114 protein-coding genes, 1 tRNA gene and 1 riboswitch (2 of these 116 running past the window's edge) are annotated in these 112,815 nt (G+C 72.6%); of the genes, 69 read left to right on the top strand and 46 right to left on the bottom strand.

The window, feature by feature from the left end; genetic code table 11:
• The 6 genes from ETU37_RS03590 to ETU37_RS03565 form a co-directional block, all read right to left on the bottom strand.
• Positions 1-139: the 5' portion of a flavin reductase gene (locus ETU37_RS03590; protein ID WP_129985490.1), read on the bottom strand. Its footprint begins 1,589 nt before the window's first position; 139 of the gene's 1,728 nt are visible here — the first part of the coding sequence; it begins with the start codon at positions 137-139; its stop codon lies beyond the left edge, outside the window.
• Positions 140-250: 111 nt separating this feature from the next.
• Positions 251-2,692, bottom strand: coding sequence for an ABC transporter permease (locus ETU37_RS03585; RefSeq protein ID WP_129985489.1), 2,442 nt, complete (start codon positions 2,690-2,692; stop codon positions 251-253).
• Positions 2,692-3,423 (bottom strand): ABC transporter ATP-binding protein, encoded by a 732-nt coding sequence (locus tag ETU37_RS03580; protein ID WP_129985488.1) that lies wholly within the window; start codon positions 3,421-3,423, stop codon positions 2,692-2,694. Before ETU37_RS03580 ends, ETU37_RS03585 begins: the two co-directional genes overlap by 1 nt.
• A gap of 139 nt (positions 3,424-3,562) precedes the next feature.
• Positions 3,563-4,222, bottom strand: a complete 660-nt coding sequence (locus tag ETU37_RS03575; protein ID WP_129985487.1) for a response regulator — start codon at positions 4,220-4,222, stop codon at positions 3,563-3,565.
• Positions 4,219-5,403, bottom strand: coding sequence for a sensor histidine kinase (locus ETU37_RS03570; protein WP_129985486.1), 1,185 nt, complete (start codon positions 5,401-5,403; stop codon positions 4,219-4,221). The genes ETU37_RS03575 and ETU37_RS03570 overlap by 4 nt, the downstream gene beginning before the upstream one ends.
• On the bottom strand, positions 5,400-6,167 hold the full coding sequence (locus tag ETU37_RS03565) for an alpha/beta hydrolase family protein (protein WP_206053685.1): 768 nt from the start codon (positions 6,165-6,167) through the stop codon (positions 5,400-5,402). Before ETU37_RS03565 ends, ETU37_RS03570 begins: the two co-directional genes overlap by 4 nt.
• Before the next feature lie 37 nt (positions 6,168-6,204).
• On the opposite strand from ETU37_RS03565, the gene ETU37_RS03560 reads away from it, so the two are divergent.
• Genes ETU37_RS03560 through ETU37_RS03545 form a run of 4 tightly spaced genes read left to right on the top strand, consistent with a single transcriptional unit; the run spans position 6,205 to position 8,479 of the window.
• Positions 6,205-6,369 (top strand): Sp36 family protein, encoded by a 165-nt coding sequence (locus ETU37_RS03560; protein WP_129985484.1) that lies wholly within the window; start codon positions 6,205-6,207, stop codon positions 6,367-6,369.
• Entirely contained in the window at positions 6,369-6,839 is a 471-nt protein-coding gene (locus tag ETU37_RS03555) for a RidA family protein (RefSeq protein ID WP_129985532.1), read from the top strand. Before ETU37_RS03560 ends, ETU37_RS03555 begins: the two co-directional genes overlap by 1 nt.
• A 3-nt stretch (positions 6,840-6,842) precedes the next feature.
• Positions 6,843-7,697, top strand: coding sequence for an NUDIX hydrolase (locus tag ETU37_RS03550; protein ID WP_129985483.1), 855 nt, complete (start codon positions 6,843-6,845; stop codon positions 7,695-7,697).
• A complete protein-coding gene (locus ETU37_RS03545; protein ID WP_129985482.1) occupies positions 7,694-8,479 on the top strand; it encodes an MBL fold metallo-hydrolase in 786 nt (261 codons plus the stop codon). The genes ETU37_RS03550 and ETU37_RS03545 overlap by 4 nt, the downstream gene beginning before the upstream one ends.
• A 91-nt stretch (positions 8,480-8,570) precedes the next feature.
• Here the strand turns inward: ETU37_RS03545 and ETU37_RS03540 are convergent, their stop codons facing one another.
• Positions 8,571-9,248, bottom strand: coding sequence for a Crp/Fnr family transcriptional regulator (locus ETU37_RS03540; protein ID WP_129985481.1), 678 nt, complete (start codon positions 9,246-9,248; stop codon positions 8,571-8,573).
• 142 nt (positions 9,249-9,390) lie between these two features.
• On the opposite strand from ETU37_RS03540, the gene nth reads away from it, so the two are divergent.
• The 7 genes from nth to ETU37_RS03505 all read left to right on the top strand — a co-directional run bounded on the left by nth (position 9,391) and on the right by ETU37_RS03505 (position 15,127).
• A complete protein-coding gene (gene nth, locus ETU37_RS03535) occupies positions 9,391-10,119 on the top strand; it encodes an endonuclease III (RefSeq protein ID WP_206053684.1) in 729 nt (242 codons plus the stop codon).
• The gene (locus ETU37_RS03530; RefSeq protein ID WP_129985480.1) at positions 10,116-10,748 is read left to right on the top strand and encodes a redoxin domain-containing protein; all 633 of its coding nucleotides are present in this window, start codon (positions 10,116-10,118) and stop codon (positions 10,746-10,748) included. The genes nth and ETU37_RS03530 overlap by 4 nt, the downstream gene beginning before the upstream one ends.
• A 21-nt stretch (positions 10,749-10,769) precedes the next feature.
• Positions 10,770-11,480, top strand: coding sequence for an NUDIX hydrolase (locus ETU37_RS03525; protein ID WP_129985479.1), 711 nt, complete (start codon positions 10,770-10,772; stop codon positions 11,478-11,480).
• Positions 11,477-12,649 (top strand): MarP family serine protease, encoded by a 1,173-nt coding sequence (locus ETU37_RS03520; protein WP_129985478.1) that lies wholly within the window; start codon positions 11,477-11,479, stop codon positions 12,647-12,649. The genes ETU37_RS03525 and ETU37_RS03520 overlap by 4 nt, the downstream gene beginning before the upstream one ends.
• A gap of 25 nt (positions 12,650-12,674) precedes the next feature.
• Positions 12,675-13,577, top strand: a complete 903-nt coding sequence (locus ETU37_RS03515) for a bifunctional helix-turn-helix transcriptional regulator/GNAT family N-acetyltransferase (protein WP_129985477.1) — start codon at positions 12,675-12,677, stop codon at positions 13,575-13,577.
• A 96-nt stretch (positions 13,578-13,673) separates the two neighbouring features.
• A complete protein-coding gene (locus tag ETU37_RS03510; RefSeq protein WP_129985476.1) occupies positions 13,674-14,573 on the top strand; it encodes a universal stress protein in 900 nt (299 codons plus the stop codon).
• Positions 14,570-15,127 (top strand): flavodoxin family protein, encoded by a 558-nt coding sequence (locus ETU37_RS03505; RefSeq protein WP_206053682.1) that lies wholly within the window; start codon positions 14,570-14,572, stop codon positions 15,125-15,127. Before ETU37_RS03510 ends, ETU37_RS03505 begins: the two co-directional genes overlap by 4 nt.
• On the opposite strand, the gene ETU37_RS03500 is transcribed toward ETU37_RS03505, so the two are convergent.
• The 10 genes from ETU37_RS03500 to ETU37_RS03460 all read right to left on the bottom strand — a co-directional run bounded on the left by ETU37_RS03500 (position 15,090) and on the right by ETU37_RS03460 (position 25,427).
• Positions 15,090-15,983, bottom strand: a complete 894-nt coding sequence (locus tag ETU37_RS03500) for an alpha/beta fold hydrolase (protein WP_129985475.1) — start codon at positions 15,981-15,983, stop codon at positions 15,090-15,092. The genes ETU37_RS03505 and ETU37_RS03500 overlap by 38 nt on opposite strands.
• Positions 15,984-15,992: 9 nt before the next feature.
• Complete coding sequence (locus ETU37_RS03495) at positions 15,993-16,430, bottom strand: phage holin family protein (RefSeq protein ID WP_129985474.1); 438 nt, start codon at positions 16,428-16,430, stop codon at positions 15,993-15,995.
• 133 nt (positions 16,431-16,563) lie between these two features.
• Positions 16,564-18,525: an acetate--CoA ligase gene (gene acs, locus ETU37_RS03490; protein WP_420819097.1), complete on the bottom strand. Its 1,962-nt coding sequence runs from the start codon at positions 18,523-18,525 to the stop codon at positions 16,564-16,566.
• Between the two features lie 166 nt (positions 18,526-18,691).
• Positions 18,692-20,296 carry a solute symporter family protein gene (locus ETU37_RS03485; protein ID WP_129985472.1) on the bottom strand — a complete coding sequence of 535 codons (1,605 nt, stop codon included), beginning with the start codon at positions 20,294-20,296 and terminating at the stop codon, positions 18,692-18,694.
• Positions 20,293-20,640 carry a DUF485 domain-containing protein gene (locus ETU37_RS03480; RefSeq protein ID WP_129985471.1) on the bottom strand — a complete coding sequence of 116 codons (348 nt, stop codon included), beginning with the start codon at positions 20,638-20,640 and terminating at the stop codon, positions 20,293-20,295. The genes ETU37_RS03485 and ETU37_RS03480 overlap by 4 nt, the downstream gene beginning before the upstream one ends.
• Positions 20,641-20,801: 161 nt before the next feature.
• Entirely contained in the window at positions 20,802-22,331 is a 1,530-nt protein-coding gene (locus tag ETU37_RS03475; protein ID WP_165372385.1) for a sodium/solute symporter, read from the bottom strand.
• 16 nt (positions 22,332-22,347) lie between these two features.
• Complete coding sequence (locus tag ETU37_RS23045; protein WP_165372384.1) at positions 22,348-22,719, bottom strand: DUF485 domain-containing protein; 372 nt, start codon at positions 22,717-22,719, stop codon at positions 22,348-22,350.
• Positions 22,716-23,453, bottom strand: coding sequence for a LytR/AlgR family response regulator transcription factor (locus ETU37_RS03470; protein WP_129985469.1), 738 nt, complete (start codon positions 23,451-23,453; stop codon positions 22,716-22,718). The genes ETU37_RS23045 and ETU37_RS03470 overlap by 4 nt, the downstream gene beginning before the upstream one ends.
• Positions 23,450-24,571 (bottom strand): sensor histidine kinase, encoded by a 1,122-nt coding sequence (locus tag ETU37_RS03465; RefSeq protein ID WP_129985468.1) that lies wholly within the window; start codon positions 24,569-24,571, stop codon positions 23,450-23,452. Before ETU37_RS03465 ends, ETU37_RS03470 begins: the two co-directional genes overlap by 4 nt.
• Before the next feature lie 7 nt (positions 24,572-24,578).
• On the bottom strand, positions 24,579-25,427 hold the full coding sequence (locus tag ETU37_RS03460; RefSeq protein WP_165372383.1) for a class I SAM-dependent methyltransferase: 849 nt from the start codon (positions 25,425-25,427) through the stop codon (positions 24,579-24,581).
• 64 nt (positions 25,428-25,491) lie between these two features.
• On the opposite strand from ETU37_RS03460, the gene ETU37_RS03455 reads away from it, so the two are divergent.
• Together ETU37_RS03455 and ETU37_RS03450 are read left to right on the top strand one after the other, a co-directional pair.
• Complete coding sequence (locus ETU37_RS03455; RefSeq protein WP_129985466.1) at positions 25,492-26,013, top strand: hypothetical protein; 522 nt, start codon at positions 25,492-25,494, stop codon at positions 26,011-26,013.
• Between the two features lie 18 nt (positions 26,014-26,031).
• Positions 26,032-26,745: a Fic family protein gene (locus ETU37_RS03450; RefSeq protein ID WP_129985465.1), complete on the top strand. Its 714-nt coding sequence runs from the start codon at positions 26,032-26,034 to the stop codon at positions 26,743-26,745.
• A 310-nt stretch (positions 26,746-27,055) separates the two neighbouring features.
• Here the strand turns inward: ETU37_RS03450 and ETU37_RS03445 are convergent, their stop codons facing one another.
• Positions 27,056-27,880: an HAD family hydrolase gene (locus ETU37_RS03445; protein ID WP_129985464.1), complete on the bottom strand. Its 825-nt coding sequence runs from the start codon at positions 27,878-27,880 to the stop codon at positions 27,056-27,058.
• A 442-nt stretch (positions 27,881-28,322) separates the two neighbouring features.
• Between ETU37_RS03445 and ssd the strand changes: the two genes are divergently transcribed.
• The 7 genes from ssd (at position 28,323) to ETU37_RS03410 (ending at position 33,230) form a co-directional block, all read left to right on the top strand.
• Positions 28,323-29,393: a septum site-determining protein Ssd gene (gene ssd, locus ETU37_RS03440; protein ID WP_129985463.1), complete on the top strand. Its 1,071-nt coding sequence runs from the start codon at positions 28,323-28,325 to the stop codon at positions 29,391-29,393.
• Positions 29,390-30,553 carry a TadA family conjugal transfer-associated ATPase gene (locus ETU37_RS03435; RefSeq protein WP_129985462.1) on the top strand — a complete coding sequence of 388 codons (1,164 nt, stop codon included), beginning with the start codon at positions 29,390-29,392 and terminating at the stop codon, positions 30,551-30,553. Before ssd ends, ETU37_RS03435 begins: the two co-directional genes overlap by 4 nt.
• Positions 30,550-31,362: a type II secretion system F family protein gene (locus tag ETU37_RS03430; RefSeq protein ID WP_129985461.1), complete on the top strand. Its 813-nt coding sequence runs from the start codon at positions 30,550-30,552 to the stop codon at positions 31,360-31,362. The genes ETU37_RS03435 and ETU37_RS03430 overlap by 4 nt, the downstream gene beginning before the upstream one ends.
• The gene (locus ETU37_RS03425) at positions 31,359-32,105 is read left to right on the top strand and encodes a type II secretion system F family protein (RefSeq protein WP_129985460.1); all 747 of its coding nucleotides are present in this window, start codon (positions 31,359-31,361) and stop codon (positions 32,103-32,105) included. Before ETU37_RS03430 ends, ETU37_RS03425 begins: the two co-directional genes overlap by 4 nt.
• 143 nt (positions 32,106-32,248) lie before the next feature.
• The gene (locus ETU37_RS03420; protein ID WP_240755526.1) at positions 32,249-32,464 is read left to right on the top strand and encodes a DUF4244 domain-containing protein; all 216 of its coding nucleotides are present in this window, start codon (positions 32,249-32,251) and stop codon (positions 32,462-32,464) included.
• Complete coding sequence (locus ETU37_RS03415; RefSeq protein WP_129985459.1) at positions 32,464-32,874, top strand: TadE family type IV pilus minor pilin; 411 nt, start codon at positions 32,464-32,466, stop codon at positions 32,872-32,874. Before ETU37_RS03420 ends, ETU37_RS03415 begins: the two co-directional genes overlap by 1 nt.
• A complete protein-coding gene (locus ETU37_RS03410; RefSeq protein ID WP_129985458.1) occupies positions 32,871-33,230 on the top strand; it encodes an Rv3654c family TadE-like protein in 360 nt (119 codons plus the stop codon). The genes ETU37_RS03415 and ETU37_RS03410 overlap by 4 nt, the downstream gene beginning before the upstream one ends.
• Here ETU37_RS03410 and ETU37_RS03405 read toward each other — a convergent pair.
• On the bottom strand, positions 33,218-33,700 hold the full coding sequence (locus ETU37_RS03405; protein WP_129985457.1) for a hypothetical protein: 483 nt from the start codon (positions 33,698-33,700) through the stop codon (positions 33,218-33,220). The two genes, ETU37_RS03410 and ETU37_RS03405, sit on opposite strands and share 13 nt — an antisense overlap.
• Before the next feature lie 102 nt (positions 33,701-33,802).
• Positions 33,803-36,166: a DEAD/DEAH box helicase gene (locus ETU37_RS03400; RefSeq protein ID WP_276319664.1), complete on the bottom strand. Its 2,364-nt coding sequence runs from the start codon at positions 36,164-36,166 to the stop codon at positions 33,803-33,805.
• A gap of 179 nt (positions 36,167-36,345) precedes the next feature.
• Here ETU37_RS03400 and ETU37_RS03395 point away from each other — a divergent pair, with 179 nt between their 5' ends.
• From ETU37_RS03395 to ETU37_RS03355, 9 genes are all read left to right on the top strand, one after another.
• Positions 36,346-36,684, top strand: coding sequence for an anti-sigma factor antagonist (locus ETU37_RS03395; RefSeq protein ID WP_129985456.1), 339 nt, complete (start codon positions 36,346-36,348; stop codon positions 36,682-36,684).
• Between the two features lie 6 nt (positions 36,685-36,690).
• Positions 36,691-37,104, top strand: a complete 414-nt coding sequence (locus ETU37_RS03390; RefSeq protein ID WP_129985455.1) for an ATP-binding protein — start codon at positions 36,691-36,693, stop codon at positions 37,102-37,104.
• Between the two features lie 254 nt (positions 37,105-37,358).
• The gene (locus ETU37_RS03385) at positions 37,359-39,680 is read left to right on the top strand and encodes a sodium-translocating pyrophosphatase (RefSeq protein WP_129985454.1); all 2,322 of its coding nucleotides are present in this window, start codon (positions 37,359-37,361) and stop codon (positions 39,678-39,680) included.
• A gap of 102 nt (positions 39,681-39,782) precedes the next feature.
• Positions 39,783-41,255: a DUF7059 domain-containing protein gene (locus ETU37_RS03380; protein ID WP_129985453.1), complete on the top strand. Its 1,473-nt coding sequence runs from the start codon at positions 39,783-39,785 to the stop codon at positions 41,253-41,255.
• 54 nt (positions 41,256-41,309) lie between these two features.
• Positions 41,310-42,017 carry a hypothetical protein gene (locus tag ETU37_RS03375; RefSeq protein WP_129985452.1) on the top strand — a complete coding sequence of 236 codons (708 nt, stop codon included), beginning with the start codon at positions 41,310-41,312 and terminating at the stop codon, positions 42,015-42,017.
• A gap of 163 nt (positions 42,018-42,180) precedes the next feature.
• Positions 42,181-44,877, top strand: coding sequence for a type I DNA topoisomerase (topA, locus tag ETU37_RS03370; protein WP_240755525.1), 2,697 nt, complete (start codon positions 42,181-42,183; stop codon positions 44,875-44,877).
• Between the two features lie 22 nt (positions 44,878-44,899).
• Positions 44,900-46,948, top strand: a complete 2,049-nt coding sequence (gene tmk, locus ETU37_RS03365) for a dTMP kinase (protein WP_240755524.1) — start codon at positions 44,900-44,902, stop codon at positions 46,946-46,948.
• Positions 46,945-48,102, top strand: coding sequence for a DNA polymerase III subunit delta' (locus tag ETU37_RS03360; RefSeq protein WP_129985451.1), 1,158 nt, complete (start codon positions 46,945-46,947; stop codon positions 48,100-48,102). The genes tmk and ETU37_RS03360 overlap by 4 nt, the downstream gene beginning before the upstream one ends.
• Positions 48,103-48,141: 39 nt before the next feature.
• Complete coding sequence (locus ETU37_RS03355) at positions 48,142-49,692, top strand: alpha/beta hydrolase (RefSeq protein ID WP_129985450.1); 1,551 nt, start codon at positions 48,142-48,144, stop codon at positions 49,690-49,692.
• A gap of 9 nt (positions 49,693-49,701) precedes the next feature.
• On the opposite strand, the gene ETU37_RS03350 is transcribed toward ETU37_RS03355, so the two are convergent.
• Positions 49,702-50,628, bottom strand: a complete 927-nt coding sequence (locus tag ETU37_RS03350; protein WP_129985449.1) for a LysR family transcriptional regulator — start codon at positions 50,626-50,628, stop codon at positions 49,702-49,704.
• A gap of 103 nt (positions 50,629-50,731) precedes the next feature.
• Here ETU37_RS03350 and ETU37_RS03345 point away from each other — a divergent pair, with 103 nt between their 5' ends.
• From ETU37_RS03345 to ETU37_RS03335, 3 genes are all read left to right on the top strand, one after another.
• Entirely contained in the window at positions 50,732-50,914 is a 183-nt protein-coding gene (locus tag ETU37_RS03345) for a hypothetical protein (protein WP_129985448.1), read from the top strand.
• A 120-nt stretch (positions 50,915-51,034) separates the two neighbouring features.
• Positions 51,035-51,107: transfer RNA gene (locus ETU37_RS03340), tRNA-Thr, on the top strand.
• A gap of 234 nt (positions 51,108-51,341) precedes the next feature.
• On the top strand, positions 51,342-51,653 hold the full coding sequence (locus ETU37_RS03335; protein WP_129985447.1) for a DUF6221 family protein: 312 nt from the start codon (positions 51,342-51,344) through the stop codon (positions 51,651-51,653).
• An 86-nt stretch (positions 51,654-51,739) separates the two neighbouring features.
• Here ETU37_RS03335 and ETU37_RS03330 read toward each other — a convergent pair whose 3' ends face one another.
• The 4 genes from ETU37_RS03330 to ETU37_RS03315 all read right to left on the bottom strand — a co-directional run bounded on the left by ETU37_RS03330 (position 51,740) and on the right by ETU37_RS03315 (position 55,126).
• Complete coding sequence (locus ETU37_RS03330) at positions 51,740-52,030, bottom strand: hypothetical protein (RefSeq protein ID WP_129985446.1); 291 nt, start codon at positions 52,028-52,030, stop codon at positions 51,740-51,742.
• Between the two features lie 63 nt (positions 52,031-52,093).
• Positions 52,094-52,525, bottom strand: coding sequence for an ATP-binding protein (locus tag ETU37_RS03325; RefSeq protein WP_129985445.1), 432 nt, complete (start codon positions 52,523-52,525; stop codon positions 52,094-52,096).
• Between the two features lie 213 nt (positions 52,526-52,738).
• Complete coding sequence (locus ETU37_RS03320; protein WP_129985444.1) at positions 52,739-53,488, bottom strand: GAF and ANTAR domain-containing protein; 750 nt, start codon at positions 53,486-53,488, stop codon at positions 52,739-52,741.
• A gap of 270 nt (positions 53,489-53,758) precedes the next feature.
• On the bottom strand, positions 53,759-55,126 hold the full coding sequence (locus ETU37_RS03315) for a PP2C family protein-serine/threonine phosphatase (RefSeq protein ID WP_129985443.1): 1,368 nt from the start codon (positions 55,124-55,126) through the stop codon (positions 53,759-53,761).
• 68 nt (positions 55,127-55,194) lie between these two features.
• On the opposite strand from ETU37_RS03315, the gene ETU37_RS23800 reads away from it, so the two are divergent.
• Positions 55,195-55,317 (top strand): hypothetical protein, encoded by a 123-nt coding sequence (locus ETU37_RS23800; RefSeq protein WP_276319663.1) that lies wholly within the window; start codon positions 55,195-55,197, stop codon positions 55,315-55,317.
• A 15-nt stretch (positions 55,318-55,332) separates the two neighbouring features.
• On the opposite strand, the gene ETU37_RS03310 is transcribed toward ETU37_RS23800, so the two are convergent.
• From ETU37_RS03310 to ETU37_RS03285, 6 genes are all read right to left on the bottom strand, one after another.
• Entirely contained in the window at positions 55,333-55,869 is a 537-nt protein-coding gene (locus tag ETU37_RS03310) for a GNAT family N-acetyltransferase (protein ID WP_129985442.1), read from the bottom strand.
• Positions 55,870-55,913: 44 nt separating this feature from the next.
• Positions 55,914-57,734 (bottom strand): hypothetical protein, encoded by a 1,821-nt coding sequence (locus ETU37_RS03305; protein WP_129985441.1) that lies wholly within the window; start codon positions 57,732-57,734, stop codon positions 55,914-55,916.
• Between the two features lie 37 nt (positions 57,735-57,771).
• Positions 57,772-58,560 carry a DUF4386 family protein gene (locus ETU37_RS03300; protein ID WP_129985440.1) on the bottom strand — a complete coding sequence of 263 codons (789 nt, stop codon included), beginning with the start codon at positions 58,558-58,560 and terminating at the stop codon, positions 57,772-57,774.
• A gap of 162 nt (positions 58,561-58,722) precedes the next feature.
• Positions 58,723-59,448: a VOC family protein gene (locus tag ETU37_RS03295; protein ID WP_129985439.1), complete on the bottom strand. Its 726-nt coding sequence runs from the start codon at positions 59,446-59,448 to the stop codon at positions 58,723-58,725.
• A gap of 10 nt (positions 59,449-59,458) precedes the next feature.
• Positions 59,459-60,283, bottom strand: coding sequence for a pepsin/retropepsin-like aspartic protease family protein (locus tag ETU37_RS03290; RefSeq protein WP_129985438.1), 825 nt, complete (start codon positions 60,281-60,283; stop codon positions 59,459-59,461).
• A gap of 9 nt (positions 60,284-60,292) precedes the next feature.
• Positions 60,293-60,865: a class I SAM-dependent methyltransferase gene (locus tag ETU37_RS03285; protein WP_206053681.1), complete on the bottom strand. Its 573-nt coding sequence runs from the start codon at positions 60,863-60,865 to the stop codon at positions 60,293-60,295.
• A 135-nt stretch (positions 60,866-61,000) separates the two neighbouring features.
• Between ETU37_RS03285 and ETU37_RS03280 the strand changes: the two genes are divergently transcribed.
• Entirely contained in the window at positions 61,001-63,028 is a 2,028-nt protein-coding gene (locus ETU37_RS03280) for an acyltransferase family protein (RefSeq protein ID WP_129985437.1), read from the top strand.
• Positions 63,029-63,031: 3 nt separating this feature from the next.
• Here the strand turns inward: ETU37_RS03280 and paaZ are convergent, their stop codons facing one another.
• Positions 63,032-65,092, bottom strand: a complete 2,061-nt coding sequence (gene paaZ / locus ETU37_RS03275) for a phenylacetic acid degradation bifunctional protein PaaZ (RefSeq protein ID WP_129985436.1) — start codon at positions 65,090-65,092, stop codon at positions 63,032-63,034.
• 93 nt (positions 65,093-65,185) lie between these two features.
• Here paaZ and paaA point away from each other — a divergent pair, with 93 nt between their 5' ends.
• From paaA to paaE, 5 genes are read left to right on the top strand one after another with little or no spacing between them, the layout of a single operon-like run.
• Positions 65,186-66,145: a 1,2-phenylacetyl-CoA epoxidase subunit PaaA gene (gene paaA / locus ETU37_RS03270; RefSeq protein WP_129985435.1), complete on the top strand. Its 960-nt coding sequence runs from the start codon at positions 65,186-65,188 to the stop codon at positions 66,143-66,145.
• Positions 66,142-66,429, top strand: coding sequence for a 1,2-phenylacetyl-CoA epoxidase subunit PaaB (gene paaB, locus ETU37_RS03265; protein WP_129985434.1), 288 nt, complete (start codon positions 66,142-66,144; stop codon positions 66,427-66,429). The genes paaA and paaB overlap by 4 nt, the downstream gene beginning before the upstream one ends.
• Positions 66,430-66,450: 21 nt before the next feature.
• On the top strand, positions 66,451-67,392 hold the full coding sequence (paaC, locus tag ETU37_RS03260; protein ID WP_129985433.1) for a 1,2-phenylacetyl-CoA epoxidase subunit PaaC: 942 nt from the start codon (positions 66,451-66,453) through the stop codon (positions 67,390-67,392).
• Between the two features lie 5 nt (positions 67,393-67,397).
• Positions 67,398-67,889 (top strand): 1,2-phenylacetyl-CoA epoxidase subunit PaaD, encoded by a 492-nt coding sequence (paaD, locus tag ETU37_RS03255; RefSeq protein ID WP_129985432.1) that lies wholly within the window; start codon positions 67,398-67,400, stop codon positions 67,887-67,889.
• Complete coding sequence (gene paaE / locus ETU37_RS03250) at positions 67,889-68,998, top strand: 1,2-phenylacetyl-CoA epoxidase subunit PaaE (protein ID WP_129985431.1); 1,110 nt, start codon at positions 67,889-67,891, stop codon at positions 68,996-68,998. Before paaD ends, paaE begins: the two co-directional genes overlap by 1 nt.
• 21 nt (positions 68,999-69,019) lie before the next feature.
• On the opposite strand, the gene ETU37_RS03245 is transcribed toward paaE, so the two are convergent.
• The 5 genes from ETU37_RS03245 to ETU37_RS03230 form a co-directional block, all read right to left on the bottom strand.
• The gene (locus ETU37_RS03245) at positions 69,020-69,619 is read right to left on the bottom strand and encodes a TetR/AcrR family transcriptional regulator (protein ID WP_129985430.1); all 600 of its coding nucleotides are present in this window, start codon (positions 69,617-69,619) and stop codon (positions 69,020-69,022) included.
• A gap of 32 nt (positions 69,620-69,651) precedes the next feature.
• Positions 69,652-69,810: a hypothetical protein gene (locus tag ETU37_RS23040; RefSeq protein WP_165372382.1), complete on the bottom strand. Its 159-nt coding sequence runs from the start codon at positions 69,808-69,810 to the stop codon at positions 69,652-69,654.
• A 145-nt stretch (positions 69,811-69,955) separates the two neighbouring features.
• On the bottom strand, positions 69,956-70,495 hold the full coding sequence (locus ETU37_RS03240) for a CAP domain-containing protein (RefSeq protein WP_129985429.1): 540 nt from the start codon (positions 70,493-70,495) through the stop codon (positions 69,956-69,958).
• 145 nt (positions 70,496-70,640) lie between these two features.
• A complete protein-coding gene (locus tag ETU37_RS03235) occupies positions 70,641-70,835 on the bottom strand; it encodes a hypothetical protein (protein WP_129985428.1) in 195 nt (64 codons plus the stop codon).
• 129 nt (positions 70,836-70,964) lie between these two features.
• Positions 70,965-71,426: a GNAT family N-acetyltransferase gene (locus tag ETU37_RS03230; RefSeq protein WP_129985427.1), complete on the bottom strand. Its 462-nt coding sequence runs from the start codon at positions 71,424-71,426 to the stop codon at positions 70,965-70,967.
• A 149-nt stretch (positions 71,427-71,575) separates the two neighbouring features.
• Between ETU37_RS03230 and ETU37_RS03225 the strand changes: the two genes are divergently transcribed.
• From ETU37_RS03225 to ETU37_RS03210, 4 genes are all read left to right on the top strand, one after another.
• Positions 71,576-72,124 (top strand): carboxymuconolactone decarboxylase family protein, encoded by a 549-nt coding sequence (locus ETU37_RS03225; RefSeq protein ID WP_240755522.1) that lies wholly within the window; start codon positions 71,576-71,578, stop codon positions 72,122-72,124.
• A complete protein-coding gene (locus ETU37_RS03220) occupies positions 72,121-73,035 on the top strand; it encodes an RNA polymerase sigma-70 factor (RefSeq protein WP_129985425.1) in 915 nt (304 codons plus the stop codon). Before ETU37_RS03225 ends, ETU37_RS03220 begins: the two co-directional genes overlap by 4 nt.
• 6 nt (positions 73,036-73,041) lie before the next feature.
• Positions 73,042-73,665 (top strand): DUF5701 family protein, encoded by a 624-nt coding sequence (locus ETU37_RS03215; RefSeq protein ID WP_129985424.1) that lies wholly within the window; start codon positions 73,042-73,044, stop codon positions 73,663-73,665.
• Positions 73,666-73,760: 95 nt separating this feature from the next.
• Complete coding sequence (locus tag ETU37_RS03210; RefSeq protein ID WP_129985423.1) at positions 73,761-74,126, top strand: MmcQ/YjbR family DNA-binding protein; 366 nt, start codon at positions 73,761-73,763, stop codon at positions 74,124-74,126.
• 3 nt (positions 74,127-74,129) lie between these two features.
• Here the strand turns inward: ETU37_RS03210 and ETU37_RS03205 are convergent, their stop codons facing one another.
• From ETU37_RS03205 to ETU37_RS03195, 3 genes are all read right to left on the bottom strand, one after another.
• Positions 74,130-75,134 (bottom strand): ABC transporter substrate-binding protein, encoded by a 1,005-nt coding sequence (locus ETU37_RS03205; protein WP_129985422.1) that lies wholly within the window; start codon positions 75,132-75,134, stop codon positions 74,130-74,132.
• A gap of 66 nt (positions 75,135-75,200) precedes the next feature.
• Entirely contained in the window at positions 75,201-76,067 is an 867-nt protein-coding gene (locus ETU37_RS03200) for an ABC transporter permease (RefSeq protein ID WP_129985421.1), read from the bottom strand.
• An 8-nt stretch (positions 76,068-76,075) separates the two neighbouring features.
• Positions 76,076-76,891 (bottom strand): ABC transporter ATP-binding protein, encoded by an 816-nt coding sequence (locus ETU37_RS03195; RefSeq protein WP_206053677.1) that lies wholly within the window; start codon positions 76,889-76,891, stop codon positions 76,076-76,078.
• A gap of 109 nt (positions 76,892-77,000) precedes the next feature.
• Here ETU37_RS03195 and ETU37_RS03190 point away from each other — a divergent pair, with 109 nt between their 5' ends.
• Positions 77,001-77,717: a FadR/GntR family transcriptional regulator gene (locus ETU37_RS03190; protein ID WP_129985420.1), complete on the top strand. Its 717-nt coding sequence runs from the start codon at positions 77,001-77,003 to the stop codon at positions 77,715-77,717.
• Here the strand turns inward: ETU37_RS03190 and ETU37_RS03185 are convergent.
• The gene (locus tag ETU37_RS03185) at positions 77,707-78,621 is read right to left on the bottom strand and encodes an alpha/beta hydrolase fold domain-containing protein (protein WP_165372381.1); all 915 of its coding nucleotides are present in this window, start codon (positions 78,619-78,621) and stop codon (positions 77,707-77,709) included. The two genes, ETU37_RS03190 and ETU37_RS03185, sit on opposite strands and share 11 nt — an antisense overlap.
• A 20-nt stretch (positions 78,622-78,641) precedes the next feature.
• Positions 78,642-78,747: riboswitch (TPP riboswitch) on the top strand.
• 43 nt (positions 78,748-78,790) lie between these two features.
• Here ETU37_RS03185 and ETU37_RS03180 point away from each other — a divergent pair.
• The 6 genes from ETU37_RS03180 to ETU37_RS03150 all read left to right on the top strand — a co-directional run bounded on the left by ETU37_RS03180 (position 78,791) and on the right by ETU37_RS03150 (position 87,870).
• The gene (locus tag ETU37_RS03180) at positions 78,791-79,879 is read left to right on the top strand and encodes a thiamine ABC transporter substrate-binding protein (protein ID WP_129985418.1); all 1,089 of its coding nucleotides are present in this window, start codon (positions 78,791-78,793) and stop codon (positions 79,877-79,879) included.
• 46 nt (positions 79,880-79,925) lie between these two features.
• Positions 79,926-81,560 (top strand): ABC transporter permease, encoded by a 1,635-nt coding sequence (locus ETU37_RS03175; RefSeq protein WP_240755521.1) that lies wholly within the window; start codon positions 79,926-79,928, stop codon positions 81,558-81,560.
• Positions 81,560-82,573: an ABC transporter ATP-binding protein gene (locus tag ETU37_RS03170; protein WP_129985417.1), complete on the top strand. Its 1,014-nt coding sequence runs from the start codon at positions 81,560-81,562 to the stop codon at positions 82,571-82,573. Before ETU37_RS03175 ends, ETU37_RS03170 begins: the two co-directional genes overlap by 1 nt.
• 31 nt (positions 82,574-82,604) lie before the next feature.
• A complete protein-coding gene (locus tag ETU37_RS03165; RefSeq protein WP_240755519.1) occupies positions 82,605-83,735 on the top strand; it encodes a phosphatase PAP2 family protein in 1,131 nt (376 codons plus the stop codon).
• 683 nt (positions 83,736-84,418) lie between these two features.
• A complete protein-coding gene (locus tag ETU37_RS23035; RefSeq protein ID WP_165372380.1) occupies positions 84,419-85,834 on the top strand; it encodes a C40 family peptidase in 1,416 nt (471 codons plus the stop codon).
• Between the two features lie 56 nt (positions 85,835-85,890).
• Positions 85,891-87,870, top strand: a complete 1,980-nt coding sequence (locus tag ETU37_RS03150) for an acyl-CoA dehydrogenase family protein (RefSeq protein WP_129985415.1) — start codon at positions 85,891-85,893, stop codon at positions 87,868-87,870.
• Here ETU37_RS03150 and ETU37_RS03145 read toward each other — a convergent pair.
• The 3 genes from ETU37_RS03145 to ETU37_RS03135 all read right to left on the bottom strand — a co-directional run bounded on the left by ETU37_RS03145 (position 87,867) and on the right by ETU37_RS03135 (position 90,371).
• Positions 87,867-89,114, bottom strand: coding sequence for an MFS transporter (locus ETU37_RS03145; RefSeq protein ID WP_206053675.1), 1,248 nt, complete (start codon positions 89,112-89,114; stop codon positions 87,867-87,869). The two genes, ETU37_RS03150 and ETU37_RS03145, sit on opposite strands and share 4 nt — an antisense overlap.
• Positions 89,111-89,701 (bottom strand): helix-turn-helix domain-containing protein, encoded by a 591-nt coding sequence (locus ETU37_RS03140; protein ID WP_240755518.1) that lies wholly within the window; start codon positions 89,699-89,701, stop codon positions 89,111-89,113. Before ETU37_RS03140 ends, ETU37_RS03145 begins: the two co-directional genes overlap by 4 nt.
• Positions 89,702-89,876: 175 nt before the next feature.
• Complete coding sequence (locus tag ETU37_RS03135) at positions 89,877-90,371, bottom strand: inorganic diphosphatase (protein ID WP_129985414.1); 495 nt, start codon at positions 90,369-90,371, stop codon at positions 89,877-89,879.
• 86 nt (positions 90,372-90,457) lie between these two features.
• Between ETU37_RS03135 and dacB the strand changes: the two genes are divergently transcribed.
• The 15 genes from dacB to ETU37_RS03060 all read left to right on the top strand — a co-directional run bounded on the left by dacB (position 90,458) and on the right by ETU37_RS03060 (position 105,022).
• Complete coding sequence (dacB, locus tag ETU37_RS03130) at positions 90,458-91,927, top strand: D-alanyl-D-alanine carboxypeptidase/D-alanyl-D-alanine endopeptidase (protein ID WP_129985413.1); 1,470 nt, start codon at positions 90,458-90,460, stop codon at positions 91,925-91,927.
• Positions 91,928-91,949: 22 nt separating this feature from the next.
• Positions 91,950-93,026, top strand: coding sequence for a zinc-dependent metalloprotease (locus ETU37_RS03125; RefSeq protein WP_240755517.1), 1,077 nt, complete (start codon positions 91,950-91,952; stop codon positions 93,024-93,026).
• Positions 93,023-94,000 (top strand): tRNA lysidine(34) synthetase TilS, encoded by a 978-nt coding sequence (gene tilS / locus ETU37_RS03120; protein ID WP_129985412.1) that lies wholly within the window; start codon positions 93,023-93,025, stop codon positions 93,998-94,000. Before ETU37_RS03125 ends, tilS begins: the two co-directional genes overlap by 4 nt.
• A 4-nt stretch (positions 94,001-94,004) precedes the next feature.
• The gene (hpt, locus tag ETU37_RS03115; protein WP_129985411.1) at positions 94,005-94,556 is read left to right on the top strand and encodes a hypoxanthine phosphoribosyltransferase; all 552 of its coding nucleotides are present in this window, start codon (positions 94,005-94,007) and stop codon (positions 94,554-94,556) included.
• 122 nt (positions 94,557-94,678) lie between these two features.
• A complete protein-coding gene (gene ftsH, locus ETU37_RS03110) occupies positions 94,679-96,703 on the top strand; it encodes an ATP-dependent zinc metalloprotease FtsH (RefSeq protein WP_129985410.1) in 2,025 nt (674 codons plus the stop codon).
• Positions 96,693-97,331, top strand: a complete 639-nt coding sequence (gene folE, locus ETU37_RS03105; protein ID WP_129985409.1) for a GTP cyclohydrolase I FolE — start codon at positions 96,693-96,695, stop codon at positions 97,329-97,331. Before ftsH ends, folE begins: the two co-directional genes overlap by 11 nt.
• 89 nt (positions 97,332-97,420) lie before the next feature.
• Positions 97,421-98,977 carry a glycoside hydrolase family 16 protein gene (locus ETU37_RS03100; protein ID WP_165372379.1) on the top strand — a complete coding sequence of 519 codons (1,557 nt, stop codon included), beginning with the start codon at positions 97,421-97,423 and terminating at the stop codon, positions 98,975-98,977.
• Between the two features lie 179 nt (positions 98,978-99,156).
• Positions 99,157-100,323 carry a family 16 glycosylhydrolase gene (locus tag ETU37_RS03095; protein WP_129985407.1) on the top strand — a complete coding sequence of 389 codons (1,167 nt, stop codon included), beginning with the start codon at positions 99,157-99,159 and terminating at the stop codon, positions 100,321-100,323.
• Between the two features lie 83 nt (positions 100,324-100,406).
• Positions 100,407-101,285, top strand: coding sequence for a dihydropteroate synthase (folP, locus tag ETU37_RS03090; RefSeq protein ID WP_420819096.1), 879 nt, complete (start codon positions 100,407-100,409; stop codon positions 101,283-101,285).
• On the top strand, positions 101,278-101,700 hold the full coding sequence (locus ETU37_RS03085) for a nuclear transport factor 2 family protein (RefSeq protein ID WP_129985406.1): 423 nt from the start codon (positions 101,278-101,280) through the stop codon (positions 101,698-101,700). Before folP ends, ETU37_RS03085 begins: the two co-directional genes overlap by 8 nt.
• Positions 101,693-102,127, top strand: coding sequence for a dihydroneopterin aldolase (folB, locus tag ETU37_RS03080; RefSeq protein ID WP_240755515.1), 435 nt, complete (start codon positions 101,693-101,695; stop codon positions 102,125-102,127). The genes ETU37_RS03085 and folB overlap by 8 nt, the downstream gene beginning before the upstream one ends.
• Positions 102,124-102,690: a 2-amino-4-hydroxy-6-hydroxymethyldihydropteridine diphosphokinase gene (folK, locus tag ETU37_RS03075; RefSeq protein WP_129985405.1), complete on the top strand. Its 567-nt coding sequence runs from the start codon at positions 102,124-102,126 to the stop codon at positions 102,688-102,690. The genes folB and folK overlap by 4 nt, the downstream gene beginning before the upstream one ends.
• A 10-nt stretch (positions 102,691-102,700) precedes the next feature.
• Positions 102,701-103,183 carry a DUF3180 domain-containing protein gene (locus tag ETU37_RS03070; RefSeq protein WP_240755514.1) on the top strand — a complete coding sequence of 161 codons (483 nt, stop codon included), beginning with the start codon at positions 102,701-102,703 and terminating at the stop codon, positions 103,181-103,183.
• Between the two features lie 16 nt (positions 103,184-103,199).
• The gene (locus tag ETU37_RS03065) at positions 103,200-103,832 is read left to right on the top strand and encodes a hypothetical protein (protein ID WP_129985404.1); all 633 of its coding nucleotides are present in this window, start codon (positions 103,200-103,202) and stop codon (positions 103,830-103,832) included.
• Between the two features lie 119 nt (positions 103,833-103,951).
• The gene (locus tag ETU37_RS03060; RefSeq protein ID WP_129985403.1) at positions 103,952-105,022 is read left to right on the top strand and encodes a GNAT family N-acetyltransferase; all 1,071 of its coding nucleotides are present in this window, start codon (positions 103,952-103,954) and stop codon (positions 105,020-105,022) included.
• Positions 105,023-105,025: 3 nt separating this feature from the next.
• Here ETU37_RS03060 and ETU37_RS03055 read toward each other — a convergent pair whose 3' ends face one another.
• Positions 105,026-106,387: an MFS transporter gene (locus tag ETU37_RS03055; RefSeq protein WP_129985515.1), complete on the bottom strand. Its 1,362-nt coding sequence runs from the start codon at positions 106,385-106,387 to the stop codon at positions 105,026-105,028.
• 43 nt (positions 106,388-106,430) lie between these two features.
• The gene (locus ETU37_RS03050; RefSeq protein WP_420819095.1) at positions 106,431-107,483 is read right to left on the bottom strand and encodes an ABC transporter ATP-binding protein; all 1,053 of its coding nucleotides are present in this window, start codon (positions 107,481-107,483) and stop codon (positions 106,431-106,433) included.
• On the opposite strand from ETU37_RS03050, the gene ETU37_RS03045 reads away from it, so the two are divergent.
• The 4 genes from ETU37_RS03045 to ETU37_RS03030 form a co-directional block, all read left to right on the top strand.
• The gene (locus ETU37_RS03045) at positions 107,484-108,176 is read left to right on the top strand and encodes an ABC transporter permease (protein WP_206053672.1); all 693 of its coding nucleotides are present in this window, start codon (positions 107,484-107,486) and stop codon (positions 108,174-108,176) included.
• Positions 108,149-108,904, top strand: coding sequence for an ABC transporter permease (locus tag ETU37_RS03040; RefSeq protein WP_240755513.1), 756 nt, complete (start codon positions 108,149-108,151; stop codon positions 108,902-108,904). The genes ETU37_RS03045 and ETU37_RS03040 overlap by 28 nt, the downstream gene beginning before the upstream one ends.
• Positions 108,905-109,014: 110 nt before the next feature.
• Positions 109,015-110,001 (top strand): ABC transporter substrate-binding protein, encoded by a 987-nt coding sequence (locus ETU37_RS03035; protein ID WP_206053670.1) that lies wholly within the window; start codon positions 109,015-109,017, stop codon positions 109,999-110,001.
• An 84-nt stretch (positions 110,002-110,085) separates the two neighbouring features.
• Positions 110,086-112,815, top strand: the 5' portion of a protein-coding gene (locus ETU37_RS03030) for a CDP-glycerol glycerophosphotransferase family protein (protein WP_165372378.1). The gene runs 288 nt beyond the window's last position; 2,730 of the gene's 3,018 nt are visible here — the first part of the coding sequence; it begins with the start codon at positions 110,086-110,088; its stop codon lies off the right edge, out of view.

Genomic DNA, 112,815 nt, shown 5'->3' with positions numbered 1-112,815 from the left:
AGCCGGCGCGGATCTCCTCGGCGGTCCGGTCGGTGACCAGCGTGACCTGGCAGCCGTGCTGCAGCAGGCCCAGCGCGAGCGTCGTACCGGCCGGGCCGGCGCCGACGACGGCGACGCTGGGCGTGTGCGGACTGGTCACGCCTCCAGCGTCTCACCCGGCCCGTCGGCGACCGGCCCCCTGACCACGGTGAGAGGCCACTTCCCGCACGACACGCCGACAGAGACGGTGGGGAAGTGGCCTCTCGCGGGCTCAGTCGGCCGCGAGGCCGGCCGCGGGCGAGACCGTGGCCGCGCGGCGGGACGGCAGCACGCCCGCGAGGAGTCCCGCGACGGCAGCGGCGACCGCGACCAGCACGACCTGCGCCCACGGCACGACCAGCGACACCTGGCCGATCGCCTCGCCGACGACCGCCTCGACGCCGATCCACGCGTAGACCGTGCCGAGCGCCGCGCCCAGCACGCCGGCCACGCCGGCCAGCAGGACCGCCTCGGCCGAGAGGGTGAACCGGAGCCGGCGGCGGGTGAGGCCGAGCGCGCGGAGCAGGGCGTGCTCGCGGGTGCGTTCGAGGACCGACAGCCCGAGCGTCGAGCCGACGCCGACCACGGCGATCACCACGCCGACGGCGAGCATCGCGACGACCGCGCCGAGCATGACGTCGAGCTGCAGGTCGACCCAGGCCCGGTCCGGGAAGCCGCCCGAGGCCTCGGTGTCGGTCGCGCGGGCCAGGGCGGCCAGCGCGCCGGTGACGTCCTCGGCGTCCGCCCCGTCGTCGACGCGGATCCAGAGGGCGCGTTCCGCCGTCGACGTGACCAGCCCGTCGAGCGTCTCGGGCGCGACGACCGCCACGTCGCCGATGCCGTCCGCCACGCGAGCCTTCAGCACCGTCTTCTCGCCGTCGACGACGGCCGCGACGGTCATGCCCTCGCTGTACCCGCTGGCGTTGTAGGCCTCCCACGGCAGGTAGACCTCGTCGGGCCCCGGGTGGACGAACGCGTGGTCGCCGCGGACGATCCCGCGTACGTCGGAGGGCGGCGCGAGGACCGTCGTGGCGCCGAGGTCGAGGCCCTTGCCGCGGAGCTCGACGGTCCCGCCGCCGACGGGCTGCACCGCCTCGACGCCGGCGATGGCGCGGACGTCGTCGGCGAGGCCGCCGTCCAGCACCTGGCTGCCGGTGAGCGTCAGGTCGAGCGGGTACTGCTGGTCCATCTCCTGGTCGACGTTCGTCCGGATCGTCGCCATCCCGACGACCATCCCGGTGATCAGCGTGACGCCGACGAGGAGGGACGCCGTCGTGGCGGCGGTACGGCGGGGGTTGCGGACCGCGTTCGCCACCGCGAGACGTCCCGCGGTCCCGGCGACCCGGCCGAGGACGACGCCGACGAGCCGGATGGCCAGCGGCACGACGATCGGGCCGAGCAGCAGGATGCCGACGAACGACACGAAGCCGCCGGCGAGCATCGGGGCGAGCTGGTGCGAGGTGATCGAGAGCCAGAGCAGCGCGGAGCCGACCCAGAGGGCGAGCGCGGCCAGCGCGATCCGCCCGCGGCCGGCGCGCGAGCGCACCACGACGGCGTGGTCGGGACGCAGCGCGGCGAGGGGCGCGACCCGGCTGCCGCGCCGGGCCGGCAGCAGCGACGCGCTCAGCGTGACGAGCACCCCCAGCAGCCAGCCGCCTCCGAGCCAGACCGGGGACAGCTCGACGGCGCCGACCGGCACCGCCGGGAACAGCGCGGACGCAGCCGCCACGAGCCCGTGGCCGAAGAGCGTGCCCACGAGGAGGCCGAGCGTCGCGGAGCCGGCGCCGACCAGCAGCGCCTCGAGCCGCACCGCGCGCAGCACCTGCCGGCGGGTCGCGCCGACGCAGCGCAGCAGCGCGAAGTCACGCTGCCGCTGCGCGAGCAGCACCGTGAACGTGTTGGCGATGACGAGCACCGAGACGAACAGCGCGATCGACGCGAACACCAGCAGCATCACCGCGATCACGTCGACGCCACGCGTCATCTCCTTCTGGGCGGTCGCGAGGAAGTCGTCGACGGGTTGCACGCCGTACCGCTGTGGGAGCGCGGCGTCGAGGTCGTCGACGGAGACGCCGCGCGCCACGACGTCGTGGACGATGCCGGTGCTCCCGACGACCGCGAAGTCGGGCCAGGTCACGTAGGCCGAGGCACCGTGCGGGCCCGTGGACGAGTCGACGGTGCCGCTGACGGCGAGCTCGAGCGCGTCCTTGCCGCTGCCGAGGGTGACGGTGTCCCCGACCGCGATGCCGCGGGCCGTCGCCTCCTGCTCGTCGACGGCGACCTCGCCGGGGCCCGGGTACGCGCCGTCGACGAGGGTCTGCCAGCGCAGGCCCGTCGCCGCTCCGGACGCGATGGTGCCGATCTCGGCGTCGTCGGCGATCACGTGCCCGTCGACGGAGGCGCTGGTCCACGTGAGCGCGTTGACGGCGGCCCGGCCACCGGCCGCGTCGGCGGTGTCGACCAGCCTGGCGGCGTTCCCGACGCTGCCGGCACCGGTGACGACGACCTCCGCACCCGCGAACGACGCCCCGAGGTCCGCGACCAGGCCGGCCTTGGTGGCCGACGTCAGCGCGTTGGTCGTCACGATGAACGCCACGGCCAGCGTCACGGCGACGACCGCCGCGACGTACCTCCGCGCGTAGACGCGCACGGAGGCGAGGGTGACCTCGCGCATCAGGCCACCGGCCCCTGGCTCGCGACACGGCCGTCCTCGATGCGGACCAGGTGGTCGGCGTACGCCGCCGCGTCCGGGTCGTGCGTGACCATGACGACGGTCTGGCCGAGCTCGCGCACGGAACGGCGCAGGAAGCCGAGCACCTCGGCAGAGGCGTGGCTGTCGAGGTTTCCGGTCGGCTCGTCCGCGAACAGCAGCGTCGGCCGGGCGACGAGGCCGCGGGCGAGCGCGACGCGCTGCTGCTGGCCGCCGGACATCTCGTCGGGCCGGTGACGGAGCCGGTCGCCGATGCCGAGCACGTCGACGACGAGCGCGAGCCAGTCGGCGTCGGGCGACCTCCCCGCGAGCTCGAGCGGCAGCAGGATGTTCTGCTTCGCGGTGAGCATCGGCAGCAGGTTGAACGCCTGGAACACGAAGCCGATGTGGTCGCGGCGGAACACCGTCAGCTGGTTGTCCTTCATCCCGGAGATCTCGACCCCGGCGACGGTGACCGTGCCGGAGGTCGGGGTGTCGAGGCCGGCGAGGCAGTGCATCAGGGTCGACTTGCCGGAGCCCGACGGCCCCATCACCGCGGTGAAGGTGCCGGCCGGAACATCGAGGTCGACGTCGACGAGGGCGTGGACACGCGTCTCGCCGGTGCCGTAGGTGCGGGTCAGGCCGCGGGTCGACGCGGCGGACTGGGGCCGGTCGATCGCGGCCTCGAAGGTGAGCGGAGTGGTCGTGGGTGCCATGGTCGCAACGCTAGGAATCCAAGGGGTTCCGCGTCGTCACGCTGGGGAGTGGACCTCGGGTACGCCGCAGGTCGCACCGGCCGCGGCGGCGTACGACCTGGGTATGACCTGGCGATGACGTCGCCCGGCCGCGTGGGCGTCACCAGCCGGGCGAGACCAGCCCCGACTCGTAGGCGAGCACGACGAGCTGCACCCGGTCGCGGGTGCCGGTCTTGGCGAGAATCCGACCCACGTGCGTCTTCACCGTCGCCTCGGCGACGACGAGCTCGGCGGCGATCTCGGTGTTGGACCGGCCGCGGGCGACGAGCCGCAGCACCTCGCCCTCGCGCTCGGTGAGGCCGTCCAGCGCGGGCGGCGTGGGCGACGGCTGCGCGGCGGCGAAGTGCTCGAGCAACCGCCGCGTGGTGCTCGGTGCGACCACCGCGTCGCCGGAGTGCACCGAGCGGATGGCGCTGAGCAGGTCGGCGGGCGGCGCGTCCTTGAGCAGGAACGCGGAGGCGCCGGCCTTGATCGCGGCGAAGGCGTACTCGTCGAGGTCGAACGTCGTCAGCACGATCACCCGCGGCGTCTCGCCGCGGCGGGTGATCGCGCCGGTGGCCTCGACGCCGTCGACGCGCGGCATCCGCACGTCCATGAGAACCACGTCGGCGTCGGTCGACGCGACCAGGGAGGTGGCCTCGCCGCCGTCGCCGGCCTCGCCGACGACCTCCATGTCGGGCTGGCTGTCCACGAGCATCTTGAACCCGGCGCGCACCAGCGCCTGGTCGTCGACGAGGAGGACCCGGATCGGTGTCGTCACCGGCCACCGCCGACCGGCACGAGCGCCTCGACCCGGAACCCGCCACCGGGTCGCGGCCCCGCCTCGAGCGAGCCGCCGACCGCCCCGACACGTTCCTTCATGCCGACCACCCCGTGACCCTGCCCGTCGTCGCGGGCCGACGCGCCGCGCCCGTCGTCCTCGACGGTGACCCGGATGCCGTCGCCCAGCCGGCGGACGGCCACCCGCACCTGGGGGTCGGGACCGGCGTGCTTGCGCACGTTGGTCAGCGACTCCTGCACGATGCGGTAGACGGTGAGGCCGACACCCGGCGAGACGTCGGGCAGCGGCTGCTCGACCTCGGTGGTCAGGTGCATGCCGGCGCCGGAGGCCTCGGCGAGGAGGTACTCCAGGTCGACGAGCCCGGGCTGCGGGCGCAGCGCCGTCTGGCTGTCGTCGGAGCGCAGGAGCCCGAGCAGGCGGCGCATCTCGGTCAACGACTCGCGGCCCGTGTCGCCGATCGTCTCGAGCGCCTGGGTCGCCGCCGACGGGTCGGACGCGGCGGCGTACCGCGCGCCGTCCGCCTGCACGACCATCACCGAGAGGCCGTGGGCGACGACGTCGTGCATCTCGCGGGCGATCCGTGCGCGCTCGTCGGAGGCGGCGAGCTCGGCGCGCTGGAGGGCCTCGCGCTCGATGCGCTCGCCACGCTCGATCAGCTGGGCGACGTACGCCCGTCGGGTTCGGGAGAGCATGCCCAGTGCCCACGGGGCCACGACCGACAGGGCGCAGGCGCCGACGAACAGCACGAACGGGTAGAGCCCGCCGATCGCCAGGGAGGTGGTCCAGTCGATCGGCCCCACGACGGAACCCACCAGGCCCACGCCAACGGCCACGAGCGACCGGCGCGGTGTCGAGAAGGCGGCAACGGAGTAGACCGCGAACGGCATCGCCACCTGACCCCAGATCGGCGATCCGGTGAGCGGCAGCTGGACGATCATCATCGCGGCGACCGCGGCGAAGCAGAGGTCCGGGTGGCCGCGTCGCCACCACAGCGGCGCGATCTGCAGGGCGCTGAGCGCGGCGGCGAGCGGCGCCACCGACGTGCCGAGCATGATCGGTGCCGGCACCAGCAGCGCCAGGACGAGCGCGCGGTCGTACCACTTGTCGCGGGTCGGCGACCAGGGCGCGATCCGGCCCGTCCACGGCACCGTCGTGGTCACGGCGCACCTCCGAGCAAGGACCGCCTGACCGTGGGCCACACGGCGGAGCCCGGGTCGATGACCTCGAAGTGACCGCAGTCGAGCGCGACGACCTCGACGCGCGCGTGGCGGTCCGCGAGCGCGTGCGCCTGACCGACGGGTACGACGTCGTCGGACGTGCCGTGCAGCACGGTGATGTGGGTGCCGGGATCGGCAGAGCCCAGCAGGCGCAGGGGATCCGCCGCGGCGTACGCATCCGGTACGTCGGTCGGCGACCCACCCAGCAACGCCTGGGCCGCGCCGTCGCCCAACCCGTCGCGCGCGGCCGCGGCGAGGTCGGCCACGGGTGCGAGCGCCACGACGCGGTCGATGCCGGGCACCTGCGACACGAGCCACAGCACGAGGTGGCCGCCGGCGGAATGGCCCGTGACGGTCACCGACGAAGTGGCGACGCCGAGGCCGTCCAGCAGGGCGGGCAGCGCACGGAACGCGGCGAGCACGTCGTCACCGGTCATCGGCCAGCCGCCGGCGCCGCCGACCCGGCGGTACTCCGGCGCGGCCACCACGACGCCGGCCGTCACGAGGTCCCGAGCGAGGGGGCGCTGGTGCCGCCGGTCGTAGGCCTGCTTCCAGAAGCCGCCGTGGAGCGTGACCACCAGCGGGTGCGGGCCGGGCCCGGCCGGGAGGTGCAGGTCGACGACGCCGTCGGCGTGGTCGGCGTACCGGACGACCGCGTCGGGCAGCGCGGCCGCGCGGTCGAGCACGCTGTCGGAGGGCTGGGCCACGGGGGAGACGGTATCCGTACGCACTAGGGTCGGCCCCATGAGCGCAACGACAAAGTGGGAGTACCTCACCGCGCCGGTGCTGGTGCACGCGACCAAGCAGATCCTCGACAACTTCGGCCAGGACGGTTGGGAGCTCGTGCAGATCGTGCCCGGGATGAACCCCGAGAACCTCGTCGCCTACTTCAAGCGGCCGGTGCAGTGATGGCCGTGGAGGGCAGCACCCCCGAGGAGCGCCTCGCGTCGCTCGGCCTCAGCGTCCCGGAGGTGGCCAAGCCGGTGGCGGCGTACATCCCCGCCGTCCGCACCGGCAGCTACGTCTTCACGTCCGGCCAGCTCCCGATGCGCGATGGCCAGCTGATCACGACCGGGAAGGTCGGCGGCGAGGTCACCCCCGAGGAGGCAGTGGAGTGCGCGCGGCAGTGCGCGCTCAACGCGATCGCCGCGGTCCGGGCCGAGATCGGTGACCTCTCGCAGGTGAAGCGGATCGTCAAGGTGGTCGCGTTCGTCGCCTCGACACCCGACTTCACCGGGCAGCCGGGCATCGCCAACGGCGCGTCCGAGCTGTTCGGCGACGTGTTCGCCGAGGCCGGCCAGCACGCGCGTTCCGCGGTCGGCGTCCCGGTGCTGCCGCTCGACGCGCCCGTCGAGGTCGAGCTCATCGTCGAGGTCTGAGCCATGAGGCTCCCGCTGCCGGAGCAGCTGGTCGCGCAGGCGCGGTCGTACGCCGACGGCACCGCAGAGCCGGCCACGCCGCGCAACGCGGCCACGGTCGTCCTGATGCGGCCCGGCTCGGACGGCCCGTCCGTGTACCTGCTGCGCCGGCAGACGTCGATGGCGTTCGCCGCCGGGATGTGCGTGTTCCCCGGTGGCGGCGTCGACGACCGGGACTTCGACGCCTCCGTGGCCTGGGCCGGTCCGACGCCCGCCGAGTGGGCCGCCCGTCTCGGTGTCGACGACGAGCACCTCGCCCGGGCCCTGGTGTGCGCCGCCGTGCGCGAGACGTTCGAGGAGTCCGGCGTCCTGCTGGCGGGAACGTCGGCCGACGACGTCGTCGCGGACGTGACCCGTGACGACTGGGAGGCGGACCGCAAGGCGCTGGAGAGCCGGCAGCTGGCGCTCACCGAGCTGCTCGAGCGGCGCGGCCTGGTGCTGCGCACGGACCTGCTCGGCGCCTGGTCCGGCTGGCTGACGCCGGTGTTCGAGCCGCGCCGCTACCGCACGTGGTTCTTCGTCGCGGTGCTGCCCGACGGCCAGCGCACCCGCGACGTGTCGACCGAGTCCGACCAGGTCACATGGATGCTCGCGCTGTCCGCGGTCGAGGCGGTGGAGCGGCAGGACCTGTTCATGCTGCCCCCGACGTACCTCACCTGCCTGGAGGTCGGTCAGTCCACGACGCCCGACGAGGTGCTGGCCGCCGCCCGCGGCCGGGAGGTCGAGATGTTCATGCCCGAGGTGGTCGCCGACGGCGAGGACTTCGTGCTCTCGATGCCGCCCGATCTCGAACCGCTGGTCGCGGCGCGCGGACGATGAGCTGGACCGGCGGCACGTTCGGCGACCGCGCGACCTGCGTGCTCGCGCCGAACCCGAACATGATGACGCTCGACGGCACGAACACCTGGGTGCTCCGCGAGCCCGACGGCCGCCGCTCGATCGTGATCGACCCCGGGCCCGAGATCGTCGAGCACCTCGACCGGGTCGCCGACGTCGCCGGTGATGTCGCCGCCGTACTCCTCACGCACGGCCACCTCGACCACTCCGAAGCCGCCCGCACGTTCGCCGAGCGCGTCGGCTGCGGCGTCCGCGCGCTCGATCCCCAGCACCGCTTGGGCTCCGAGGGCCTGCACGACGGCGACGTGGTCGCGGTCGACGGGCTCGAGCTGCACGTCGTCGGCACGCCCGGCCACACCTCCGACTCGCTGTCGTTCGTGCTGCCGCAGGAGCGTGCCGTGCTGACCGGCGACACCGTCCTGGGCCGCGGCACGACGGTCGTGGCGCACCCCGACGGCAAGCTCGGCGCCTACCTCGACTCGCTGCAGCGGCTGCACGCCCTGGCCGAGGCGCAGGAGGTCACCCGGGTCTGGCCCGGCCACGGCCCGGTCATCGACGACGCGCTCGGTGCGCTCGACTTCTACCTCGCCCACCGGCGCGAGCGGCTCGACCAGGTGCGCGCTGCGCTGGAGCGGGTCGACGACGAGCCGGCGGAGACGCTCGCCCGGCGGGTCGTGGAGACGGTGTACGTCGACGTGGACCCGGTGCTCTGGGGCGCCGCCGAGCTGAGCGTGCGCGCCCAGATCGAGTACCTGCGCGGCTGAGCTTCCCGGGCAAGTCCTGCACTTCCCGGGTGTTGTACCGCCCTGGAAGTGCAGGGGTCCCTGGTGAACCAGGGACCCCGACAGGCGGGAGTCAGCGCGCGCGGCGCGACATCCGCTCGACGTCCATGATCACGACCGAGCGTGGCTCGAGGCGCAGCCAGCCGCGCGAGGCGAAGTCGGCGAGCGCCTTGTTGACCGTCTCGCGGGAGGCGCCGACGAGCTGGGCGAGCTCCTCCTGGGTGAGGTCGTGGTGCACGTGGATGCCGTCGTCGGCGGTGCGGCCGAACCGGTCGGCGAGGTCGAGGAGCGCCTTCGCGACGCGGCCGGGGACGTCGGAGAACACCAGGTCGGCGACGACGTCGTTGGCCTTGCGCAGCCGGCCGGCGAGCTGGGCGAGCAGGCCGCGGGCGACGCCGGGGCGGCCCTCGAGCCAGCGCAGCAGGTCCTCGTGGGACAGCGACAGGAAGGCGGTGTCGGTGACGGCGGTGACGGTCGCGGACCGCGGGCCCGGGTCGAACAGCGACAGCTCGCCGAACATCTGGCCGGGGCCGAGGATGGCGAGGAGGTTCTCGCGGCCGTCGGAGGAGGTGCGGCCGAGCTTCACCTTGCCGTCGGTGACGATGTAGAGCTTGTCGCCCTCGTCGCCCTCGTGGAACAGGACCTCACCCCGCCGCAGCCGCGAGTCGGCCATCGAGGCCCTCAGGGCGGTCGCGGCCTCGTCGTCCAGCGCGCTGAACAGGGGGGCCTGGCGAAGTACGTCGTTGTCCACGGTTCCTCCTCGTCGCCACGGCGCTGGGTGCACCGTGGTCGTGCAGGTCACATTGTGGCGTATTCGTCCTTGCCATGTGGAACGGGCCACGCCTCGGGCGCCGTCGGAGGCGACCGTCGGAGGCACCGCCTACCCTGCAGGAGTGCCCCGCAAGTCCACCCCGCAGCCGGTCGTCACCAAGCCCGACACCTCGTTGGTACGCCGCGCCCGCAAGATCGACCGCGTCCTCGCGGAGACCTACCCCGACGCGCGCTGCGAGCTCGACTTCGACAACGCCTTCGAGCTGCTCGTCGTGACCGTGCTGTCGGCGCAGACCACCGACAAGCGGGTCAACGCCGTGCGCCCGACGCTGTTCGCGGCCTACCCCGACGCCCAGGCGATGGCCGCCGCCGAGCGCGAGAAGCTCGAGCAGATCATCCAGCCCACCGGATTCTTCCGGGCCAAGACCGAGTCGCTGCTCAAGCTCTCGCAGGCGCTCGTCGAGCGCTTCGACGGGGAGGTCCCGGCCCGGCTCGAGGACCTCGTGACGCTGCCGGGCGTCGGCCGCAAGACCGCCAACGTCGTGCTCGGCAACGCGTTCGGGATCCCGGGCATCACGGTCGACACGCACTTCGGGCGGCTCGCGCGGCGCTTCGGGTTCACCGAGGAGACCGACCCGGTCAAGGCCGAGCACGAGGTCGGCGCGCTGTTCCCCCGCAAGGACTGGGTGATGCTGTCGCACCACCTGATCTGGCACGGCCGCCGCGTCTGCCACGCCCGCAACCCCGCCTGCGGCGCGTGCCCCGTCGCGCGCTGGTGCCCGGCGTACGGCGAGGGCCCGACCGACCCGGTCAAGGCGGCCACGCTGGTCCGCACCGAAGGCAGGGCATGAGGCGACCCCTCGTCGCGCTCGGAGCCCTGGCCCTGGTCGCCGGCTGCTCGATCGGCACGCCCCCGGGCGACGACGCGGCCGGCGACGGGCAGACCGTCCCCACCACGCAGAGCAACGTCGACGTCGACACCCCGGAGCTGCGCGAGGCCAAGGCGGCCGCCGGCATCGCCGACTGCGCGCCGGGCGACGCGACCGACGGCGGGCTGCCCGACCTCACCCTGCCCTGCCTCGGCGGCGGCCCCGACGTACGCCTGCGCTCGCTGAAGGGCCCGATGGTCGTCAACCTCTTCGCGCAGTGGTGCGAGCCCTGCCGCGACGAGCTGCCCTACTACCAGCGGCTGCACGAGGAGGCCGGCGACAAGCTCCGGGTGGTCGGCATCGACTACCTCGACACCCAGCCCGACGGCGCGATCGAGCTGGCCGCCCAGACCGGCGTCACCTACCCCCTGCTCGCCGACCCCGGCGGCGCGCTCCGCCAGGACTTCCGGGTCCGCGGGCTCCCGGGCGTGGTGTTCGTCGACGCGGACGGCGAGGTCACCAACCCCGGCGGGCGCCCGACGTTCACGGTCATCCGCTCCTACTCCCAGCTCACCGACCTGGTGCGCGAGCACCTCGGTATGGCCCTGTAGAGCGCTGGGTACCCTCGTCGCGTGTCCTCGACCCCTGTCGGCGGTAGCCCCGCCCTGCCCTCGTGGCTGGAGCCGGTACGCCGCGGGGCCGCCGAGATCGGCGCCGAGGACCTGACCCGCTTCGTCCCGCCGGACGACGCCGACACCCGCGAGGGTGCCGTGCTGATGCTGTTCGGCGAGGGGTCTCTGGGTCCGGACCTGCTGCTCACCGAGCGCGCCCACGACATGCGCTCCCACCCCGGCCAGGTGTCGTTCCCCGGCGGCTCGATCGACCCGACGGACGCCTCGCCCGAGGCCGCCGCCCTGCGCGAGGCGGAGGAGGAGACCGGCCTCGACCCGGCCGGCGTCGAGGTGTTCGCGACGCTGCCGCAGCTGTGGCTGCCGCCCAGCAACTTCGCGGTCACCCCGGTGCTCGGCTGGTGGCGCGAGGAGTCGCCGGTCAGCGTCGTCGACCCGCGCGAGGTGCACGCGGTGCTGCGGGTGCCGATCGACGAGCTGCTCGACCCGCAGCACCGGACCACGGTGCGGCACCCGTCGGGCTGGCTCGGCCCGGGCTTCCTCATCGGCGACGACAAGGACCTGATCCTGTGGGGCTTCACCGCCGGGATCATCTCGCGGCTGTTCGACTTCCTCGGCTGGACCAAGCCGTGGGACGGGAGCCGCCGGCAGGACCTCCCGCCGTACATGCTGGTCGCCGTCCGTGACGACAGCGCCGACGGAGGCCGCCGGTGAACTTCCTCGACTGGTTCCTGGTCATCGTCGTGCTCGCCTACGCCGTCTCGGGCTACTGGCAGGGCTTCATCTCCGGCGCGTTCGCCACCGCGGGCCTGCTGCTCGGCGGCCTGCTCGGCGTGGTGCTCGCGCCCAAGCTGCTCGGCGACGCCGCCCCGGCGCTGTGGGTGTCGCTGGCGGCCCTGTTCGTGGTGCTCGTGTGCGCGTCGTTCGGCCAGGCGCTGTTCCAGTTCGCCGGGTCACGCATCCGCGACACCATCACCTGGCAACCCGTGCGCGCCCTCGACGCCGTCGGCGGCGCGGCACTCAGCGCCGTCGCCGTCCTGGTCGTGTCATGGGCGCTGGGCGTGGCGGTCAGCGGCGCCAAGCTGCCGTGGGTCAGCGAGCAGGTCCGCGAGTCCGCGGTGCTCAAGCGCGTCGACGAGATGATGCCGACCCGCGCGGTCACCGCCCTCGACTCGTTCAACGACGTCGTCGGGTCCAGCTTCTTCCCGCGCTACCTCGAGCCGTTCGCGCCCGAGCGGATCATCGAGGTCGGCCCGCCGCCCGGGAAGATCGCCCGCGACCCCGAGATCCAGCAGGCGGCGGCCAGCGTGCTGAAGATCCGCGGCGAGAACTCCTGCAACCGCGGCGTCGAGGGCAGCGGCTTCCTCTACTCGCCCGACCGCGTGATGACCAACGCGCACGTCGTCGCCGGCGTCGACAACCCGACGGTCCTCGTCGGCGACACCGAGGTGCCGGCCACCGTCGTCTACTACAACGAGGACCTCGACGTCGCCGTGCTCAAGGTCGAGTCCGTCGGCCGCCCGTTCCTGCGCTTCGACTTCGAGGGCGAGGAGCGCGACCCCGGCGCCGTGCTGGGCTACCCGCAGGACGGCCCCTACGACGTGCAGGCGGCGCGCATCCGCAGCGAGCAGCGGCTGCGCAGCCCGGACATCTACGGCCAGGGCACGGTCGTCCGCGAGGTCTTCTCGATCCGCGCGCTGGTCCGCCCCGGCAACTCCGGCGGCCCGCTGGTGTCGGACGACGGCGAGGTGCTCGGCGTGATCTTCGCGGCCTCGGTGACCGACGACGAGACCGGCTACGCGCTCACCTCCGAGCAGGTCCGTGAGAGCGCGGCCCGCGGCAAGCTCAACGGCTCGACCGTCGACACCGGCCGCTGCGCCTAGGCTCATACGGGAGTAATCTCTGACCGTGGTCAGAGAAACCGTCCCCGGCGAGGACGTCGCCCGGGTCCGCTCCTTCAACCGCACCGTCACGCAGCGCGTCGGCGCCCTCCAGGACGACTACCTGTCGCGGCACCGCTCGCTGGGCGCCTGCCGCCTGCTCTGGGAGGTCGACGCCGCGCCCGCCCCGGTGGACGTCCGCGACCTGCGCGCGCGGCTCGGCCTCGACTCCGGCTACGTCTCGCGGCTGCTCGGGTCGCTGCGCGACGACGGGCTGGTCGAGCTGTCCGCCGACCCCGACGACCAGCGCGTCCGGGTCGTCCGCGCGACGGACGCCGGCCGGACCGAGCGCCGCGTCCTCGACCGGGCCAGCGACGAGCTGGCGGCGTCGCTGCTCGCTCCGCTGCCACCGGAGGACCGGTCCCGGCTCGTCGACGCCATGCGCACCGTCGAGCGGCTGCTCGTGCGCGGGCTGGTGCGCATCGAGCCGGCCGACCCGCGCAGCGCCGAGTCGCTGCTGGCGCTGCGGGCCTACTTCGCGGAGCTCGACGCCCGCTTCGAGCACGGCTTCGACCCGGGCGCCAGCCTGGTCGCCGCCGACGACGAGCTCACCGGGGACCGCGGCGTGCTGCTGGTCGCCCGCCTGCACGACGAGGTCGTCGCCGCGGGCGGCGTGAAGACCCCGCCCGGCGAGCCGGCGCTGCTCAAGCGGATGTGGGTCTCCGACCGGACCCGCGGCCTCGGCGTCGGCCGGATGCTCCTGGCCGCCCTCGAGGACGAGGCCCGCCGCCGCGGCGCGCACGTCGTGCGCCTCGACACCAACGGGACGCTCACCGAGGCGATCGCGATGTACCGCGCGTGCGGGTACGTCGAGGTCGACGACTTCAACGGCGAGCCGTACGCCGACCACTGGTTCGCCAAGGACCTGTGACGCGCTGACGCGCGAGGGGCGCAACGGGCCGAAGGTCCCGTTCTGTCCCGTCGTCCGGCCCTGCCTCCGGGTGCCGTGCCGGAGCACCGTGGAGGTATGACAACGACACAGGCCCTCGGAACGGTGGCTGTCGGGTACGACAGCACGCCCCACAGCGACGTCGCCCTGGCGTGGGCCGTGCAGCACGCGGCCGCCCTGGGCCGTCCGCTCCTCGTCGTGCACGCGTGCGGTGCCCCGCGGGGGTACGCCGGCTACGGCGACGCGACGCTGACGGTCACCCGCCACGAGCTCCGGGTCGCCGGTCGCCGGGTGCTCAACCACGGTCTCGCCCTGGCCCGCAAGATCGACCCGACGGTCGAGCTGCGCGAGCACCTCGCGGTCGGGCTGCCCCGTGACGTCCTCGACGAGGTCACGGCCTCGGGCGCCCACCTGCTCGTCGTCGGCACGCGCGGGCACGGTCGGGTGTCGTCGTACCTCCTCGGCTCGGTGAGCGAGGGCGTCTCCGTCGGTGCCACCTGCCCCGTCGTCGTGGTCCGCGAGCACGAGGTCCCGGACAAGCACAGCCCGTACGCCGGCCGCATCGTCGTCGGCATCGACGGCACCGATGTGTCGCGCGCCGCCCTCGACGCCGCGTTCGCCCTCGCGTCCCTCGAGCACCGCCCGCTCGCCGTCCTGCACGCGTGGGACGACGCGGTGCGCTGGCGTGACCAGACCAGCTACGAGATCCGGCGGGAGACGTCCACCGAGCACGAGCTCCAGTTGGCCGAGTCGCTCGCGGGTTACAAGGAGAAGTACCCCGACGTTGCGGTGTCCCTGCACCAGGTCGAGACCGACGCCCGGTGGGCGCTCGTCGACGCCTCCCGGCACGCGCACCTGGTGGCTGTCGGCTCGCGCGGTCGTGGGGACACCGCGGCGCTCGTCCTCGGGTCGGTCAGCCGGCACGTCGTCGAGCACGCGCACGGTCCGGTGATGGTGGCTCGGACGGACGCGGTGTGAGCGGCGACGTGCTGACCCGGCCGCGTGCGGTGGTCGTCGTGGAGTCGATCTTCGGCAACACGGCATCGGTCGCGGCCGCGGTCGCGCAGGGGCTGACCGAGGAGGTGGACGTCGAGGTCGTCACGGCGGCGACCGCGGCTCCGCTGGACGAGGGCGCCGACCTCGTCGTGGTGGGTGCGCCGACGCACGCGTTCTCGATGCCCCGGCCGATGACCCGGGAGGAGGCCCGGCGCCAGGGCGCGCTGGCGGTCGACACCTCCCGCGGTGTGCGTGAGTGGATCGAGGACATCCCGGTCGGCGTGCACAACCCGCGCGTGGTCACGTTCGACACGCGGCCGATGCGGACCCGGCGGATGCCCGGATCGGCGGCGCGGGCGTCCGCACGCGACATGCGGGCGAAGGGCTTCTCGCCGCTGGCCGCCTCGACCTCCTTCTACGTCGACGACGTGCGCGGTCCGCTCGCCGAGGGCGAGCTCGACCGGGCGCGCGCCTGGGGGACCCGGATGGGGTCCGTCCTCACCGCTGTGACAGCCAGTCCAGCAGCAGGGCGGTGAACGCGTCCGGAGCCTCCTCGGGCACGAAGTGCCCGGCGCCGGCGACGTCGTGCTCCGTCACGTGGCCGAGCACGTGCGCCGGTGTCGCCTCGAATGCCCCGGGCGGCAGCGTGCGGTCGTCGGAGCCGCGCACGACGAGCACCGGCTGACCGACCGGTGCGCGCATCGCGCGCTCGAACGCGCGCCCGTCCGTGCGCACCTGGGAGCGGACCAGCCAGCGGTGGTACTCCAGCGCGCAGTGCGAGGAGGGCCACTGGCTGATCGCCCGCTGGTACGTCGTCACGGTGTCGTCGTCGGGGAACGCCGACGCGGGCGACGACCAGGACCGGAGGTGGTCGCGCAGGAACCCGGTGTCCGCCCGGGCCAGCCGCCGCTCCGGCCGCAGCGGTACCTGCATCGCGAGGACGTGCCGCAGCGCCGGTGACGCGGGGTGCCGCCGGAGGCCACGCAGCATCGCGCCGGGGTGCGGGGCGGCGACGGCACCGAGCGCCGAGACCTCGCGCGGGTGCAGCGTGGCCGTCGCCCACGCGACGTAGCCGCCCCAGCCGTGCCCGACCAGGACGGCGCTGCGCTCGCCCAGCGCCTTCACCACGCCCGAGACGTCCCCGGCGAGCGTCACCGGGTCGTAGCCGTTGGGCGTCTTGTCCGACCCGCCGTACCCGCGCAGGTCCATCGCGACGGCGCGGTAGCCGGCGTCGGCGAGGGCCGGCAGCTGCGCGCGCCACGCCCACCAGAACTGGGGGAACCCGTGCAGCAGCAGCACGAGCGGGCCGTCGGCCGGTCCGGCCTCCACGCAGTGGAAGCGGGCGCCGTTGGCGGCGACGTACCGGTCCGACCAGGGGCCGGGCAGCTCCATGTCCGCGGGTCAGGAACGCTTGAGCAGCGCCGCGGACTCCTGCGCCTGGTGGATCGCGCGTTCGGGGGCGCGCACCTTCTTGACCTTCTGGACGCCGACGAACGCGAGCATCCCCGCGAGCACGAGGTAGAAGACGAAGACGATCAGGAAGCACCAGGCGAGGTGCAGGCCGGTCATCGAGAGGAAGTAGGCCAGGGCGACCGAGAGCATGATGATCGCGAGCACGGCGATGAACGCCGCCCCGGCGAACAGGCCGAGTCCGGTGCCGCCGGTCTTGATGCTGACCTTGAGCTCCGACTTGGCGAGCTGGATCTCGCTGCGCACCAGCGCCGAGAGGTCGCGGCTCGCGTCCGCGAACAGCTTGCCGAGGGTCGGGTCGTCCGGCGAGGGCACCTCGGGCAGGCGGCGGCGCTTGCCGGGCGTCGTCTGCGGGGTGTTGCTCGTCATCCGGGCCTCCCTCTCTCCACGGCTCGCAGCGACCCTACCCGGGTCGAGGCCCTCGCATGCACCACGCCCCGCCGCCCTGGTCGGGTGGCGGGGCGCGGGCGCAGCGGGCCGGTCGGCGCCGGTCGGGCGCCGGTCAGTCCTCGGACCGGCCGCCGCTGAGGTTCTTGGAGATCAGGTCCATGACCGTCGAGTCGGCCAGGGTCGTCACGTCGCCGACCTCACGGCGCTCGGCGACGTCCTTGAGCAGCCGGCGCATGATCTTGCCGGACCGGGTCTTGGGCAGCTCGGGCACGATCATGATCTGCCGCGGCTTCGCGATCGCGCCGATCTCCTTCTGCACATGCCTGCGCAGCTCCTCGACCAGGTCGGCGCCCTCACCGACCTCGTCGGCCTCCTCGACCGCGCTCTCACGCAGGATCACGAACGCGCACACGGCCTGGCCGGTGGTCTCGTCGGTGGCGCCCACGACGGCGGCCTCGGCCACCTTGGGGTGCGAGACGAGGGCCGACTCGATCTCGGTGGTGGAGAGCCGGTGGCCGGAGACGTTCATGACGTCGTCGACGCGGCCGAGCAGCCACAGGTCGCCGTCCTCGTCCTTCTTCGCGCCGTCGCCGGCGAAGTAGAAGCCCTGCTCCTTGAAGCGGGACCAGTAGGTGTCCTTGAACCGCTGGTCGTCGCCCCACAGCGTGCGCAGCATCGCCGGCCACGGCTCGGTGAGGACGAGGAAGCCGCCGGACCCGTTGGGCACCGGCTCGCCCGCGTCGTTGACTACGTCGGCGCTGACGCCCGGGATCGGCGTCATCGCGGAGCCGGGCTTGCCGTGCGTGACGCCCGGGAGCGGGCTGATCATGATCGAGCCGGTCTCGGTCTGCCACCAGGTGTCGACGACGGGGGTCCTGTCGCCCCCGATGGTCTCGCGGTACCAGACGTACGCCTCCGGGTTGATCGGCTCGCCGACCGAGCCGAGCAGTCGCAGGCTGGACAGGTCGTGCTGCGCGGGGATGTCGTTGCCCCACTTCATGAACGTCCGGATCGCGGTGGGCGCGGTGTAGAAGAGCGTCACGCCGTACTTGGCGATGATCTCCCACCAACGGCCCTTGTGCGGGCTGTCGGGTGTGCCTTCGTACATCACCGACGTGGTGCCGTTGGCGAGCGGGCCGTAGACCATGTAGCTGTGCCCGGTGACCCAGCCGACGTCGGCGGTGCACCAGAAGACGTCGGTGTCGGGCTTGAGGTCGAAGACCGCCCAGTGCGTGTACGCCGACCCGGTCAGGTAGCCGCCGGTGGTGTGCAGGATGCCCTTCGGCTTGCCGGTCGTGCCGGAGGTGTACATGACGTAGAGCGGGTGCTCGCTGTCGAAAGCCTCGGGCTCGTGCTCGGAGGAGGCCTTGTCGACGGTGTCGTGCCACCACAGGTCGCGGGAGTCGTCCCAGTCGACGTCCTGGCCGGTGCGCTTGACGACCAGGACCTTCTTGACGACGTCGCCGGACTTGGCGACCGCCTCGTCGACGGCCGGCTTGAGGGCTGAGGGGGCGCCACGCCGGTAGCCGCCGTCGGCGGTGATGACGACGTGCGCCTCGCAGTCCTTGATCCGGCTGGCCAGCGCGTCGGCCGAGAAGCCGCCGAAGACGACGGTGTGCGGCGCGCCGATGCGGGCACAGGCCAGCATCGCGACGGCGGTCTCCGGGATCATCGGCATGTAGATCGCGACCCGGTCGCCCGCCGAGACGCCCAGCTCGGTGAGGGCGTTGGCCGCCCGGCAGACCTCGTCCTTGAGCTCGGCGTACGTGATCGTCCGGGTGTCGTTCTCCGGCTCGCCCTCCCAGTGGAAGGCGACCTTGTCGCCCTTGCCGGCCGCGACGTGCCGGTCGACGCAGTTGACCGACGCGTTGAGGGTGCCGCCGACGAACCACTTGGCGAACGGCGGGTCGGACCAGTCGAGCACCTCGTCCCACTTCGTGTCCCAGTCGAGGCGCTCGGCCTGCTCGGCCCAGAACGCCAGGCGGTCCTCCTTGGCCCGGGCGTACCAGTCCTCGGTGACGTTGGCGTCCGCGGCGAGGTCCTCGGGCGGGGCGAACCGCCGGTCCTCGTGCATCAGGTTGGACAGGGTCTCGTCGCTCACGGAAACACTCCTCGACGTGTCGGTCTGGTCGGGCCGGGTCAGGCGGGTTCGTCTCGCAACCTACCCGTCGGCCGGTGCCCGCACGACCCTCCGGAAAGAGGGGCGGCGGGCACCGGTCGGGTGGGTCGCGGTCGGTCGATCAGTGGATCACGGCGGTCTCGGCACCGGCGCCGGTCAGCGACCGGACCTCGAGCTCGTCGTAGGCCGCCTCGGCCTCCGGCTCCTTCGAGGTGACGGTGCCGAGGAAGCCGAACAGGAAGCCCAGCGGGATCGAGATGATGCCGGGGTTGCTCAGCGGGAACAGGGCGAAGTCGGAGCCGGGCAGCAGCGCCGTCTCGGAGCCCGACACGACCGGCGAGAAGATCACCAGCAGCACGCAGCTGACGAGACCTCCGTAGATGCTCCACGTGGCGCCGCGGGTGTTGAACCGACGCCAGAAGAGGTTGTAGATCAGCGACGGCAGGTTCGCCGAGGCCGCGACCGCGAACGCCAGTGCGACCAGGAAGGCGATGTTCAGCGTCTGGGCCGGGATGGCCAGGATGATCGCGATGCCGCCGATGATGAAGGCCGCGATCTTCGCGACGCGCACCTCCTGGCGCTCGGACGCCGTGCCCTTCTTCCACACGTTGGCGTAGAGGTCGTGGGCGACGGACGACGCCGACGTCAGGGTGAGGCCGGCCACCACGGCCAGGATCGTGGCGAACGCGACCGCGGAGATCAGTGCCAGGAGCACGGCGCCTCCGGTCGTTCCCTCACCACCGCCGACGGCCTCGGCCAGCAACGGTGAGGCGAGGTTGCCGGCGCTGGCCACGACCGCGCTGTCCTCGCCGGTGTCGAGCAGGGCGGCGGCACCGAAGCCCAGCGCCAGCGTCATCAGGTAGAACGAGCCGATCAGCCCGATCGCCCAGAGCACCGACTTGCGGGCGGCCCGGGAGGTCGGCGTCGTGTAGAAGCGGATCAGGATGTGGGGCAGGCCGGCGGTACCCAGGACGAGCGCGAGCGCCAGCGAGATGAAGTCGATCTTCGCCGTCAGGTCGATGCCGTACTTGAGCCCGGGCTCCAGGAACGCCTGTCCCTTGCCGCTGTTGTCGACCGCGGCGCCGAGGAGGTCGGACAGGTGGAAGTTGAACTGGGCGAGCACCAGGATCGTGATGATCACGGTGCCGGCCATCAGCAGCACGGCCTTGACGATCTGCACCCAGGTGGTGCCCTTCATGCCGCCGACCGTGACGTAGAAGATCATCAGCAGTCCGACGCCGACGATGGTGAGGTTCTTCAGCGCGGCACTCTCCACGCCGAGGAGCAGCGCGACGAGCGAGCCGGCGCCGACCATCTGCGCGAGCAGGTAGAAGATCGACACCACGACCGTCGACGTCGCGGCGGCCGTCCGCACCGGGCGCTGGCGCATCCGGTAGGCGAGCTGGTCCGCCATCGTGTAGCGGCCCGAGTTGCGCAGCAGCTCCGCGACGAGCAGCAGCGCCACGAGCCACGCCACGAGGAAGCCGATGGAGTAGAGGAAGCCGTCGTACCCGTAGAGCGCGATCGCGCCCGAGATGCCGAGGAACGACGCGGCTGACATGTAGTCGCCGGAGATGGCGAGGCCGTTCTGGAAACCGCTGAAGTTGCGGCCACCCGCGTAGTAGTCGGCCGCGCCCTTGGTCTGCCGGCTGGCCCAGATCGTGACGCCGACGGTGACGGCGACGACCGCGAGGAACAGGACAGTGGTGAGGGTCTGGGAGCTCATCGCTGGACCTCCCGGTCGTAGCGGGCCTGGAGCTCGGAGGCGATCGGGTCGAAGTTCTTGTTCGCGTACCGGCTGTAGAGGAAGGCGATGAGGAACGTCGAGGCGAACTGGAGGAGGCCGAAGACGAGGGCGACGTTGATGTTGCCCACCACCTTGATGGCCATGAAGTCCTCGGCGAACGTCGACATCAGGACGTACAGGAAGTACCAGGCGAGAAAGGCCGCGGTCGCCGGGATCGCGAAGCCCCGGTAGCGCGAGCGCAGCGTGCGGAACTCGTCGGTCTTGGCCAGCTCGTCATAGATGGCGTGCCCCGACCTCTGGTGCGGGGAGTGTGTCTCGGCCACGGATGGTCACCTCTTCGTGGGTATCGGCCCGCGCCGCACGGGCTCCGTGTGATGGTCGCCACGCTAGGAACCGCGGGAGGGACGGCTGAAGAGCCGCGGCGGGGATGCGCGCCGGACGGCGAGCCCGTGTCGACGGACGGCGCGTCGGGCGCGACGAGCGGTCAGAGCGGGAACGGGCCCCGGTCGAGCTCGACGTGCTCGGGGGTGTGCAGCCGGACCATCGTGCGCGAGATGTGGCGGGGGACGCGCTTCGGTGTCAGCAGCGACACGAGCACCATGACGAGGAAGGCGACCGGCACCGTGACGGCCGCCGGCTGCGACGCCATCGTGCCGAGCCACCCGCCCGGTGTGGCGTCGAGCAGGGTGACCACGACCGCGCCGCCGGCGAGCCCGCCCCCGACGAGCAGACCCGTGATCGCCCCGGCGTCGGTGAGTCGGCGCCACCAGATGCCGAGCACCAGCAGGGGGCAGAACGTCGACGCCGCGACGGCGAACGCGAGCCCGACCGCGCGGGCGACGCCGACGCCCTCGGCGGCCAGGGCCAGCACGAGCGCCACCGAGACCGCGACGACGGCCGCCGCCTGGAACGCGCGGACACCGCGGAACCGGCGGCCCATCACGTCCTGGCTGATGACGCCGGCGACCGCGATGGTGAGACCCGACGACGTCGACAGGAACGCCGCGAACGCGCCGGCCGCGGTCAGCGCCGAGAGCAGCTCGCCGCCCAGCCCCGGCACCATCCGCGACGGCAGCTCGAGCACCACCGTGTCGGTCGCGCCGGCGGCGACGAGGTCGGGCGCGTAGAGCCTCCCGAGGGCGCCGTACACCGGCGGCAGGACGTAGAAGAGGCCGAGCAGCGCGAGCACGACCAGGGTGGTGCGGCGGGCGGTGCGCCCATCGGGGTTGGTGTAGAAGCGGACGACCACGTGCGGGAGGCCCATCGTGCCGAGGAAGGTCGCGACGATGATCGAGTACGTCGTGTAGAGCGGGTGCGCGCTCGCCGACGTGAGGGGCGACGCCCAGAGGTCGCCGCCCATCCCGCCGGTCGTCACGGAGGGGTCGGCCGGCGAGGTGGCGCCGTCCCCGGCCCACACCGACAGCAGGAACATCGCGGGGACGAGCAGCGCGGTGAGCTTGAGCCAGTACTGGAAGGCCTGCACGAACGTGATGCTGCGCATCCCGCCGAAGAAGACGTTGACGAGCACGACCGCGGCGACCACGACCCCGCCGACCCAGGGCTCGGTGCCGGCCACCGTGCCGAGGGAGAGGCCGGCGCCCTGGAACTGCGGCATGAGGTAGAGCCAGCCGATGCCGACCACGAGCAGCGAGGAGATCCGGCGGACCGTGCGGGACTCCAGCCGGGCCTCGGCGAAGTCGGGCAGCGTGTACGCCCCGGAGCGGCGCAGCGGGGCGGCGACCAGGACCAGCAGCAGGAGGTAGCCGGCGGTCCAGCCGACCGGGTACCAGAGCATGTCGGTGCCGAACGCGAGCACGAGGCCGGCGACGCCCAGGAAGGACGCGGCGGAGAGGTACTCGCCGCCGATCGCCGACGCGTTGAGCGCGGGCCGGACCGAGCGGGAGGCGACGAAGAAGTCGCTGGTGGTCCGCGAGAAGCGCCAGCCGTAGGCACCGATGCCGAGCGTCGCGAGCGCGACGAGGGTGACGGCGACGATGCCGAGCTCGGGCTTCACCGGTGTCCGCCCGGTCCTACGGCCGGTCGACGACGTCGGCGAAGTCGCGCTCGTTGCGCTCGGCCGCGCGGACGTAGAGCCAGCCGAGCAGGAACAGCAACGGGTAGACCGCGAACGCGAGCAGCACCCACGACAGCGGCATGCCGAGCACATCGCGGGACATCAGCCCGGGCAGCAGCCGGAACGCGACCGGCAGGCCGCCGACGAGGACGGCCAGCGCGACGATCACCAGGCCGGCCAGGCGGAGCTGGGCGCGGAGCAGCGAGGTCATGTAGATCTCGCCGAGCTGGGTCTGGGCGTCGATCTCGGACCTGGCGGTGACGCGGCGGCGGACGGCGCCGCTGCGCTCGCTGGTGACCCGGACCCGGCGGGGCGGCTGCTCGGTCATGACTTGCCGACACCGGGACGTGCCCGGCGGACGAGCAGGTCGCGCAGCTCGCGGGTGTGCCGGCGGCTGACCGCCAGCTCCTCGGCGCCGACGACGACGGTGCAGCGGCCGGCGTCCATCCGCACCTCGGCGACGTGCGGCAGCGCGACCAGCAGCGAGCGGTGGATGCGGACGAAGCCGGCGTCGCGCCACTGCTCCTCGAGCGTGGTGAGCGGGCTGCGGATCAGGTGGCTGCCGTGGGCGGTGTGCAGCCGGGCGTAGTCGCCGTGCGCCTCGACGTAGAGCACCTCGGACCGCCCGACGAACCGGGTCACGCCACCGAGCTCGACGGGGATCTGGTCGTCGCCCGCGGGTGCCTCGCCGCCGTGGGCCTCGCAGACCCGCCGTACCGCCTCGGCGAGCCGGTCCTCGCGCACCGGTTTGAGGACGTAGTCGACCGCGTTGAGCTCGAACGCGTCGACGGCGTGGTCGTCGTGGGCGGTGATGAACACGACCGGCGGCGGCGACTTGAACCGGGACAGCACCCGGGCCAGCTCGAGCCCGGTGAGGCCGGGCATCCGGATGTCGGTGAAGACCGCGTCGACACCGCCCTCCTGGAGCACGCGCAGCGCCTCGGCGGCGCTGTCGGTGGTGACCACGCCGGCCACCCGAGGATCGCGCTGGAGCAGCCAGGCGAGCTCGTCGAGAGCCGGGCGCTCGTCGTCGACGACGAGCACCCGAAGCGCAGCGGTCATTGGTGGACTCCAGGGGCGTACTTGGGCACCCGCACGATAACTCTGGTACCCGCTCCGGGGGCGGTCTCAACCACGAGTCCGTAGTCGTCGCCGAACGCGTTGCGGAGCCGCTCGTCGACGTTGCCGAGCCCGACCGAGTCGAGCTCGCCGTCACCGGTCAACGCCCGCCGCACGCGTTCGGGGTCCTCGCCGACGCCGTCGTCCTCGACCGAGATGACGGCCTCGCGGTCGAAGTCCTCGGCGGTGATCTCGACGTGGCCGGGTCCGTCCTTCTGCTCGAGCCCGTGGCGTACGGCGTTCTCGACGAGCGGCTGGAGGCAGAGGAACGGGACGACGACGGGCAGCACCTCCGGCGCGACCCGGAGCGTGACGTTGAGGCGGTCGCCGAAGCGGGCCTTCTCCAGGACGAGGTAGCGCTCGATGGACCTGAGCTCCTCGGCGAGGGTGGTGAACTCGCCGTGCCGGCGGAAGGAGTACCGCGTGAAGTCGGCGAACTCCAGAAGCAGCTCGCGGGCGCGCTCGGGGTCGGTGCGGACGAACGACGCGATCGCGGTGAGCGAGTTGTAGATGAAGTGCGGACTGATCTGGGCGCGCAGCGCGCGCACCTCGGCCTCCATCAGCCGCGTGCGCGACGCGTCGAGCTCGCCGAGCTCGAGCTGGCCGGACACCCACGCGGCGACCTCGTCGGCCGCCCGCACGAGACCCGCCGACGCCGACGGTGCGAAGACCTGGAACGTGCCGATCACCCGCTCCTCGACGGTCAGCGGCGCGACGATCACGTAGCGCAGCGGGCAGGTCAGGTCGTCGCAGGGGATGCTGCTCTGCCCCGCGACGACGGTGGCCCCGTCGGCGACGACCGGGGCGGCGAGGCCCACGCACTGCTCGGCGTGGTGGTGCTGGCCGCCGTCCCAGGCGAGCAGCCGGTCGGTGCCGGTGAGCGCGACGGCCGGTGCGGCGAGCAGGCTGCGCAGGTGCCGGATGCTGCGCTGGGCCGAGGAGTCGGTGAGCCCGCCGCGGAGCGCCGGGGACGCGAGAGCGGCGGTGTGCAGCGTGCGGAAGGTGGCGCGGTCCGCCTCGGTGCCGAGGTGCCGGCGCCGTACCCACCCGAACCAGCTCATGGGTGGCTCAGCGGAAGTCGATGAGGAGGTTGTCGGAGTCGTCGTCCGTCGGCGGGTCCACGAGACCGTCGCCGTCGTCGTCGGGGTCGGCCGAGGCGCGGGCCACGGCCCGGAAGCAGTGCGTGACGTAGGGCAGCAGCATGCCGTCGGCGCCGCGGCCGTAGCCGTCGTACAGCTCGTCGACGTCGGCGAGCACCTGCTGCCGCTGGGCGTCGTCCATGCTCGCGACGTTGGAGCGGCTGGTGACCAGGTCGTGCAGCCGGTCGCGGTCCAGCGGCTGCCAGAACCGGAACTGGGCCTGCTCCACGAAGCCGAACAGCCCGGTGGCCAGCAGGTCCAGGGTGGGGTCGGTGTGCTGCTCGGGCGTGCCGATGAGCCGGCCGAGCCGCTTGACCCACGGGATCCGCTCGTCGCGGAGGTTCCAGGCAAGTGCGATGCGCCCGCCCGGTCGCAGCACGCGCGCGATCTCGGGGAGGGCCCGGTCCTGGTCGAACCAGTGGAAGGCCTGGGCGCCGACCACGACGTCGGCCCACCGGCGGCGTACCGGGATCTGCTCGGCGGTGCCGAACGCAGCCATCGCGTCGGGCGCCGTCCGGGCGAGGTGGCGCAGCATCGGGCCGAGCGGGTCGGTCGCGACGACCGTGCGGTCGCCGGCTCCGTGACCGGTGAGGCTGTGGGTGAGCTTGCCGGTGCCGGCGCCGAGCTCGACGATGCGCTGCGGGTGGTGGTCGCCGCCGTCGCCCGCGAGGAGCCAGGCGACCGCCTCGTCCGGGTAGCCCGGGCGGGCCCGCTCGTAGGCGTCGGCCACGCCGGCGAAGGACAGGGCGGCGCTGGTCGAGCGGGGCGGCGTGGTCATCGGGGCGAGGCTACTGGTCTCGACCATCTTGGGGCCGTCGCGGCTTCGTCGTAATGTCGATTACATGATTACAACCGAACAACAAGAGCGGGTGCGCGGCTGGTTCACCGGTCGGCTGCCCGACGAGTGGAAGGTCGCGCCGCCCGAGGTGACGGTCGACCGCGACGAGATCACGGTGATCTTGACGATCGGTGACGTGGACCTGCCCGAGGGCACCTCGGAGGCCGAGCGCGACGAGGCGCGGGCCGGGCGGGTCAAGGCGTTCCGCGAGGACACCCGGGAGCGCCGGATCGAGATCGCCCGCGAGGCGGAGCGCCGCTTCGAGCGGAAGGTGTCGTGGGGCGTGCGGGCCGGGGAGTACGGCGAGATGTACACCCACCTCGCCGCCCCGGTGATGACCCGGCTCCGGCAGCCGCAGCGGATGGTGCTCGACACCCTCGTCGACGCCGGCGTCGCGCGGTCGCGGTCGGAGGCGCTGGCCTGGTGCGTGCGGCTCGTGGGCCAGCACGAGGAGGAGTGGCTCGGCGAGCTGCGCGAGGCCATGGACAAGGTCGCGGAGGTGCGGACCAAGGGGCCGGCGGCCTGATCGCTACGCTCGGCGCCTGTGACTGACGCTCTGTCCCGGCTCGCCGGCCTCGAAGGCGTGGCCTCTGCGATGGCCGCCACCCGTGACGGCATCGACGCGCTGCTGCGCGACCGCGGGCTGCGCCGCACCTCGCCCGACGAGACCGCCGAGTCGTTGCTGCGCGGCGCGCACGCGAGTGCCGTGCTCGAGGGCTCCGACTCGACCCTCGACGCGATCCGCGCCGACGGCGGCGGGCCGATGGCCCAGGCCGCGGTGCGGGTCAGCACCGAGCTGCTCTCCCTCGTCCCGACCGTCAAGACCTCGCCCCTGCAGGCCTTCGCGCGCTTGCACACCCTGGCCGGCAAGGGTGTCGTGGACGACGCCGACCTCGGCCGGCCGCGCGACGCCGCCTCGGCCGCGCGGCTTCGGGACCTCGCGGCCACGCTGTCCGCGCCGACCGAGGCGCCGGCCCTGGTGGTGGCCGCCGTCGCGCACGCGGACATCGCGACCGCCGGGCCGTTCGTGTCGCACAACGGGCTCGTCGCCCGCGCGGTCGAGCGGCTGCTGCTCGTCGCGCGCGGGGTGGACCCGACGTCGCTGACCGTGCCCGAGGCGGGGCACCTCGCGCTGCGGCGGGAGTACGAGTCGAACCTGCGCGGCTACGCCACGGGTGGAGCGTCCGGCGTACACGCGTGGCTGCTGTACGCCGCGGAGGCGTTCGCGAAGGGCGCGGAGTCCAGCCCGCTGCGCTGACGACATGGACGGGCCCTCGACCGGACATGCGAGCGGCACCCGTGGGACGAGCCCAGAGTGCCGCCGCTGACACATGAGACCGATGGCTACCAAGCGTGCACCGGTGTGTTGTCGTCCCGGGTGAACCCGAAGATCGACGCCCAATAGGAAGGGTAGGTCGCCGCGTGGGTACCTGGCTCATGTGCGGGTCTGGAGTTGTTGTCCTCCTTTGTAGCCCGCGCCTTCCGCGTGCCACAACCCTTGGCCGCGATGGTCTAGGTGCGGCTACGGCGGATCCCGCGTCACTGGTCTAGGGGCCGTCCACGCGGCCTCAGGAGAGCCCCTTCGCGACCCGACGGCGCGCCGCGACGTACACCGCGCCGCCCACCGCGGCCGCCGTCCCGAGGGCCAGTGCGGCGAGCGTCGGCCTGCCGTCGGCGAACAGCGGCAGCCGCATCCGGCTGCGCAGCGCCACCGGCCGGGTGAACACGAGGACCGGCCAGCCGCGCGTCGTCGCCTGACGCCGCAGCTCCTTGTCGGGGTTGACGGCGTGCGGGTGACCGACGATCTCGAGCATGTGGACGTCGGTGATCGAGTCGCTGTAGGCATAGCTGCGCTTGAGGTCGTAGCCCTTCTCGTCGGCCAGCGCGCGGATCGCGGTCGCCTTGTTCTCGGCGTACGCGTAGTGCTCGATGGCGCCGGTGTACTTGCCGTCGACGATCTCCATGCGCGTGGCGATCACGCCGTCGGCGCCGAGCATCTCGCCGATCGGCTCCACCACCTCGGCGCCCGACGCGGACACGATCACGACGTCGCGGCCGGCGAGCTGGTGCTCCTCGATCAGCGACACCGCCTCGTCGAAGACCAGCGGGTCCACGATGGTGTGCAGGGTCTCGGCGACGATGTCGCGCACGGTCTGCACGTCCCAGCCCGCGCAGAGCTCCGAGAGGAACTCGCGCATCTTCTCCATCTGGTCGTGGTCGGCGCCGCCGACGAGGTAGACGAACTGCGCGTAGGCGCTGCGCAGCACCGCCCGCCGCGAGATCAGGCCGCCGGCCTGGAACGACCGGCTGAACGCGAGCGTGCTCGACTTGGCGATGATCGTCTTGTCGAGGTCGAAGAACGCGGCCGGGCGCCCGGTTGCCCGAGGACCCATGTGTTGCCTCCTGCCGTGTCGACGACCCCGTGCGCTCACCCCCGGTCGCCGGTGGAGCAGGTGGCCGCGTAGCGTGCCGGTTCGGCGGTGCGCGCACCGGACGTCGCCGGGGGAGTGTCGACCCGAGCATAGTGAGGGCGACAGCGAGTAAAGGACGCGCTACCATCAACCGGTCCCCGAGTTCCGGCAGTGCGGACTGCCATGCTCCCACGATTCCCAGCGGCATCCCCCCAGTCGCTGGTGAGGGTCAGGCTCAGCCCCCCAGAGTCTGACTCCTGCGGCCCCCGGTCACCCCCCCGACCGGGGGCCGCCCCCTTTCCTGGGCCCGCCGCACGACCGCTGCCGCGCCGGACTTCGTCCCCAGGTCGCCTCGAATCCCCTTTCTCCACAGGGCTCTCGCCTCGCGCCGCCCTCCGAGGGCACTGCCGGGGATCGTCGCTTCATGGACCTCCCCGTGCTGCTCGCCACCCGCGACGACGCGCTGCTCGGCGACCTGCTCCGGCTCGCCGCCGCGGCCGGCGTGACGCTCGACGTCGCCCCCGACCCGGCCAGTGCGTTGCGGTCGTGGTCGTCGGCTGCGCTGGTGCTCGTCGGCCCCGACGCGGCCGCCGAGCTCGCGCCGCACCAGCCGGTCCGGCACGACGACGTCCACGTGGTGGGCACCGGTCCGCTGCCCGACCGGGTGTTCCGCGACGCGGTGGCCGTCGGCGCGCGCGACGTCGTGGAGCTGCCGGCGGCCGAGCCCTGGTTGGTGGAGCTGCTCGGCGACGTCGCCGACGGGTCCAGCGCGACGGCGCTCACGATCGGCGTGCTGCCCGGCTCCGGCGGGGCGGGTGCGAGCACGTTCGCGGCCGCGCTCGGCCAGGTCGCAGCACGAGGCGCGCCGGCCGTCCTCGTCGATCTCGACCCGTGGGGGCCAGGGCTCGGCCGGCTCCTCGGCTACGACGAGATCGACGGCGTGCGCTGGGACGGCCTGCTCGCCGCGCACGGACGGCTCGGGTCCCGTGCCCTGCGGGATGCCCTCCCGGCGCGTGACGGCCTTGCCCTGCTCGGCTTCGGCGGTGGCTTCGTCGAGCAGCCCGACGACGCCGTGGTGCGCGAGGTCCTCGCGGCCGCCCAGCGCAGTGCGGACGTGCTCGTCCTCGACCTGCCCCGCACCGCCGTCGGTCAGGACGGGTCCGTGGCGGGCACCGCCCTGTCGCGCTGCGACGCCGTCGTGCTGCTCGCCCACGCGACCGTGTCCGGGGTCGCCTCCGCCGCCCGCGTCGCCTCCCGGCTGGGCACCGGGCAACGGGTCGGCGGCGTGGTCGTGCGCACGTCGGCCGGGGCCGTCGACCCGGTCCGCGTCGCCGGGGCGCTCGACCTGCCCCTGCTCGCCGACTACCCGACCCGGCGCCGCGTCGTCGAGCACGTCGACCTCGGTCTCGGCCCGGTCCCGGGCGGGCGGTCCTCGCGCGGTCCGCTCGCGACCGCCGCTCGTGACGTCCTGCGTGCACTGGGAGGACGGCGATGACGGACGACGCGCTCGTGGACGCGGTCCGCGCCCGCCTCGCCCGCGACGGCGCCCAGCTCACACCCGCCCGCGTCGCGGCCGCCCTGCGCGAGCGCGGCAGCCCCGTCGGCGACGCCGCCGTCCTCGAGGTCCACGACCGGCTCAGCGCCGACGTCCTCGGCGCCGGTCCGCTCGAGCCGCTGCTGCGCCTCGACGGCGTGACCGACGTCCTCGTCAACGGACCCGACGCGGTCTACGTCGACCGCGGCGCCGGCCTTGAGCACACGTCCGTCCGGTTCCCCGACGACGGCGCCGTCCGTCGCCTCGCCCAGCGTCTCGCCGCGGCGGGTGGCCGGCGCCTCGACGACGCCACGCCCTACGCAGATCTCCGGCTGCCCGACGGCACGCGGTTCCACGCGGTGCTCTCCCCGCTCGCCAGGCCCGGCACGACCGTGTCGCTGCGGGTGCCCCGCCGTCGCGTGTTCACCCTCGACGAGCTGGTCGACGCGGGCGCCCTCGACCGGCCCGCCGCCGGACTGCTGCGCCGGATCGTCGCCGCCCGGCTCTCGTTCCTGGTCAGCGGCGGCACGGGCACCGGCAAGACCACGCTGCTCTCGGCGTTGCTGAGCCTCGTGCCGTCCGGCGACCGGATGGTGCTCGTCGAGGACGCCAGCGAGCTGCGCCCCGACCACCCCCACGTCGTCGGGCTCGAGACCCGGCCGGCCAACGTCGAGGGCGCGGGCGAGGTACCCATGCACGTCCTCGTCCGCCAGGCCCTCCGCATGCGTCCCGACCGGCTCGTGGTCGGCGAGGTCCGCGGCGCCGAGGTGGCCGACCTGCTCGCGGCCCTCAACACCGGCCACGAGGGCGGCTGCGGCACCCTCCACGCCAACTCCGCTGCCGACGTCCCGGCCCGCATCGAGGCCCTCGGCATGGCGGCCGGGCTGCCCCGGGCCGCGGTGCACTCCCAGCTCGCGGCCGCCGTCGACGTCGTCGTCCACCTCGGTCGCGACCGGCACCGCGGCGGCCGTCGCGCCCTCGCCGAGGTCGCGGTCCTCCGGCGGGACGGCGACGGTGTCGTTCGCGCGGTCCCGGCCGCGGGCACCGTCGACGGCCGCACCCGCGAGGGGCCGGGCGGCGCGGCCCTCCAAGTGCTGCTCGACGCCCGGCTCCCGTCATGACCGTGCCTCTCGCGCTGGTCGCGGCCATCCTGGCCGGCCTGGCGGTCCTGCTGCTGCTCCCGGCGCCCCCCAGTGCGGACCGCGACCCGGACGCCGGCCGCGCGACACGGCCGAGCCGCGCGGGGGGTGCCGCGCCCCTGACCGTGGCCGTCGCGGTCGCCGCCTCCGGTGCGGGGCTCACGCTGCTCGACGGCCCCCGGCTCGTCGCCGGGCTCGCCGGGGCGGTCTGCCTGGCCGGCGTCGTCCTGGCCGTGCATCAGCGCCGTGCCGACCGGGACCGCGCCCGGCGCCGCGCGCTCGTCGTCGAGGTGGGGGAGGCGATGGCGGGCGAGCTCCGGGCCGGCCGACCGCCGCTGCACGCCCTCACGCGGGCCGCCGAGATCTGGCCCGAGCTCGCTCCGGCCGTGGCGGCCGCGCGTCTCGGCTCCGACGTACCCACGGCGCTGCGCGAGCTCGGCCGACGCCCCGGCGCCGACGGCCTCGTCGACCTCGCCGCCGCCTGGCAGGTGTCCGCCCGCTCCGGCGCCGCCCTGGCCTCGTCGCTCGGCCAGGTGGTCGCCTCGGCCCGCGCCCGCGACCACGCCGCGTCCCTCGTCGCGGGCGAGCTCGCGTCCGCCCGCGCGACGGCGCGGCTGGTGGCCCTGCTCCCGCTCGGCACCCTGGCGATGGCCTCGGGTATCGGTGCCACCCCGTGGCGGTTCCTCGTCGAACAGCCCGTCGGCGCCGGCTGCCTCCTCGCCGGGGTCCTCCTCGTCGTCGCCGGTCTCGCCTGGATCGACCGGATCGCCGGCTCGGTGGGGTCGCGGTGACCGCGCCGCCGGCCTCCGCCGTCCTCGCCCTGGTGGCGGCGGTCCTCGCCGCCTCAGCGATCCTGCTCGCCTGGCCTCGCGCCGCGACCCCGGTCGCTGTCACCGCCCGACCCGGGTCGGGCGCCTCCCCGCCGCGACCGCGTCGGCCCCGGCCCGCCCTGCTGGCCGGCGCCCTCGCCGGTCTGGGCGTCGCCCTGTTCCTCGGTGGTCCGCCCGGCGTCGTCGTCGGTGCCGCGGTCGGGCTCGCCGTGGGCACGTGGGTCAGCCGCATGGAGCCTCGGGCCGAGCGCCGCCGCCGTGAGGCGATCGACGACGCGCTCCCGCTCGCCGTCGACCTGCTCGCCTCCTGCCTCGCGGTCGGGCAGGCGCCTGGCGCGGCGCTCGACGAGGTCGCCCGTGTCCTGGACCCACCGCTGCGCGACGAGCTCGAGCAGATCTCCGCGCGGCTGCGGCTCGGGGCCGATCCGGTCGTGGTGTGGCGCGAGGTCGCCGCGCACCCCCAGCTCGGCGGCTGGGGCCGCACCGTGCTCCGCGCCGTCGACAGCGGCGCCTCCGTCGCGGACGCCATGGCCGCCCACGCCGACGACCTCAGGCTCGCCTCGCGCAGCCGCACCGAGGCCCGTGCCCGCGCCGTCGGCGTCCGCGCCGCGCTCCCTCTCGGGGTGTGCCTGATGCCCGCCTTCGTCCTGCTCGGTGTCGTCCCGCTGGTCGCCGGATCCCTGTCGGTGGTGACCCTCCCGTGAGCCCGAACCCGTCCCCAGCAGCGCCCCGCGCGGCCTCGTCCCCAGTCGCCGACCCACGCGCCGCGCGCCGCCGCCACCACGACGAGAGTCGGTGTCACACCCACCGCCCGCGCCACCCGGCCGGGCTCATCGAGGAGGTAGTCATGACCCACGCACCCGTCGCCCGCCTGCACCACCGGATGGCCCGTCGAGCCGCCCGGCTCGACGAGCGCGGTGTCGCCACCGCCGAGTACGCCGTCGTCACGGCGGCCGGCTGCGGCCTCGCCGCCGTGCTGATCAAGCTGCTCACCAGCGACTGGGGGCAGGACCTGCTGAAGATGCTCTTCGAGCTGATCTTCAAGGTCATCGGCCTCGGCTGATGCAGCGACCCACGAGGACCGAGTCGGGGGCGTGCCTGCTGCGCGCCCCCGGCCCGGGGCGGCGCACCGAGCGGGGTGCCGCCACCGCGGAGGCCGTGATGGTGATGCCGGTCCTCGCCGCCCTCACCATCGCGCTGGTGTGGCTGCTGGCCCTGGCAGCCGCCCAGACGCGCACCGTCGACGCCGCGCGCGAGGTGGCCCGCGCCCTGGCCCGCGACGAGCCCCGCGCCACCGCTCTCGAGCTCGGCCGGCGGGTGGCACCCGCCGGGGCCGACTTCGCCGTCGGCGGCGGCAGCAGTGACGTGACCGTCGAGGTGTCCGCCGCTGTCGGCGGGCCCGGCGGACTCCTGGCGTTCCTCCCGGACGTCACGGTGCGCGCCGAGGCCGTGGCGGCCCGGGAGCAGCAGTGACCGGCCGCCACGCGCGCGGCGACCGCGGCTCCGCCGTCTGGATCACCCCGTTCGTGGGCCTGCTCCTGCTCGCCGCGCTGGTCCTCGCGTTCCAGGGCGGCGTGCTCGTCTCCCAGCGCCGGGTCCAGGCGGCTGCCGACCTCGCCGCTCTCGCCGGGGCGTCCGCGCTCCAGCGCGGCGACGACGGCTGCGCCGCGGCCGGCACGATCGCCCGCCGCAACGGTGCGACGCTACGGCGCTGCGACGTCGCCGACCAGGAGCTGGTCGTCACGCTGAGCCGCGCCGGTCCCCAGGCACTCGGGCGAGAGGTCGAGGTGCGCGCCTCCGCGCGGGCCGGTCCTGCTCAGGTGCCCTGACGGTGCTGGCCGGGCTCCGTGGGCGGCGTGGTCTCTGTCGTCGTCGTGGTGGACGCGTCGGACGAACCGGGCGTCCCGGCCGTGTGAGACCCAGCCGCCGGGCCGGGGTCGGTCGCCGTCGTCGTGCCGGTCGTCGCCGTGGTGGGCGCGGTGGCGGTGTCGGTGCTGTCGGTGCGCGTCTCGGCCGCAGGCACGGATGCCGCCTCGCGCTCGGTCCGCTCCTTCTGCAGGCGCGCGAGCTCCTTGCGCTCCTTGCGTCGCTGCGCGGCGCGCCGGGTGCCACCCCGCAGCAGCGCGAGACCGGCCACGAGCAGGAGCAGGGTCAGGGCGCCGAGGAGGTAGATGGTCAGCGTGTTCATCGTGACGTCGAAGACGCCGCTGTCGAAGGTGACCGGCTGGGTGCCCGACGACAGGAACGCCACGAGCAGGCCGACGGCCAGGAGGATGAGGATCAGTCCGAGCACCAGCATGGTGAGGCCCTTTCGGTGGTGGTTCGCACGATAGCCCTCGTACGACCGTCGTCTAGGTCCTTCCCGTTCGCACGACCGGCCATGCCCGGACGGGTCCGCGGATCAGGACGACGTGCGCGGAGCGTGGCGCAGCAGCACGTCGAGCATCGCCACGGCGCCGGCCTTGTCGAGCGGGTTGTTGCCGTTGCCGCACTTGGGCGACTGCACGCACGACGGGCAGCCCTCGAGGCACTGGCACCCGTCGATGGCCTCCCGGGTCGCGGTGAGCCACTCGGCGGCCGCGCGGAAGCCGCGCTCGGCGAACCCGGCGCCTCCGGGATGTCCGTCGTACACGAAGACCGTGAGGATGCCGGTGTCCGGGTGACGAGCGGTCGAGACGCCGCCGATGTCCCACCGGTCGCACGTCGCGAACAACGGCAGCAGCCCGATCGAGGCGTGCTCGGCGGCGTGGGCGGCGCCCGGCCGGTCGCGCCCGGCGAAGCCCGCCTCCTCCAGGACGTCGTCGGGCAGCGTCCACCACACCGCGCTGGTCTCGAGGATGCGTTCGGGCAGGTCGAGCGGCTCCTCGCCGAGGATCTCGCCGGTGCGCAGCTGCTTGCGCACGTACGACACCACCTGGTGCGTCACGCGCACCGTGCCGGTCGCGACCTCGGCCGGTCCCCACGCCACGTGCTCCCGCCGGCCGGTGATGGCGATGTCGGTGATGTCACGCGCGCTCGTGGAGTACGGCGGGTCGTCGGGATGGAGCACGGCGACCCCGTCGTCGAGGTCGAGCGAGTCGACGACGTAGGTGTCGCCCTGGTGCAGGTACACCGCGCCCTGGTGGACCGTCGCGTGCGCGGAGCTCTGGTCAACCGTGCCGACGAGGCGCCCGGTGCCGGCCTCGACGAGCCGGACCGGCGCGCCGCCGGAGGAGCGGATGTCGGCGAGGTCGCTGGCGCGGCGACGGTCGGTCCAGTGCCAGCCGCGGGCGCGCCGGCGCAGCATGCCCGCCTCGGTGAGGGCGTCGACGCCGGCGCGCGCGAGCGGCCCGAACATCGGCAGGTCCTGCTCGGTCAGCGGCAGCTCGTCGGCGGCGGCGCACAGGTGCGGGCCGAGGACGTAGGGGTTGTCGGGGTCGAACACGTTGGCCTCGACCGGCCGGCCGAAGAGCGCCTCGGGGTGGTTCACGAGATAGGTGTCGAGCGGGTCGTCGCGCGCGACCAGCACCCCGAGCGCGTCCTGCCCGGCGCGTCCGGCCCGGCCGACCTGCTGCCACAGGGCGGCCCGCGTGCCGGGGAAGCCGGCCATGACGACGGCGTCGAGGCCGGCCACGTCGATGCCGAGCTCGAGGGCATTGGTGGCGGCGACGCCGAGGAGCGTGCCGGCGCGCAGCGCGCCCTCGAGGGCACGACGGTCCTCGGGCAGGTAGCCGCCGCGATAGGCGGCGACCCGGCGGCCGAGACCGGGCTCGACCTCCTCGAGCTGCCGGCGGGCCGTCATCGCGACGGACTCGGCGCCCTGCCGGGACCGGACGAACGCGAGCGTGCGGACGTTGTCGACCACCAGGTCGGTGAGCAGGTCGGCGGTCTCGGCGGTGGCCGGGCGTCGCACCGGAGCGCCGTGCTCGCCGAGGAGCGACGAGAACGCCGGTTCCCAGAGCGCGAGCGCGACCTCGCCGCGCTGGGAGGCGTCGTCGCTCACGGCGGTGACCGGCAGCCCGACGAGGCGGGAGGCCGACACGTCGGGTTCCGCGACCGTGGCGGACGCGAGCACGAACGTGGGTGACGCGCCGTGGAAGGCGCAGACCCGGCGCAGCCGCCGCAGGATCTGCGCGACGTGCGCGCCGAACACGCCGCGGTAGTGGTGGCACTCGTCGACCACGACGAAGGCGACCGAGCCGAGGAAGCGCGACCAGCGCTGGTGCCCCGGCAGCAGCGAGTGGTGGAGCATGTCGGGGTTGGTGAGGACGTACTCCGCGTGGTCGCGGGCGAACTCGCGCTGCTCCCGGCTCGAGTCCCCGTCGTGGGTGGTGGCCGCGAGCCCGGGCACGTCGAGCGCGCGCAGCGAGGTGAGCTGGTCCTGCGCGAGCGCCTTGGTCGGGGAGAGGTACAGCACGGTGGCGCCGCGCCGGCCGAAGCGGTCCCGTGACCCGAGCACGGAGGTCAGCGCCGGCATCAGGTAGCCGAGCGACTTGCCGGACGCGGTGCCGGTCGACAGCACGACGTGGGCGCCGTGGTGAGCGAGGTCGGCGGCCTGCGCCTGGTGCGCCCAGGGCCGTTCGATGCCGCGCGCCTGCCACGCCTCGCGCAGCGGGGACGGCAGCCACCCGGGCCAGTCCACCCGGGCACCGGGACGCGCAGGCAGCAGCTCGAGGTGCGTGAGCCGGGTCGTCTCGGCGTCCGTGTCGGGCCCGCCACCGCGGCGGGGACGCTCGGCGAGCCGGCGCAGCACGTCGACGGCGCTCGGTGAGCGATTGGGGGACACGGCGTGAGTCTGGCAAAGCCCACCGACGCGGTTTCGGGGGTCAGGCGCTGCACGGTGAGCTCGGAATCTGGCAGAGTGACCGGTGTGCCGAGGGGGTGCATGATTGAATGCACCCGTGGGGGACGGCCACTGGGTCGGCCCCGACCCGTGTGAACGGCAACTGATCGAGGGAGTAGGGCGTGGACCTGTCACTTGATACGCGCCACGAGGGTGGTCACACCATCATCGAGGTCGGCGGCGAGATCGACGTCTACACCGCACCCAAGCTGCGCGACAAGATCACCGAGCTGGTCGGCAACGGCGAGTACAACCTGGTGATCGACATGGAGAAGGTCGACTTTCTCGACTCGACCGGTCTCGGCGTCCTGGTCGGTGGCCTGAAGAAGGTGCGTGCGCACGACGGCTCGATGCGCCTCATCTGCAACCAGGAGCGGCTGCTCAAGATCTTCCGGATCACCGGCCTCGCCAAGGTCTTCGTGATCCACGGCTCGCAGGCCGACGCGCTGGCTGAGCACTGACCCGCCATGGGGGCCACACGCACCTCCCCGAGCACGGGGACGGGAATCACCGTCGCCATCGCTCGTGACCCTGCCCTCGTCCGCACCGTGCGGCTGATCGCGGCCGCGGTGGCTCGGCGGGCGAGCCAGGACGAGGAGTTCGTCGAGGAGGTCCGGCTGGCGGTCGGTGAGGCGTGCGCCCTGATGGTGGCCGACCCCGCCTCCGACAGCGGCCCGGTCACCGTGACCCTGGCGGTGGACGGCCGGCTGGTGGTCGACGTCGTCGCGACCGGTCACGTCCACGTCGACGACGAGCCCGACTCCGACGTCGACGGGGTGGAGCCCTGGGCGCTGCTGCGCGGGCTCATCGACGACCTCGCGATCGCCCACGTGGGCGACACCACGACGCTCACCATGTCGTGGCCCGTGCGCGCCGCCTGATCCACGCGCACCGCACGCCGCCCCGCAGCGCGGACCAGGACGTCTCGCAAGCCACGAGAGTTCCGGATGGCAAGAAATGTGGGCCATGCCACACACCTGGTGCCGCCACGGCCCTACTTCGTGCGTAGACTCCGGCTCACCGAATCGCGCGTGAGGCAGGTCACGCCTGTCGGCATCCCCTTGGTCGAGGCCAGGCCGGATGTGCGCGCCCATTCACGACGGGTACCCGAGCGGGCCCAATCGGAGGAGGACGTATGTCCGGGCACATCTTTGCCGCCGAGACCGGCGGTGAGGCTGCGACCGTGGACCTGTCCGGCGGCAACCTGAGCTTCGTCATCGTCGTCTTCGCCATCGCGGTCGTCGCGCTGGTCATGGGGATGATGTTCCGCAGGCAGGTACTCGCAGCCGGCGAGGGCACGACCAACATGCAGCGCATCGGCCAGGCGGTGCAGGAGGGTGCAGCAGCCTTCCTCGGGCGCCAGTTCCGCACGCTCGGCATCTTCGCCGTGGCAGCGTTCGTGCTGCTGTTCCTGCTGCCGGCGCACGGCGGTCTCGACGTCAAGATCGGCCGCTCCATCTTCTTCCTCGTGGGCGCGGGATTCTCCGCAGCCATCGGCTACTTCGGGATGTCGCTCGCGGTCAAGGCCAACGTCCGGGTGGCGGCCGCTGCGCGTGACGAGGGCCGTGACCCGGCCATGAGGATCGCCTTCCGCACCGGTGGCGTCGTCGGCATGGCCACCGTCGGCCTCGGTCTGCTGGGCGCGGCACTCGTCGTGCTGATCTACAGGAACGACGCCCCGACCGTGCTCGAGGGCTTCGGCTTCGGTGCGGCGCTGCTCGCGATGTTCATGCGAGTCGGTGGCGGCATCTTCACCAAGGCGGCCGACGTCGGCGCCGACCTCGTCGGCAAGGTGGAGAACAACATCCCCGAGGACGACCCGCGCAACGCCGCGACGATCGCCGACAACGTGGGCGACAACGTGGGCGACTGCGCCGGCATGGCGGCCGACCTCTTCGAGTCGTACGCCGTGACCCTGGTCGCCGCGCTGATCCTCGGCAAGGCCGCGTTCGGCGCCGAGGGCCTCGTGTTCCCGCTGATCGTGCCGGCCATCGGCGCGCTGACCGCGATCCTCGGCGTCTACATCACGAAGCCCCGCCCGGGCGAGAACGGCCTCAAGACGATCAACCGCTCGTTCTACATCTCCGCGGCGGTGTCCGCGGTGCTGAGCACGATCGCCGCGTTCGCCTACCTGCCCGCCACCTTCGCCGAGCTCACCAGCGTGCCGGCCGCTCTCGCTGACTACGACGGCAACCCCCGCATGATCGCGATCATCGCCGTCCTGATCGGCATCGTGCTCGCGGCCATCATCCTGTCGCTCACCGGCTACTACACCGGCACCGACCACCGTCCGGTCAAGGACGTCGGCAAGACCTCGCTCACCGGCGCGGCCACCGTCATCCTGTCCGGCCTGTCGGTCGGCTTCGAGTCCGCGGTGTTCACCGCCCTGGTCATCGGGGCGGCCGTGTACGGCGCGTTCCTCCTCGGCTCCGGCGTCGTCGCGATCTCGCTGTTCGCGGTCGCGCTCGCGGGCTGCGGCCTGCTGACCACCGTCGGCGTCATCGTCGCGATGGACACCTTCGGCCCGGTCTCCGACAACGCCCAGGGCATCGCGGAGATGTCCGGCGACGTCGACGGCGAGGGCGCGCAGATCCTCACCGAGCTCGACGCGGTCGGCAACACCACCAAGGCGATCACCAAGGGCATCGCGATCGCGACGGCCGTGCTCGCCGCGACCGCGCTGTTCGGCTCCTACACCGGCGCCATCACCGAAGCCCTCCGTGAGGCGGGCGTGACGCAGGTGGGCGACTCGTTCCTCACCGCGGTCTACAGCCCCAACGTGCTCGTGGGCCTGCTCATCGGCGCGTCGGTCGTGTTCCTCTTCTCCGGCCTGGCGATCAACGCCGTCGGCCGCGCCGCAGGTGCGGTCGTGTTCGAGGTGCGCCGCCAGTTCAAGGAGATCCCCGGGATCATGGAGGGCACCGGTCGTCCGGAGTACGGCCGGGTCGTCGACATCTGCACGCGCGACTCGTTGCGTGAGCTCGCGACGCCGGGCCTGCTCGCGATCTTCGCGCCGATCGCCGTGGGCTTCGGCCTCGGCGTTGGCCCGCTGGCCGGGTACCTCGCCGGCGCGATCGGCACCGGCACGCTGATGGCGATCTTCCTCGCCAACGCGGGTGGTGCCTGGGACAACGCGAAGAAGCTCGTCGAGGACGGCCACCACGGCGGCAAGGGCTCGCCGTCCCACGAGGCGACGATCATCGGCGACACCGTCGGCGACCCGTTCAAGGACACCGCCGGCCCCGCGATCAACCCGCTGATCAAGGTGATGAACCTGGTCTCGCTGCTGATCGCCGCGGCCATCGTCCAGCTGAGCGCCGGCGAGGGTGAGAACACCGTGCTGCGGGTCGCGATCGCGCTCGCCGCGGCCGGTGTGATCGCCGTGGCGGTGTACGTGTCCAAGCGCCGCCCGGTCGCCATCGGCGCGTCCGAGCCGGCCGAGGTCAAGGCCGCCTGACCCAGCGCCACACGAGGGGCCGTCTCCCGCGGGGAGGCGGCCCCTCGCCGTGTCCCGGGCGGACTGACCGGTCCCGCTGCCGAGGTCATAGAGTCGGGAGCCGTGGACCTGCTCTCGACCGCTGACGTGGAGCGACTGCGCGACGACCTCGTCGAGGCCGGCTACCACTACGAGGGCGTCGCCGGCCTCCTCGGACCCGTCGCCCACCGCGCGCTGTCCCGCAACGAGACCACGCCGGGACTGCGCGCCACCCGCGACCGCAGCCCGCTGTCGACCCTGGTCCGGCTCTGGCTGCTCCAGGCCGTCGTGCCCGCCGCCGACCTCGAGGCCGCGCTCCCGGGCCTGGTCGACCCCCTCTGCGTCGCCGGCCTGCTCGAGCGCAGCATCGGCGAGGTCCGAGCCCGCGTCGACGTCCGGCCCTACGCCGACGACACCCGGGGATGGTGGGTGGTCAGCGACCTGACTCCCGGCCTCGACGGGGGCGGGATGAAGGTGGGCGACGACCACGTCCTCGGCATCAGCTCGGCGTCCTCGACGCTCGCCCAGCTCACCGTCCGCGAGCCGGTCGAGCGCGCCCTCGACCTCGGCACCGGCTGCGGCGTCCAGGCGCTGCACCTCGCCGAGCACGCCCGGCACGTCGTGGCCACCGACGTGAACCAGCGCGCGCTCCGGATGGCCCGGCTCAACGCCGCCCTCAACGGGGTCCGCATCGACGACCGGGCCGGCAGCCTGTACGAGCCCGTCGGCGACGAGCGGTTCGACCTGATCGTCACCAATCCGCCGTTCGTCGTCTCCCCGGGCACCGGCCGACGCCTCGTATACCGGGACTCCGGCCTGCCCGGCGACGAGATGGTCCGCCGCGTCGTCTCCGGCGCCGCCGACCACCTGAGCCCCGGCGGCCGGGCTCAGGTCCTCGCCAACTGGGTGCACCGCAGGGGCGTGGACTGGCGCGAGCGGGTGGCCGGGTGGGTCGCGGGCCAGGACGTCGACGCCTGGGTGGTGCAGCGTGAGGTCGCCGACCCGGCGGAGTACGTCGAGCTGTGGCTCAAGGACGCCGGCGTGCACGGCGACCAGGACTACGCATCGCGCTACGACACCTGGCTGGCCTGGTTCGCCGAGCAGGGGATCGAGGCGGTCGGGTTCGGCTGGCTCAACCTCCGTCGGGTCGAGCGGGAGCCGGTGCTGCACCTCGAGGAGTGGCCGTACGACGTGGAGCAGCCGCTCGGTCCGGAGGTCGCCGCCCGCGCCCGCCGGGACGACGCGCTCGCCGCGAACCCCGACCTGGCCGGCGTCCGGCTGGTGCGCCGCGAGGACGTCCGGCAGGAGGCGACCGGTGCTCCCGGCGCCGAGGACCCCGAGACGATCGTGCTGCGCCAGCAGCGGGGAATGCGCCGCGCGCACCAAGCCGACACCGTGCTCGCGGGCCTCGTCGGCGCCTGCGACGGCGACCTGACCGTCGGGCAGATCCTCGACGCGCTGGCCACCCTGCTCGACCGCGACGCCGCCGAGCTGCGCGGGACCTACGAGCCCGAGGTCCGCCGACTCGTGGCCGACGGGTTCCTCACGGTTTCCTGACCCTCCGTTCGGGGCATCCCTCCAGCACAGAGGTCGCGTCGATCGGGGGATCACATGGACAGGCACGTCGCACGTCGGGCCGCGGCCCTCACCACCGTCCTCGCGCTGGGCGTCTCGGGCGCCGGCTGCGGCGCCGGCTCCGCGGCACCGGAGGCGCAGGCGGAGAGCGACGCCTCGCCCTCGCCGAGCGAGCCGAAGCCGAGCAACCTGCCCCTCCCCGCCCAGGACGGCCGGGTGCAGGGACCGCTGGGGGACGTCGTGCTGGTGCCGCCCGGGTTCCTGCCCCGGGACGACGACGATCCCACCGACCTCGGGGGCGACACCGGGTCGTTCACGCTGCCGCGCTACGTGCGCAACTTCTACGGCGGGGACAAAAGGGTCCTCAAGGACTTCCGGATGAGCCGGATGCGCCGCGGCTTCCACGTCTACGCCGAGAACCGCGCCGAGGACCGGTGGATCCACGTCTACCTCTTCGAGACCCGTGACAACGGCGGCGCAACCATGCTGCGCAGCATGATGTTCGGCGACGACGACGCCGAGTCCTACACCGTGCGCACGGTCGAGGACGCCGTCGGGCAGATCCGCCACGGGAAGAGCGACAACGGTCCCTACACCTCGATGGAGATCGCCTACGCCGTCGGCAACGTCTACGTCCGGGTCATCGGCGCCCGCCGGGGCGGAAAGCCCGACACCAGGCTGGTCGAGAAGCTCGCGCGGCTGCAGAAGAAGAGCCTCCAGGCGTCGTTCTCGCCGACCGCGTGACCCGACGTGACCGGGGCCACATCGCGGCCCGGGCGCCTCCGGCGTGCCATGCTGCCCCGCGGACACTGGGCATTCCCCGTTGACACGGCGCGTTACCGTGTCTGGCGCGGAACTCCGGCCTGGGTACGGCCGGGACGCAGCGAGACGAGGAGCAGGACAGGACGTGGCAGGGAACAACGGCGCCGGGCGCAAGCTGGTGATCGTCGAGTCGCCCGCGAAGGCGAAGACGATCGGCGGCTACCTGGGCGGCGACTACGTGGTCGAGTCGTCGATCGGGCACATCCGCGACCTCCCGCAGAGCGCTGCCGACGTGCCCGCCAAGATCAAGGGCCAGCCGTGGGCGCGCCTCGGTGTCGACGTCGACAACGACTTCACCCCCTACTACGTCGTCTCCCGCGACAAGAAGTCCCACATGACCAAGCTCAAGGGACTCCTGAAGGACGCCTCCGAGCTCTACCTCGCCACGGATGAGGACCGCGAGGGCGAGGCGATCGCCTGGCACCTGCTCGACGAGCTGAAGCCCAAGGTCCCGGTGCGCCGGATGGTGTTCCACGAGATCACCAAGCCGGCGATCCTCGCGGCGGTCGAGAGCCCCCGCGACATCGACATGGACCTCGTCGAGGCCCAGGAGGCCCGGCGCATCCTCGACCGGCTCTACGGCTACGAGGTCTCCCCGGTGCTGTGGAAGAAGGTCATGTCCGGCCTGTCGGCCGGCCGGGTGCAGTCCGTCGCGACCCGTCTTGTCGTCGACCGGGAGCGGGAGCGGATGGCGTTCCGCACCGCGTCGTACTGGGACCTGGAGGGCACCTTCGACGCCGGAGCCGGCCACGACGAGCGGATGTTCCCGGCCAAGCTGCACTCCGTCGACGGAGCCCGGGTGGCCCGCGGCTCCGACTTCACGGCCCAGGGCGTGCTCAAGGACAGCAGCAACGTCGTGCACCTCGACCGCGGCCGCGCCGAGGCCCTCGCGTCGGCGCTGGACGACACGGCCTTCGAGGTCCGCTCGGTCGAGTCCAAGCCCTACACCCGCAGGCCCTACGCGCCGTTCCGCACCACGACGCTGCAGCAGGAGGCCTCCCGCAAGCTCGGCTACGGCGCCTCGCGGACGATGTCGATCGCGCAGCGGCTCTACGAGAACGGCTTCATCACCTACATGCGCACCGACTCCACGACGCTGTCGGAGTCGGCCGTCGCCGCGGCCCGCCAGCAGGCCACCGAGCTGTACGGCGCGGAGTACGTCCCCGACAAACCGCGCACCTACACCTCCAAGGTCAAGAACGCCCAGGAGGCGCACGAGGCGATCCGCCCGGCCGGCGAGAACTTCCGCACGCCCGCGCAGACCGGCCTCACCGGCGACGAGTTCCGCCTCTACGAGCTGATCTGGATGCGCACCGTCGCCTCGCAGATGAAGGACGCCGAGGGCCGCTCGGTGACGATCCGCCTCGGCGGCGGCGCCAGCAGCGGCGAGGACGTCGTGTTCTCCGCCAGCGGCCGCGTGATCACCTTCCACGGCTTCCTCAAGGCGTACGTCGAGGGCAGCGACGACCCGGACACCGAGTCCGACGACCGCGAGACCCGGCTCCCCGCCGTGTCCGAGGGCGACGCGGTGTCGGCGGCGTCGGTGCGCGCGGCCGGCCACGAGACGAAGCCGCCGGCGCGCTACACCGAGGCGACCCTGGTCCGTGAGCTCGAGGAGCGCGAGATCGGCCGGCCGTCGACGTACGCCTCGATCATCGGCACGATCCTCAACCGCGGCTACGTCTACAAGAAGGGCACCGCGCTGGTGCCGGCGTGGCTGGCGTTCTCGGTGATCCGGCTGCTCGAGGAGCACTTCTCCCGGCTGGTGTCCTACGAGTTCACCGCGGTCATGGAGGACACCCTCGACGAGGTGGCGGCCGGTCGTGCCGTCGGCAATGACGAGCTCGCGAAGTTCTACTTCGGCGGCGGCGACGTCGAGGGCCTCAAGAAGCTCGTCTCCGAGCTCGGCGAGATCGACGCCCGCGAGCTGGCGACGTTCCCGATCGACGACGGCATCGACCTGCGGGTCGGCCGCTACGGCCCCTACATCGAGACCGAGGACGGCACCCGCGCCAACGTCCCCGAGGACCTGCCCCCCGACGAGCTCACGCCCGCGAAGGCCAAGGAGCTGCTGGCCAACCCGGCCGGCGAGGAGACGCACCTCGGCGACGACCCCGAGTCCGGGTTGCCCATCGTGGCGAAGAACGGCCGTTTCGGCCCCTACGTCACCGAGGTCCTGCCGGAGGACGCGCCCAAGGGCGCCAAGCCGCGCACCGGCTCGCTGTTCAAGTCGATGACCCTCGACACGATCACGCTGCAGGACGCGCTCAAGCTGCTGACCCTGCCGCGCGTCGTCGGCACCGACCCCGAGTCGGGCGACGAGATCACCGCGCAGAACGGCCGCTACGGCCCGTACCTCAAGAAGGGCACCGACTCCCGCTCGATCGACTCCGAGGAGAAGCTCCTCACGATCTCGCTGGAGGAGGCGCTGAAGATCTACGCCGAGCCCAAGCGGCGCGGCCGCGCGGCCGCCGACCCCGGGCGGGAGATCGGCACCGACCCGGCGAGCGGTCAGACGGTCACGGTCAAGGGCGGCCGGTTCGGCCCCTACGTCACCGACGGCGAGTACAACGCGACGCTGCGCCAGGGCGACGACCAGGCCACGATCACGATCGAGCGTGCCGCCGAGCTGCTCGCCGAGCGCCGGGCCAAGGGCCCCGCCAAGAAGGCGGCCAAGAAGACGACGAAGAAGTCGGCCGCCAAGAAGTCGACGGCCAAGAAGTCGTCGACGAAGAAGTCCGCCGCGAAGAGGACCACGAAGAAGGCCGCGAAGAAGTCCTGACCCGACGCCCTACGCTGACCCCGTGAGCGAACACCCACCCGTGTCGGCGGTCGACGACCTCCGTCATGCGCCGACGCACTCGCTCGCGGCCGTCCTGCGGATCCCGGACTTCCGGCGGCTCTGGATCGGTCTGGGCCTCTCCAGCCTGGGGGACTGGATCGGCCTGCTCGCGCTGACCGCGATGGCGAACGCCAGCGCGGACTCCTACGCCGGCAAGAACTACGCGATCGCGACGGTGCTCTTCCTGCGCGTGCTCCCGGCGCTGGTGATGGGTCCGATCGCCGGCTACATCGCGGACAAGATCGACCGTCGGGTCACGCTGATCTGGGGCGACTACATCCGGGGCGTGCTGTTCCTGACCATCCCCGTCGTCGGTCAGCTCTGGTGGATCTTCGTGGTCACCGTGCTCGTCGAGGCGGTGTCGCTGGTGTGGGGGCCCGCCAAGGACGCCACCGTCCCCAACCTCGTCCCCCGGTACCGCCTCGAGGCGGCCAACCAGATCAGCCTGGCGACGACGTACGGCTCGGCCCTCCCCGCGGCGGCGATCTTCACCGGCCTCACCCTGGCCGACAAGCTGTACCGCAACCTGTTCGACGTCTTCGACCGCGGACCGATCGACCTGGCGATCTACGCCAACGGCGTGACCTTCATCGTCAGCGGCCTGGTCATCGCCTCGCTCACCACGATCCCGCGCGGTCCCGCGTCGGTCGGGGGCGACACCAACGCCTGGCGCGTGGTGGTCGACGGCTGGAAGTACGTCGGCACCACGCCCCTGGTCCGCGGCCTGGTCATCGGCATCGTCGGCGCCTTCGCGGCGGGCGGGGTCGTGATCGGCCTGGCCCGCACGTTCGTCTCCGACCTCGGCGGTGGCGACCCCGGATACGGCGTGCTGTTCGGCACCGTCTTCGCCGGGCTCGGCCTCGGCATGTGGCGCGGTCCGCGCCTGCTGCACGGGCTCTCCCGGCGGCGGCTGTTCGGCATCGCGCTGACCACCACCGGGCTGCTGCTGTTCCCGCTGGCCCTGGTGCAGCAGCTCGAGATCGTCACCGCGCTGACCCTGCTCCTGGGCTTCGCCGCCGGCGTCGCGTGGATCACGGGCAACACGCTGCTCGGTCTCGAGGTGCCCGACGACGTGCGGGGCCGCACCTTCGCGTTCGTCGGCTCGATGATCCGGCTCGTGCTCGCCCTCGTGCTCGCGGCCGCCCCGCTGGTCGCCGGCACCATCGGCACCATCGACCTGCCCGGCGAGGACCGGTCCGGCGAGCCGCTGCTGGTCTACAACGGCGCCGCGATCACGTTCCTCCTGGCCGCGATCGCGATGACGATTGTCGGTGTCACGGCCTACCGTCAGATGGACGACCGGAAGGGGACCTCGCTGGTGCACGACCTGCGGCACTCGTTCAGCGGCACGCTGGGCGTCTACTCGGCGACGGGGTGCTTCATCGCGCTCGAGGGCGGCGAGGGCGCCGGCAAGTCGACGCAGGCCAAGCGGCTCCAGGAGTGGCTCACCGCCGAGGGGTACGACGTCGTCCTGACCCGTGAGCCCGGCGACACCGACGTCGGCAAGGAGCTGCGGCGGATCGTGCTCGACCCCGCCACCGGCAACATCTCCCACCGCACCGAGGCGCTGCTCTACGCCGCCGACAAGGCCGAGCACGTCGACTCCGTGGTCGCACCCGCCCTCGCGCGCGGGGCCGTCGTCATCACCGACCGCTACGTCGACAGCACGCTCGCCTACCAGGGCGCGGGCCGAGACCTGGCCGACCTCGAGGTCGAGCGCATCGCGCGCTGGGCCACCGCGGACCTGCGCCCCAACCTCACCGTCGTGCTCGACCTGCCGCCCCAGCATGGGATGTCCCGGTTCGAGGAGCGCGACCGCATCGAGGGCGAGTCGGTCGAGTTCCACGAGCGGGTGCGCGACATGTTCCTCCAGCTCGCGTCCGGGCAGCCGGAGCACTACCTCGTCGTCGACGCCCGTGCCTCCATCGACGACATCGCCTCGGAGATCCGGGCGCGGGTCGAGCCGCTGCTCGACGCGGCCCGGCGCGGGACGGGGGTGGACCCCGCATGACCACCGTCGCCCCTGGTGCGGTCTGGCGGACCCTGGTCGGCCAGCACCACGTCGCCGACACGCTCGCCCGGGCCGCGGCCGGGCAGGGGATGACCCACGCCTGGCTGTTCACCGGGCCGCCCGGGTCGGGACGCTCCAACGCCGCGCTCGCGTTCGCGGCCGCGCTGCAGTGCCCGCAGGGCGGCTGCGGCGAGTGCCACGCGTGCCACACCGCCCTGGCGGGCACCCACCCCGACGTCAGCGTCACCCGGTCCGAGACCTCGATGCTCTACATCAAGGACATGCGCGAGCTGGTCGTGCGCTCGGCCCTCGTCCCGGTGGAGAAGCGCTGGCAGGTCATGCTCATCGAGGACGCCGACCGGCTCGGCGACGCCGGCGGCCGCACCGCCAACACGCTGCTGAAGTCCATCGAGGAGCCGACCCCCAAGACGGTCTGGCTGCTGTGCGCCCCGACGCTCGAGGACGTCCCGCAGACGATCCGCTCCCGCTGCCGCCACGTCGCGCTCTCGACGCCCACGGCCGAGCAGGTCGCGGCCTTCCTGGTCGAGAAGGACGGCACCGCCCCGCCGCTGGCGGCGTTCGCCGCCCGCGCCAGCCAGGGCCACATCGGCCGGGCCCGCGCCCTCGCCCGCGACGAGGCCACCCGCAACCGCCGGCGCGAGGTCGTCGCGCTGCCGGGGCGGCTCACCTCGCTCGGCGCCTGCATGAACGCCGCCGCCAACCTGATCGACATCGCCAAGGACGAGACCGAGGCGATCACCGACGCGGCCAACGCCCGCGAGCTGGCCGAGCTCGACGCGACCTACGGCGACGACCGCAAGGCCAAGGCGTCGCGCACCTACCGGGCCGCGCTGCGCGAGCTCACGCACAGCCAGAAGCAGCGGCAGAAACGCCGGGAGATGGACGTCATCGACCGCAGCCTGATGGACCTCACGTCCGTCTACCGCGACGTGATCGCGGTCCAGGCCGGCGCACCCGGCGCGCTGGTCAACGAGGAGTCCCGCACCGACGTCGCCGACCTCGCCCGGCGCACCTCCCCGGAGTCCAACCTGCGGCGCATCGACGCGATCTTCTTCGCCCGCAACCAGATGAGCGAGTTCAACGCGACGCCGCTGCTCACGCTGGAGGCGATGATGATCGCCCTGCGCGTGTAGGCCGGCGGAGCGCCACCGGCCCACCCGTACAGTGCTCCTGTGCGCCACCCCGCCCGCCTCCGCTCCGCCGTCCTCGCCGTCGTGCTCGCGACGACGCTCGCCGGCTGCGGGCTGTTCTCCGACGACGACGAGCCGGCGCTGCCGGAGCCGTCGCTGTCGCCCAGCCCGGTCGAGTCGGCCGAGCCGTCGGAGGAGGCCGCCGAGCCGGACCTGACGCGCTTCTACGAGCAGGAGCTCGACTGGAAGGACTGCGGCGACGACGAGTGCGCCCGGCTGGAGGTGCCGCTCGACTACGCCGACCCCGACGGCGAGACGGTCGAGCTCTCGGTCCTGCGCGTCCCGGCGCGCAGCGACGAGCAGCGCGTGGGCTCGCTCGTCGTGAACCCCGGCGGCCCCGGGGGGTCCGGCGTCGACTACGCCAGCAACGCCGACAACTACTTCGGCAGCGAGCTGCAGCAGGCCTTCGACATCGTCGGCTTCGACCCGCGCGGGGTCGGCCGGTCCACGCCGATCGACTGCCTGACCGACGCCCAGCTCGACACCTTCGTCGCCGCCGACCCCGACCCCGACACCGCCGCCGAGCGCAAGCGCTCCGACCGGCTGCTCGCGCGCTTCGGCGAGGGCTGCGTGGCGAAGAGCGGCGAGCTCGCCGAGCACATGTCGACCGTCGAGGCCGCCCGCGACATCGACGTGCTGCGCGCCGCGCTCGGCGACGGCAAGCTCAGCTACTTCGGGGCGTCGTACGGCACCTTCCTCGGTGCGACGTACGCCGACCTCTTCCCCGAGCGGGTCGGCCGCATGGTGCTCGACGGGGCGCTCGACCCGTCCGTGTCGTCGCTGCGGCTGAACCTCGTGCAGGCCAAGGGCTTCGAGACCGCGCTCCGGGCGTACGTCGGCGCCTGCGTCGACCGGGGCGACTGCTTCCTCGGCGGCTCGGTGGACGCCGGCACCCGGCGCATCCGGGCACTGCTCGACCAGATCGAGCGGAAGCCACTCGACGCCGGCGACCGGACGCTCCACGAGGGCAACGCCGTGCTCGGTATCTGGGCGCCGCTCTACAACGAGAACTTCTGGCCCACCCTCGACGTCGCGCTGCGCTCGGCGTTCGGCGGAGACGGCAGCATCCTGCTCTCGCTCTCGGACTCCTACGTCTCCCGCGGAGCCAACGGCTACGCCAACAACTCGCTCGAGGCGCTGTACGCCGTCAACTGCCTCGACCACGACGACGCGATCCCGAGCGCCGACGTGCAGCAGCACGTCCGCCGCTTCGAGGAGGTCTCGCCGACCTTCGGCCGGATCTTCGCCTACAGCCTGTCCAGCTGCGCCGAGTGGCCGATCCACACGGGGCGCGTGCCGGAGCCGATCCGGGCCGCGGGTGCCCCGCCGATCCTGGTCATCGGCACCACCCGCGACCCCGCCACCCCGCTGGAGTGGGCCGAGTCGCTCGCCGACCAGCTCGACTCGGGTGTGCTGGTGCGCCGCGACGGCGACGGGCACACCGGATACCTGGCCGGCAACGAGTGCGTCGACTCGGCGGTCGAGTCGTACCTCGTGTCCGGGAAGGTGCCGCAGGGCACCGTCGACTGCTGAGCGAGGTCCCTAGCGGGGGTGCACGGGGTCCGCGATCTCCTGGATCCGCTTCGTCGCGATCTCGATCATCAGCCGCGCCGCGGGGGAGAGGGTCGCGCCGGCCCGGTGCACGATCGCGAACGTGTCGAACTGGCGGGGCCGCAGCGACACGAAGCCGGCGTGCGGCGCCAGCCGCGGCAGCAGCTGCTCGGCCGCCCCGCGCGGGATGACCGAGTCGGCGAGGCCGAGGCCGACGAGCTCGACGGCGGTCTCGACGTCCTCGACCTCGATGCGGGTCTGCGGGTTGCGGCCGGCCTCGTGCAGCATCTGGCGCAGCACGATCCGGGTCGAGTCGGTCGCGCGCCAGGTCGTCTCCGGCATCACCAGCGAAGCGTTGGCCAGTCTCTGCGCCGTCACCGGTGACTGGATCGCCTGGGGGTCGGCGCTGATGTAGACCAGCTCGTCGCGGGCGACCGGGATCACCTCCATGCCCTCGCTCTCGGCGGCGGTGACGGCGATCATCGCGGCCTCGATCCGGCCACGGCGCAGGTCGTCCTGGACGTCGGTGGAGTTCTGGCCGATCAGCTCGACGCGCACACCGGGGTGGCGGGCGAGCACGTCGGCGACCAGCCCCGCGCCGGCGTACAGGCGGGCGGTGCCGAACATCCCGAACCGGATCGTCCCGGTCTCCAGCGCCGTCACGCTCGCGACCGCGCGCCGGGCCTCCTCGGCCGCGGCCAGCGTCGCCTCGGCGTGCGGGCGCAGCGAGTCGGCGACGGTCGTCGGCACGACGCCACGCCCGACCCGGCGGAACAGCGTGGTCTTGAGCGTCTTCTCGAGCGCGCGGATCTGCTCGGACACCGACGGCTGGGCGTACCCGAGCTGCTCGGCCGCGGCCGTCAGCGAGCCGGTCTCGTAGGTGGCGAGGAAGCAGCGGAGCTGGTGCAGGGAAAGCATAGGTCTGACCTTGGGTAGTCGAAGGAAAGCCAGGCTACCCCTATGGCTCCCGATCGCCCACCATGGAGGGGTACCCATCCGACAGCTCGAGGGAGGTCACCCCATGTTCGACCACGTCTGCACCGAGTGCCGCAAGCGCCAGCTCGTCTTCCCCAGCCAGGTGACGTCCCTGGTCAACACCGACGCCGGCATCGTCGTCACCCACACCTGCTGGTGCGGCGCGAGCCAGACCTGGCTCACCGGCAAGGCCGTCGCCGAGCGCGTCACCCCCACGCTGGCGGCCTGAGGCCGGCCGAGCCGGGCCTTCAGGGAGGCCCGGCTCCGGTTTCGCGTGACGGGGCGCGGAACCGTATACTCGCGGACGTTGCCCGGACCCGGACCACGTTGCCGGAACTCCGGGCAGCGCGCCGCCTTAGCTCAGTCGGTAGAGCGATTCACTCGTAATGAATAGGTCGTCGGTTCGATTCCGACAGGCGGCTCCGAGTGAGACCCCAGGTCAGAGGCCATCGCCCTCGACCTGGGGTTCTTTGTTTCCCTCCGTCTCGCGCGACTGTGCATCCCACTGTGCATCGCAGCCGCGATCCGCGGTCAAGGCGAATCGGCACCTGGGCCGAAGCCTGATCAGTCCGGCTGCGGCTCGTGGCCGTAATTCGGCTCTCGCGTCCCGGACAGCGTTCCGGAATAATCTGGGTAACGCTGACGAAAGGGGACTCGTGAGGATCGTCGACTTCCTGATCGCGCGAACCGCCGAGGGCGAAGCGATCCTGGAGCGGGTCATCGCCGAGCTCTTGGTCCACGCGGAATCGTCTGACCTGGATGCTCAGGCGGCCTACGAGCGCCAGATGCTGGAGTACCAGGTGCACCGACGGATCATCTCGCTCCTTGCCCCAGATGCCGCCGACCCGGCGGGTCCGGTGCCGATGACGGTCGAGACCCTCCAAGACGCAGCGACGGCGACGCTGCAGCTGTTGGCGATGCCTTACGCCGACCACCCGGACTACAAACAGGACTGGAAAGTCGACTAGTTGCACGGGGTTCACTCATGCCGCGCGTCCGCGCCATGACGAACAGTGGGTGCGGCATGGGCGTCGCCAGACCCGGTCAGACCCGGTCAGACCCGGTCGACACGAAACCCGTACAGCTCACCGACCCGGCTGCGCGGGTCTTGCTGCTCGTGCCAACGGAAAGCGAAACCGACGGCAGCTGCCGCAAACAAAGCGTCGGCAGACGCCATTCCGATCTCCACGCCGACGACCGCTTCGTCGGCCACGGTCGCGCGGCGCACCGGCTCCCACCGGACCCCAGCGTCGTCCAGCGCTGTCCGCAGCAGCTGTGCGTCGACGAGCTGCGCAGCCCACAGCAACGTCCTCTTCGAGGTCGTCGTGATACGTAGGTCAGGCATGCCTCGACCTTCGGCTCCAACTGCGGGTGAGGCCGTTCGCGACAAGAGCTTCGACGTGGGCGGTCACGACCATCCGAAGCGGGACTCGGAGGAACGCCGACCGAACCGTTTCGGCAAGACACCCGTCGGGATCCGGCACCAGAGCTCGGTGCCGGACGGGAGCGGGGTGGTCCCCCAGGCGTCGGCGACGTCCGCGACGATGCGCAGCCCGAGGCCCGGGGACCCGGGCGCCGCTCGCAGGACCTGGAGTCCCTCGCCCGTGTCGCCGACGACGACGTGGACCTCGGTGCCGAGGCAACGCAGCCGCACGCTGATCGGAGGAACTCCGTGCAGGACCGCGTTGGTGACCAGCTCGGTCGTGACCAGCAGCAGTGCACCCAGGGCGGCGCTCGCGTGCTCGGGGCAGCCGTGTTCGCGCACGAAGGCGCGCGCGTGCATGGGACTGAACTTGGAGTCCGGGAACGTGGCGAACTGGTCTGCGGTCAGGTCACACATGTCGGACGCGATCCATGCGCGTGGGGCGCTGGGCTTGGCCGGACGGCCAACAGGATGAGAGCACTGCCGCCCTCCGGGGCTACAGGGAGTGGATCGCGGCCCTGGAGACGATGGGCCGCGCGGCTGCTCTCCCAACCGCTACGTCTCTCACCCTAGGAGCGCAGCCCGCCGGTCACAAGGACTTCGTGCCGGACCCGAGGGGATCTGGGGGTGTCAGTCGGATGAGCCGTGCTCGAACGGCTGGGATGGGGCCGGAGGGGCCCCGCTGACCCGTGTGATCAGGTCCTCGGCCACACGGCGAAGCCTGCGGTTCTGGCGCTGGGAGTGCCTGCGCAGCAGGTCGAAGGCCTCATGGGCGTTGCAGCGCTGTTCTGCCATGAGGATCCCGATGGCCTGGTCGATGAGGGTTCGTGAGGCCAGAGCCTCCTCCAGCTGGTGGGACGTGCTCACCTGCTCGTTGTAACGAATGGTGAGCGCCAGGGCCACTGAAGCGCGGTCGGCGAATCTCCGGGCAAGCTGCAGGACGTCACCCCCGAATGCGCCCACCCGGTCATGGCTGTACAGGTTCACGGCTCCGACCGACCGGCCGTCGACGAACAGCGGCAGGCTCAGGGACGACCTCACGCCCTGTTCGAGCGCTCGAGGTCCGTAGCCGTTCCAACGGGGATCGACGCGCTGGTCCTCGACCTCGACCACCAGCCCGGTCCGCATCGCCTCGAGGCAGGGGCCTTCGCCCACGGTGTACTGCTCCGCGTCGACCAACGATGCACGCTCGTCGCTCGACGCCACGGTCACCGGTTCCCTCCGAAAGTGGACGGTGATGCCGACCGACGCGGCCGGCTCCACCAGGACGGAGGCGAGCTCGGCGACCTCTTGGAGGAACGTCTCCACCGCGGGCGCGGTCAGGAGCAACGCATGGAGAGAGTCGAGGGCAACCGACTGGTCGCGGGGTGCCTGGTCCACTGCACTCGATCCGGATCCGGAGATCTGCTAGTGAGAACCGGAGACGGCACAGACGACATCCGTGCGCGAGGAACCAGCGGCAACCTCACTGTACGCCGCCTGGATGTGCGTCAGAGGGTGCAGCTACGGGCAGGGCCGGTCGTGTTCCGGGCGTACCCACGAGTGGACGGCCGGCCACGGCCAGGCAGACGCCTCGCCGCACCCGGACCGCTCGTCATGGACAGGTCGTCGGTTCGATTCCGACAGGCGCGCTCCGAGTGAGACCCCAGATCAGGGGACGTCCTCCTCGGCCGGGGGTTCGTCGTTTCCGCCTGCCGGTTCGACGTGCGCCACGAGGACCGCGATGTCGTCGTCGGCAACGTGGTCGCCGACCACCTCGGCGAGCGCCCGGATGCAGCACATCTCCGGGTCCCCACCCTCGCTCAGGGCCCTGGCCAGCAGTGCGGTGTTGTTCGGCACGGCCAGCCGGTGGGATCCATCGGCCTGCGGACGCCGCTCGACAAGGCCGTCGGTGTAGAGGCAGAGGAATCCCCCCACAGGCACGGGTACGAGCGTGGTTCGCCTGCGTGCATCGGGCGACACTCCCAGGAGTCGGTCGCTGCGGACGCTGGCGGCTGCCGCCGGCTTCCCAGCCGTGGCGACCAGGGGCGGATAGTGCCCCGCGGAGCTGAACTGCCACTCGGTGAACGGGGCGCTCGAGACGCCGAAGATGACCGTGGCGAAGGCGCCCGGTTCGAAGTGGCAGAGCTTTCGGTCCAGGTGCGAGAGGACCTCGGCCGGGTCGTCGTGATCGAGCGCGTAGGCGCGCAGTGCGCTGCGCAGGCGGCCCATGACGATCGCCGCATCCAGACCGTGGCCGACGACGTCTCCCATCACGATGCCGAGGCGCTTCCCCGGCAGCTCGAAGACGTCGTACCAGTCACCGCCGAGGTCACCGTCCGCGGGGACGTAGCGCGCCGCGATCGAGATTCCGGGTGGCGCAACCACCGCGGTGGGCAGCAGGCTCCGTTGAAGCGTCAGCGCGGCGGTGTGCTCCTCGACGGCGAACTGATCGTGGAGGAGGGATCCGAGCTCGGCCGCGAACTCGGAGAGCAGCCGCGTGGCCTCCTCGCTCGCGGAGTGCTCCTGCAGGAACCCGACGTGAAGCACGCCCACGAGCTCGCTCCCGTGCAGTACCGGGACCCCGAGCAGCGCCCGCACGTGATGGTCGACGAGAACCGGGTTCACGACCGTCGAGTCGTCGACCTTGGTCAGGAACACGGGCTGGCGAGTCTGCGCGATGCGGCCGGCGAAACCGCGACCGATGGGCACTCGGCGAGCCCGTCGCAGCGTGCGGTCGAGACCGACGGTGGCGAGTGGCTCGAGCAGCGTCCGGGTGCTGTCCAGCACGAGCAGGGTGGCGGTGTTGGCGTGCAGCGTCGCTCGCACCTTGTCCAGCAGGCTGCCCAACCCGGGATGGCTCACGGCACCGTCGCCCGGGAGCACGGCGTCCGTGCTCGGTGCATCACCGGGAACGGCGGCCTCGCGCTTCATGTCTGCAACTCTCGTCAGTGCACGCCGCGCTGTGCGTGCGCGACCAGGTTCGGGTCCGGGGTGCTCCAGACCTCGCAGATCCTCCCATAAGCCGCTGTTGCGCAACCGACGACGATCGGTCGTGTGGCCCTCGAGGGCCTTCAGCGCGTGCGAATGGATGCACACTGGAGGACGTGGGTGCTGTCAGCGAAGCCATCCAGGTCGCCGTGTGCGTCCTCATCTCGATCGCTGCCCTCGTGCCGCTCGTCATCGTGTGGCGCGACGACCACCGGTGGCTGGACCGGGCGAGGCTCTGACCAGCGCGGAGTCGCTCAGAGCCGGATCGTGGTGAACAACGTGGTACCGCGGACCGGGTCGACCTCGTGCCGTTCGGTCTCGGTGAACCCGAGCTTTTCGAGGACGCGGCGGGACGCGGTGTTCCAGTCCCAGACCGTTGCCCAGAGGCGTTCGTGCCCTGACGAGCGCGCCCAGTCCAGCACGGCCAGGGAGGCCTCGGTCGCGTAGCCCTGACCCCAGACCCGGCGCAGCAGCTCGAACGCCAGCTCCGGCTCCGTCTCCGATCCCCGTCCGCTGTCGACCAGACCGCAGTAGCCGATGACATCGCCGGCGGCCTTGCGCTCGACCGCCAGCAACCCGGTAGGCGACGGCCGGTCGGCGCGGATCCACTCCTCGATGTCGGCGATCGTGGGATGTCCGTCCGCGTCGATCCGGCGGTGCGGCGGCACCCGGGGGTCGCGTTCGGTCCACAGCTCGCGCTGGACGGCGGCATCGGCCACGCGCCACCGACGCAGCAGCAGGCGATCCGTCTCGAGCACGACCTCGCGACCCTGAGTCGCCCCCTCTGCCATGGGGAAACCCTCTCATCGCCCCGTGGCGACCACCGCGAGACCGGTCAGCCCCGACCGTGGCCGAGCTGCAGCCGGTGCGAGTGCGCGGCGACTCGATTGCCGGCGGCGGGGACGGTCAGCCGGTAGGTGCCGGGAGGCTCACCGGTGAAGGTGACGCGTCCGGACGGCCCGGAGGTGTGTCGCTCGAGCCGCACCCAGCCGTCGCTCATCCGGCGCTGGAGGGTCACGCTGCTGGTGGACGCCGGGTGGATCCGACCGTGCACGGCGTACCGGCCCGGAGCGGTCCGGGCGCCGGTGGCGCTGACGCGCGGCTTGACCAGGAAGTCGAGCACCAGGCCCTTGGTGCCGGCGGCCGCGTCGCTGACCGTGACCCGGGTGGGGTGCGCGTAGCCCCGGACGGGCACCATCGTCCGGTCTCCGGCACTGGTCAGCTCACGCCGCCGATGGTCCCCGGTGACGGTGTCGCGCACGACGACGCCCAGGGTGCGCCCGTCCACCGGCCGCCCGTCGGCGTCGCGCACCTGCAGGCGCAACGGCGTCGACCGCCGCGGCACCAGTCCTTTCGGCGGGTCGACCGCCGTGAACGTGGTCCCACCCGGGCCGGGGCCGGAGCCGGGCGCGGTCGGCAGGCCGGCGACGGTGAACTGCTGGTAGAAGATGTTGGAGTCGTCGTCCACGGTCGGCCCGACGTCATAGGTGAACCCGATGGTGGCTCGGTCGCCTGACCGCCGCATCACGTTGAGGTAGACGTACTGCACGTCGCTGGCGGTGCCCGTGCCGGTGTCGACCCGCAGGGTGTCGGGACCCCACTGGCCGCCGTCGAGCCGCTGGTCGCTGTAGACGTCGCCGTCCGCGGCGTCGGACCACATGGCGATGACGGTGGTGCCGACCACGGCCAGGTGGGCCACGGCGGCATCGTTGGTGGTGGCGCCCGGATTGATGGTGACCGGGGTCCTGCTGACGACCTGTTCAGGACCGGGGACACCGTTGCGGACGTCGACCGAGCGGAGGATCCCGTCCGGGCCGGCGAAGAGGACCACAAGGACCTCGTCTCGGCCGTCGGCGTAGCTCACCACGTTGGTGAGCGGTGTCGGGATCGTGTTCGTGCCGCCGCTGTCGACCCGGGTCGGCGCGGACAGCGTCCCGTTGGCGGAGAGGGCTCGGAAGTAGATCCGGTTGTCGGCCGTCTTGTAGAAGACGTACGTGCGGTCACCGGTGCCCTTGATCAGCCGGGGAGCGGTCGTCGCCGCGGCGGGGTCGATGGTCTCCCGGCTGGTGTAGGTGCCCTGCGGGTCACGCCGCACGACCGAGGAGTGGGGCGCGCCCAAGGTCCCGCCTCCGTAGGCGACCCAGAGGCTGTCGTCGGCGTTCTCGGCCAACGACGCGTACTGGTCGTGTCCCGGGTCGGTCGCAGGTGCCGCGACCTCGTTCTGGAACTGGTACGTGTCCGGTGCGGTGGGGTGGTCGGAGGTGTTGAACCGCAGCAACCGGACGTCGGTGGACTCCCAGACGAACCAGATCGTGGGCCCGTCCTGCAGCGCCCAGCCGCCCTCGGTGTCGCCGCTCGACGGACGGTGCAGCGGGTCCTGCTCGACCCAGGTCACGCCGCCGTCGGTGGACTTCATCACCTGCGGACGGTTGCCGTGGGCCTCGCTGTCCTCGGTGACCCGGTAGAGGTTGCCGCGGCTGTCGATCATCGGCGGCACGTGGTCGTGCGACTCGATCTCCACGCCCGGGATCTCGTACGGCGCCCCTTCCTCCACCGGGCCGCTCGCCCCGCCCCCACCGGCCGCCCAGGTCACCGTGGAGGCGACGAGCAGTGCCGGGACGAGCAGGGAGGCGCTCAGCCGTGTGGGTCTCGACATCTCGGACTTCCTCGATCGTCGTGGAACATCGGTGGAGTCAGCTCTCGGCTCCGTCATGAGAGGCGCGACGCCACAGCACCGCGCAGACGCCCAGCACGAAGACCGCCAGCGAGACGACGGTCGGCAACGAGAACCGGCTGGCCGACATCGAGAACCCCGTGTGCGCGGTGACCCAGCCTCCGGTGAGCGCTCCGACGCCGGCGAGGACGCCGACCCAGCCGAGCCAGCGAGGGTGCGTGCGGCCGACGGCGACGGCCAGCCCGAGCCCCAGGAGCGCGAACCCGTTCGCGATCTGGAAGAACCCGCTCAGTCCCTTCTCGATGTCGCGGATCCCGTCCGCGACCAGGAACGCCGCGGGCCTCTGAGCCGCCGGTGCCGACACCCAGTGGTCGACGGCCGACTTGAGCGCGACCCCGTCCACGGCCATCTGTACGGCGAAGACGGCCGTCACGACCACGGCGCCGACGACGCCGACCGTGGCGCACGCCCGCGGCCAGCCGCCTTCGGGGGCCACGGAGCGGTACAGCGCGACCAGCGCGACCACGATGCAGAAGGTCCCGACGAAGTCGGCCACGTGGATGGAGGTGAAGGACCCGGATGCGGCGTACTCGCGGAACGCGGCGTGCGAGTCGTTCGGGTGCGCGCGGCTGGGATGGAGGAACCCCTCCATGACCAGCACCAGCAGGACGCCCAGCACCCCGAGCACGGAACCCAGCCGGAACAGGGCGCGATCGCCGAGGTCCGTCTCCTCCGGTGCTCGGGGAGAGGGTTCGGCGCGAGGCGGCTCGCGGACACCCTCAGGCTGGACGGAGCTGTCTGTGCCCATGCTTGCCCCCTCACTGCAGGTCGCGGGGCGTTCGTTCGAGGCTCGGGCGATGCTTCGAGCGTCACCCTCCGGCGGAAGACCGGTCAATAGGTCAACCTGCCCACGCGGACGCCGCCCGGAGGGTCGTCCGGTGGGGACGCTCGGCCGTCGGTACGGCGGGGTTCAGGGACGCGGCAGCACGCAGAACTCGTTGTCGTCGGGGTCGGCCATGACCACCCAGTCGACGTGACCCTGACCGATGTCGATCCGGCGCGCGCCGAGCGACACGAGCCGCTCGACCTCGTCGGCCACGTCGCTGTCGGTGGACGGCACGAGGTCGTGGTGGATCCGGTTCTTGACCGGCTTCGGCGCCACGGGCGGGCCTCCCCAGCTGATCTTCGATCCGCCCTGCGGCGACTGGATCGCGGTCTCCTCGTCCTGGTCCCAGACCAGCGGCCAGCCGAGGGCCCGGCTCCAGAAGTAGCCGGTCGCCTGCGAGCCGTCCGACGAGAGCGCGCCGACCAGGCCGCAGCCGGCGAGGAAGCCGTTGCCCGCCTCGATGACGCAGAACTCGTTGTCCTCGGGATCGGCGAGCACGACGTGCTCCTCCTCGGGCAGCTGGCCGACGTCGTAGTGCCGGCCACCGAGCCGGAGGACCCGGTCGACGGTCGCCTGCTGCTCGTCGAGCGAGGCGCTGGCGAGGTCGAAGTGGGCGCGGTTCTGGTGGACACCCTTCGCGCGCGGGTTGTCCTGGAAGCGGAGCCGGAAGCCGGTGCCGGGGTTCGGCAGCAGCGAGACCGCGCCGTACGGGTCGTCCCCCTCCTGGAGGTCCAGCACGCCCGCCCAGAAGTCGGCGAGGCGGCGGGGGTCGTTCGCGTCGAAGGTCAGGGCGTACAGCTCCACGGCCATGGCGGTCACGCTAGGAGGGGCGGTCCGGGGGAGGCAACGCGATTTCGCCGCGCCCGAAGTCGACCACCGCCCGCTCCCGGACGAGGAGCTCGCAGCCCAGGAACCCGTCGATCCCGCCGGACGCCGGTCGCGGGCGGTCTGCGTACGCGTACAGGTCCCAGCTCATCGCCTCCGGCACCGCTCGCGCGTGGCCGTCGAGCTCGACGCTCCACGGCGTCCGGACGGGCCGGACCTGCACGACGGTGCCGGTCGGGCCGCCGTCCTCGTCCACCACGTCGCCCAGGCCGAGCCCGAGCCGTGCGGCGGCCGCCGGGTCCAGCACGACGCCCGCCACCGTCGACACGACGAATCGCGCGGGCGAGCCGTCGACCCTCGTGTCGACGACGTACGCCTGCCAGCCGTCGTCCCACGCCATCGCGGTCCCGGCCACTGCGTCGCCGCCGAACCGCAGCCGGCCCGCCCCGAGGTCGACCGCGACCGCTCGCTCGCGCAGCCAGCCGATCCCGAGCATGCCGTCCACCGGCTCGTCCTGCGGTACGTCGAACACGGCGATCTCGACCCCGGCGGCGAGGTCGTCACCGACCCGGAGGTCCGCGACCGCGGTGGTGCGGCCACGGGAGCCGAGCCGGCCGACGGCCTCGATGCCGTAGCGCGGCTGCTCCACCGGTGCCAGGTCGAGACCGGCCCGGGCGGCGACGTCGTGGGTCACCATCGCGCGGAAGCCTGCGTTGGAGTGCACCATCAGGCCGACCGGGAAGCCGTCCACCTCCGCCATCACGAACGGTCGCAGCCCGGAGACCTGCCGGAAGGTGAGCTCGACGCCGTCGGTGTCCACACCGTGACGCTAGCGGCGCGGCGTGCGGCGCAACGTCACCACGTCGGCCGGTGGCACCGGACCGCGCACCGGCGCGGGGACGCACGCGACCACGTCGAGCCCGTGCCGACCGGCCACCGCCGCGTCGACGAACGGCGTGCGCCCGGTGCGCGCCTCGCCGACCACGACGAGCCCGCCCGGCGCCAGCACCCGGGCCAGCTCGGCGAGCCCGGCGTTCACGTCCGACCAGTGCCGCGCCGAGAGTGTCGTGGTGACGAGCGAGAAGGACCGGTCGCCCAGCGGCAGCCGCTCGGCACCCGCGCGCACGAGTCCCGCGCGGGTGCCCAGGCGGCGGGCCGCGACGAGCATCCCCGAGGCCGGATCGACACCCACGCTCGTCGCGAACACGCCGTCCAGGCGGCGGAGCAGCCGCCCCGTGCCGCAGCCCACGTCGACCACCGCGCTGCGGTCGACCACGTGCCGGCCGAGCTCGGCCACGACGGTCGCGTGCACCGGGTCGAACAGCAGCCGCTGGAGGTCGCTGTGCTCGTAGCTCATGGCCCACTGGTCGAACGCCGACTCCACCGCGACGGGCAACGGCACCTCCGGACTCCAGGCCGAGCAAGGCCATGCGTCCTCCCACCCTCCGGGCGCCGTACCCGTGGTTGGAATGGGTGCTAACACCCATCTCTGCCCGGATCGCGCGTATCGCGCGGCGTCGCGGGAAGGAGCCTCGACATGGCTTCACGCACGACGTCCTGGGCCTACCGCCCGTCGCTCGACGGGCTGCGCATGCTCGCGATGTACCTGATCATCCTGTTCCACACCCAGGTGCCCTGGATCCAGGGCAGCTTCATCGCCGTCAACCTGTTCTTCGTCCTGTCCGGCTACCTCGTCACCAACGTGGTGCTCACCGAGATGGAGCGCACCGGCCGGCTCGACCTCGGCCGGTTCTACGCCCGGAGGGTGCGGCGCCTGCTGCCCGCCGCGCTGGTCGCGATCGTCGGCATCAGCCTGGTCTTCCTGCTCGTCGCGCCGGTGGTCCGGCGGCTCGGTCTGGTCGGCGACGCGCAGGGCTCGCTGCTGTACGTCGCCAACTGGCGGTTCATCGCGCAGGCCAACGACTACTTCGCGCCCAACGTCGACAAGAGCCCGTTCCTGCACTTCTGGACGCTGAGCATCGAGGAGCAGTTCTACGTCGTCTTCCCGCTGCTCATCCTGCTGCTCGCACGGTCGTCGCGCCGCGGGGTCATGGTCGCCGGCCTCGCCGTCGTCACCGTCGCGTCGATCGGTGCGCAGGTCTACTGGGCGACGGCCGACCCGATCCACGCCTACTACGGCACCGACGCGCGGCTCTACCAGCTGTCGGCCGGTGCCCTCATGGCCGTCGCGCTGCGCACCTGGCCGGTCCGGCTGCCGCGGGTGGGAGCGCGTGCCGTGGCCGTCGGCGGCATGGCGCTCTTCGCCGTGCTCTGCTTCAGCGCGGTGGCGATGTCCCAGTCGAACCGCGGCTTCCTCGGTACGGCGGCGTGCCTGATGATCGTCGCCGGGCTCATGCTCGACGAGGACCAGCCGCTCGCGAAGGCGCTCTCGCTGCGACCGGTCGTGTACCTCGGCCAGATCTCCTACTCGACGTACCTCTGGCACTGGCCGGCCATCCTCGTCATGGGCATGTTCCTCGACGTCGGCCCGGTGACGATGGCGGCGCTGGCCGCGGTCATCGCGACGGGCCTCGCCGCAGCGTCGGCCGAGCTGCTCGAGCAGCCGGTCCGGTCCGCGAAGCGGCTGAACCGGTTCCGCTGGCGGGTCTCGGCGGTCGGGGTCGCGTGCAGCGTGCTCGCCGCGGTCCTCGTCGTGCCGACCGTGCTGGAGCGCGAGCAGCCACCGGCGGTCGCGTCCGGGACGGGTGGCGCCGCGGTCGGGAAGCTTGCGGCGGCGCACTCCGACCCGCTGCCGAAGGACGTCGACTGGGACCGGGTCGACCGCGACCGGGGCACCGAGCAGACCTGCCAGGTCGACGACCTCGACCGCTGCGTGCTGCATGAGGGCAGCGGCGCGCACGTGCTCCTTGTCGGCGACAGCCACGCGCGGATGATGACCGCGATGTTCGAGCAGCTGGCGAAGAAGCACGACTTCACGCTCTCGACCAACATCGTGTCCGGCTGCCCCTGGCAGGAGAACCTCCGCAACACCCAGTCCTCCCCGAAGCGCCAGGAGCGGTGCGACGAGGCACGCACCGGCTGGTACGACACGGTGCTGCCGAGGCTCGACCCGGACCTCGTCGTCGTCGCGACGCTGCCGCGTGACCACGGTAAGTGGCACCAGCGGCTGGAGAACCGCGACGGCAGCGACCTGGGCCTGGAGCGGTCGTTGCTCCGCGCCACTCGCGACACCCTCGACAAGATCGAGAAGGTCGCCGACCGGACCCTGATGGTGCAGTCGGTGGCGACGCCGCGGTCGTTCGTGCCCAACGACTGCCTCACGTCGGCGAAGGACCCCGACGACTGCGTGGTGCCGCTGACGACGACGAACCGGCCGAGCGACGCCTACTACCTCGCGGTCGCCGCCGACGTCGACGCGGCGTACACCGTCGACCTCAACCCGGCGTTTTGCCCGGCAGGGCCGCTCTGCTCACCGGTCGTCGACGGCATGGTGGTGTGGCGCGACAACCAGCACCTCACCGCGAGCTTCGTCGCGCACCAGCGCGCCAAGGTCTGGCGGCTGATCCAGCAGACGGGCGTGCTGGACGCGCTCGACGGCTTGTGAGGCTCAGGCGTCCTGGGGCCAGGTCTTCGCGACCAGGGTGAGCACGTCGTACGTCGCGACCGGGTCGCCGTCGGCGTTGACCACCACGGCGTCCCAGCGCACCTCGCCGTAGTCGGCGCTGCTGCGCGGGGTGATCTGCTTGACCGTCAGCGTCACCGCGATCGAGTCGTCGGCCTTGACCGGCGTCAGGAAGCGGAGGTTGTCGACGCCGAAGTTCGCGAGCACCGGACCCGGGTCCGGGTCCACGAAGAGGCCGGCGGCGAGCGACACCACGAGGTAGCCGTGCGCCACGATGCCGCCGAACAGCGGGTTCCTCGCCGCCGCCTCCGGGTCGGTGTGGGCGTAGAACGTGTCGCCGGTGAACTCCGCGAAGTGGTCGATGTCGGCGAGCGTCACCGTGCGCGGCTCGGACGCGATGGTGTCGCCGACCCGCAGCTCGGCGAGGCTCTTGCGGAACGGGTGCACGCCGTCGTCGTGGCGCGGCGACCCCTTCGTCCAGCGGCCGGTGACCGCGGTCATCATCGCGGGCGAGGCCTGGATCGCGGTGCGCTGCATGTGGTGCAGCACGCCGCGGACGCCGCCGAGCTCCTCGCCGCCACCCGCGCGGCCGGGACCGCCGTGGACGAGCATCGGCAGCGGCGAGCCGTGGCCGGTGGACTCGCCGGCATCGTCGCGGTCGAGCACGAGGATGCGGCCGTGCCAGGGCGCGAGGCCGAGCACGACGGTGCGGGCGACCTCGGGGTCGTGGGTCACCAGCGACCCGACGAGGCTGCCCTTGCCCCGGGCGGCCAGCTCGACGGCCTCGTCGAGGGAGTCGTAGGTGAGCACGGTGCTGACCGGGCCGAACGGCTCGACGTCGTGCGGCTCGACCGCACCGCGCTGGGCGCGCAGCAGCACCGGCGACAGGAACGCCCCGCGGTCGGCGTCACCGGCGACGAGGTCGACGCGGTCCGGGTCGCCGTACGCGACCTCGGCGGAGGAGCGCAGCTGCTGGACGGCCTTGCGGACCTCCTCGCGCTGGTCGAGCGAGACCAGGGCACCCATCCGGACGTCGTCGTGGCGCGGGTCGCCGACGGCGATCTTCGCCAGGCGCGCGCTGACCGCGTCGACGACCTGGTCGGCGAGGGCGGTGGGCACGATCGCGCGACGGATCGCGGTGCACTTCTGGCCCGCCTTGACGGTCATCTCGGCGACGACGCCCTTGACGAACAGGTCGAACTCCGGGTCGTCGACGGTGACGTCGGGCCCGAGCACGGAGCAGTTGAGTGAGTCGGCCTCGACCCCGAGCTGGACGCCGCCGTGCATCACGTTGGTGTGGGTGCGGAGCAGGCCCGCGGTGTGCGCGGAGCCGGTGAACGCCACCATGTCCTGCACGGTGAGCTCGTCCAGCAGGCCGGACGGGCTGCCGGCGAGGAGCTGCAGCGAGCCCTCGGGCAGGATCCCGGACTCGATGATCCTGCGCACGCACAGCTCGGTGAGGAAGGCCGTCTGCGCGGCCGGCTTCACGATCGTGGGCATCCCGGCGATGAAGGCGGGCGCGAGCTTCTCGAGCATGCCCCAGACCGGGAAGTTGAAGGCGTTGATCTGCACCGCGACGCCCGGCCGCGAGGTGTAGACGTGCTGGCCGACGAAGGTGCCCTGGCGGCCGAGCTGCTCGAGGCCGCCGTCGACGTACACCGTGTCGTTGGGCATCTCGCGCACGCCCTTGCTCGCGATCGAGAACAGCGTGCCGAAGCCGCCGTCGATGTCGACCATCGAGTCGCGCTTGGTGGCGCCGGTGCGGAACGACAGGTCGTAGAGCTCGTCCTTGATCCCCGTCGCCGGGTCGGACAGGTGCTTGGCCACCGCCTTGATCAGGCCGGCGCGCTCGTGGAACGTCAGCGCGCGCAGCGCGGGTCCGCCGACGGTGCGGGCGTACGTCGTCATCGCACCGAGGTCCAGACCGCTCGACGAGATGCGGGCGACCTCCTCGCCGGTGCCGGCGTCGAGGAGCGGCCTGCCCTCGTCACGCGCGGCGTACCAGCGTCCGGCGGCGTAGCTCTCGAGCAACGGGGTTCCAGGCACGGGCGCACTCCTCGGGCGGGTTGTCGATGGGACGATCCTGTGCCACAGTAATACAGACCGATCGGTCAGTAAATGGTGTCGGAGCGGAGGACCATGACGACCTCGGACGCAACAGGCATGGAGAGCCGCGAGCTGCAGGAGCAGTTCGACGCGATCATCGCGCGCAACGACCGGATCGAGCCGCGCGACTGGATGCCGGAGGGCTACCGCAAGACGCTGGTCCGGCAGGTCGCGCAGCACGCCCACTCGGAGATCATCGGCATGCAGCCCGAGGGCAACTGGATCACCCGGGCGCCGTCGCTGCGCCGCAAGGCGATCCTGCTGGCCAAGGTGCAGGACGAGGCCGGGCACGGGCTCTACCTCTACTCCGCCTGCGAGACGCTCGGCGCCTCCCGTGGCGAGCTCACCCAGAAGCTGCTCGACGGCACCCAGAAGTACTCCTCGATCTTCAACTACCCGACCTTGTCGTACGCCGACGTCGGCACGATCGGCTGGCTGGTCGACGGTGCCGCGATCTGCAACCAGGTGCCGCTGTGCCGCACGTCGTTCGGTCCCTACGGCCGCGCGATGATCCGGATCTGCAAGGAGGAGTCGTTCCACCAGCGGCAGGGCTACGAGCTGCTGATGACGATGATGCGCGGCACCGACGAGCAGCGCGCGATGGTGCAGGAGTCCGTCGACCGGTTCTGGTGGCCGGCGCTGATGATGTTCGGTCCGCCCGACGCCGAGTCGCCCAACACCGCGCAGTCCATGGCCTGGGGGATCAAGCGCAACACCAACGACGACCTGCGCCAGCGGTTCGTCGACATGACCGTGCCGCAGGCCGAGGCGCTCGGCGTGACGCTGCCCGACCCCGACCTGCGCTGGAACGACGAGCGCGGCGCGCACGACTTCGGCCAGCCCGACTGGGACGACTTCATGCAGGTGGTCAAGGGCAACGGCCCGTGCAACGCCCAGCGCATCGCGCACCGCCGGAAGGCGCACGACGACGGCGCCTGGGTGCGCGAGGCGGCGACCGCGTTCGCGGCGCGCACGTCGGAGGTGGCGGGATGAGCGAGCGTGAGTGGCCTCTCTACGAGGTGTTCGTGCGCGGCAAGCGCGGCCTCAACCACGTGCACGTCGGGTCGTTGCACGCCGCCGACGACGACATGGCGGTGCGGCACGCGCGCGACGTCTACACCCGGCGCAACGAGGGCGTGAGCATCTGGGTGGTGCGCTCCGACGCGATCACCGCGTCGAGCCCCGACGAGAAGGACCCGCTCTTCGCGCCCAGCGGCGACAAGGTCTACCGGCACCCGACCTTCTACACCATCCCCGACGACGTCCCCCACATGTGAAATCACCCCGACAGGCGAGGCATGAGCCACTCCGCACCTGATCCCAGCCACGAGGACGGCAGTCCCTACGACGACGCCCTGCTCGGCAGCGACGCGTCGCACTGGGCCTTCGGCACCGACTTCGAGGACCCGCTCGCCGGCGTCGACACGACGCTGCCCGACGGCGTCGACGCGCGCACGCTGGCGACCTATTGCCTGATGCTCGCCGACGACGCCCTCGTCGCCAGCCACCGCCTGTCGGAGTGGTGCAGCCGCGCGCCCGACCTCGAGGAGGACATCGCGCTGGCCAACGTCGCTCTCGACCTCCTCGGCCAGGCCCGCCTCCTGCTCGCCCGTGCCGCCGCGGCGGACGCCTCCGTCGTGCCGGCGCTGCCCGACGGCTCGCCGGTGCCGCCGGAGGACGCGCTGGCGTTCTTCCGCGAGGCCCACGACTTCCGCAACGTGCGCCTGGGCGAGGTGCCCAACGGCGACTTCGGGCACACGATCGCGCGGCTGCTGCTGTTCTCGACCGCGCGGCTCGCGCTCCTCGAGCGGCTCACCGCGAGCCGCGACCACGTGCTCGCCGCAGTCGCGGCCAAGGGCGTCAAGGAGACGACGTACCACCGCGACTACGCCGGCCGCTGGTTCCTCACCCTCGCGCAGGGCACCGACGAGTCGCGCCGCCGCGTCGAGGCCGGGCTGGCCGAGGTCTGGCCGCTGTACGGCGAGCTCCTCCGGACCCACCCGGTCGAGGCCGAGGTCGCCGCGGCGGGCGTCGGGGTCGACCCCGCCACGGTCGCCGACGAGGTCGACGTGGTCCTGGAGCAGGTGTTCTCGGTCAGCGGCGTCCAGCGGCCCGGGGTGCCGCCCCTGGCCGGCGTCACCGGCCGCTACGGACGTGACGGCCTGCACACCGAGGCGCTCAGCCGGCTGCTCGCCGAGATGCAGGTGGTCGCGCGGGCGCACCCGATGGGGCAGTGGTGACGGTCATGAGCAGCCCCGCTTACGCCGTCGCGGCGACGGTCACCGACCCCGAGATGCCGATGCTGACCCTCGAGGACCTCGGCGTGCTGCGGGGCGTCGAGGAGCACGACGACGCCGTCGTCGTCGCGATCACGCCGACGTACTCCGGCTGCCCCGCCATGGCCACCATGCGCGACGACCTGGTCCACCGGCTCCGGGACGCGGGCTACGCCGACGTCCGGGTGAAGGTCGAGCTCACCCCGGCCTGGTCGAGCGACTGGATCACCGAGCGCGGCCGGCAGGCCCTCGCCGACCACGGCATCTCGCCGCCCGGCTCGGCCCCGCACCGGTCCGGGCCCGTGGTGCTGAACCTCCTCCCGACGCGCCGCGCGATCGCCTGCCCGCGCTGCGGCTCGGCCGACGTCGAGCTCACCTCGGAGTTCGGCGCGACCGCCTGCAAGGCGCTGTACCGCTGCACCGCCTGTCTCGAGCCCTTCGAGCACGTGAAGGAGATCTGATGGCCCCGACCCTTCGACAGGCTCAGGACGGCGCAGGCTCGACCACCCGGGGGATGGCGTTCCACACCCTCACGGTCGCCGACGTCGAGCGGCTCACCGACGACTCGGTCGCGGTCACGTTCGACGTGCCGGACGACCTGGCCGCCGACTACGCGTTCGCCGCGGGCCAGTCCCTCGCGCTCCGCCGCTACGTCGACGGGCAGGAGCACCGCCGCCAGTACTCCATCTGCTCGCCCGTCGGGGGCCGCCCCCGCATCGGCGTGCGCGCGATCCCGGAGGGGATGTTCTCGCGCTGGCTGGTCGAGGAGGTCCGACCCGGTGCCGAGGTGGAGGTGCAGACGCCGAGCGGCACGTTCTGCAAGGACCCCGCGCTGCTCGAGGGCGGCCGGCACCTGTGCATCGCGGCCGGCTCCGGCATCACGCCCATGCTGTCCGTCGCCGGCACGGCGCTCGCCGGGTCGGCCGCCGAGGTGACGCTGCTCTACGGCAACAGGACCAGCGGCTCGGTGATGTTCGCCGAGGAGATCGGTGACCTGAAGAACCGTTTCGGCCCGCGCTTCCAGGCCGTCCACGTGCTCAGCCGAGAGCCGCGCGACGTCGACCTGTTCTCCGGTCGGCTCGACGCCGACCGGATCCGCCGGCTGCTGCAGGTGCTCGTGCCGCTGTCGACGATCGACCACGTCTGGCTGTGCGGCCCGTTCGCGATGATCAACGACGCCCGCGCCGTGCTGACCGACCTCGGCTTCCCGGCCGAGCGCGTGCACTTCGAGCTGTTCTACGTCGACGAGCCGCCGCCGGAGCTGCACCGGGCCGACCCCGTCGTCGCGGGCGAGACCTCCGACGTCACCGTGGTGCTCGACGGTCTCTCGTCGACCGCACCGATGCCGCGCGGCCGGACCATCCTCGACTCCGCGCAGGCCACGCGGTCCGACGTGCCGTTCGCCTGCAAGGGCGGCGTGTGCGGCACCTGCCGCGCGCTGGTGCGTGACGGGGAGGTCGACATGCGGCGCAACTACGCGCTCGAGGAGGCCGAGGTCGAGGCCGGCTTCGTGCTCACCTGCCAGTCCCATCCGGTCAGCGAGCGCGTCACCGTCGACTTCGACGCCTGAGCCGGGCGGAGCGGGGCGCGACTAGCGCGCCAGGCCCTCGAACGCGACCGCCGACACCGATCGCGCGAGCTGCTGCGGGTCGACGAGGCCGCCGGGCCGGTGCCACTCGACCAGGGAGTTGACCATGCCGAACAGCAGGCGGCTGACCAGGTCGGGAGCGACGTCGTCGCGCAGCGAGCCCTCGTCCACGGCCTCGCGCACGAGCCCGGCGAGCCGGGTGTCGAGCTCGCGGCGCCGGCGCAGCGCGTCGAGCTCCACGTCGCTGTTGCCGCGCACGCGCAGCAGCAGCGTGACGGCGGGCTGATGGGCGACGAGGACGCCGACGCTCTCCTCGACCACGTGCCGGAGCCGCTCGTAGGCGGACCCGTCCGAGCCGGCCGTGGTGGCGCGGTCGACGGCGGCGGCCAGGCCGTCGAGCGCCTCGTCGAGCGCCTGGCTGAGCAAGTGCTCCTTGCTGGGCACGTGGTGGTAGATCGCGGACTTGCTGAGCCCGAGCTCGCGGGCGATGTCGCCGACCGACGTGCCGTCGTACCCCTGCCGGTTGAACAGCTCGATGGCCCGCCGCAGCACCGTCTCCTGGTCGTAGCCCGGACGGCCGCGCCGCGGGACGGTCTCCTCCACCGGGTCAGCGTCTCACGGCCCCGGCGGAAGGGTCAGGCAGCGCGCGGCCGGTCGGCCAGGTCCGCGGCCTGCGGTGCTGCCCCGCCACTGGTGGCGACGACGGGTGCTTCGACGGGTTCGAGCCGGGCCATCAGGGCCAGCAGCCCGGTCAGACCGCTCAGGAACGCGAAGACGATGAACACGGCGAACATGATCTGAACTCTCCCCACCCGCGCATCCGGAGGCCCGCGCGGCAGCGTGTGTTGCTGAGGAGTTTGCCCAACAGGGAAAGGGATAAACCTGCCCCGGCCGGGGGCAGGTCCGGCCGGGGCAGCGGTGCGACGCGTGGGCGCGAGCTCAGAAGCGGGTGAAGTTGGCGGCCGTGACCCAGGTGCCGCCGACCAGGTTGGCGCCGATGCCGATCCGGGTCGCCTTGCGGCTGAGCAGGATCGGTCGGTGGTACGGCGAGCGCATCCACGCGCGCACGAGTGCCTTGGGCGAGTAGCCGCCACGGCCGAGTGTCTCGGCGGCGTAGCGGGCGTGGCAGGTGCCGAGGATGTTGCCGGTGTCCTGGTGGACGAACGATCCCGTGACCGCGAGGTTGGAGGACCAGGCCTCGGCGACACCGTCGGTGCAGCGCTCGAAGCGCAGGGCGCGCAGGCCGTGGGCGGCGCGCTTGCGGTTGACGTAGTACTGCACCCGCGACTCGTAGGAGTCGCTGCTCATCGCGAGCCGGGCACCGGCCGCGCCGGCGGCGTCGGTTCCCTCGGCACCGAGCCCGGCCGACGACGCGCTGCCTGCCCCCAGCACCACGAGACCGGCCGCCGCGACGACGAGCGCCGTGGACGTCATCAGGGTCCGGGTGAGCGCCCCGACTGCGCGCGTGACAGCGGTCATGGCCAAGACCCCTCCCAAGGCCTCGGGCTACGGCGTCACGGCCCCCTCCCAGAGCACCGCGCCGCCGTGTGCGGTGGCGAGAACGGAAGGGTTGTTGACGGGACGGCTTCGGATGAAACCGCCGAAACCGGCCGGTCTGGACGGGTCAGGCGAACCAGACGGCCGGGCAGTCGCCGCAGGCGAACTCCTTGACCACCGCGCCGTCGCTCCAGTCGACCTGCACCAGCCGCCAGTCGTGGTCGTGGACGACCTCGAGAGCCGGGCGGGAGGGTTGCCGAGGAGCCCGGACCTCGATCGGCGCGGTGGCCGCGTCGAGGTCTGCGGCAGCGAGCACGGTCATGCGGACTCCCTTGGGATGAACGGCGGTGACCCCCGTCGGTGCCTCTTGCCCGGTTCGGGTCGGTTTCATGCCACCCGGGTGGAATCTTGCGGCACGCCGGCGACGGTCGCGCGGCGCCTCGCCGCAGGGTCAAGCGGGTAGCGGCCCACCCTCGCGGCGCATCGGGACGTGCGGGATGCCGTCGTCGAGGAACTCCGGCCCCGTCGCGACGTACCCGAACCGGCCGTACCAGCCCGCCAGGTAGGACTGGGCGTCCAGCACCGAGGGGTTGTCGCCGACCAGGTCGAGTGCCGCCCGCACGAGCACGTCCGCGAGCCCGCGGCCCCTGTGGCTGTGGGCGACCACCACGCGGCCGATGCGCGCGTGGCCCGGGTCGTCGAGCACCCGCAGGTAGCCGACCGGCACACCGTCGTCCTCGACCCATACGTGGCGGGTGCCCGGCTCGCGGTCGCGGCCGTCGAGGTCGAGGTAGGCGCACTCCTGCTCGACGACGAAGACGACCTGCCGCAGCCGCCACAGGTCGTACGACGTTCCCGCGTCCAGGTCGTCGAAGGACGCGACGTGCACCGCGGAGGCGGACGGACCTGGCATGCGCCGGAGCATGTCACAGCGCCATGTCACAGATCCGGCGCGGCCGGTGTCTGGATGTCGACGCGGGCACCCGGCCCGCCGTACCGAGGAGACGACGGCATGACGACGACGTTCGGCAGCAACCTGACCCCCGACGAGAGGCGTGCCCGGTGCGCGTCCCGCTTCGGACCCCGCGCGGGCTGCTCGGCCGGCTGCTGACCTGGTATTCGGTGCGCACCTACGGCGACGTGCCCGACAACGGCCTCGCCCTGCTCCACAACCGCCCCGTGCTGTGGGCGGTGCTCGCCTTCGAGCGCAGGGTCGCCACGTGGGACCGGCTGGACCCCGACCTCAAGGTGCTGGCCCAGGCCGGCAGCGCCGAGGTGATCGGCTGCAGCTGGTGCATGGACTTCGGCTACTTCGCCGCGCACTCCGAGGGGCTCGACGTCAGCAAGCTCCACGAGGTGCCGCGCTGGCGGGACTCCGACGTGTTCGACGCGCGGGAGCGCCGCGTCCTGGAGTACTCGGAGGCGATGAGCGCGACCCCGCCCGCGGTCACCGACGAGATGGCCGAGGCGCTGCGGGCGGACCTCGGCGACGCGGCGTTCGTCGAGCTGACGATGATGGTGGCCGTGGAGAACGAGCGCTCGCGGTTCAACAGCGCCCTGGGCCTCACCAGCCAGGGGTTCTCCGATCGCTGCGAGCTGCCGGCGCGATGAGCACCACCGCGTCGCACGACGACGTCTTCACCGAGCACCGCGCACTGCTGTTCACGGTCGCCTACGAGATGCTCGGCAGCGCGGCCGACGCCGAGGACGTCGTGCAGGACAGCTGGCTGCGCTGGTCGCAGGTCGACCGGGACGAGGTGCACGACCCCCGCGCCTACCTCGTCCGGGTCGTCACCCGCCAGGCGCTCAACCGGCTGCGGACGCTGCGCCGGCGGCGCGAGGAGTACGTCGGCCCCTGGCTGCCCGAGCCGGTCGCGACGACGCCCGACGTCGCCGAGGACGTCGAGCTCGCCGACTCGGTGTCGTTCGCGATGCTCGTCGTGCTCGAGACGCTCTCGCCGCTGGAGCGGGCGGTGTTCGTGCTGCGGGAGGTGTTCGGCTTCGAGTACGCCGAGATCGCCGCGGCCACCGAGCGCACCCCCGACGCCGTGCGGCAGCTCGCCAGCCGGGCGCGCAGGCACGTGGAGGAGCGCCGCCCGCGGACCGCCGACGTGACGGCCGGGGACCACGACGCCGTGTCGGAGCGGTTCTTCACCGCGGTCACGACCGGGGACGTGCAGGGCCTGATGGACGTGCTCGCCCCGGACGTCGTGCTGATCACCGACGGCGGCGGGTTCAAGAAGGCCGCGCTGCGCCCGATCCACGGCGCCGACAAGGTGTTCCGCTTCCTCACCGCGCTGCTGGGCGACCCCGACCTCGCGCTGGAGGCCGAGATCCTCGACGTCAACGGCGCCACCGGGGCCCTCGGGCTGGTGGCCGGGGAGCTCGACGTCGCCCTGTCGCTGCGCACCGAGGGCGGTCGCATCACCGAGCTGTACGTCGTACGCAACCCGGAGAAGCTGGCCCGCATCCGCACCAGCACCCGCCTCACCCGGGAACTACCCGCCCCGCCCGTGCGTTGAGGCGCCGTGACCAGTCCTGACCTCGCCGCACTGCTGGACCGCCAGCTCGACACGCTGATCACCAAGGGCTACCCGGCTCTCGCCGGCCTCGACGAGGCCGCCTTCACCGCCCACGTCGACAAGCTCCGTCCCCTTCTCGACGACGTCCGCGCCGCCGCCGACGCGGCCCTGCCCGTCCTGCTCGTCGTCCGGCACGAGCTCGTGCCGACCGTGGCCGCCGTCGAGCGGTTCGAGGTGAAGGGCAAGGCCGGCTGGACCGACATGCAGGACGAGATCGACCGCTACCTCCCGATCGAGGGCGTCGACCTGCCCGGCGCGCCCGTCTACCTCCTCACCGACGTCAGCACCGGTCCGGAGACGCTCGGCGTCACGCCCGGGGACGCGCTGCCGATGATCCGCGCGGCCGGCCGGACCCCGCTGACCGTCGACGAGGGGGTCGCTCTGGTGACCCAGCTGCCGTCGAGCCTGACCGACCTCAACGCGTTCCAGGCGGTCGGCTCGCGCACCGACAACAAGCGGGTCCCGAGCTTCTGGGTGAGCAAGGGCGCGCCCCGGCTCGGCTGGTGCTGGGAGGGCAACCCGCACTCCTGGCTGGGGTCGGCGTCGGCGGCCGCCCGGCTGGCGGCCTGACCCCTGCTCCGGGTGGTCGAGGTTGTCGAGACCACCGCGCGGTGGAGCAAGAAAAGTCATTCGAAAGTGTCGGTGCCGGGGTGCACGATCGTGGCATGGCCGTCGACGCCGCGTGGATCCTCGACCTCGCCGCCTCCCTCCCCGAGACCGGGGAGCGGGAGTACGTCGAGGAGTCGGTCGCGTTCACGTTCCGCGGCCGGGGGATCGGCTACGTCTCGGCCGACGGCCGCCAGCTGTTCGTGAAGTCCACGCTGGCCGAGCGCGACGCGATGGTGCGCAGCCGCCCCGACGTTTTCGCCGAGTGGTACACCTCCGGCCGGTTCGGCTGGGTGCGCGCGACCCTCGACCGGATCGATGCCGACGAGGCCCGTGAGCTCGTCGTCGAGGCGTGGCGGCTGACCGCTCCTCAGCGACTCGTCCGCGAGTGGGAGGAGGCCTCGGCGGGCGCCGCCACGCCCTGACGCTCAGGAGGCGTCGGTGGTGAAGTCGTTCTCGAAGAACATGTCCTCGCTCGCCGGCACGTCCTTGATCATGCCGATCTGCTGCATGAACTCCGCGAACGTCTCGAAGCCGGTCGGCGTCGTGGTGAACGTGACGTCCTCGTCCGTGATCTGGGTCTTCATGTCCTCGGCGGTGACCTCGCCGCCGGACTCCTCGGAGAGGACCTGGGCGGCCTTCTCCGGGTCGTCGTTGAGCAAGTCGACCGAGTCGGAGAACGCCGTGGTGAGCGCGTCGACGAACTCCGGGTTGGCGTCCGCGAACCCCTCGGTCGTGTAGACGCTGTTGAACGAGTGCTCGCCGAACAGGTCGTAGCTGTCCAGGATCGGGTGCCCGCCCTCCTCGATCTCCTGGGCCTGGAACGGCGGAGCGGTGAGGTGCGCGTCGATCTGGCCGGCGACCAGCGCCTGCACGCCGTCGGGGTGGCCGAGCGCGACGATCGACTTGTCGAGCGCCGTGGCGTCGCCGAGCTCCTCCTCGGCGCCCTTGCGCAGCACGACCGACTGGATGGAGTCGGGCGCCGGCATGGCGATCTTGGCGTTGTCGGGCAGGTCCTCCAGGGACTCGACGCCCTTGTCCTTGGTGACGAGCTGGAGGTTCATGTCGTTCATCGACATGAGCGTCTTCCACTCGACGCCGGCGTCGAGGCCGACGAGGAACGGCGCGGTGCCCATCGACGCGACCTGGATGTCGCCGGACAGCACGCCGTCCCGCAGGGCGGAGCCGGAGTCGAGCATCTGCCAGGTGATGTCGACGTCGGGCAGCTCCTTCTCGATCAGCTTCTCCTGCTTGGCGATCAGCAGCGGGGCGTAGCCGAGGCCCGGCTGGTAGCCGATGGTGACCTCGGTGGCCTCCTCCTCGGAGCCGGCGGCATCGCTGCCGCCGCAGGCGGCGGTCAGCGCGCCGACCGTCAGCAGGGCGGCGGCGAGGGCGGCCGGCTTGCGCAGCCGGCGGGTCAGGGGTGCGGACACAGGGGATCTCCTCGTGGGTTGCGGGTGCGGTGCGGGTGCGGGTGGTGCGGTACGTCGGGGGTCGGGTCAGCTCTCGGCCTTCATGCCCCAGCGCAGGACGGTGCGGCGCTCGAGCGCGGTGAACGCAAGGTCGAGCAGGATGCCGATGAGCGCGATGGTGACGAGGCCGGCGAACACCTCGGGGGTGCGCAGGAAGTAACGGGCGTTGTTGATGTAGAAGCCCAGGCCGCCGCCCTCGCCGGCGACGCCGAAGACCAGCTCGGCGGCGATGATCGTGCGCCAGCCGAACGCCCAGCCGGTCTTCAGGCCGCTGATCGTGTGCGGCAGCGCCGAGGGCATCAGCACGTCGCGCACCAGCCGCCAGCCCTTCAGGCCGATGTTGCGGCCGACCGCGACGACGGTCGGGTTGGCGGTGCGGAAGCCCTGGCTGACGTTGATCGAGATCGGCCACACCACGGCGTTGGCGATGACGACGATCAGTGCGGTCGAGCTGAGCCCGAACCAGAGGATGGCCAGCGGCAGGATGGCGATCGCCGGCAGCGGGTTCAGCATGCTGGTGAGCAGGACGAGGAGGTCCTCGCCGAGCTTGGTCCAGGTGGCCAGCGTCGTGAGCACCGCGGCGACGGCGATGCCGATGGCCATCGCGGTGAGCAGGATCTTCAGCGTGGTCAGGGTGGCCTCGACGAGCGAGCCGTCGGCGACGCCGTCGACCATGGCCGACGCGACGTCGACCGGGCCGACGACGAGCAGCGGGTTGACGCCGCTGACCTCGACAGCGACCTGCCAGACGGCGAGCATCGCGACGACGAGGGCGGTCCGGCGGGGGCCGGTGGGGAGGTCGCCCCACCGGAGCTCGCGCAGTGGCCGGCGGACGCGGGTGCCTTCGACCGGCGGAGCGACCGGGTCGGTGCGCACGGTGTCGGTGACGGTCATCGGGGCTCCTACTCGAAGGCGCCGGCGGCCGGCTCGTGGTCGTCGTGGGCGAGCAGTGCGCGCAGGCGCGTCAGCGCGTCGGTGAAGGCGGGGTCGGCCGGGTCGTCGAGCCCCGCCACGTCGACGTTGTCCAGCACGGTCGAGGGCGGCGTCGAGAGCACGACCACCGTGTCCCCGACGTACACCGCCTCCTGGATGCTGTGCGTCACGAACAGCACGGTCACCCCGGTGCGGGCGGCGACGTCCTTGAGCTCGCGCTGCAGCCGGCTGCGGGTCTGCGCGTCGAGGGCGCCGAACGGCTCGTCCATCAGCAGCACGTCGGGGTCGAGGGCGAGGGCGCGCGCGATCGCGACGCGCTGCTTCATGCCGCCGGACAGCTGGTGCGGGTAGCGGTCGGCGGCGGGCACGAGGTGCATCAGCTCGAGGTACTCGTCGGCGCGACGGCGGGCCTCGGCCTTGTCGCGTCCGTTGACCCGCTGCGGGTAGACGAGGTTGTCGCGCACGGTGCGCCACGGGAAGAGCTGGTCGAACTCCTGGAACACCACGGCGCGGTCGGGGCCCGGCTTGCTCGTGGGGCGGCCCTGCACGGTGACGGTGCCCTGCCACGGGTGCAGGAAGCCGGCCGCGGTCTTCAGCAGCGTCGACTTCCCGCAGCCGGATGGGCCGAGCAGCATCGTGGTCTCGCCGCGCCGGACCTCGAAGCTGACGTCGCCGACGGCGACGTGCCGCACGCCGTCCACGACGTACCCGATCTGCGCGTGCTCGACCGACAGCATCGACACGTCGGTCCCGGGCTTCTCCCGGGGCGGGGCGAGGGTTGTCATCGGACCTCCGTCGATGAGGTGGTGTGCGGTCAGCGGTCTTACCACAGTAACTTACTAGACATAGGATGACGAACCCACCCTCCATCGGCACCCGGGACGGAGACCGACGATGACCGAGACGCGCTTCCGGGCGATCGGGAACGAGCCGCTCGCCCTGCGCATCCGCGCCGAGATCCTGCGGACGCTCGACGAGCGCCGCCTGACGCCCGGCGACCGGCTGCCGCCAGAGCGCGATCTGGCCGAGCAGCTCGGCGTGAGCCGGCCGACGCTGCGCGAGGCGGTGCGGGTGCTCGAGGCGGAGGGTCGCCTGGAGGTACGGCGGGCGCGCGGGGTGTACGTCGCCGAGCCGCTCGTGCAGCGGATGCTCGAAGAACGCGCCTTCGGGTCCGCGCACGACGTGGCCGAGCTCTACCTCATGCGCGAGGTGCTGGAGGTGCCCGCGGCGCTGTGGGCCGCGGAGCACCGGGACGTGGACGCCCTGGCGGCGGTGGAGTCCGCCCTCGCCGCGCTGGACACCGCGTGGGTCGCGGCGCCCGAGGACGTGGACCGGATCCGTCGCCTGGACGCGGAGTTCCACCTCGCGATCGTGCGCGCGGCCGGAAACCAGTTCCTCACCCAGGTCTCCGACGTCCTGCACGAGCTCGTCATGCGCGGCACCCGCGCCACGCTGCTGGTCCCGGGCCGTCGCGAGGGCGCGCAGGAGGAGCACCGCCGGATCCTCGACGCCCTGCTCGCCGGCGACGGGCCGGCGGCCACGCGGGCCGCGCGCGCCCACCTGCGGGCCGCCCGCGCTGCCGCGCTCGACGCCCCGGCGGTCACCGGCTGACGAAGGCCGCCAGCTCGCGGCGCGCCGGCCGCGCCTCGGGCGTGGGCAGCACCGGGTAGTTGTGCAGCAGCCCCTTCTGCTCGCGGTAGGTCGTCGGCACGCCGGCCGCGCGCAGCCGGGTCACGAGCGCGCGCACCTGGGGCAGCAGCAGGTCGCGGGTGCCGCAGAGGACGACCGTGTCAGGCAGACCGGTCATGGCGCCGTGCAGCGGGCTGACCTCCGGGCGGTGCACGTCGTCGTCGCCGGCCCACCAGCCGCCGTACAGCCGCATCTTGGTCAGCCGCAGCCACGGGTCGTGGGCGCGCTGCTCCTCGGTGCCGGGCGTGTCGCCGGCGAGGTCGACCCACGGCGACACCAGCGCGAGCCCGGTCGGCTGCGGCCCCGGGAGCGAGGCGGCCTGCTGGGCGACGGCGAGCGCGAGGCCGCCGCCGGCCGAGTCGCCCATGAGCGTGACGCCCTGCGGCGACTCGATCGCGACCTGCTCGAACAGCCGCAGCAGCGCGGGGTGGCTGTCGCGCCAGGTGTGCGTCGGGGCCAGCGGGTACGCCGGCAGCACCACACGCGCCCCCGATGCGGCGGCGAGCCCGGCCGTCAGGCGCCAGTGGAACAGGTCGATGTCGCCCACGAGCGCGCCGCCGTGGAGGTACAGCACGGCCCGGACGGGTGCCGGTCCCGGCGGCCGGAGCTCGAACACCGGGAACGGGTGCCCGTCGAGCGCGGCCACCGTGCAGCCGCGGAGCAGCCGTCCCCCGGACCGCGGCGGCCGCACGACGCCGCGCCGGGCCTGCCGCGCGAGCACCTCACGCCGCACCTCCTCGGCGTCCACGACCTCGCTGCTGTCGCGGATCCGGGGGATCACCCGGGTCAGCAGCTGGTGGACGAGACTCGGTCGGCCGGTGCGCACCCGCAAAGGGTAGGGTCGGGGGTGAACGACAGGGGAGCGTCACGAGGACGCTGAGAGTGCGGACAGCCGCAGACCCTCGAACCTGCTCCGGCTCGTACCGGCGAAGGAAGTCGAGTTCTCGACCGCGCACGCGGTCCCCTCCCGGTGCGACATCAGGGAGTGCATGGAAATGCGTACGACCACGAAGAACCGGTGGCCGGCGACAGCCGTCGCCGCCACCGCCGGCCTGGTGCTCGCCGGGTGCTCGCTGGGCACCGGCGACCAGGACGACGCCGCCGGCGGCTCCGCCGAGGGCGGGAGCAGCAAGGAGGTCGTGGTCGCCACCCACGACTCCTGGAACATGTCGAAGCAGGTGCTGCGCGACTTCGAGCAGCAGACCGGCTACGACCTGACGATCCAGCCCGCCGGCGACGCGGGAGCGCTGACCAACAAGCTCGTCCTCACCAAGGGCTCCCCGATAGCCGACGCCGTCTACGGCATCGACAACACGTTCGCCTCGCGCGCGGTCGACGAGGGCGTGCTCACCGACTTCACGCCGAAGACGAACCCCGGCTCGGCCTACGAGCCCCAGGACGCCGAGGCGGCCGCCCAGCTGACGCCGGTCGACTACAGCGACGTGTGTGTCAACGTCGACGACGTGTGGTTCAAGGAGCACGACCTGGCGCCGCCGACGTCCTTCGAGGACCTCGCCGACCCGGCGTACGACGGCCTCTTCGTCACGCCCGCGCCGAGCACGTCGTCGCCGGGCCTGGCCTTCCTCGCCGCGACGGTCGCGGAGTACGGCGAGGACGGCTGGCAGGACTACTGGCAGCGGCTCGTCGACAACGACGTGAAGGTGACCGCCGGCTGGTCCGACGCCTACCAGGTCGACTTCACCGCCGGCGGCGGGTCGGGCGACCGGCCGATCGTGCTGTCGTACGCCAGCTCGCCGCCGTTCACGATCCCCGAGGGGGAGACGAAGCCGACGACCAGCGCGCTGCTGGACACCTGCTTCCGCCAGGTGGAGTACGCCGCCGTGCTCGACGGCGCCGCGAACCCCGAGGGCGCGCAGGCATTCGTCGACTTCCTGGGCAGCCGTGAGCTCCAGGAGGCGCTGCCGGACGAGATGTACGTCTTCCCGGTCGACCCGGAGGCGACGCTGCCCGACCTGTGGGCGAAGTACGCCGTGCCCGCCGACGACCCGGCGACGCTGCCGGAGTCGGAGATCGCCGCGCACCGCAGCCAGTGGCTCGAGGAGTGGGCGGACATCGCCCAGTGACGAGGTGCCGGTGACCTGGTCTCGACCGGCTCGACCAGCCGGATGGGTGGGGACCGCCGCCCTCGCGGTGGTCCCGCTGGCGGTGCTCGGCGTCTTCTTCGTGCTGCCGGTGGCCGGCATGGTCGGGCGCGGGTTCTGGACCGACGGCGGCTTCGACCCGTCGGCGTCGCTGGAGGTGCTGACCCGCAGCCGCACCCACCGGGTGCTGTGGTTCACGCTCTGGTCGTCGACCGTCGCGACCCTGGTGACGCTCGCGCTCGGGCTGCCGCTGACCTTCGTGCTCTACCGGCTCCGCGTGCCTGGCCGGAGCGCGGCGCGGGCGTTCGTGCTGATGCCGTTCGTGCTGCCGACGGTGGTCGTCGGCGTCGCCTTCCGCACCCTGCTCACCCCGAGCGGGCCGCTCGGCTTCCTCCACCTCGACGGCACCGCCGCCGCGATCATCGCCGCGATGGTGTTCTTCAACCTCGCCGTCGTGGTGCGCACCGTCGGCGTCCTGTGGGAGAACCTCGACCCGCGCCGCGAGCAGGCCGCCGCCGCGCTCGGCGCGTCGCCGTGGCAAGTGCTCCGCACCGTCACGCTGCCGGCGCTCGCCCCGGCGATCGTGGCGTCGGCGAGCATCGTGTTCCTGTTCTGCGCCACCGCGTTCGGGCTCGTGCTGACACTCGGCGGGCTGCGCTACGCCACCGTCGAGACCGAGATCTACCTGCTGACCACGCAGTTCCTCGACCTGCGCGCGGCCGCGGCGCTGAGCGTGCTCCAGCTGCTCGTCGTGACGGGCCTGCTGTACGCCGCGCACGTGACCCGCTCCCGGCGCGAGCACGCGGTCGAGCGGGCGGACGTGCGCTCGACGCTGCGGCCGGCCCGCCGTACCGACCTCGCCGCGGTGTCCACCGCCGCGCTCGCCCTCGCCTTCGTCGCCACGCCGATCGCGGCCCTGGTGGTCGGGTCGCTGCGCGTGGGCGACGGCTGGGGGCTCGACCACTACCGCGCGCTCGACGGGCACGAGGCGGGGTCGACCGCCGCCCTGCTCGTGCCGGTCACCGAGGCGCTCTCGAACTCCTGGCGGGTCGCCGTCGACGCCACCACCCTGGCGATGGTGCTCGGCTGCCTGGTCGCGGTGCTGGTCAGCCGGCGCGGTCGCAGCCGGGCCGAGCGGCGCGGTCTGGCCGTGCTCGACGGGGTGTTCATGCTGCCCCTCGGTGTCTCGGCGGTGACGCTCGGCTTCGGGTTCCTGATCACCCTCGACCGGCCGCCGCTCGACCTGCGGACCTCGCCACTGCTCGTGCCGATCGCGCAGGCGATGGTGGCGCTGCCGCTGGTGGTCCGGACCCTCACCCCCGTGCTCCGCTCGATCGACCCGCGCCAGCGGGAGGCCGCCGAGTCGCTCGGCGCCTCACCGTGGCGGGTGCTGCGGACGGTCGACCTGCCGGTCGTGTGGCGGCCGTTGCTCGCGGCGACCGGGTTCGCGTTCGCGGTGTCGCTGGGGGAGTTCGGTGCGACCAGCTTCCTGGCCCGGCCGGAGGCGCCGACGATGCCGGTGCTGATCTACGAGCTCGTCTCCCGGCCCGGCGCCGACAACTACGGCATGGCGCTCGCCGCCTCGGTCGTGCTCGGCCTGGTCACGGTCGTGATCATGGGCCTCGTCGAACGGCTCCGGCTCGGCACGGCGGGAGCGTTCTGATGCCGACCTCGCGAGGCCTCGAGGTGCGCGACGCCACCGTCCGGTTCGACCGCGCGGTGGCCGTCGACGACGTCACCCTGTCGCTCGACAGCGGCCACGTGCTGGCCGTGCTCGGCCCGTCCGGCTGCGGCAAGTCCACGCTGCTGCGCGCGATCGCCGGCATCGAGGAGCTCACCGCCGGGACGGTGTGCTTCGACGGCCGCGACCTCGCCGGCGTGCCGACCCACAAGCGCGGTTTCGCGCTGATGTTCCAGGACGGCCAGCTGTTCCCGCACCAGAGCGTCGCGGGCAACGTCGGCTACGCGCTCCGGGTGCGCGGGCGGTCGCGCTCCGAGCAGCGGGTCCGTGTCGACGAGCTGCTCGACCTCGTCGGCCTGCCCGGGTATGGCGAGCGCATGCCCGCCACCCTCTCCGGCGGGGAGCGGCAGCGCGTCGCCCTCGCCCGGGCGCTCGCCGTACGACCGCGCCTGCTGCTGCTCGACGAGCCGCTCAGTGCCCTCGATCGCGGCCTGCGCGAGCGTCTCGCCGCCGACCTGCGCGGCATCCTCGCGGAGGCCGGCACGACCGCGATCCTCGTCACCCACGACCAGGAGGAGGCGTTCGCGGTCGCCGACCGGATGGCCGTCATGCGGGCCGGGCGGGTGGTCCAGAGCGGCTCGCTCTCAGAGGTCTGGCGCGCGCCGGTGGACGGCGAGGTCGCGTCGTTCCTGGGCTACGCCACCGTCCTCCGGGGCGGCCCCGCCCGCACGGTGCTCGCAGCCGGCGGCGCCCACGGCGACGGGAACGGCGACGCCGAGGTGGCGCTGCGCCGCTCCGCGCTCCGTTGCGCCGACGACGGTCCGCTGCGCGGGCGGGTGCTCGAGGCCCGGGCGACGCCCGAGGTGACGCGGCTGCGCGTCGACGTCGACGGCGTCGGGGAGGTGGACGCGGTCGCCGGGCAGGACGCCGACGTCAGCGTGGGTCACGACGTGCGCCTCATGGTGGACCTCACGCGGGCCGCCGTGCTGAGCTGACCGTCAGGAGCGACTACTACCATTGCGCCTTGTGAAACGGCGCGCCTACGGACTCCTCGTCTTGGTCGCGCTGGTCATGGGCACGTTGGCCGTCGTCGCCAGCATCCGGCTCGGCGAGCCGCTGCGCGACCCCGACGGCTTCCTCGGCCCCTCGTGGCTGCGGCTGCCGCTGATGGTGCTCGGCGCGTTTGTCGTCGACGTCGTGCCCCGCTCGCTGTGGCGCGCCCGCGGCGCGTGGCGGACCTTCCCGGACCACGCCCGCACGATCATCCGCGAGCACTGGACGCGCGACCGGATCGCGCTGGTCTCGATCGGGCTGTCGTCGTTCTTCATCACCTACGTCAGCTACCGCAACCTGAAGAACTTCCTGCCCTTCCTCGCGGGCGAGCCCCAGGACGCGGCGCTGCACCAGATCGACCAGCTCCTCACGTTCGGGCACGAGCCCGCGATCCTGCTCCACCAAGCCCTCGGCGAGAACGTCACCGCCCACGTGCTGGCGTTCGTCTACGTGCTGTTCCTGCCGATCTCGCCGGCCTCGCTGATCGTCTGGCTGGTCTGGTCGCGGAACATCTCCTACGGCTACTGGTACGCCACCGCCCACTGCCTCACCTGGGCGTTCGGCACGCTGAGCTACTACCTCGTGCCGTCGCTCGGGCCCAACTTCGCCTACCCGTGGCTGTACGTCGACCTCGACCAGACCTCGGTCAAGGCGCTCCAGGACGCGCTCTACTACGGGCGCAAGGACGTCCTCTACAACCCGTTCGCGGACTCCATCCAGAGCGTCGCGGGCTTCGCGTCGCTGCACGTGGGGATCATCCTCACCCTCGCCCTGGTCACGCAGTACTGCGTGCGGCACGCCTGGATCCGGTGGACGGTCTGGAGCTTCTTCGCGCTCACGGTGCTGTCGACGCTCTACTTCGGCTGGCACTACCTCGCCGACGACCTGGCCGGTGCGTTCATCGCGATCGTCTCGGTGTGGATCGGCGGCCTGGCCACCGGTCAGAAGTTCGACAGACGGGGCCGGTCCTCCCACCCGACGACCTCGACCTCCCGCGTCCCGGTGTCGGACCGGGACGGCCGGGACGACCAGGCCGACCCCGCCGACGAGGGCGCCACCGGCGATCAGCCGGACCGCGCCGGCAGCGTTCCGCTCACGCCCTAGCCCGGGCGGGCCACTCGCCGCTGGTCCGCGACCAGGAGAATCTGGTCCCGACGTGCCGCGATGTCGTCACGTGCAGGTCCGGTCCGCTCCTCTATCGTGGGACTCGCACCACGATCCGGGGGATCAGCCGCAGGACGCCGAATTCGTCGTGTTCCTCGTGTGGCCCCGGTCTCTCGGATAAACTGAACGTGAGCTGCCCCAACCTCCCAGTGGGACAGGTCATCAGGTCCCGCCCCAACCTCCCAGTGGGGCGGGACCGCCTTCTTTTCCGGGCCCTCTGCGTGGCCCGACGACCTCGCGCCGACGTCCCGGTCGCCTCGTCCGGACGGCTCCGCGGCGGCCCGGTACGGCGCGGGCAAGTGCGCTGACCTGCGTCGATGCCCGCGTGCAACCACTGCCGGCGCCGACGACTGCCGAATTACATTCATGTCATTCGTCAAGGCGACACGCCGTGTGACTCATGATTTTCTTGGGGAAACTGTTCCTTTTGTGACTGATGAGCACTAGCGTTCCTCGTGCGACGTCGAACGGATCAGGGTCCGGGCGGCGTCGACCGGCCGATCGGGACCGGTGGTCCACGTCTGGGAGGGCGTGCCGCCGGCCGGTCGGAGGGCCTCAGAGACGACGGCCCGGCGAGCCTGCGGGGAAGCGGCTCGGCGGACGCGGAAGGAAGGTGCTGCACGGTGCGGCTCCCGCGACAGCTCACGGCGACCCTCGCGGTCGTCCTCGCGCTCGGTCTCGGCGGGACCGCCCCGGCCCAGGCAGACAGGGGCGAGCCCGACCGCCCCGACCTGCCGTCGCAGGAGCAGGTCGACGGCGCGAAGCGGGCCGTCGAGGACAAGGCCGCCGCCGTCGGCCGGATCAAGGCGGCCATGCTCCTGGCGAACCAGCGCCTCGAGTCCGCCGCGGTCGAGGCCGAGCAGGCCGCCGAGGAGGCGAACGGCGCCCGCTGGCAGCTCGAGCTCGCCGGCCAGGCCGTGACCCGCGCCCGCCAGGACGCCGCCGACGCCCGCCGCGAGGTGGCCAGGCAGCGCGACGCGATCGGCGCGCTCGTCGCGTCGTCGTACCAGCAGGGCAACGAGCTCACGGCGCTCTCCGCGCTGATGAGCGCCGACGGGCCGGAGGGCGTGCTCGACCAGTACGCCGGCTTCCAGGGCGCGTCGTCGTCCCTCGAGGCCGACTACCAGCGCTTCGCCGCGGCCGACGCGCTCGCCGAGGTGTTCGAGCGCAAGGCGGTCACCGCCGAGCGTCGGCAGCGCGCCAAGGCCGCCGAGGCCGAGGCCGCGCAGCAGCGTGCCGCCGCGACCGCGGGCGCCGCGCAGGCGGCCGCCGACGACATCGCCGCCGAGAAGGACGCCCTGATCCGCGAGCTCGCCGAGGCGCAGGACATCTCGGTGGACCTTGCCCGCAAGCGGCAGGCCGCGCTCGAGGAGATCGCGCGGCAGAAGGCCGAGGAGCGCGCCCGTCGTGAGGCCGAGGCCCAGGCGCGGGCCGAGGCGAAGGCGCGCGCGGAGGCCGAGGCGAAGGCGAAGGCCGAGGCCGAGGCCGCCGCCAAGGCCAAGGCTGCCGCCGAGGCGGAGGCTGCAGCCGCCGCCGCGGCGGCGAAGGCGAAGGCCGACGACGAGAAGGCCACGCCCACTCCGGCCCCGCCGACGCCCACCCCGCCGGCGCCCCCGACCCCCACGCCTCCGGCTCCTCCGACCCCTCCGGCTCCTCCGACACCGCCCGCCGCGCCGGGCGGCGCGCAGGCGGCCCTCGACTTCGCCCGGGCGCAGGTGGGCGATCCCTACCGCTGGGGCGCGTCCGGGCCTTCCTCGTGGGACTGCTCCGGCCTGACCATGGGTGCATGGCAGGCCGGAGGGGTCTCCCTCCCGCACTACTCGGTGGCGCAGTACTTCGCCGGCACGCCGATCAGCGCGAGCCAGCTCCAGCCGGGCGACCTCGTGTTCTGGAGCAGCAGCTCCTCACCGCAGGGCATCCACCACGTCGCGCTCTACCTCGGCGACGGGATGATCGTGCACGCACCGCGCACCGGCCGGCCGGTGACGGTGGAGTCGATGTACGCGTGGATCCCGCCGACGCACTTCGTGCGCCTCTGACGCGCCTGTGATCTTGACCGCGGTGTGACCGGCTCCGCCCGGGGCACACTCAGCCCATGACGGAGCCCACGGACCCCTCGGGGCCGACCAAGGTCGACGTGGCGGCGCTGACCGCCCTCCTCGACGGCGAGTACGCCGACGTCCGCACGCTCGTCCGCGACAACCTCGCCGAGCACGCCTCGATCCTCGAGGACGCCGAGACGATGTCCCGCGACGAGTTCCGCCAGCGCGTGCTCGACGTCGTGCGGATGATGGCCGGCACCGGGCAGACCGGCTTCGGGTTCCCGAAGGAGTACGGCGGCGGCGAGGACATCGGCGCCTCCGTCGCGGCGTTCGAGACGCTCGCGCTCGGCGACCTGTCGGTCGTCACCAAGGTCGGCGTGCAGTTCGGGCTGTTCGGCGGCGCGGTCCTCCAGCTCGGCACGAAGCCGCACCACGACGCCTACCTCGAACGGCTCATCAAGGGCGACCTGCTCGGCTGCTTCGCCATGACCGAGTCCGGCCACGGCTCCAACGTGCAGGCGCTCGGCACGACCGCGACGTACGACGCCGGCACCGGCGAGTTCGTCATCAGCACGCCCGACGACCGGGCCCGCAAGGACTACATCGGCAACGCCGCGCAGCACGGTCACGTCGCCGTGGTGTTCGCCCAGCTCGTCGTGGGCGGCGAGTCCCACGGCGTGCACGCGTTCGTCGTACCGCTGCGCGACGAGGACGGCACCGTGCTGCCGGGCGTCCGCATCGAGGACTGCGGCCGCAAGATCGGCCTCAACGGCGTCGACAACGGCCGCATCTGGTTCGACGACGTCCGGGTCCCGCGGACCAACCTGCTCAACCGCTACGCGAACGTCAGCGAGGACGGCACCTACTCCTCCGGGATCGACAACCCGGATCGCCGGTTCTTCACCATGCTCGGCACGCTCGTGCAGGGCCGGGTGTGCGTCGGCGGCGCCGGCATCAACGCGAGCAAGGTCGCGATCGCGATCGCGGTGAAGTACGCCCTGCAGCGCCGCCAGTTCGGCAGCCCGGGGTCGGGACGGGAGGAGCTCCTGCTCGACTACGGGCAGCACCAGCGCCGGCTGCTGCCGATGCTCGCGCGCACCTACGCCCTGCACTTCGCCCAGGAGCGAGTGGCCGCTGACCTGCACACGGTCTTCAACCGCTTCGGCGAGGTCCAGGCGGCCGACGACGAGCACGAGCGCCGGGCGCTGGAGGCGCGCGCCGCGGGCACCAAGGCGCTGGGCACCTGGCACGCGTCGCGCACGATCCAGGAGTGCCGCGAGGCCTGCGGCGGCGCCGGCTACCTGTCGGTGAACCGGTTCGACGCGCTGCGCGCGGACACCGACGTGTTCACGACGTTCGAGGGCGACAACACGATCCTGCTGCAGCTCGTCGCGAAGGGCCTGCTCACCGACTACAAGGACTCCTTCGAGGACATGGACCAGATCGGCATGGTCCGGTTCGTCGCGGGGATGGCCGTCGAGTCGGTGCTGGAGCGCACCAACGCCCGCTCGATCCTGGAGCGGCTGCGCGACGTGGTGCCCGGCAACCGCGACTCCGTCGACGACCCGGAGTCGGGGCTGCAGGAGGGCGCCTGGCAGCTGGAGATGCTCTCCGCCCGCGAGGAGCACATGCTGTCCGGGGTCGCCCGCCGGCTCAAGCGCGGCATCGACGCCGGCCGTGACCCGGCCGAGGTGTTCAGCCTCTGCCAGGACCACGTGATCGGCGCGGCCTGGGCGCACGTCGAGCGGATCGTGCTGGAGGCGTTCCTCGACAAGCTGGAGACCGTCGAGCCCGGCCCGAACAAGGACGCACTGAACCACCTCAGCGACCTGTTCGCGCTCTCGTGCATCGAGGCCGACCGGGCGTGGTTCCTGGAGCACGGGCGGATCTCCAACGCCCGGTCCAAGGCGGTGACCCGCCGGGTCAACCAGCTGTGCCGCCGGGTCCGGCCGCTCGCCGGCGACCTCGTGGACGCGCTCGCCGTACCCCCGGAGATGCTGCGGGCCGAGCTGCTGGAGTTCTCGGGGTCCTAGGCAGCGAGGACGCGTTCGGGGCGCTCGTCCAGCTCGCGCCAGCGGGGCTGGAGCGCGGGCAGCATGGTGACGGCGAAGTACGCCGCGCCGCAGGCCAGCATCGCCAGGCTGAGGCCCGCGCCGCCGATGAGCAGGCCGCCGACGACACCGCCGAGCGGGATCAGCGACCAGCACAGTGCGGTGTTGAGGGCGCTGACCCGGCCGACGAGGTGGTCGGGGATCCGCTCGAAGATCACCGCGCCGAGCACCGGGTTGATGAACCCGGACGCGAAGCCGCCGGCCACCATGACCGCGAGCACCGCCCACAGCGGGGCGTCGAACGCGAGCACCAGGAACCGCGGGGCGCCGCCGACGAGGAACGCGACGAGGTACGTCGAGTAGCGCGGCAGCCGGTCCGCGAACGCCGACGCGAGCACCGCCCCGCCGATCGACGCGCCGCTGAACACCGCGAACAGCAGGCCGATCGCGGCCGCGCCGCCCCCTGTCTCCTTCGCCCACACCGGGACGAGCACGACCGTGAACGCCTGGTCGATCAGGTTGGTGAGCGCGACCATCACGCAGATGCCGAGCAGCACCTTGTCCTGGCGGAGGAAGTCCCAGCCGGCCCGCAGCCGGGTGAGGTACGGCGCGTCGTCGCCCTCGGCCGCGGGGTCACCGGCGATCCGGTCACCGGCCAGCGCGCGGGTCGTCGCCAGCAGGATCAGCCCCGACAGAAGGAACGACCCGGCATCCACGACGAGCGCCGTGGTCGGGCCGGCCAGCGCGACGAGCGCGCCGGCGAACGCCGTACCGACCATCGACGCCGTCCGCTCGACCGCGGCACTCAGCCCGGTGGCCCGCTCCATCGGGACGCCGCCGTGCCGCACGAGCGCGGGCACCATCGCCCCCTTCGCGCCGTCGCCGGGCCCGCGCAGCGCGCCGGCGACCGCGACCAGCCCGAGCAGGGCCGGGAAGGTGAGCGCCCCGAACAGGTGCAGCAGGGGGACCAGCCCGACGACGACGAACGACCCGAGGTCCGCACCGATCGCCACGCGCCGTGCACCGATCCGGTCGATGAGGGGGCCCGCGAGCGCCTTCATCACGACCAGCGGGGCCATCTCGGCGAACGCCACGAGGCCGGTGAGCGTGGGACTGTCGGTCGTGGTGAGCACGAACCACGGGATCGCGATCATCGACACCCGGGTGCCGGTCAGCGAGACCGCCTCGGCGGTCAGCCAGCCGTAGAGCGGGACGCGCGTGGTCACGACTGCGCCTCCGCGTCGACCGGGGTGAGCGTGCCGGGGCGCGGGAAGGAGTGCAGGTGGACGACGAACTCCGCCGTACCCTCGGCGTCCTCGTCGGCCTCCTGCCAGCTGCCCATCAGCTCGTAGATCTTCGCCATGAGCTCGTGCGCCTGCTCGGGGGTGAGCCGCAGGTGCCAGTCGCTGGTGGTCGACGGGCGGCGCCAGGCCTGGGGGAGCGTCGAGGCCTCCTCCATCGCCCGCTGGAGCATCTCGGTGTGCACCACCGCGATCGCCTGGGTGTAGGCGTCGACGACCTCGCGCCCCTCCGGCGTCTCCGAGACATTCTCGGCGGTCCGGGTCGACTGGTGCGCGGCCTTCCACCACCGGTCGCGCCCGGTGCCGCGATCCGGGTCGTCGACGACGAACCCGTGGGCGGCGAGCTGGCGCAGGTGGTACGACGTCGCGCCGCTGTTGAGCCCGAGCCGCTGCGCGAGCGAGGTCGCCGTCGCCGGCCCGTCGGAGCGGAGCAGGCCGAGCAGCCGGAGCCTGACCGGGTGCGCCAGCGCCCGCATCGCGGTGGCGTCGGGGGTGATCGTCGTGAGGTCCACGACAGGAGGGTAGAACGCAAAGACTCGTTTGCAAAGAGATCTTTGCAAAGATTCGTTTGCGGTCGCGCGGTGGTGGCCCCCACAACGTGTAACGCGGGGTTATGGACGCTCCACAAGCGGCATATGCCTTGTGAAGCGTCCATAACCCCGCGTTACAGCTGGGCGACGGCCGGTGTCAGTGCTCGGAGGGGTTCTCCTTGAACCGCTCGAACGAGGCGACGACCTCGGCCTCGGCCTCGGTGCGGCCGACCCACTCGGCGCCCTCGACGGACTTGCCGGGCTCGAGGTCCTTGTAGACCTCGAAGAAGTGCTGGATCTCCAGCCGGTCGAACTTCGACACGTGGCTGATGTCGCGCAGGTGCTCCAGGCGCGGGTCGGTGGCAGGCACGCACAGCACCTTGTCGTCGCCGCCGGCCTCGTCGGTCATCCGGAACATGCCGATCGCGCGGCACTTGATCAGGCAGCCGGGGAACGTCGGCTCCTGCAGGATCACCATGGCGTCGAGCGGGTCGCCGTCGAGGCCGAGGGTGTTCTCGATGTAGCCGTAGTCGGCGGGGTACTGGGTGGACGTGAACAGCGTCCGGTCCAGCCGGATGCGACCGCTGACGTGGTCGACCTCGTACTTGTTGCGCTGCCCCTTGGGGATCTCTACCAGGACGTCGAACTCCACCTTGTTCCTCTGCTTTCAGCCGCGATGAACTGTTTGGCTAGTGTCGCGCACCAGAACGGGAATCGGAGAGTCGGGAGGGCCTGGCGGTGCCAGAAGGTGACGCAAGCCACGCTGCGTCGCGCCCGCGACCGGCCGGAGCCCGGCTGCGCCGCCGCACGGTCGCGCTCGTCGTGCTCGTGTACCTGCTCGCCGTCGCGGCCTGGGGCTTCGACCTCGGGCCCCGCTGGTTCGGCTTCGACTACCCCTCGCCCGTCACCCAGCCCGCCGCCGTCCCGCCGCCGCCCGGGCTGACCCTGCCGGAGGCCGACGACCCGAACGCCGTCGCCGCGACCACCGAGGACGCGACCGCCGACCCCGACGCGGTACGGCGGGCCGTGGCGAGGTCGCTGAAGGACAAGCGTCTCGGGCGCGGCATCGGCGTCGCGGTGAGCGAGCTGTCGACCGGCGAGGTCGTCTACCGGACCGGCGAGAAGCGGGTCACCCCCGCGTCGACGATGAAGATGCTCACCAGCACCACCGCGCTCGCGACCCTCGGCCCCGACCACCGCTTCCGGACCACCGTCGTCCAGGGCGCCACCCGCCGGGGGATCGTGCTGGTGGGCGGCGGCGACCCGCTGCTGGCCAGGCGCCCGGTGACGGCCGACGAGTCGTACCCGGCGCGCGCCGACATCCAGACCCTCGCCCGCGCGACCGCCAAGGCGCTGCGCGACGTGGGCCGCACGAAGGTGCGGCTCGGCTATGACGCGTCCCTGTTCGCCGGGCCCGCCGTCAGCCCCGACTGGCGGACGTCGTACGTGCCGGACAACGTGGTCAGCCCGATCTCCGCGCTCTGGGTCGACGAGGGCCGCAGCCAGGGCGGCTACTTCCGCAGCGCCGACCCCGCTCTCGCGGCCGCCGCGTCCTTCGCCGAGGCCCTCGAGCGCCGCGGCATCGACGTCCGCGGCGCACCGCGCGAGGAGCAGGCGGCCGACGACGCCCAGGAGCTCGCGGCCGTCCAGGGCGCGCCGCTCGCTCAGGTCGTCCAGCACGTCCTGGAGGCCAGCGACAACGAAGGGGCCGAGGTGCTCTTCCGGCAGGCCGCGCTCGCCACCGACCGGGAGGGGTCGTTCGACGGTGGTGCCGAGACGGTCCACACCGTCCTCGACGAGCTCGGCGTCGACACCTCCCGCGACCGGATCCTCGACGGCTCCGGCCTCGCCCGCGGCGACCGGCTCCGCCCCGAGACGCTGCTCTCCGTCATCCAGGTGGCCGCGAGCGAGGAGCACGCCGAGCTGCGGCCGGTGCTGACCGGGCTGCCGGTCGCCGGCTTCACCGGCTCGCTCGCCTACCGCTTCGACACCGGCGCCCCCGCCGGCCTCGGCGACGTCCGCGCCAAGACCGGCACCCTCACCGGCGTGCACGGCCTCGCGGGCACGGTGACCACGCAGGACGGCGTCGTGCTCGGCTTCGTCGCCGTGGCCGACAAGGTCAAGGTGCAGAACACACTCGACGCCCGCGCGCGGATCGACGAGCTCGCCGCGGCCCTCGCCGCCTGCGACTGCAGGGCCGGCGCCTAGCGTGACCACGTAGGTTGTCGTCATGGTGGGACGCTCGACGATGATCGACTGGGACCTGGCCGTGTCGGCCGCCTCGCGCATGTCCGGCGCCGGGCCGTCGATCACGCGCGACGAGGCGGAGGCCGTGGTCGCCGAGCTGCGCGAGGGCGCCGAGCGCTCCACGCCGCTCGTCCGCGACTACACGGGGCTCGCCGCCGGCAGCCGTACGGCGCCCGTCCTGGTCGTCGACCGGCCGGGCTGGATCCGGGCCAACGCCGACGGGTTCGCCGAGGTGATCGCGCCGCTGGTCGACAAGCTGCAGACCCGGAAGGGCGCCCCGTCGCCGATGGCCGAGGCCGTCGGCTCGCGGATCACCGGCCTCGAGGTCGGTGCGCTGCTCGGGTTCATGTCCAGCAGGGTGCTCGGCCAGTTCGACCCCTTCTACGGGCTCGACAGCACCGGTGAGAGCGGCCCGGCCGGGCGGCTGCTGCTGGTGGCGCCCAACATCGTGCACGCCGAGCGCGAGATGGGCGTCGACCCGCGCGACTTCCGGCTCTGGGTCTGCCTGCACGAGGAGACCCACCGGGTCCAGTTCACCGCCGTCCCGTGGATGCGCGACCACATCCGCGGCGAGATCGAGGCACTGGTCGGCGAGATCGAGGTCGACCCCGGGAAGCTCGCCGCGATGGTGGGCGAGGGCGTCAAGCGCGTCGGCGACATCCTGCGCGGCGACGACGACGTCAGCCTGCTCGACCTGTTCTCCTCCGCCCACCAGCGCGAGGTCCTCGACCGGATCACCGCGGTCATGTCGCTGCTCGAGGGGCACGCCGACGTCGTGATGGACGGCGTCGGTCCCGAGGTGATCCCGACAGTGAAGGACATCCGGCGCCGGTTCACCGAGCGCCGCAAGGGCACCAGCTACCTCGACCGCGTGCTCCGCAAGCTGCTCGGCCTCGACGCCAAGATGGCCCAGTACCGCGACGGCGCCGCCTTCACCCGCGGCGTGCTCGACCAGGTCGGCATGGAGGGCTTCAACGCCGTCTGGGCCGAGCCGGCGAACCTCCCGTCCCGCGTCGAGATCGCGGACCCCGCCGCCTGGGTGCGCCGCGTCCACGGGTGAGCCCCGACCCCGCCGTCGCCGCGGTCCGGCTCGCCGTACGCCGGACGCTGGAGGCCGAACCCGCCGGCCGGCCCGTCCTCGTCGCCTGCTCCGGCGGGGCCGACTCGCTCGCGCTGCTGGCCGCGACCGTGTTCGAGGCGCGCAAGCAGGACCGGCACGTCCTCGGCGTGACTGTCGACCACGGCCTGCAGGACGGCTCGACCGCGCAGGCGTCCCGGGTCGTCGCCCAGATGGCCGCGCTCGGAGCCGACGAGACCGTGACGGTCCGGGTCGAGGTGCAGGCCACCGGGCAGGGGCCCGAGGCCGCCGCCCGCGAGGCGCGCTACGCCGTCCTCGAGGAGGTCGCGCAGCGCACCGGCGCCGTCGTCCTCCTCGGCCACACCCGAGACGACCAGGCCGAGACCGTGCTCCTCGGCCTCACCCGCGGGTCCGGCGGTCGCTCGATCGCCGGCATGCGCGCCTCGTACGACGACGTGCGCCGACCCCTGCTCGACGTCACCCGGGCGCAGACCGAGCAGGCCTGCCGGGCCGAGGGCATCGACTACTGGACCGACCCGCACAACGACGACCCGCGCTTCACGCGCTCGCGGGTCCGGCAGACCGTCATGCCGGTGCTGGAGCGAGAGCTCGGACCGGGCGTCGCCGACACCCTCGCCCGGACCGCCGAGCAGCTGCAGGAGGACGTGGCCGCGCTCGACGGGATCGCCGCGGTCGCCCTCGCGGACGCGAGTCGCGGCGACGGGCTCGACGTGACCGTGCTCGCCGGCCTGCCGGCTGCCGTCCGTCGCAGGGTGCTCCGGCTCGCCGCCCTGGACGCCGGGGCGCCCGCCGGCGAGCTCTTCCGGGTCCACGTCCTCGCCGTCGACGAGCTGGTCACGGCGTACCGCGGCCAGCGCTGGGTCGATCTCCCGGGCCACCTGCGCGCCCAGCGGTCGGGTGACCGGTTGGTGCTCTCGGGGGCTGTGGGAGGCTGACGCCATGGACGAATCGCACATCGAGGGCGACCTGGTCGACGTCCTCTTCACCGAGAAGCAGATCCAGGAGCGCCTCGGTGAGCTGGCTGCCGCGATCGAGGAGGACTACGCCGGCAAGGACATCCTGCTGGTCGGCGTCCTCAAGGGCGCGGTCATGGTGATGGCCGACCTGGCCCGGCACTTCGGCCGGCACGTCGAGATGGACTGGATGGCGATCTCGTCCTACGGCTCGGGCACCAAGTCCTCCGGCGTCGTCCGCATCCTCAAGGACCTCGACACCGACATCAGCGACCGTCACGTCCTGGTCGTCGAGGACATCATCGACACCGGCCTCACGCTGTCCTGGCTGATCTCCAACCTCAACTCCCGCGGCCCGGCCTCGGTCGAGATCTGCACCTTGCTCCGCAAGCCGGAGGCGCAGCAGATGACGGTCGACGTGAAGTACGTCGGCTACGACATCCCCAACGAGTTCGTCGTCGGCTACGGCCTCGACTTCGACGAGCGCTACCGCAACCTGCGCTCGATCGGCACGCTGGCGCCGCACGTCTACTCCTGAGCCCCGGCTGGGCTCCTGCCTCTCGCCGGCTCGCGCCCACAGCCTGCCGCCGACGGCCCCCGGTCCCGGCCGGACGGCCCGCGCTTCGTTTGGGGCGGTCCGGGTGAAACAATGGCCCGATCATGGACTTCAAGCGCATCTTCCGCGGCCCGTGGCTGTGGATCGTCATCGCGGTCGTCGGCGTCCTCGTCGCGCTGCAGTACCTCGCTCCCAACGGTGGCTACGAGCAGGTCGAGACCTCCGAGATGATCGGCCACATCAACGACGGGTCGGTCAAGGAGATCACCTTCATCGACGGTGACCAGGAGATCCAGGCCACCCTCGACGACGACAAGAAGATCAGCGCGTCCTGGGTCGCCGGTCAGCAGCAGAGCATCGTCGCGCTGGCCCAGCAGGAGGTCGAGAAGGGGACGATCGAGAAGTCCAACTCCGAGAACCCCCAGCCCAGCCTGCTCGGCTCGATCCTGGCGACGTTCCTGCCGTTCGTGCTGATCATCCTGCTGTTCCTGTTCCTGATGAACCAGGTCCAGGGCGGCGGCGGCCGGGTCATGCAGTTCGCGAAGTCCAAGGCCAAGCTGATCAGCAAGGACATGCCGAAGACCACGTTCGCCGACGTGGCCGGCTGCCAGGAGGCCATCGAGGAGCTCGGCGAGATCAAGGAGTTCCTCCAGGAGCCGGCGAAGTTCCAGGCCGTCGGCGCCAAGATCCCCAAGGGTGTGCTCCTCTACGGCCCGCCCGGCACCGGCAAGACGCTGCTCGCCCGCGCCGTCGCGGGTGAGGCCGGCGTGCCGTTCTACTCCATCTCCGGCTCCGACTTCGTCGAGATGTTCGTCGGCGTCGGCGCCTCGCGCGTCCGTGACCTGTTCGAGCAGGCCAAGGAGAACGCCCCCGCGATCGTCTTCATCGACGAGATCGACGCCGTCGGCCGCCACCGCGGCGCCGGCATGGGCGGCGGCCACGACGAGCGCGAGCAGACCCTCAACCAGCTGCTCGTCGAGATGGACGGCTTCGACGTGCGCGGCGGCGTGATCCTCATCGCCGCCACCAACCGGCCCGACATCCTCGACCCGGCGCTGCTGCGCCCCGGCCGCTTCGACCGGCAGATCGGCGTCGAGGCGCCCGACCTGGCCGGCCGTCACAAGATCCTCCAGGTGCACTCGCGGGGCAAGCCGATGGCCATGGGTGTCGACCTGATGTCGGTCGCCCGACGCACGCCCGGCTTCACCGGCGCCGACCTGGCCAACGTGCTCAACGAGGCCGCGCTGCTCACCGCCCGGCAGAACAACAAGGCGATCGACGACGCCGCGCTCGACGAGGCGATCGACCGGGTCATCGCCGGCCCGCAGAAGCGCACCCGCCTGATGAGCGAGAAGGAGAAGCTCATCACGGCTTATCACGAGGGCGGCCACGCCCTCGTCGCGGCGGCCCTGCCCGGCACCGACCCCGTGCACAAGGTGACCATCCTGCCGCGCGGCCGGGCGCTGGGCTACACGATGGTGCTGCCCGACGAGGACAAGTACTCCCAGACCCGCTCCGAGATGCTCGACAAGCTCGCTTACATGATGGGCGGCCGGGCCGCGGAGGAGATGGTCTTCCACGACCCGACCACCGGCGCCGGCAACGACATCGACAAGGCCACCTCGCTGGCCCGGGCGATGGTCACCCAGTACGGCATGACCGAGAAGCTCGGCGCGATCAAGCTCGGCGACGACAACTCCGAGCCGTTCCTCGGCCGCGACCTCGGCCACACCCGCAACTACTCCGAGGACGTCGCCGCCATCGTCGACGAGCAGGTCAAGCTGCTGCTCAGCGCCGCTCACCAGGAGGCGTTCGACATCCTCGAGGAGAACCGCGACGTCCTCGACAGCCTGGTGCTCGAGCTGCTCGACAAGGAGACGCTCGACAAGGAGGAGGTCGCCTCGATCTTCGAGCCGCTGCGGCGTCGCCCGGTGCGGCCGGCCTGGACCGGCTCGCCGACCCGCTCGCCGTCGTCGATCCCGCCGGTCGACGTACCCCAGGCGGTGAAGGACCGGGCCGCGGCCAACGGCTCGACCCACGACACGAGCGAGGGCGGCGTGATCCTGACCCCGCCCGGCAGCGGCGGCGACGTGCACGGCGACCCGGGCGTCAGCCACGATGCAGACTGACGGACACGCGTCCGGCGAGATCACGCGGATCACGCAGGAACCGCGCGACAACATCCCGGAGTTCGACCAGCCACGCGCCGAGGCGGCTGTCCGGGAGCTGCTGTTCGCGGTGGGGGAGGACCCCGACCGCGAGGGGCTGCGGGACACGCCCGCCCGCGTCGCGCGCGCCTACAAGGAGCTGCTCTCCGGCATGCGCCTCGGCGCGGAGGACGTGCTCACCACGACGTTCGACCTCGGCCACGACGAGCTGATCCTGGTCCGCGACATCGAGCTGTGGTCGATGTGCGAGCACCACCTCGTGCCCTTCACCGGGGTGGCGCACATCGGTTACATCCCCAACGACAACGGCCGCATCACCGGCCTCTCCAAGCTCGCCCGCCTCGTCGACGTCTACGCCAAGCGGCCCCAGGTGCAGGAGCGGCTGACCACGCAGGTCGCGGACGCGCTGATGGAGATCCTCGAGGCGCAGGGGGCCATCGTCGTCATCGAGGCCGAGCACCTCTGCATGACCATGCGCGGGGTGAAGAAGCCCGGCGCGAAGACGATCACCTCCGCCATCCGGGGCAGCATGCACCGGGCCGCCACCCGCCAGGAGGCGATGAGCCTCATCATGCGTGGCACGCGCTAGCCGATGAGTTAGCCCGGTCACGCCCTCCCGCCTGGCGTCGCCTCAACGATCTGACGGCGCTTCGACCGGCGGTTACGATGGCGGGACTCATGACCGAGACGACGGATCGTGCCGCCACTCCCCGGCCCTCTGAGCCGGGGAGGCGCAAGGCGCGCCGTCAGGGCCGTCCCGGGCTGAGCCCCGAGTGGCGCAAGGGCCTGCTCATCTTCGCCTTCGTCGTCCTCGTCGGCACCGGCATCTTCTACGCCGGGCGGGCGCTCACCACCGCCGACCCGGCCCAGCTCCAGATCCGGGTGGCGACCCCGCGCGGCGGGGTGATGCCGGGCGAGCGGTTCACGATCGAGGGATCGGCCACCGAGAGCTCCGACCGGCCCGTCTACCTCGAGCGGCAGGTGCGCGGGGCATGGAGCCGCATGGAGACGCTCCAGACCACCTCCGCCGGCGCCTTCGTCTTCAGCGGGCTGCAGGTCGACGCGCCCGCGCGGCTGCGGGTCGTGCTGCCCGAGGTCAGCCAGCTCGGGCAGCGGCACCCCGCCGTCACCCAGGTGCTGCCGCGGGTCCAGGTCACCAAGCAGGCAGTCCCGCAGTTCTCGGTGCTGCCCGGCGTCGTCCAGAACGGCGCGGTGCCGGCGGAAGCAGGGGCCGCGAGCCTGTTCGCCGAGGCGACGTTCTCGCCGATCCGCCCGGGGCGCGAGGTCTACGCCCAGCGACGGCTTCCCGGCGGGGACTGGGAGCGCGTCGGGAAGGACACCCAGGGTGCCGAGGGCAAGGTCCGGTTCCAGGTGCCGCAGGACGCCACCACGCCGTACCAGTACCGGGTCCTGGCGGCCGGGTACAAGGGCGCCCCCGAGGCGGCGTCGCCCGCGCAGGCCTCGAACCGCTGGCGGCTCGACTTCGACGACGAGTTCACCTACGGCGTCGACTCCGCGACGTGGCTCACCCGCGGGGACGTGCACGCCCCCGACTCCAGCCGCACCTGCGCGCGCGCCGACTCCAGCATGGTCTCGGCCTCCGGTGACGGTGCCGCGCGCCTGAGCGCCCAGCGCGACCCGGCCTACGCGCCAGACAGCTGCAGCTGGAAGAACCCGTCGACCGGCGCAAGCGGCACCGAGAGCTACTACCTCAACTCGCACGTCGGCACCCAAGGGACGTACTCCTTCCGCTACGGCGTCGCCGCCGCTCGGGTGAAGTTCCAGCAGCCGCAGGGCATGCACGGTGCGTTCTGGCTGCAGGACAGCGGCGAGGCCGGCGGGACCATCGGCGCCGAGATCGACACCGTGGAGTTCTTCGGCAAGGGGTACGCCAAGGGCGGGATCGCGTCGTTCATCTACCCGTCGCAGGGCGAGGAGGTCGGCGGCACGCAGCCGGACGCCTCTGAGGCACTCACGGGGCCTCGAGACAACTGGTGGGACCGCTACCACGTCTTCAGCGTCGAGTGGACGCCCGAGGCCTACGTGTTCCGGATCGACGGCGTCGAGACGCTGCGTGTCGAGGAGAACGTCGCCGACAAGAAGGCGTTCCTCATCATGAGCCTGCTCACGTCCGACTGGGAGCTGAAGCGGATGCCGGAGGCCGGAGCGGGACAGATGGACGTCGACTGGGTGCGGGTCTGGCAGGACACCCGGTTGAACGACCAGAACCTGTGACGCACCAGTAACACGCGTCACTCCAGACACAGTTGGACAGTGTCAGTTACCCTGGCTCGGCACCCTGACGTCCAAAACATCCGGGAGTCCTCCCCATGTCCTCATATCGCGCCCTTGCGGCGTCCGTGGCCGCTGCCGCGATGGTCCCGCTTCTCGCGGTCGGCCCTAGCAGCGCCCTCGTGATCTCCGACAGCGCCACGTCCGCTCGCACGACCAGTGCGGGCACGAGCAGCCAGAAGACCTCGTTCCAGAGTCTCAAGCGCAAGAAGGCCCAGACCGCGCGGATCTCGGTCCTGCCGAAGATCGCCCAGAAGGGCAAGGGCGCCGCGAGCGCCGACAAGGCCAAGGCCATCGGCGAGGTCAAGTTCTCGCCGGCCAAGGAGGGCCGCAAGGTCCAGGTCTACCGGTCCAGCGACGGTGGCACCACGTGGACCAAGTGGGGCACGCCGAAGAAGCAGAACGACGACGGCATCGTCCGCTTCACCCCCGCCGCTCCGCTGACCGGGGCTCACTGGACCTATCGGGCGGAGGCCGTCAAGGCCGGCAGCCTGGCCAAGTTCATGTCGGGCACGGCCACCGACCAGTGGACCCAGATCTTCGAGGACCAGTTCGGCGGATCCTCCCTGAACAGCGCGATGTGGTCCACCCGCGGAACGACGTACAGCAAGGCATCGCAGCGTAAGTGCTCGAAGGCCTCGCCGAAGATGGCCAAGGTCGGCAGCGGTGTCCTCTCGCTGCAGGTGAAGAAGGACCCGAACCGTCGCGGCGACGTGTGCAAGTGGAAGAAGCCGGGCACGAGCAAGAAGTTCAAGTTCCCGTACTACCTCAACGGTCACATCGGCACGGACGCCAAGTTCACCTTCCGCTACGGCACCGCCGCAGCCCGGGTGAAGTTCCAGCAGCCGCGCGGCATGCACGGCTCGTTCTGGATGAACACCAGCTACGAGCCGCAGGGCCGGAAGAAGGTGGAGATCGACACCGTCGAGTTCTTCGGCAAGGGCTACAAGGACGGCGGCCTCGCGCAGTTCCTGCACTACAAGGGCCGCAAGATCGGCGGCGTCCAGAAGAGCGCCAACGAGACGCTGAAGGGCACCGACAACTGGTGGAAGAAGTACCACGTCTTCTCCGTGGTCTGGAGCCCGAGCGGCTACTCCTTCCGCATCGACGGCACCGAGACCTTCCGCACGTCGAAGGCGATCTCCGACAAGCAGGTGCTCGTCATCCTGAGCCTGCTCTCCTCCGACTGGGAGCTGGACGACATGCCGAAGTCCGGCAAGGGCTCGATGAAGGTCGACTGGGTCCGCGTGTGGCAGCACCAGAGCCTCGCCGCCCGCAACCTTCAGTGAACGCCTGACACGCATGACCGGGACGCCCCGGCCCGCACGGGCCGGGGCGTCCCGCTTTCTTCCGGCGCCGATAGGCTTCCGGGGTGTACGCCCAGCCCCTCCGGTACGTCGACGGCCTGCCCCGGCCGCCGCGCTGCCTGGTGATGGGCGTCCTCAACGTCACGCCGGACTCGTTCTCCGACGGCGGGCGCTACCTCGACCACGACCGGGCGGTCGCCCACGGCGTCCAGCTGGCCGGGTACGGCGCCGACCTGGTCGACGTCGGCGGGGAGTCGACGCGGCCCGGGGCGCTGCGCCCGACGGTCGACGAGGAGCTGGCCCGCGTCGTCCCGGTCGTCGAGCGGCTGACGGCGCAGGGCGTGCAGGTCTCGGTCGACACGATGCGCGCCGTGGTCGCGGAGGCGGCCGTGGCCGCCGGCGCCGTGCTGGTCAACGACGTCTCGGGCGGCCTGGCCGACGCGGACATGTTCGCGACGGTGGCCCGCCTCGACGTGCCCTACGTCCTGATGCACTGGCGCGCCCACTCCGCCGAGATGGTCGACCACACCCACTACGACGACGTGGTCGAGGACGTCGCGACCGAGCTGTCGACCCAGCTCGCCGCCGCCCAGGCCGCGGGCATCGACCGCGGGCGGATCGCCCTCGACCCGGGCATCGGGTTCTCCAAGACCGCCGACCAGAACTGGCAGGTGCTCGCCGGTCTCGACCGGCTGCACGCCTTGGGGCTGCCGCTGCTGGTCGCCACCAGCCGCAAACGCTTCCTCGGCCACCTGCTCGCCGACGACGCGGGGGAGCTGCGACCCCCGCTCGAGCGCGACGACGCCACCACCGCGACCACCGTCCTCGCGGCCGCGGGTGGGGCGTGGTGCGTGCGTGCGCACGACGCCCGGTCGACCGCCGACGCGGTCAGGGTGGTCACCCGGTGGGCCGTCGCGGAGCAGGAGGTGGTCACACGTGGCTGACACCGCTGAGCGGGTGGCCGTGGAGCGCGTCAACGCGGCGTTCTACGAGGCGTTCGAGAACGCCGACCTCGACCTCATGCGGGACCTGTGGCTCGACCACGAGGAGTCGCTGTGCGTGCACCCCGGCGCGCTCCCCGTGCGCGGGACGCCGGCGATCAACCGCTCCTGGGCGCTGATCATGGCGAACACGCCGTACATCCAGTTCTTCCTGACCGACGTCGAGGTGAGCGTCCGCGACGAGGTCGCCTCCGTCACCTGCACCGAGAACGTCCTGACCGCGGACGACCGCGCCGGTCCAGACGGTTTCGGCGGCGCCAGGGCCGTGGCCACCAACGTGTTCGTCCGCACGCCGGACGGCTGGCGGTTGTGGATCCATCACGCGTCCCCGGTACTGTCGGGGCCAGACCATGACTGACCTCCCTGTCGCCGGGACCGCCCCCGGAACCCGCCCCCCGGTCGCCGGTCGCGACGACGTCGCGCCGCTGGACCGGCTGGCGGTCGTGGGCATCGAGGCCGTCGGTCACCACGGGGTGTTCGAGTTCGAGAAGCGCGAGGGCCAGGTCTTCCGGGCCGACCTCGTGCTCGGCGTCGACACTCGTACGGCGGCCGGGAGCGACGACTTGCAGGACACCGTCGACTACGGAACCCTCGTGGCCGCGGTGAAGCAGGCCATCGAGCACGACCCGGTCGACCTGATCGAGACGCTGGCCCAGCGCATCGCCGACATCTGCCTCGCCGACCCCCGTGTCGGCTGGACGGAGGTCACCGTGCACAAGCCCGACGCGCCCATCGAAGCGACGTTCTCGGACGTCGCCCTGACGATCCATCGGAGCCGACCGTGACTGAGACCCCCAACCCGCACATCGTCGACACGGACACGTTGACGGGTGAGATGCACCCGATCCGTCGCTGTGTGCTGGCGCTGGGCTCCAACCTGGGCGACCGCCTCACCTACCTCCAGGGGGGCCTGGCCTCGCTGGCCGACACCCCCGAGGTGTGGGTCACCGAGGTGTCGCCGGTCTACGAGACCGAGCCGGTCGACGCGCCGGAGGGCTCCAAGCCCTTCCTCAACGCCGTGGTGCTGGCCGACACGACGTTGTCCGCCCGCACCCTCCTCGACCGCGCCCTGGCCATCGAGGACGCCTACGGCCGCGAGCGCAGCGAGCGTGGCGCCCCTCGCACCCTCGACGTCGACCTGATCGTCGTCGGCGACCGCCGCGCCAACGAGCCTGACCTCGTCCTGCCGCACCCCAAGGCGCACGAGCGCGCGTTCGTGCTCGCTCCCTGGAACGACGTCGAGCCCGACGCCGAGATCCCCGACCAGGGGCCGGTCGCCGAGCTGCTCGACAAGGCCGACCAGGACGGCATCGCGCGACGCGACGACCTCACGCTGTCCCTCACCTGACCGGCCGCCGGTGAGCGAGCCGACGCCGCCGCCCGACCCCGAGGGCACCGTCGGGACGACGCGCCCGGCGACGCTGCTCGGGGTCGGCCTCGTCGCGCTCGTGCTCGGCTGGACGCTGCGATCGGCCAGCATCGCCTGGGTGGGCCACGCCCCTCGCGTCACCTGGCTCCAGGTGCTCGCGCTGGCGCTCGTGGCGGGCATCCTCGGCGCGGTGGCCTGGTCCACCTACCGCACCCTCCAGGCCCGCCGCCAGACCATCGAGCCGCACCAGGCCGTGAACCGGCTGGTGCTGGCCAAGGCGTGCGCGATCGCCGGCGCGGCGGTGGCCGGCGGCTACCTCGGCTACGCACTGTCCTGGGTCGGCATCGACGAGCAGGAGCTGGCCGGGGAACGCTTGCTGCGTTCGGGACTCGCGGGTCTCGCCGGTGTGATGATCGTCGTGGCCTCGCTGCTCCTCGAACGAGCGTGTCGGGTCCGGCGCGACGACCCCTGAGCCCTACCCTGTGCGCATGGCCACTTCTTCCCCATCTGGCACAGCAGCAACGGCCCGACCGTCCCGTCGTCGTCAGCGCAGCGTCCGCGTCACCGTCGCCGTCTCCCTGCTCGCCCTCGCGACCGTCGCGGTCGTCCTCGCGGTCCCGACCCAGTCGCCCGTGTGGCTGACCTTCTCGTCCGTGTTCGCCCTCGCCTGCGGGTGGGCGGCGGCCCGGATCGTCTACACCGAGCTCGCGCAGTCGCGCCGTGACAACGCCCGCGACAAGGCCCAGCAGGCGCAGGCCTACCGCACGATGTTCGCCGAGCGCGCCACCGAGCACGCCGAGTTCACCACCGCCATGACGGACCGGATGAAGCGCGCCGACGCCGAGGTCGCCGAGCTCCAGGACAGCTTCGTCACTGCCCAGCGCCGCGCCGCCGAGGCCGAGTCGCGGGTCAAGCGTGAGGCCCAGCGCGCCGCCGCCGCCGACAGCTTGGTCGCCCAGCTGGAGCAGCGGGTGCAGGAGCTCGAGATCCGGAAGGCCGAGCAGACCGACCAGCTCGCCAGCTGGGAGGGGTTCGAGACCGTCGTGGACCTGATGGCCTGGGAGGAGAAGGTCGGCGCCATCACCAAGGCCGCCCTGCCGCCCGAGGCCCGAGAGGCCTGACCCGCCGTACGTCGGAGAGCCCCGGTGCCACGCACCGGGGCTCTTTGCGTGCTGTGGAACGAGTCACCTCGACAGGTGCCAGTGGTTAGGCGACGAACGCCTGCGGAAGACTGAGGGTCGTGGCTCCCACCGAACACCAGCTGTCCGACACGCTGCTCGACCGTCTTCCCGACGGTTGGGAGGCCTCCGCCCCCGACTCCGGCGACGCCCCCGAGATCGCCGCACTGCTGAGGCGGCACGAGCACCGCGGCCGCGGCTGGGCGGGCTCGGGCGAGGACGACGTGCTCATCGAGGTCTCGGCACGCGGCTACATCACCCGCGAGAACGTCATCCTCCGCGACGCCGAGGGCGAGCTGCGCGGGTGGGCCAGCGCCCACGACCGCGCCGCGGGCCGGATGCTGCTCGTCGTCGTCGTCGACCCCCGGCTCGACGAGGCCGACCGCGAGACGTCCGACCGGGTCGCCGGGGTGCTGTTCGGGTGGGCCGACGAGGCCGCCCGGCGCGTCGGGCAGGAGCGCGGTCTCGACGTCCAGCAGATCGACTCCGGCGCTTTCGCCGACGACCAGCGCCAGCACGGCTGGCTGGAGCAGGCCGGCTTCACCAAGGTCCGCACCTGGTGGCAGATGTCGCGTCCGGTGACGCCGGAGGAGGCCTCGCTCGACGAGGGCGACGACTACGGCCCGCGCGAGGGTGTCACGATCCGGCTCGTCGAGCGCCAGGGCACCGGGATGCCGTCCGAGGAGGACCTGCGGATCGTCCACGACGTGCTCGAGAGCGCGTTCGAGGACCACTTCAACAGCCACGAGGAGACCTTCGACGAGTTCGTCTCCCGGCTGCGCGAGGACCCCGGGCACCGCTGGGACCACTGGTGGATCGCGGAGGTCGACGGCGAGGACGGTACGGCGGAGCCGGCCGGTGCGCTGGTCGCGGCGGTCATCGACGGCGAGGACGGCCGGCCGGTCGGCAGCTACGTGGAGTACATCGGCGTGCTCGCCAACGCGCGCGGCCGTGGCGTCGCCAAATCGCTGCTCGCCACCGTCATCGGCGACGCCGCCCGGCGCGGCCGGGACCGGGTCGGTCTCGAGGTCGATGCGGACTCGCCGACCGGGGCCGACGGGCTCTACACGTCCATGGGCTGGGCGACGCGCTACGTCACCCAGTCGTGGCACAAGGACGTACCGGTCGCCTAGGGCTCAGGGGACCAATCCGGTCGTGGACTCGGGGACGGTCTCCCGGCCGGTCGTGAGCGACGGCGGCGGGGCCGCGACGGCGTCCTCGGGCGCCGGGCTCGAGGCGCGAGCGTCGGCGAGCACATCGGCCGGAACGTGCTGCTCGAGGAACCGCCGCGCCAGCCGCGTCGACGGGTGGATCCCGATCGTGGCCAGCACGATGATCCCGGCGATCACCAGCCAGCCGCCGGCCCCCCAGCTCATCGCGAGGAACGTGTACAGGGCCGGAGCCCAGACGCGACCCAGCGTGCCGCTCAGCTCGGCGGCGCCCTGGTAGGCCCCGCGCTGGCGCGGGTCCATGAGCTCGGCTTCGAACGACCAGCTGGCGGCCGACAGGTAGAGCTCCGCGCCGGTCACCGTCACGTGGCCGATCCAGACCAGGGCGATCGTCATCCAGCCGACGGTGTCGTGCGTCGCGAGCGTGATCAGGCAGGACACCACGAAGAAGACCGACGACAGCCGCACCGCCTTGAGGGCCGTCGGCACGTCCTCGATCCCGCGGGCCGCGGCCATCGGCAGCACGATGCACATCACGGTGTTCGTGCCGAACAGGAATGCCAGCAGCACGTGCGGTGCGTCAGTCTCCTCGACGAGCCAGAGCGGGATCACGATGTTGAGCAGCACCTGGTTGGTCCAGAACACCCCGCCGAAGAACGTCGTCAGCAGCCAGCCGACGTTGCGCAGCGGACCGGGGCCGGGGATCTTCACCTTGCGGTCCTCGGCCGTCCGTTCGTCGTGCGAGGCGTTCGGCAGCCGGGTGATCGCCGCGGCGTTGACCAGGAAGACCAGGGCGGTGAACCACGGCAGTGTGCGCAGGACCTGGTCGGAGTCGAACGCCAGCGCTAAGCCGCCGAGCACGGCGCCGAGGGTGAAGCCGACGTTGAGCGCGGAGTACATGTAGGCGCGTGACTTCACACGCTGGTCGGCCGGCAGCACGTCGATCGTGTAGGCGCCGTGCGCGGCCCCGCCCAGCGCGCCGACGACCTCCATGCCGACGGCCATGGCGAGGTAGCCCTGGAAGTCGGTGATGAACGGCCACACCGAGAACATCGCGGCCTGGCCGACCGCGCTGACCGCCCACATCTTCTTCGGCCCGAAGCGGTCGACGAGCCTGCCCATCGGCAGCGCCGCCAGGAACGACGCGATCCCGGCGAGCGTGAGGCCGAGGCCGACCTGGGTGGCGGACAGCCCGACGATGCCGGTGAAGAACACCGCCGACCCGGTCATGAAGCTGCCCTCGCCGAGCGCGAAGAGCAGGGACTGGGTGGCGAGACGTCCGGCGAGCGGTGACGGGGGACGTGCGTAACGGGCGACAGCGGCGAACATCACCGCGGATTCTCCCGGGTACGGCGTGCCGTTGTCGCCCGATTTACCCCGCTGTGACCCGGTCGGCACCGTCGGCCGGGTCGTCCTCCGCGATCGACGTCCGCAGCGCCCGGTGCACGGCACCCGGGGTGAGCACCCCGAGCATCGCGCCGCCGCGGGTGACCGCCACCCGGGCGTCGTCCTGGCGCAGCATCGTCGCCAGGGCCTCCTCCAGGGTGCTGCCGATCGGCAGCGTCGCGGCGGGCGGCTCGCCGTCGTGGCGGACCAGGTGGCGCTCCTCGATCGGGGTCACCGACAGGCGGCGCAGGCCGCGGGAGGCGCCGACGAACTCTGCGACGAAGTCGTCCGCGGGCCGGCCGAGGAGGGTCGCGGGCTCGTCGTACTGCGCGAGCCGGCCACCGACCGCGAACACCGCGACCTTGTCGCCCATCCGGATCGCCTCGTCGATGTCGTGCGTGACGAACATGACCGTCTTGTCGAGGTCCCGCGCGATCCGGGCGAACTCGTCCTGAAGCCGGCTCCGCACGATCGGGTCGACGGCGCCGAAGGGCTCGTCCATCAGCAGCACGGGCGGGTCGGCGGCGAGGGCGCGCGCGACGCCCACCCGCTGCCGCTGGCCTCCCGAGAGCTGGTGCGGGTAGCGCCCGCCGTACTGCGCCGGGTCGAGCCCGACCAGGTCCATCAGCTCGTCGGCCCGGGCGTGGGCCTTCTTCCGGTCCCACCCGAGCAGCGACGGGACGGTGGCGACGTTCGTGCGGATCGACTGGTGCGGGAAGAGCCCCACCTGCTGGATGACGTAGCCGATGCGCCGGCGCAGCGCGACCGGGTCGGCCCGCGTGATCTCCTCGCCGTCCAGGAAGATGCGCCCTTGGGTCGGCTCGATCAGCCGGTTGACCATCTTCAGCGTCGTCGACTTGCCGCAGCCGGACGGCCCGACCAGGCACACCGTGCGGCCGCGGGGCACGTCGAGGTCGAGCTCCTGCACCGCCACCGTGCCGTCGTCGTACGTCTTGCCGACACCGACGAGCCGGATCATCTCGCCGTCGGTGCCATCGGTGCCGTGGGCCGGCGGGTCCTGTGGGCTACGGTCGGTCACGTGCTGATCCCCTCGACGGCGGCGCCGAGCTGCCTGGTCGACAACGACTGGGTGTGTGCGGAGTACTTCCGGACCCGCTCCGGCATCCTCACCGACGCCCTGGTGCAGCACATCTGGATCACGGTGGTGTCCGTCCTGCTCGGTCTGGCCCTGGCGTTCCCGCTGGCCCTGCTCGCCCGACGCTACCGAAGGCTGGAAGGGATCGTCGTGGGCGCCACCACGGCGATCTACACGATTCCCTCGCTGGCGCTCTTCGCGCTGCTGCTGCCGTTCACCGGCCTGACCCCGGCGACGGTGATCATCGGGCTCGCGCTCTACTCCCTGACGATCCTGGTGCGCAACATCATCGAGGGCCTCAAGTCGGTCCCGCCGGACGTGCGCGAGTCGGCCCTCGGCATGGGCTACGGCCGCACGCGGATGCTGTTCGGGGTCGAGCTCCCGCTCGCGCTGCCCACGATCATGGCCGGTCTGCGGGTCGCGTTCGTCTCGACGGTCGCGCTGGCCACGGTCGGGTCGATCGTCGGGTACGGCGGGCTCGGCAACCTGCTGCTGCAGGCCGTCGACAGCCAGTTCAAGGCCCAGGTGCTCGCGGCCGGAGCGCTGTGCGTCGTCCTGGCCGTCACGTTCGACGTCCTGCTCGTCGGCGCGCAACGCGTGCTGACGCCGTGGACACGCACGAGGACCACGTCGTGATCGGGGCGATCTGGGCCTGGTACGCCGACCCCGCCAACTGGCAGGGCGAGGACGGCGTGATGAACCGGCTGATCGAGCACGGGCTGCTGACGGTGACCGCGACGATCGTGGCCGCCGCCATCGGGCTGCCGCTGGCGATCTGGCTCGGCCACGTCGGCAAGGGCGGCCTCCTCGCCGTCAACGTCACCAACGTCGGCCGCGCGGTCCCGACGTTCGCGGTCCTGCTGCTGCTCGCGCTCGGCCCGATCGGCTCGTCGTACTTCGGCCCCTACGGCCGAGCCGGCCTGGCCACCCTCGTCGCGCTCGTGCTCTTCGCGCTGCCACCCATCGTCACCAACGCGTACGTCGGGATGCGGGAGGTCGACCGCGACGTCGTCGAGGCGGCGCGCGGGATGGGCATGGCCAGCGGGCAGGTGCTGCGCGAGGTCGAGATCCCGCTGGCGCTGCCCCTGATCCTCACCGGGCTGCGGCTCGCCGTCGTGCAGGTGTGGGCGACCGCCACCATCGCCGCGATGGTCGCCGGCCCCGGTCTCGGCCGGATCGTCACCCTCGGGTTCGTCCGGCAGGACGTCGCGATGATCGTGGGCGGGGCCCTCGTGATCGCGGTCGTCGCGCTGCTGCTCGAGGTCGTGCTGGTCGTCGTGCAGGGCTTCGTCGACCCGGTGGCCCGCGCCCGGCGCCGCGCCGCGCCCGCGCCACGCCGGGCGATCGTTACCGAACCGGCGTAGGAAACGGTCGGCGACCCGTCGTACTGTGACCTTCGCGGGTGCTCGATCCCTGGCGCCCGCCGGACACGCGCGACGACGACTGTCGCGGGACACAGAAGGCGGAGCGGCCCATGCGCATGCTGACCACCCATTCCTCGCTCACCCGTCGCGTCGCGACGGCCGCGGCCCTCGTGCCGCTCGTGCTCGTCGGCGCCTGCGCCGGCGAGGACGCCCTCGACCAGTCCGGCAGCGACTCCGGCAGCGACAGCGGGGGCGGCGGAGGCGAGGTCGTCATCGGCGGCCAGAACTACACCGAGATGCAGATCATGAGCGAGATGTACAAGGCGCTCCTCGAGAACGCCGGCTACGACGTCACGCTCAAGCTGGTCGAGAGCCGCGACGTCTACGCGCCCGAGATGCAGAAGGGCAACGTCGACGTCTCCGCCGACTACCTCTCGTCGATGACCGAGTACCTCAACCTCAAGGCCAACGGCCCCGACGCCGATCCGGTGGCCTCCAACGACCCCGACGCCACGCTCGAGGAGCTGAAGAAGCTCGCCGAGCCGACCGGCATCGAGCCGCTCGAGCCGGCCGAGGCCCAGGACGCCAACGCGTTCGCGGTGACGCAGAAGTTCTCCGACGACAACTCCGTGACGACGCTGAGCGACCTCGCCGGCCTGGGCGACCCGGTGACGCTCGCGGCGGCCGAGGACTGCCCCGAGCGCAACGAGTGCAAGGTCGGCCTGGAGAAGACCTACGGCCTCGACATCACCAAGGTCGAGCCGCTCGGCTTCGGCACCGAGGCCACCAAGGACGCCCTGAAGAACGGCGAGGTGACCCTCGGCCAGGTCGGCACGACCGACGCGACCCTGGACCAGCTCGGCATCGTCATCCTCGAGGACGACAAGCAGCTGCAGAACGCCGAGAACCTCGTCCCGATGGTCAACAGCGACTTCCTGGCCGAGCACGGCGACGTGGCCGACGTGCTCAACGAGATGTCCGCCGGCCTCACCACCGAGGACCTCACGGCGATGATCGGCAAGGTCGACCTCGAGCGGGAGCTCCCGGCCGACGTGGCCAAGGAGTACCTCACCGAGAAGGGCCTCCTCGAGAGCTGATCCGGTTACCGCCACCGACATCGGTCGTCCGGGAGTGACCCCTGGGTCACGCCCCGACGACCGGTATCGGTTTGGATGGGGTCCGTGAGCGACGTACGGCGGTGGGCGGGCCGGCTGCGCCGTCGCGTGCGCGCGTCGACCGAGCAGCTCGGCGACCGGGTCCGCGGACCCGCCTCCGGGCCCCGGGTCAGCGCCATCGCCGTGGTGCACGGTGGGACCGCCTCGACCGGGCACGTCGACGCGTGCGTCGCCTCGGTGCTCGGCACCGGCCACCGCGCGGTCGAGGTGCTGCTCGCCCCGACCGACCCGGCCGCCGAGCGCGCCGTCGCCGCGAGTGGGCACCTCGGTGACCGGCGGGTCCGCGTGCTGCCGCTCGGGCCGGCGGGGCTCGACGCGGCGGTGGCCGCGGCCGACGGGGAGTACCTCACGTTCGTCGACAGCGCCGACGAGCTCGCCGCGGGGTCGCTGCCCCGCCTCGTCGCGAGTCTCGAGGCCAGCGGTTCGGACGTCGCACTCGGTCCGGTCGCGGCCGTGCGCGGTGGCAGGACCACCCCGCCGACGTGGGCGGACACGCTCTACGCCGGTCACCTCACCGGCCAGCAGGTGGGCTCCTGCCCCGACGGGCTCGTCGGGGCCGCGCTGACCGGCGCGCTGCACCGCACCTCCTCGTGGCACGCGTCCGGGGCCTCCGTGGCCGACTGGGGCGCCCGCGCGGTCGCGGCGGCTCGCGTCCTGCTGACGTCGACGTTCGACGTCGTCCCCGGCACGGCGTACCTGCGGCACGACCGCACCGCCTCGCTGCCGGTCGACGAGCAGCCTCGCTTCCGACCCAGCCTCGTCGCGATCGAGGTCGGCGCCCTCCGCCAGGTCGCGGCCCTGGTGGCCGACACCGACAGCGCCGTCTACCGGCGCTGGCTCGTCCTGACCCTCACCCACGTCGTCCCGCCGCTGCTCGTCGACGCCGTCGGCGGTGGCAGCCGTTCGCTGGAGGTGCTCGGACCGTTCGTCCGTGACCTCGTGGGAGACACCGGGCCGGGCGCGCTGGCCGAGATCCCGGTGACGGCACGCATGCTCGCCCGCGCCTCGCAGGGCTCGCTGCACGACGTGGCGCTGGTGCAGGACCTGGTCGCGGACAACCCGCACGGCCTCCCGACCGAGCGTTCCGCCGAGGGCGCCCAGGTCGTCGTCCTCCCCGCGGGCCTGGCCATCCCCGTCCCCGACGCGGTCCGCCGGATCGAGTCGGTCGACCGGGTGCTGCGCACCGTCGTCGGCACGATCCGTCGCGACGACCTCGGCGGTCTGACCGTGAACGGCGCCGCCTTCGTGGAGTACGGCGAGCGCGCCACCGTGCCGACCGTGACGCTGGCCGGACCCGACGGGCGCCACGTGCCGATGCTGGTCGAGCCGCGGCACGACCCCGACGTGAACCTCTGGGCCCAGCGCGCCTGGGAGGACCGTGCCGGCTCCGGCTTCACGGCGCGCCTCGACCCCGGGACGGAGCCGCCCAGCCCGAGCGGCCGCTGGCGCGTCGACGTCCATCTCGGGCGTCGCGCCGGCTCCCACGACGTCGCCCTGGCCGACCCGGCCGACGGGCCGCCGACCCGGCTCACCGGGGCGACCCTGCAGGACGGGCCGCGGCCCGTCCTCGTGCTCGACGGCAGCGGACCGGCGCCCGCCCGGGTCCTGCTCGACGGCGGCAAGGGCGGCTCGCCGGCCGCCGACGTCGAGACCTCCGGCCGCAGCTGGGTCGCGCGCGTGCCACTGGTGACCCGCCTGTTCGGCTGCGAGGTGCTGCTGCCGGCGGGCCGCTACGCCGTCGAGCTGCGCGACGCCGCGGGCACCCCGGTCGCCGCCCGCTGGCACGGCGCCACGACGCACGGCGACCTCGTCGGTGACCGGCTCCGGCTCGTCCCCGGTGACGGCCCCACGGGCCCCGTCGTGAGCGTGGCGGCCCCGCTGCGGCACGACGAGCGCAGCGCGTACGACCAGCAGCGCCTGCAGACCCACGTCTACGCCGCGCCGCCCGAGCCGACCTACGACGGCACCGTGGTCCTCGAGACGTTCCGCGGCCGCAGCGTCGGCGACAACCCCGGCGCCATCGGTCGCGAGATCCTCGCCCGCGGCCTCGACCTCGAGCTGGCCTGGGTGGTCGACGACCCCAGCGTCGCCGTCCCCGAGGGCACGCGGGCGCTCCCGCGCCGCTCCGAACGCTGGTACGACGCTCTCGGCCGGGCCCGCGCCTACGTCGGCAACGCCGGCGCGCCGTACTGGTTCACCAAGAAGACCGGGCAGGTCCACCTCCAGACCTGGCACGGCACCCCGCTCAAGCGGATCGGCGAGGACCGCGGCCCCGGCGACTTCCAGACCTGGCGGCACCGGCGCCGGATCGCCCTCCAGGCGGCCGGCTGGGACGCGATGATCTCGCCGAGCCCGTTCTGCTCCGAGCACTTCCGCAGCGCGTTCCGGTTCGACGGCCGGTTCCTCGAGGTCGGCTACCCCCGCAACGACGTGCTCCTCGACGCGACCCGCGGCCCGCAGGTGCGCGCCCGGGTCCGGGCCGCCCTCGGGCTCTCCGACACCGACCGCGTCGTGCTCTACGCGCCCACCTGGCGGGAGTACGTCGGCGTGCGCGACGCCAAGCCGCTGTACCTCGACGCCGAGGCGCTCGTGCGGGACGTGCCCGACGCGGTCGTGCTGCTGCGCGGCCACTACAACGCCACCCACCAGGCCGACGTGTTCCGTGGCGAGTCCCGGATCCACGACGTCACGCGCTACCCCGACATCGCCGACCTGTACCTCGCCGCCGACGTGCTG

Origin of the sequence: Nocardioides iriomotensis, from assembly GCF_004168035.1 — a bacterium.
Classification (GTDB): domain Bacteria; phylum Actinomycetota; class Actinomycetes; order Propionibacteriales; family Nocardioidaceae; genus Nocardioides_B; species Nocardioides_B iriomotensis.
This window is presented reverse-complemented; position numbering and strand designations above follow the sequence as displayed.

Excerpts from the sequence above, each read along its gene's own strand:
- ETU37_RS03350 (WP_129985449.1), bottom strand. The coding sequence starts at position 50,628 with ATGCTTTCCCTGCACCAGCTCCGCTGCTTCCTCGCCACCTACGAGACC.
- paaB (WP_129985434.1), top strand. The coding sequence starts at position 66,142 with ATGAGCGAGCGTGAGTGGCCTCTCTACGAGGTGTTCGTGCGCGGCAAG.
- ETU37_RS03585 (WP_129985489.1), bottom strand. The coding sequence starts at position 2,692 with ATGCGCGAGGTCACCCTCGCCTCCGTGCGCGTCTACGCGCGGAGGTAC.
- ETU37_RS03510 (WP_129985476.1), top strand. The coding sequence starts at position 13,674 with ATGACAACGACACAGGCCCTCGGAACGGTGGCTGTCGGGTACGACAGC.
- folE (WP_129985409.1), top strand. The coding sequence starts at position 96,693 with ATGCAGACTGACGGACACGCGTCCGGCGAGATCACGCGGATCACGCAG.
- ETU37_RS03210 (WP_129985423.1), top strand. The coding sequence starts at position 73,761 with ATGGCCGTCGACGCCGCGTGGATCCTCGACCTCGCCGCCTCCCTCCCC.
- ETU37_RS03190 (WP_129985420.1), top strand. The coding sequence starts at position 77,001 with ATGACCGAGACGCGCTTCCGGGCGATCGGGAACGAGCCGCTCGCCCTG.
- ETU37_RS23040 (WP_165372382.1), bottom strand. The coding sequence starts at position 69,810 with ATGTTCGCCGTGTTCATCGTCTTCGCGTTCCTGAGCGGTCTGACCGGG.
- ETU37_RS03345 (WP_129985448.1), top strand. The coding sequence starts at position 50,732 with ATGTTCGACCACGTCTGCACCGAGTGCCGCAAGCGCCAGCTCGTCTTC.
- paaD (WP_129985432.1), top strand. The coding sequence starts at position 67,398 with ATGAGCAGCCCCGCTTACGCCGTCGCGGCGACGGTCACCGACCCCGAG.
- ETU37_RS03220 (WP_129985425.1), top strand. The coding sequence starts at position 72,121 with ATGAGCACCACCGCGTCGCACGACGACGTCTTCACCGAGCACCGCGCA.
- ETU37_RS03065 (WP_129985404.1), top strand. The coding sequence starts at position 103,200 with ATGGCCACTTCTTCCCCATCTGGCACAGCAGCAACGGCCCGACCGTCC.
- ETU37_RS03125 (WP_240755517.1), top strand. The coding sequence starts at position 91,950 with ATGGTGGGACGCTCGACGATGATCGACTGGGACCTGGCCGTGTCGGCC.
- folB (WP_240755515.1), top strand. The coding sequence starts at position 101,693 with ATGACTGACCTCCCTGTCGCCGGGACCGCCCCCGGAACCCGCCCCCCG.
- ETU37_RS03560 (WP_129985484.1), top strand. The coding sequence starts at position 6,205 with ATGAGCGCAACGACAAAGTGGGAGTACCTCACCGCGCCGGTGCTGGTG.
- hpt (WP_129985411.1), top strand. The coding sequence starts at position 94,005 with ATGGACGAATCGCACATCGAGGGCGACCTGGTCGACGTCCTCTTCACC.
- ETU37_RS03100 (WP_165372379.1), top strand. The coding sequence starts at position 97,421 with ATGACCGAGACGACGGATCGTGCCGCCACTCCCCGGCCCTCTGAGCCG.
- ssd (WP_129985463.1), top strand. The coding sequence starts at position 28,323 with ATGGACCTCCCCGTGCTGCTCGCCACCCGCGACGACGCGCTGCTCGGC.
- ftsH (WP_129985410.1), top strand. The coding sequence starts at position 94,679 with ATGGACTTCAAGCGCATCTTCCGCGGCCCGTGGCTGTGGATCGTCATC.
- ETU37_RS03545 (WP_129985482.1), top strand. The coding sequence starts at position 7,694 with ATGAGCTGGACCGGCGGCACGTTCGGCGACCGCGCGACCTGCGTGCTC.
- acs (WP_420819097.1), bottom strand. The coding sequence starts at position 18,525 with ATGCACGAGGACCGGCGGTTCGCCCCGCCCGAGGACCTCGCCGCGGAC.
- ETU37_RS03460 (WP_165372383.1), bottom strand. The coding sequence starts at position 25,427 with ATGACCACGCCGCCCCGCTCGACCAGCGCCGCCCTGTCCTTCGCCGGC.
- ETU37_RS03550 (WP_129985483.1), top strand. The coding sequence starts at position 6,843 with ATGAGGCTCCCGCTGCCGGAGCAGCTGGTCGCGCAGGCGCGGTCGTAC.
- ETU37_RS03555 (WP_129985532.1), top strand. The coding sequence starts at position 6,369 with ATGGCCGTGGAGGGCAGCACCCCCGAGGAGCGCCTCGCGTCGCTCGGC.
- ETU37_RS03385 (WP_129985454.1), top strand. The coding sequence starts at position 37,359 with ATGTCCGGGCACATCTTTGCCGCCGAGACCGGCGGTGAGGCTGCGACC.
- ETU37_RS03170 (WP_129985417.1), top strand. The coding sequence starts at position 81,560 with ATGCCGACCTCGCGAGGCCTCGAGGTGCGCGACGCCACCGTCCGGTTC.
- ETU37_RS03405 (WP_129985457.1), bottom strand. The coding sequence starts at position 33,700 with ATGCTGGTGCTCGGACTGATCCTCATCCTCCTGGCCGTCGGCCTGCTC.
- ETU37_RS03455 (WP_129985466.1), top strand. The coding sequence starts at position 25,492 with ATGATTACAACCGAACAACAAGAGCGGGTGCGCGGCTGGTTCACCGGT.
- ETU37_RS03580 (WP_129985488.1), bottom strand. The coding sequence starts at position 3,423 with ATGGCACCCACGACCACTCCGCTCACCTTCGAGGCCGCGATCGACCGG.
- ETU37_RS03300 (WP_129985440.1), bottom strand. The coding sequence starts at position 58,560 with ATGGGCACAGACAGCTCCGTCCAGCCTGAGGGTGTCCGCGAGCCGCCT.
- ETU37_RS03390 (WP_129985455.1), top strand. The coding sequence starts at position 36,691 with ATGGGGGCCACACGCACCTCCCCGAGCACGGGGACGGGAATCACCGTC.
- ETU37_RS03310 (WP_129985442.1), bottom strand. The coding sequence starts at position 55,869 with ATGGCAGAGGGGGCGACTCAGGGTCGCGAGGTCGTGCTCGAGACGGAT.
- ETU37_RS03240 (WP_129985429.1), bottom strand. The coding sequence starts at position 70,495 with ATGACCGCTGTCACGCGCGCAGTCGGGGCGCTCACCCGGACCCTGATG.
- paaE (WP_129985431.1), top strand. The coding sequence starts at position 67,889 with ATGGCCCCGACCCTTCGACAGGCTCAGGACGGCGCAGGCTCGACCACC.
- ETU37_RS23045 (WP_165372384.1), bottom strand. The coding sequence starts at position 22,719 with ATGACCGAGCAGCCGCCCCGCCGGGTCCGGGTCACCAGCGAGCGCAGC.
- paaA (WP_129985435.1), top strand. The coding sequence starts at position 65,186 with ATGACGACCTCGGACGCAACAGGCATGGAGAGCCGCGAGCTGCAGGAG.
- ETU37_RS03435 (WP_129985462.1), top strand. The coding sequence starts at position 29,390 with ATGACGGACGACGCGCTCGTGGACGCGGTCCGCGCCCGCCTCGCCCGC.
- ETU37_RS03280 (WP_129985437.1), top strand. The coding sequence starts at position 61,001 with ATGGCTTCACGCACGACGTCCTGGGCCTACCGCCCGTCGCTCGACGGG.
- ETU37_RS03150 (WP_129985415.1), top strand. The coding sequence starts at position 85,891 with ATGACGGAGCCCACGGACCCCTCGGGGCCGACCAAGGTCGACGTGGCG.
- ETU37_RS03200 (WP_129985421.1), bottom strand. The coding sequence starts at position 76,067 with ATGACCGTCACCGACACCGTGCGCACCGACCCGGTCGCTCCGCCGGTC.
- ETU37_RS03055 (WP_129985515.1), bottom strand. The coding sequence starts at position 106,387 with ATGTTCGCCGCTGTCGCCCGTTACGCACGTCCCCCGTCACCGCTCGCC.
- ETU37_RS03445 (WP_129985464.1), bottom strand. The coding sequence starts at position 27,880 with ATGGGTCCTCGGGCAACCGGGCGCCCGGCCGCGTTCTTCGACCTCGAC.
- ETU37_RS03035 (WP_206053670.1), top strand. The coding sequence starts at position 109,015 with ATGCGCATGCTGACCACCCATTCCTCGCTCACCCGTCGCGTCGCGACG.
- ETU37_RS03430 (WP_129985461.1), top strand. The coding sequence starts at position 30,550 with ATGACCGTGCCTCTCGCGCTGGTCGCGGCCATCCTGGCCGGCCTGGCG.
- ETU37_RS03470 (WP_129985469.1), bottom strand. The coding sequence starts at position 23,453 with ATGACCGCTGCGCTTCGGGTGCTCGTCGTCGACGACGAGCGCCCGGCT.
- ETU37_RS03325 (WP_129985445.1), bottom strand. The coding sequence starts at position 52,525 with ATGTGTGACCTGACCGCAGACCAGTTCGCCACGTTCCCGGACTCCAAG.
- ETU37_RS03195 (WP_206053677.1), bottom strand. The coding sequence starts at position 76,891 with ATGACAACCCTCGCCCCGCCCCGGGAGAAGCCCGGGACCGACGTGTCG.
- ETU37_RS03420 (WP_240755526.1), top strand. The coding sequence starts at position 32,249 with ATGACCCACGCACCCGTCGCCCGCCTGCACCACCGGATGGCCCGTCGA.
- ETU37_RS03305 (WP_129985441.1), bottom strand. The coding sequence starts at position 57,734 with ATGTCGAGACCCACACGGCTGAGCGCCTCCCTGCTCGTCCCGGCACTG.
- ETU37_RS03485 (WP_129985472.1), bottom strand. The coding sequence starts at position 20,296 with ATGAGCTCCCAGACCCTCACCACTGTCCTGTTCCTCGCGGTCGTCGCC.
- ETU37_RS03180 (WP_129985418.1), top strand. The coding sequence starts at position 78,791 with ATGCGTACGACCACGAAGAACCGGTGGCCGGCGACAGCCGTCGCCGCC.
- ETU37_RS03465 (WP_129985468.1), bottom strand. The coding sequence starts at position 24,571 with ATGAGCTGGTTCGGGTGGGTACGGCGCCGGCACCTCGGCACCGAGGCG.
- ETU37_RS03235 (WP_129985428.1), bottom strand. The coding sequence starts at position 70,835 with ATGACCGTGCTCGCTGCCGCAGACCTCGACGCGGCCACCGCGCCGATC.
- paaC (WP_129985433.1), top strand. The coding sequence starts at position 66,451 with ATGAGCCACTCCGCACCTGATCCCAGCCACGAGGACGGCAGTCCCTAC.
- ETU37_RS03295 (WP_129985439.1), bottom strand. The coding sequence starts at position 59,448 with ATGGCCGTGGAGCTGTACGCCCTGACCTTCGACGCGAACGACCCCCGC.
- ETU37_RS03375 (WP_129985452.1), top strand. The coding sequence starts at position 41,310 with ATGGACAGGCACGTCGCACGTCGGGCCGCGGCCCTCACCACCGTCCTC.
- ETU37_RS03230 (WP_129985427.1), bottom strand. The coding sequence starts at position 71,426 with ATGCCAGGTCCGTCCGCCTCCGCGGTGCACGTCGCGTCCTTCGACGAC.
- ETU37_RS03530 (WP_129985480.1), top strand. The coding sequence starts at position 10,116 with ATGAGGCGACCCCTCGTCGCGCTCGGAGCCCTGGCCCTGGTCGCCGGC.
- ETU37_RS03500 (WP_129985475.1), bottom strand. The coding sequence starts at position 15,983 with ATGGAGCTGCCCGGCCCCTGGTCGGACCGGTACGTCGCCGCCAACGGC.
- ETU37_RS03495 (WP_129985474.1), bottom strand. The coding sequence starts at position 16,430 with ATGACGAGCAACACCCCGCAGACGACGCCCGGCAAGCGCCGCCGCCTG.
- ETU37_RS03330 (WP_129985446.1), bottom strand. The coding sequence starts at position 52,030 with ATGCCTGACCTACGTATCACGACGACCTCGAAGAGGACGTTGCTGTGG.
- ETU37_RS03415 (WP_129985459.1), top strand. The coding sequence starts at position 32,464 with ATGCAGCGACCCACGAGGACCGAGTCGGGGGCGTGCCTGCTGCGCGCC.
- ETU37_RS03360 (WP_129985451.1), top strand. The coding sequence starts at position 46,945 with ATGACCACCGTCGCCCCTGGTGCGGTCTGGCGGACCCTGGTCGGCCAG.